The sequence below is a fragment of the Acidovorax sp. FG27 genome, assembly GCF_040365715.1.
Lineage (GTDB): Bacteria > Pseudomonadota > Gammaproteobacteria > Burkholderiales > Burkholderiaceae_C > Paracidovorax.
Genome location: NZ_BAABVY010000009.1, coordinates 279,431 through 392,664, shown reverse-complemented (window position 1 = coordinate 392,664; position 113,234 = coordinate 279,431). Strand labels below are relative to the sequence as shown.

The following is a 113,234-nucleotide window of genomic DNA, read 5'->3' as shown; positions in this document are numbered from 1 at the left end:
CCTTGACGCGGTCGCCGCGCTTGGTGTTTTGCGCGAACTCTTGCCATGGGTTGGCCTTGCACTGCTTCATGCCCAGGCTGATGCGGCGCTTGTCTTCGTCGATCTCGAGGACCATGACTTCGACTTCGTCGCCCAGCGACACGAGCTTGGAAGGAGCGATGTTCTTGTTCGTCCAGTCCATTTCGGACACGTGGACCAGGCCTTCGATGCCGGGTTCCAGTTCCACGAACGCGCCGTAGTCGGCGATGTTCGTGACCTTGCCGAACAGGCGGGTGCCCGAAGGATAGCGGCGCGACACGCCCATCCATGGGTCGTCGCCCATCTGCTTCAGACCCAGCGACACACGGTTCTTCTCGGTGTCGAACTTCAGGATCTTGGCCATGATTTCCTGGCCAGCCGTCACCACTTCGGAGGGGTGACGCACGCGGCGCCATGCCATGTCGGTGATGTGCAGCAGGCCGTCGATGCCGCCCAGGTCCACGAACGCACCGTATTCGGTGATGTTCTTGACCACGCCTTGCACGATGGAGCCTTCCTTCAGGGTTTCCATCAGCTTGGCGCGCTCTTCGCCCATGGAGGCTTCCACCACGGCGCGGCGGCTCAGCACCACGTTGTTGCGCTTGCGGTCGAGCTTGATGACCTTGAATTCCAGGGTCTTGTTCTCGTAAGGCGTCAGGTCCTTGATCGGACGCGTGTCGATCAGCGAACCGGGCAGGAAGGCGCGGATGCCGTTGACCAGCACCGTCAGGCCGCCCTTGACCTTGCCGCTGGTCGTGCCGGTGACGAATTCGCCGGATTCCAGGGCCTTTTCCAGCGCCAGCCAGGAGGCCAGGCGCTTGGCGGTGTCACGCGACAGGATGGTGTCGCCGTAACCGTTTTCGATCGAGCCGATGGCCACGGAGACGAAGTCACCGACTTGCACTTCGACTTCGCCCTTGTCGTTCTTGAACTCTTCCAGGGGCACGTAGGCTTCGGACTTGAGGCCTGCGTTCACCACGACGAAGTTGTGCTCGACGCGCACGACTTCAGCGGTGATGACTTCGCCTGGGCGCATTTCGGTGCGCGTCAACGACTCTTCAAAAAGGGCGGCAAAAGATTCAGACATGTATTTCCTAGCGCCGCAAACAGGTTTCCGACAGCACCATTGCCGTCGTTTCTAGGACTGCCTGCGGAAGGTTGTGCGGCGGGGGCCGCGGTAGGGTTGCGAACCACGCGAGCCGGGCGCTGGAGGCGCGGCGGGGGCTCGGTGGGCCAGTGCGGGGCGGCTTTTCGCCCCGCGTTGCCGGCCGGTCACTGCGGGGCAGCGAAGGGCTGGCGTTCCTGCCACCAGGCAATGACCTGCTCGACGGCCTCGTCGATCGTGAGCAGGGAATTGTCCAGCACCAGGGCATCCTGCGCGGGCTTCAGTGGCGCGACGCTGCGGGAGCTGTCCCGGGCATCGCGCGCCTCCAAGTCGGCGCGAAGGTCGGCTATGTTAGCCGAAATTCCCTTTGAAATCAACTGTTTATGCCGGCGCTCCGCCCGGCAGGCGGCGCTGGCCGTGAGATACACCTTCAGGGGCGCGTTCGGGAAGATGACGGTGCCCATGTCGCGCCCGTCGGCCACCAGCCCCGGCAACTGCCGGAAGCTGTGTTGCAGCTCGACCAGCGCCTCGCGCACCTGCGGCAGGGCGGACACGCGCGAGGCGTTCATGCCGGCCTCCTCGGTGCGGATGGCCTCGGTCACGTCGTCGCCGCCCAGCCACACGTGGCCGGCGTCGAAGCGCACCGGCAGCGCCCGGGCCAGCGCGGCGATGCGGGGCTCGTGCTCCGCGTCGATGCGCAGCCCGGCCTGCACCGCGGCCAGCGCCGCGATGCGGTACATGGCACCGGAGTCGAGGAAGCGGTAGCCCAGCCGCTGGGCTACGGCGGCGGCGACGGTGCCCTTGCCCGAGGCGGTGGGGCCGTCGATGCAGATCACCGGAATGCTGTCGACGGGCGCGTGGGCCACCGAGAAGAGCGCCTCGAAGTAATCCGGGAAGGTCTTGGCCACGCACTGGGGATCGAGGATGCGCACCGGCAGCCCGGCCGGGTTGAACGCCGCGAGCGAAAAGCACATGGCGACCCGGTGGTCGTCGTAGGTGTGGATGCTGGCAGCGCGCCAGTCGCCGGGGTGCGCGGGCGGGGTGACGCGGATGAAGTCGGCGCCTTCTTCCACCGTGGCGCCCAGCTTGCGCAGCTCGGCGGCCATGGCGGCGATGCGGTCGGTCTCCTTCACGCGCCAGCTGGCGATGTTGCGCAGCGTGGTGGTGCCGTGGGCATACAGGGCCATCACGGCCAGCGTCATCGCGGCATCGGGAATGTGGTTGCAGTCCAGGTCGATGGCCTTGAGGGGCCAGGCGCCGCGCCGGATGGTGAGCCAGTTCGGGCCGCTTTCCACCTGCGCGCCCATGGCCTGCGCGGCTTCGATGAAACGGATGTCGCCCTGGATCGAATCCTGCCCCACGCCCAGCACCTTGACGCCATCCGTGCCTTCGGCGCCCATCGCAAGGGCGCCCAGTGCTATGAAATAGCTAGCAGAAGAGGCATCCGCCTCGACATGGATGCTGCCGGGCGAGCGGTACCGGCTGCCGGCCGGGATGGTGAAGCGCTGCCACGCATCGTGGCGCACGTCGATGCCGAAGCGCGCCAGCAGCTCCAGCGTGATGTGGATGTAGGGGCGCGAGATCAGCTCGCCCACCACGTCGATGACCACGTCCTGCGTGCGCGCCACCAGCGGCAGCGCCATCAGGAGGGCGGTGAGGAACTGGCTGGAGACGTCTCCGCGCACGCGGATCGGCTCGCTCAGCGAGAGCGGCGGCACGCCGCCCTGGTGGGCGATGCGCAGCGGCGGGAAGCCGTCGTTGCCCAGGTAGTCGATGCGGCAGCCGAGCTGGCGCAGGGCGGCGACCAGGTCGCCGATCGGTCGCTCGTGCATGCGGGGCACGCCCGACAGCTCGAACTCGCCGCCCAGCAAGGCCAGCGCGGCGGTCAGCGGCCGCATGGCCGTGCCGGCGTTGCCCAGGAAGAGCCGGGCGGGCGACTGCGCCGCGCGCTCGCCCAGGCCCGTGATGCGCACGGTGCTGCCCGACGGCTCCACGGTGCAGCCGATCTGCCGGAGGGCGTCCAGCATCACGCGCGTGTCGTCCGAGGCGAGCAGGTCGTGGACCACGGTGGTGCCGTGGCTCAGCGCCGCCAGCAGCAGCACGCGGTTGGAGATGCTCTTGGAGCCGGGCAACTGCACGCTGCCGCCGGCCGAGGCCAGCGGCGGGAGATCGAGGAAGGCGGTGGTGTACATCAGGTGCCGGTCTTGTTCGTTCTTTGCGCGCCCATGCGCCAGTGCGTGCGCGTGGCGCTCGCCAGCGTGATCAGGTCCTCGACCGCCTGGCTGTCGCCCTGCTGCATGGCCTGCTCGAAGTCGCCGAGCGCCTGCTGGAAGAGGCGGGCCTGCAGCAGCAGCTCTTCGCGGTTGGCGAGCAGGATGTCGCGCCACATCTTGGGGTCGCTGGCGGCGATGCGCGTGAAATCGCGGAAGCCCGGCCCGCCGAGCGACAGGAAGGTGTCGCCTTCGGTCTGCGCGGTGATGCTGTTCATCATGGCGAAGGCCAGCATGTGGGGCAGGTGGCTCACGGCGGCGAAGGCGGCGTCGTGCGATTCGGGCGACATGCTCTGCACGCGGCAGCCCAGCGCCGTCCAGAGCGCCTCCGCGCGCTGCAGGTGGGCGGTGAGGGTGCGCTCCGTGGGCGTCAGGATGACCTGCCGTCCGCTGTAGAGCTCGGCCTCCGCATGTTCGACGCCAGAGACCTCGCGGCCGGTGATGGGGTGTGCGGGCACGAATGAGCCGACCTGGTCGCGCAGCGCCTGGCGAGCCGCCTGTACCACGTCCGCCTTGGTGGAGCCCACGTCCATGATGAGCATCTGCGGCGTGACCAGGTGCTTGATGGCTTTGAGGGTGGCCTCGGTGGCGGCCACCGGCACCGCCAGCAGCACGATGTCGGCGCCGGCCACCGCCAGCAGCGCGGAGGGCGCCTCGACGTCGATCACGCCGAGCTGCCGGGCGCGGTCGGTGGTGGAAGGCGACTTGCTGTAGCCGACCACGCGCTTGACCAGGCCCGCCTGCTTCATCGCCAGCGCGAACGAGCCGCCCATGAGTCCGCAGCCGATCAGGCCGAGTTGCTCAAACATGCCGGCCCTCCCCGGTGGAGCCGTCCACCGCTCGCGCGGGCCTGCTGGGTACGCCGCTGCGCTGGCGGCCGCCGACGTGCGCGCTCATGGCGCGACCGGGTAGGAACCCAGTACCTTGTAGAACGCGCACAGGCTGCGCAGCTCTTCCAGCGCGCGCGCCACGTGCGGCTGGCTGGGGTGGCCGTCCAGGTCGATGTAGAAGTAGTACTCCCACTGGCCCGTGCGGGCCGGACGCGATTCGAAACGCGTCATCGACACGCCGTGCTTCTTGAGCGGCACCAGCAGGTCGTGCACCGCGCCGGGCTGGTTGGGCACGGAGATGACCAGGCTGGTGCAATCCTTGCCCGACGCGGGCGGTGTCGCCAGCGTGTGCGGCAGGCAGATCACGGCAAAGCGGGTGCGGTTGTAGGCGTCGTCCTGGATCGCGTGGGACACGATGTGCAGGCCGAACTGCGATGCGGCGCGTTCGCTGGCGATGCCGGCCCAGGCCGGGTTGGTGGCGGCGAGCCGCGCGCCTTCGGCATTGCTGGAGACCGGCCGGCGTTCCACGTGCGGCAGGTGCTTGGCGAGCCAGCTCTGGCACTGTGCCAGCGCCTGCGGGTGTGCCAGCACCGCTTCGATGCCTTCCAGGCTGTTGGACTGCCGCAGCAGGTTGTGCCGCACCAGCAGGCTGACCTCGCCCACCACATGGCAGGGCGTGTGCAGGAAGAGGTCGAGCGAGCGGGTGACCACGCCCTCGACCGAATTCTCGACGCCCACCACGCCGTACTGCGCGCTGCCTGCGGCCGTGGCGTGGAACACCTCGTCGAAATTGGCGCAGTACATCAGGTCGGCCGCGCCGCCGAAGAATTCCACGGCCGCCTGTTCGCAGAAGGTGCCGGCCGGGCCCAGCACGGCCACGCGCTGCGGGGCTTCCAGCGCCAGGCAGGCGGACATGATCTCGCGCCAGATGGCGGCCACGTGCGGCCCTTTGAGCGGGCCGGGGTTGGCGGTCTGGATCTTGTCGATGACCTGCGCCACGCGGTCCGGCCGGAAGAAGGGCGTGCCCTCCCGTTTCTTGACCTCGCCCACGCGCTCGGCGACCAGCGCGCGCTGGTTGAGCAGGGTGAGCAGCTGCTGATCGATGTTGTCGATCTGCACGCGCAGGCTGGCGAGATCGGGGGAGGCTTGCGGAGTGGACATCGGGTGCTGTCTGGTGGGGGGAGGGCGGGGGCGAGGGGGCGCGGCGGGTGCCTTTTTAACGCTTTCTCAGGCCTGCTTTCGCTCGAAGTCCTGCATGTACGCCACCAGCGCCTCGACGCCTTCGATGGGCATGGCGTTGTAGAGGCTGGCGCGCATGCCGCCGACCGACTTGTGGCCCTTGAGCTGCAGCAGGCCGCGTTCCTTGGCGCCGGCGAGGAACGCCTCGTTGCGCGATTCGTCGCGCAGCAGGAACGGGATGTTCATGCGCGAGCGCGCGGTTGGCGCGACCTTGTTGAAGTAGAGCTGCGACTGGTCGATGTAGTCGTAGAGCCGCGCCGCCTTGGCGATGTTGCGCCGCTCCATCGCGGCGATGCCGGTGGCGTCGCCCTCGGTCTGGCGCTTGAGCCACTGGAAGGTCAGGCCCGCGATGTAGATGCTCCAGGTCGGCGGCGTGTTGTACATGGACTGGTTGTCGGCCACCACCTTGTAGTCGAAGGCGCTCGGGCAGATCGGCAGGGCGTGGCCCAGCAGGTCTTCCCGCACGACGACCAGGGTGAGGCCGGCGGGGCCCAGGTTCTTCTGCGCGCCGCCGAAGGCCAGGCCGACACGCGACCAGTCCACCGGGCGCGACGCCACATGCGAAGAGAAGTCGATGACGAGCGGGGCGTCGCTGCCCAGCGCCTTCAGGTCGGGCAACTGCTGGAATTCGACGCCGTGGATGGTTTCGTTGCTGCACAGGTGCACGTAGCTCGCGCCCCGGCTCAGCTGCCAGGTGGCCGGGTCGGGCACGGTGGTGAAGCCGCTTTCCTCGCCGGACGCGACGACCCGCACTTCGGAGGCGTAGCGCTTCGCTTCCTTCTGCGACTTCTGGCTCCAGCTGCCGGTCACGACGACATCGACCGTGGCCGCGCGGGACAGGTTCAGGGGCACGATGGCGTTCTCGGCCAGGCCGCCGCCCTGCATGAACAGGATCTTGAATTCGGGCGGCACCGCCAGCAGCTCGCGCAGGTCGGCTTCGGCCTGTTCGTAGATGGCGATGAATTCCTTGCCGCGGTGGCTCATCTCCATCACGCCCATGCCGCTGCCGTGCCAGTCCAGCATCTCCCCGGCTGCCTGCTGCAGCACCTCGGCGGGAATGGCGGCGGGGCCGGCGGAGAAGTTGTAGGGACGGTTCATGGCAGGAATTCAGTGTCAAAAATGCTGCCAGCGCTTGATGTACAAGCGCTGGCAGCTATTGATTCAATAGCATCGACGTCCCGGCGCGCCGGGCGCGGATGCGGCGGGTTCAGGCGTCGCCGGCGGGCGGCGGCGTGTCGGCCCCCGTGTCGCCGGAGCCTTCGGGCGGAAGGTCGCCGTCCGGCACGTTGGCATCGTTCTCGACGATGCGCTGCAGGCCGCTCAGCTTCGCGCCTTCGTCCAAGGCGATCAGGGTCACGCCCTGCGTGGCGCGGCCCAGCTCTCGGATCTCGGACACGCGGGTGCGCACCAGCACGCCCTTGTCGGTGATGAGCATGATCTCGTCGTCGGCATGCACCAGCGTGGCGGCCACGACCTTGCCGTTGCGCTCGCTCTGCTGGATGGCGATCATGCCCTTGGTGCCGCGGCCGTGGCGGGTGTATTCGACGATGCCGGTGCGCTTGCCGTAGCCGTTCTCCGTCGCGGTGAGCACGCTCTGAGTCTCGTTCTCGGCCACCAGCATGGCGATCACGCTCTGGCCGTCTTCCAGCATCATGCCGCGCACGCCGCGCGCCGCGCGGCCCAGCGGGCGCACGTCGTTCTCGTCGAAGCGCACGGCCTTGCCGCCGTCGGAAAACAGCATCACGTCGTGCTTGCCGTCGGTCAGCGCCGCGCCGATGAGGTAGTCGCCGTCGTCCAGGTTCACGGCGATGATGCCGCCCTTGCGCGGGTTGCTGAATTCGTCCAGCGCGGTCTTCTTCACCGTGCCCATGCTGGTCGCCATGAACACGTAGCGGTCGGCCGGGAAGGTGCGCATGTCGCCCGTGAGCGGCAGCACCACGTTGATCTTCTCGCCTTCCTGCAGCGGGAACATGTTCACGATGGGTCGGCCGCGCGAGCCGCGCGAGCCGGCCGGCACTTCCCACACCTTCAGCCAGTAGAGGCGCCCGCGGTTGGAGAAGCACAGGATGTAGTCGTGCGTGTTGGCGATGAAGAGCTGGTCGATCCAGTCGTCTTCCTTGGTCGCCGTGGCCTGCTTGCCGCGCCCGCCGCGTTTCTGGGCACGGTATTCGGACAGCGGCTGGCTCTTGATGTAGCCGGTGTGCGAGAGCGTCACCACCATGTCGGTGGGCGTGATGAGGTCTTCGGTGGAGAGGTCCTGCGCGCTGTACTCGACCACGCTGCGGCGGGCGCCCAGCTTGGACTGGCCGAACTCCTGCTTGATGTGGCCCAGCTCCTCGCCGATGATGACCGAGACGCGTTCGGGCTTGGCCAGGATGTCCAGCAGGTCTTCGATGACCGACATCACTTCCTTGTACTCGGCCACGATCTTGTCCTGCTCCAGCCCGGTCAGGCGCTGCAGGCGCATCTGCAGGATTTCCTGGGCCTGGGTGTCCGACAGGCGGTAGAGACCGTCCTGGCCCATGCCGAATTCGCGCTCCAGCCCCTCGGGGCGGTAGTCGTCCGCATTGACCACGCCGCCGTCTTCCCGCGTGCGAGTGAGCATCTCGCGCACCAGCTTGCTGTCCCAGGCGCGCGTCATCAGCTCGGCCTTGGCCACCGGCGGCGTGGGCGACTCGCGGATGATGCGGATGAATTCGTCGATGTTGGCCAGCGCCACCGCCAGGCCTTCGAGCACGTGGCCGCGGTCGCGCGCCTTGCGCAGCTCGAACACCGTGCGGCGCGTCACCACTTCGCGGCGGTGCTGCAGGAAGACGACGATCAGGTCCTTCAGGTTGCAAAGGCGCGGCTGGCCGTTGACCAGCGCCACCATGTTCATGCCGAAGGTGTCCTGCAGCTGCGTCTGCTTGTACAGGTTGTTCAGCACGACCTCGGGCACCTCGCCGCGCTTGAGCTCGATCACCAGGCGCATGCCCGACTTGTCGGATTCGTCCTGGATGTGGCTGATGCCTTCGATCTTCTTTTCGTGCACCAGCTCGGCCATGCGCTCCTGCAGCGTCTTCTTGTTGACCTGGTAGGGCAGCTCGTCGACGATGATCGCCTGGCGCTGGCCGCGGTCGATGTCCTCGAAATGGCAGCGGGCGCGCATGATGACCTTGCCCCGCCCGGTGCGGTAACCGTCCTTCACGCCATTGATGCCGTAGATGATCCCGGCCGTCGGGAAGTCGGGCGCCGGGATGATCTCCATCAGCTCGTCGATGGTGGCCTCGGGGTTGCGCAGCATGTGCAGACAGGCATCCACCACCTCGTTCAGGTTGTGCGGCGGAATGTTGGTGGCCATGCCCACCGCGATGCCGGCCGAGCCGTTGACCAGCAGGTTGGGCAGCTTGCTCGGCAGCACCAGCGGCTCTTTCTCGCTGCCGTCGTAGTTGGGGCCGAAATCGACGGTTTCCTTGTCGATGTCGCCCAGCATCTCGTGGGCGATCTTCGCCAGGCGGATTTCGGTGTACCGCATGGCCGCCGCATTGTCGCCATCGACCGAGCCGAAGTTGCCCTGGCCGTCCACCAGCATGTGACGCAGGGAGAAGTCCTGCGCCATGCGCACGATGGTGTCGTACACCGCGCTGTCGCCGTGCGGGTGGTACTTGCCGATCACGTCGCCCACGATACGGGCGGACTTCTTGTAGGGACGGTTCCAGTCGTTGTTCAGCTCGTGCATCGCGAACAGCACGCGCCGGTGCACGGGCTTCAACCCATCGCGCGCATCGGGCAGCGCACGCCCCACGATCACGCTCATCGCATAGTCGAGGTAACTGCGGCGCATTTCCTCTTCTAGGCTGATTGGCAGGGTTTCTTTGGCGAACTGGGTCATGGCAAGTGGGGGCGACGGGGAGGCGACAGGGACGATTCATTTTAGTTCCAAGACTGTGTCGCAGGTTTGCAACATAACGGCGCCCTCGCGCTTCTGTCCTACGGTGCGCACCCCGCCAAAACCATCTTTGGCTTGTTACGTATGGCACAATCAAATCAACGTTTTTAGTGATGGTCACTGACGACGTCCCTGATTCGCAGCGCGGCTGCGGCTTTTTCCCCAAGAGGAGAACCATGAAGAAACTGAACAAAGTGGCGATGTTGTTGGCCTCTGCCGTAATCGCGACGTCGGCTGGCGCCCAGGTCAAGGCAGCTGATGGCGGCAAGGTCATCGACAACTGGCAAAACGGCACCGGCGAGTTGGTCTGGAAGAACGGCACCAACGAACTGTGCTGGCGCGACGCCAACTGGACCCCCGCCACGGCCGCTGTCGGCTGCGATGGTGCTCTGGTTGTTCAGGCTGCTGCTCCCGCTCCGGCTGCTGCTCCCGCTCCTGCCGCTGCTCCCGCACCGGCTCCAGCACCCGCTCCTGCAGTGGCTTCGAAGGTCACCTACGCAGCTGACGCCTTCTTCGACTTCGACAAGTCCGTGCTGAAGCCAGAAGGCAAGGCCAAGCTGGACGACCTGGTCTCCAAGGTCAAGGGCATCAACCTGGAAGTCATCATCGCCGTGGGTCACACCGACTCCATCGGTACCGATGCCTACAACCAGAAGCTGTCGGTCCGCCGTTCCGAAGCCGTGAAGGCGTACCTGGTGTCCAAGGGCATCGAACGCAACCGCGTCTACACCGAAGGCAAGGGCGAGAAGCAACCTATCGCCGACAACAAGACGAAGGAAGGCCGCGCCAAGAACCGTCGCGTTGAAATCGAAGTGGTCGGCACCCGCGCCTCCAACTGATCGATCTTCGACCGATCCCAAAAAGAGCCCCGGAAACGGGGCTTTTTTTATGTCCGGCTTTTCCTTGGTGGGACAATCCAGGCCATGAGTGAACACGTCAATGCCGACCCGGCCGAACTGGCCAAGTTTTCCGAATTGGCTCACCGTTGGTGGGATGTAGAGAGTGAGTTTAAACCGCTCCACCAGATCAACCCTCTGCGGCTGGACTGGATCGATCAGCTGGCGGGGTTGAAGGGGCTAGACGTGCTGGACGTAGGCTGCGGCGGAGGAATCCTGGCGGATTCCATGGCCCGCCGCGGGGCCGAGGTGATGGGCATCGACTTGTCCACCAAGGCTTTGAGGGTCGCCCAATTGCACGCACTGGAGGCGGAGACGCCGCGCGTCCAGTACCGGGAAATCGCCGTGGAAGCCCTCGCTGCCGAGCGACCGGGCTCTTTCGATGTGGTGACCTGCATGGAAATGCTGGAACACGTTCCACAGCCAGAATCGGTAGTGAAAGCTTGTTCACAATTAGTGAAACCCGGTGGCTGGGTTTTCTTTTCCACCATTAATCGTAACGCCAAGGCTTTTCTCCTGGCCATTGTCGGTGCCGAGTATGTGTTGAAAATGCTGCCGCGTGGCACCCACGAATTTGCGAAGTTTCTCAAGCCCAATGAATTGGCCCATGCCTGCCGCCAGGCCGGACTGGAAGTGACGCAGACCCGGGGGTTGGAGCACAACCCCCTGACCGGCCGCTATTGGCTGAGCGCCGATACCAGCGTGAATTACCTGTTCGCCACCCGGCGCCTCGCAGAGTGAACTCTTCTCCATCCTTCGCACACTGCCAGGCGGTGCTGTTCGACCTCGACGGCACGCTGGTGGACAGCGCGCCCGACCTGGGTGCCGCGGCCGACCAATTGCGGGTCGACCGGGGCCTGCCGTCCCTGCCGCTTGCGGACTACCGGCCCATGGCGGGCGCTGGAGCCAGAGGCATGCTGTCCGTCGCCTTCGGTATCACGCCTGACCATCCCGACTTCGCCGCGATGCGGGAGGAGTTCTTCGTCCGATACGAAAGCCGGCTGCTGCATGGCACCCATGCCTTCGACGGCGTGCCCGAACTCATCGCTGCGCTGCAGCGGCGCGGCCTGCCCTGGGGCGTGGTGACCAACAAGGCGGCGCGATTCACCGAGCCTCTGGTGCGGGCCATGCCCCTCTTCGCCTCGGCCAAGGCGGTGGTGAGCGGCGACACCACGCCGTTTTCCAAACCACATCCCGAACCGCTCTTCGAAGCGGCGCGGCGGCTGGGGGTCGCGCCACAGTCCTGCGTCTATGTCGGTGACGACGAGCGGGACATCGTGGCGGGCCTTGCTGCCGGCATGAAGACCGTCGCTGCGACGTACGGGTACCTGGGCGCCTTGCCCCTGGAGTCGTGGCGCGCCGACGCGGCGATTAAATCTCCGCTGGAGCTCTTGAAAGTGCTGGGACTGGACTAAGATAGGAAGCCTGGGGCTGCCCTGGTTTCGACGTGGGTTCGGAATCGGTGTGGTGCATGTCGAGCTTGATTGGCGCTCGTAAATCTGCATTCGACAAACTAACTGCAAACGACGAACGTTTCGCACTCGCTGCTTAATTGCCAGTGAGCCTTGCAACAGTTGGCCGATGGGCTGGGCAAGGGGGTTCTGAGCAATCAGGGCCTCCCGGCTGCAAGGATAATTACATGGGCTGGCCTCGATCCGGGTACCTTGGGTCGAGGTAAGAAAATAGGGTGCTGGCCGCCGTTGTAGCGTGCGACTGCGCGACAACGGTAGCGAGATCCAAAACAGACCGCTAAACATGTAGATCTGCCCGATGAAGGCTTGCGGACGCGGGTTCAATTCCCGCCAGCTCCACCACCTCAGCCAACGCCTGCCAATGACAACCGTCGTTGGCAGGCGTTTTCTTTTGCCACGTTGTTGGCGTGTTTTGGCGTGCGGCTCACACCAAATTCACACCGCAATTCACACGGGTCAGGACACGCCCTCCAGGATCGCCTTCGGCTTCTGGTAGTCCTCGCGGATGAACTTGCCGTAGGTACGGAACACGATCTCCACGTCCTCGTGCCCCAACTGCTGGGCCACGTACCAGGGGTTCGCACCGGCCGTCAGCAGCGCTGACGCGAAGGTGTGCCTGACCTGATACGGGTTACGGTAGGGCAGGCCGGCCCGGGCCATCAAGGGCATCCACAAAGTTTTCCGGATCTGGGCGTCCGTCTCCCATGGCTGCGCGTTGCGAGGATTCAGCCACACCCTGCTGTTTTGTCCAGCGGAAAGAAGACGCTGCTCTCTCAGCGCGGCCAGCGCATCGGAGTTCAGATCGACATCCCGGATACCCGCAGCGGTTTTCGGGGCTTTGACGACACCCACCACTTGGTTCAGCTCGATCCTGGCGACGCGCTTTTCCAAGTCGACCCGCTGCCAGTCCAGCGCCTGCAGTTCCCCTGGCCGAAGACCTGTGGAGAACCAGAACTGCAGCATCGGCCGTTCGTCCGCACGAGAGGCGCCGAGCAGCACTGCTCGCTCTTCAGCAGTGAACGGCTGAATGACGTAGTCGCTGGCCTTGGCGGTCTGGCGGATGAGCTTCGCCAGCGCAATCCGTTCGAACGGGTTGAAGTCGATTTTCCCGTCGTTGAGAGCATCTTCGAGCACGCTCCGCAGAGGGATCAGGGTGTTGCGGATCGCCTTGCTGGTGCAGTCCATATCGGCAATCCACTCTCGCAGGTCGCTGGGGGTCACCTCTCGAACTCTCCGGCCGTGCCACTGGCGCATCCGTTCGCCGTTGATCGCCTTGGCATAGCCGCGGAATGTGGCAGGTGACATCTGCCCGTTCTCAACCTGCCGGCGGTAGGTTTCCAGCTGGTCGGCCAGCAGTCCCTCCATCAGCTCGGCGCCAGGCGCGGCCTGCTTCGCTTTCGGGCTGTCCGGGAAGTAGTCGCCGTAGACGAACGTTCCGTCGTCGATCTTCCGCTTGATCTCCGCCCGCAGGTTCGCCGCGTACTGGATCGAGCCCTTGGTGATCGGCCCTTCGGGCAGCAGCTCCCGGCACTGGCCGTTCCAACTGAAGGCCAGTTGGAGACGACTGCCCCGGATCGTCACGCCCGGCGGGAGGCTCAATGCTTCTGGTTTTCGACCCATCGGTTGTATTCCTCGACGTTGACGTAGAGCCGCTTCTTGCTGGCCAGCTTGGTGTGTTTGCCGTCCAGCCAGATCCCTCGCTTGCGGCGAGTGTGGACCATCTGCGACGTTTCGCCGGTGCGGCGGCAGTGCTCCGCCAGCAGCACCCAGCGGTAGTCGCCTTCGTTAGGCGAGGCGCTGGCGGTGCCGCCCCCAGCGGCGGACGCGGGCATTGTGCGTTGGGTTGTCATGGACTTCTCCTTGGCCGTTCACGGGCAAAAGAAAGCCCGCTCAAGGCGGGCTGGAGGTTTTGTGAAGGGGGGGCGCGGCGGGCGCGCGCGGCGTGGTCAGGCTGACGGTGAGTCAGAGTCGGCAGACAGATGCATCATCGCGTGCTGCAGCAGCATCTCGGCGTTGTAGTCTCTGCTGGCAATGCGGGCGCGGATCTCGGCCACGATGTATGGCTGCGGGATGTGGCCGGCGGGCGCCTGAACTACGTGCGCTGAGCCGAGAGCCGCGCACACCTTACATGCGGAATCCCTGGCGTCATGCCCTGTCTGCTGGTCTGGGCAAAGTCCTGCGTAGTTGTGGGCTATCCGGCCCTCAGCCTGCGCTTGTAGGATGTCGTTTGCCATCGTCGGGCAGATCAGGGCCTCCAGAGCTTCCCGGTGGTACGCGCCGACCCAGCCGGCGGGCGTCTCGACTTGCCAACGCACGACGGACATTGCCCCGCCTTCCGCGTTGTCGACCCGGGTGATCTGGAGCGCCGAACCTTCGGAGCTGGGTTGCTGACCTTCGGAGCTGACCTCCGGAGGTTCGGCTGGGGCTGCTGCACAGAAAGCGACTGCGTAGGCATGCATGCTCGCAAAGTCGTACAGCGGGCCATGTTTTGGGTGGACGTAAAGCGCCTTCGGCACGGTGGCGGGCTGGGTGGGGGTAGTGGTCATTAAATTTCTTTCAGCGCCTCGTCGCGGGCGCGGTTGATTTTGGCCATCCGCTCGGCGTCACCGCCGCGGTCGGGGTGGTTGGCGGATGCAAGGACCCGGTAGCGATCGGCCAGCGCCTGCGCGGTCACGCGCGCGTCGGGCTTGAAGCCCAGCACGTCGCGCCAGTGCCGGGCCACCCCGGCGACGATGGGTGCCGGCAGGGCTGAGAAGCCGGTGAAGGCCCGCTCCAGCACCACGGCGCCGCCGTGACGATCAATCGCGCGCATGGCTTCCACAGTAGCGGCGAGAGCCGCGATGTTCTGCTCCACCTTCGTATACCGGTCGATCGCCATGCTGCGCGGGTGGCCGTTGAATGGATCGGTCCAGTAGACAGCCGCGCCCGGGTCGCGCGGGGCGGCCTGGCCGGAGCGTGGCAGGCCGTCCTGGCGCAGCACCAGGTTGGTGGACAGCACAATGGAGCGCTCCGCGGCGCCCATGCGCTCCAGCTCTGCGAGCAACCGGCCGGTGGCCTCGGCGATGGTGACGTTCTCCTTCTGGGTCAAGCCGTACCGGCTTTCCTTCCGGGAGCCGAAGGCGCCTTGCGTGCGGGATGCGTCGAGCGTGCGTTTCCAGCCCGCCGGCCATGAGAGTGGGTATGCGGTGATGGCCATGCGACCTCCAGATGGTTTGTGCCCCGGGTGGGGCGGGGGGGGGGGGCAGGCAGGGAAGAGATCGAGTTGCTCGGTCTCGTACAGCTCGCACGATTCGGAGCAACCGCCATCGGTAATCGGGGGGCGGTAAGCTGGACCCGCTGCCTCGAACTCGGCGACCAGATCCGGTGCGCTGCAGTAGCCGCGGTACATCTTTCGGGGGCCGAGCACGTTGTTGGGCCCGACGTTGCGGTAGAGCTGATGCAGGCGCACAGGCAGGGCGAAGTTTCTCGGGTCCTCGCGGTACAGACGCAGCAGCTTGGCGTCTGACTTTTTGTAGCAGCCGAAGCAGTTGCCTTGGTGCTCTGGGATGCGAAGATTCCAGGGAAATGCCTCAAAGAAGTCCAGAACGTCTTGCTTGTCGACCGGCGCAGCATCTACCAGCGGATAGATGATTCGCTCGCGTTCGGCCACTTCTCGGCGCACGCGCCGCGGCTCGTCGGCTCGGATTCCGATGGCGGTTTTCGTAGGTGCCAGGCGCCCAGCCGATGGACCGTGCGTATGAGTCCATCACGTTAGTCTTGAGCTCACGGGTGCACAGCTTGAAGACCTGATTAGGTAGGCCGTACTTAGCCACCACGGCCTCAAACACCTCTCCGTTGCGAGCTGCCGTTTCGTAGCTCACAACACGGTGCGTGCAGGACTTTCGCCCTGGGTGCACCACGGCCTCAAGCCAGACAAGATTCAGTCCGAGCCAGCGGTCTACGGCATCAGCGAACCGCAGCGTGTCACGGTGTTCCCAGGACGTGTTGGCGAAGGTGTAGACGATCTCGTGCGTATCGCGTAAGCGTGGCGCCAAGGCCCCTCTTGACCCCGGCCGTTCGGCGCAAGCTCAGATGTCGAGCACGCGGCGCAGCAGCGCGAAGCCCACTCGCCACGAGTTGCCGTTACCGGCATCGACGGTTGCAGTGCGCTCGTTGATCCGCACAACCGTGCCGACCACCGTCTGCAGGTATTTGTCCTCGAAGGCCACCTTGTCGCCGCGCTGGAAGTCCTCTCGTGTAGGCTTTGGCGCACTCGGCTCGGGCTGTGCCGCTGCGCCTTGCTGCGTTCGGCCGGCGTCGGTGGGCTGTGGCTCGATGGCGGTATAGGGCAGCTTCCATTCGCGCCTCTCGCGCAGGTCCTGCAGCACGACCTGCGTGTCCTTCATGGCCAGCACCTTGCCCTCGCGCAGGCTGCCATCGCGCCAGTCCAGGAAGCGCACTGTCTGGCCCAGGTGCAGGTTCACCCGCACGGCAATGATGCGACGTGGATCGGCCAGCAGCCGCTCGATGACGGTGCTCAGCTCGAACAGCTGCAGGCTGCTGGCGTTGTTCAGCAGTTCCAGCAGGCGCGGATCGACGCCTCGGCTCATGCGGCGCGTCGCTGTTCGTCGCCCACCGCCTCGCGCGTGCCGATGTTCCACGGCAGCAGTTCCTCGATCCGGCAGATCGGGTGATCGGCAATGCGCCCCAGCACCTCGCGCAGGTAAGCCTCGGGATCGAGCCCGTTGAGCTTGGCCGTCTGCACCAGGCTGTAGATCGCGGCGGCCCGCTCGCCGCCTGCATCCGAGCCCATGAACAAGTAGTTGCCCCGGCCCAGCGCTATCCCGCGCAGGGCACGTTCGGCTGCGTTGTTGTCCATCTCGATGCGTCCGTCATCGCGGTAGCGCGTCAGTGCCTGCCAGCGCGTGAGGGTGTAGCCGATGGCGCGTGCCAGATCGGACTTGGCCGACACGCGCCCCACCAGGCTGCTCAGCCAAGCGTGCAGCTCGTCGAGCAGCGGTCCAGCGCGGGCCTGGCGGTGGGCTCGGCGCACATCCGGTGGCTGGCCACGGACCTGCTTCTCCACGGCGTACAGAGCCGCGATGCGTTGCAGCGCCTGGGCGGCGATGGAGTCCTCGGCCTTGCCGGTGCTCAGGTACAGGTCCCACCACGGACGGCGCGCATGGGCCCAGCAGGCGGCCTCTGTGACCAGCCCGCTGTCGTACAGCTTGCCCCAGCCGCCGTAGGCATCGGCCTGCAGCACGCCATGGAAGTGGCGCAGATGGCGCTGTGGATGCTCGCCCTTGCGGTCCGGCGTGTACTGGTACCAGGCCGCCGGCGGCTCCGTGGCGCCGGCGGGCCGGTCGTCGCGTACATAGACCCACAGACGCGCGGTGCGCGTCTTGCCCTGGCCTGGTGCCAGCACCGGCACGGGCGTGTCGTCGGCATGCAGCTTGGCCGCGGCCAGTGTGTAGCGGCCCAGCGCGGCCACCAGCGGCGCGAGCAGCCGCTCACTGTGATCGACCCAGCCAGCCATGGGGGAACGGTCGAGCTGAACGCCGCTGCGCGCGTAGATGCCACTTTGCCGGTACAGCGGCAGGTGGTCGCAATACTTGGACACCAGCACGTGGGCCAGCAAGCCTGCTGCGGCCAGGCCGCGTGCGATGGGGCGGCTAGCGGTGTCGGCCTGGAAGATGGACTGGCAGCGCACGCAGGCCAGCTTGGGTCGCACATGGCGGATCACCTTGAAGCGTGCCGGCACGTACGCCAGCTGCTCGGAGACGTCCTGGCCGATCTGGCGCAGCCGCCCGCCACAGGCGGTGCAGCCGCAGGGCTGGCCTGCCGCATCGTGGTGCGCGGTGTTCGTCTCGGGACGGTGCACTTGCGCTTCGCGCGGCAGGTGTGCCGGCAGGCTGCGGTCAAGCGTGGATGCGTTGGCGGCCTCGGCCTTGGTGTCGACCGGCTTGCAGGTTGGCACCGGCAATGCCTGCTCGTCGATGAAGCTGGCCTGCAACTGTTCGCTGGAGGTGCCGAACTGCGCACGCGCGCGGCGCAGCAGTTGCAGCTTGAGCTTGTCCACCATCAGGCGCAGCACAGCGAGTTCGCCATCGCGCACCTCGATCACGCGCAGCAAGCCTTCGACGGTGTGGGGCTCGGCGGGCTGTTGTGTCGGCACGGGCCCCAACTGTGCCGCAAGGGCATGCCCTGGGCAATCGGTAATGCCACCAACAGCAAGCGCGTGTGGCTATGCCGCCAACTCGGGGTGGTGCGTGCGCACCGGCATGCGCCAGTCGATGCCCTCCAGCAGCATGGACAGTTGTGCGGGCGTGAGGGCTACGCTGCCGCTAGTTGCCTGCGGCCAGATGAAGCGTCCTCGCTCCAGCCGCTTGCTCAAGAGCAGCAGGCCCTGGCCGTCGAACCACAACAGCTTGACGATGTCGCCGCGGCGGCCGCGGAAGACGAATACGTGACCTTTGAACGGGCTCTGCGCCAGGGCCGTCTGCACCAGCGCGGCCAGGCCGTCGAAGCCTTTACGCATGTCGGTGTGGCCGGCCACCAGCCAGACCTGAGTATTGGCAGGCGGCCCGATCATGCGCGCAGCGCATGCAGGACAAGGCGCAGGTGCTGCAGGTCCACGCCGACGGGAACGCGCACGGTGGCCTCGCCCAGCACGATCTCTATCGGTGCCGAGCCATCGGCAACCGGAGTCGGCGCCGGGGCAGGCGCAGGATGCGTGACGGTCACGGGCAACAGCACGGGGCCAGGCGCAGGCGCACCCCAGTGCTCCAGACGCATCCAGTGGCGCAGCAGATTCGCGTTGACGCCATGGCGCACCGCAAGGCCGGAGACCGACACGCCCGGCACGCGGGCCTGCTTCACCAGCCAGGCCTTGAAGACCGAGGTATAGATACGCTTGCCATTGCGCATCGTGCGCTCAACCATCGGGCCGGCCCACTCAGGGGTGTGTCCAGAGTCCTGCATATGGACACACATCCTCGGCCCTCAGGGCCGCGGCATCAATGGGGTGGTGAGGCCACACTTACCGTATCGCCGTAGCGACGCTGCAAGATCTCGCACATCTTTGCGCTGGATCGCCCCCCGCTGAAGGAGGCGCGGATTCGGGGCTTCACGCGGGCTCCGGAAACAAGAAAGCCCGCAATGCGGGCAAAAGAAAACCCGCACGAGGCGGGCTTGGAGGAATGGAGCGGGAGAGGTTCAGCCGTTCCCGGACCGGTCGCCGACCGGATCGTCCAGCTCGTCCTCCGCTTCATCGAACGCCGGCGGGTGAGGCTCGGCGTGCACTTGGGCGTTGGGGTGTTGCTGGGCAACCGGGGGGCGCTTGCTCTGCTCTTCTGGTGTGGTGGCCTGCTGGTGGTCCATCTGCTGATGCTTCGTCGGCTGGCTCGGAATCATGTCGGTCTCCTGTAGTCAGGCATGGTGCTTAGAGCTATTCCCCGGCATCGGTTTGAATCAGTTTGTCCGACAAGGTCGTTGTCTGCCGTAGGGACGCCTTAAAGAAACTGACAGAGGTTGTTTCATAATCATTACATCCCCACTAGTCCGCCGCAGGGCAATCATGAAATCCCAACGTGCTAGCGCCGCTGCCATGCTTTTCACTGCCTGGACTACAGCCTTTGCTGCTCCAGTCGAAATCTACGACGGCAGTGCAGCTCCGACAGCGCAGGGATGGACTAAGTACAACATCGGCGGCACCGAGACAGTAGGGACGGGCACCACGCAGTTCTCAACCACCACTGAGACAGGGGGCCGAACAAGCGAGGTCCAAACCTATCGACTCGCAGTGTCGAGCGCAAACTTCATCACTTCGATCAGGTTGCGGGCTCTCGCCGTCGATCCGCACAACCAGTTGGACGCTGGGCTGATGTTCAGCGTTGTGGACACCTTTCAAGCTCCGTTCGGAAACTTGGCGAACCGAGCCAGCATGCTTTACATCGACAGTTCCAGGATTGGCTGGGCAGACGACACCGCGTCGGCTCCCAACGATGCTACCGTCTTCCATGATTACGTGTTTCGCTATTTGAACGGCGTTATAAACGTGTACGTCGACGCTTCCTACAGCGACATCGCCGCTGGCACAGCCACTCCGCTGCTGACAAAGAATCTGTCTACATCGAACAATAGTTCGGCCGTGATTCTTTTCGGCGATCAGACGAATGACCCCAACGTAGATTCCACCTACGTGGTCGACTTCGTTCGCTACGAAAACCTGAATGCGGCGCCCCCCGCAGCTTCGCCGCAGAGTGTTTCCACTCTGAACCAGTGGGGGTTGGTCGTCATGTCTGCGGCTCTTGCGCTGTTTGGGTTGGCAGGGGTCCGGCGCCGGCGCTAACGTATCTCAGCGCTGGTGCTGAGCCCTGCTCAGATCCTGCAGCGGCTCGAGTTCGCGCAGCGCTCTATCACACAGTTTTGAGCTGCACGGCTCAAACGCCATCAGGTAGCTACTTCCGTGGTCACGCCCGCTGCCGCCGCGTCAGTCGCCCGCTTCGCCACTGCGCGGCAGAGCATCGGGAACAAGGCAGCAGGGAAGTGGACCGCAGCCCTCAGGCGGGTGACCGCGAAGCCCAGCGCCTCGAGCCCTGCGGCGTCCAGCTTGATCGGGGCAAGCAGGGCGTTGATCCGGCCCAGCGTGATCGTGTCGCCCCCGACCGTGGCCGCGCTCGCCTGCGCCGCGCCGATGGCGGTCTGAGCGTCGATGCCGGCCACCGCGTCGTTCTTCACGTCGGCCGCCAAGTCGCTCAGCGCGTCCATCAGGGGCGCCGGTAACGCATTCGCGGCGCGGGCCTCCGCAATGCTCTGCTGCGCCTCCTTCTCGGCGTCGATTAGCCTTTGCCGTTCCAGCGCGTCGTCGGCCACTTTCTGCGCGCGGCGCTCGGCCTCCGTCACGCGGTTGGCGATGATCGCGGCCAGGTCGTCCGGCGCCTTCAGCACCAGCTGCGCAGCGTCGGGGACTCGAGGCTCCAGAGTCACACCTGGACTCGGGTCAAAAGTGGCGCAGCCAGCGCGAAGATGGCGCGCAATGTGGGCCAGGTCGATGCGTGGTGCAGCCTCATTACCGCAGTGTGCGGCGAGCTGGGCGTGCCGGCTCACGGCATCAGCCCGGCACGCAAGGGCGCGAAGCTGGACGCGAAGCGGTTCGAGGCTGTTACCGGCTGGGTTGGCTCAAGCAACGAGCACGCGCGCGACGCGGCGATGGTGGCCTGGCCGTATCGGAAGGCCGTGCTGTGATGCGCTGCTGCCTGTGCGGCCGACCCGTCTTCGCACCGACGCTGTTCATCGGGAGTCTGCCGGTGGGCAGCACTTGCGCCCGCCGTGCTGGGCTGGTCGAGTTGGGACGCAAGAAGGCTGGCGCGGTGCGGATTCTTTCTGGCTGGTGGCCCAAGAGGGGCAGCCGGGACTTGCAGACGCGAGACCTCTTCGAGGAGCTGGCCCATGGCTGACGTCCTGTTCCGCGCGACGTGGCACAACCCCCAGCAGGGTGCTGCCAACTGCAAAGGCGCGTTCTTGCCCTGGGCCGGCGAGCAGTTGAAGGCGGGGCGGCGCCTGGTGGTGGAGGCCCGGCTGTACGAGGACGACAAGACGGACAAGCAGCGCAAGTACCTGCACGGCGTGGTGCTCAGGTCGATCGCTGCGCAGGCCCGGCTGAACGGGCAGGCGTTCCCTCTCGCGGTCTGGAAGGAGCACTGCCGACGCGAATTCCTGGGCCACAAGACCGTCACTACGGTCAACCCGCTGACGGGCCGCGAGTCGCGTCGCCGACAGAGAATCAGCACCGAAGACCTGGGAGTGCGCCGCTACAGCGACTACATCGACAGGGTGTGCGCCTGGGCGGCGGCCGAATTGGGCGTCACCTTCCCGATGACGTTTGAGCAGTGGGCGGCGCTGCCCATCGATCCGGAAACCGGCGAGGTTCTCGGGAGTGTCTGCGCCAAATAGGCGTCCCATCCAGGCCAAGCAGCGCAAAAGAAAAAGCCCGCAGCTGCGGGCTTTTTCTACGGTGTGCGAATCCTCAGTTCTGACGCTTAGCTCGGCCGAGGCCGAACATCGCAAGCAGCATGGAGAGGACGATCAGGCCCCACTGCGAGAGGGTAGGAACCGATGCGGGCTGGGCAGCCACGGCGGCGACGTTAACCGTCACCGAAGCGCTCGCGCACGTCGGAGAGGGGTTCTGGGCGGAGGCCACCGTGCAGATGTTGTAGGTGAAGGTGTCGGTGCCCGTATAGCCGGCAGTTGGGGTGTATCGCGCCGTGCCATCCGGGTTGAACACCACCGATCCATGCTGCGCGGTCACATCGCCTTGGGTTGGCGTGCCCAACGGCGCAGTCGTCGTGTTGGAAGACGAGTCATTCGCCAAAAGGTTGATAGTCAGCGGCTGGCCTGGCGGGGTTGAGCCTGAGTCATTTGCTGCGGTCACAGCCGGGACCGTCGTTGTCGAACATGGCACGTTACTCTGAACGACGCCGGTCTGGTCTGGCTGCAGCGAAATGTCGTCCAGGAACAGGTCGTTTCCTGAAACTACGGGCGAATTGTTCTTCACATTCACTGCGTACTGCGCAACAGCGCAGTTGCTGGTGTGAAACGTCCAGCTCAGGTGCGTCCACTGGCCTGCTTGAGTGCCGGCGTCTGGAGTCGTTGTGTTTGGCGAAAGGCTCAGTTGACGCGTGTCGTCTGCTTCACGAATCTCAAACGAGAGGTTGGTCGGCCCCGCGACGATGTAACGCCAAGCCACCATTGTGTAGGTCGTATTCGGCTGCAGAGTGGCAATCCGACGGTACAGCGCGTTGGTGGTGTTCCCCGCATTCACGACCAAAACGGACCCGCCAGGAGCGCCAGCGCCGGTGTGGTCGCGCAAGGTATTTGCAGGCCCAGTGTTGCCGTTTGCCCACCAACTACCGCCGCCGGTCGGAATGATCTGTGACGGATCAATCACAGCGTAATAACCATCATCCACCTGTCTTTCGACCGTGGACCCCTGAGGGTCGGCGAACCGGTAGTAGCTGACGGCGCCGGACGCTGCGAACTGCGGTACGTATTGAGACCGTTGACGCGTCTGGCTGCTGCCAAAGGTTTCCACAAATGGGTTTGCGTAGCTGGTGGTTGCGATGGCAGCCAGGAGCGTCGCAAGTGCCGCTCGCTTGGAAAGGATGACCGAGAGCATTGATCTGGTAGGAGTGATAGCGGATTGCTAATAAATGTTAACAATCTTTTCCTCGATCGCGATTGCTTCGATGTCGCTTCAGCGCATAAATCCTTAGGGAGAGCCAAGCGCAACCACCGATAGCGCAAAGCCGTAGTCAAAAACCTACACAAGCCTGCCGAAAAAAAATTATGTTGCTGCGGCAACATCCATTTGAAGGGCTGAAGTGAACGAGCAGATTGGCCGGTACAAGAGCTGGCGCCACGAGCTGCTGGCAGTCGAGGCGCAGCTTGCCTAGCACAAGCGGGCCTATCTGGTGGACCGGGTGCATTGCCCGGCTGGCCTCCGGGCATCACTGGAGGCTCGCCGCGCGGGGCTTCGTCTCCAGATCTACGAACTGCGGCCGGAGATCGTTCGCCTGCACGAAGAGGCCAAGAAAGAAAAGCGGCAGCACATGCTGCATCGCTTGATCGATCTGTGCGCCGCTGCAGGCTAGGGCGCGCTGGTCGCCCGGGCGCGTGACGAATCGCGCCAGGCGGTGGGTGCGATGGGCATGGGTGAAGCATTTCGCGTCGAGGTCTGATCCAGCTGTGAGCACCATGAACGAGCCGATGGCATGGGTGGCCGACCACCTGGGCGCGCGCCAGGGGCCTGAGAAGAGGCGCCATGCCAACCCGCGGCCGGCGGGCGTGATCCGGCCGGGCAGCGGGACGGACGTGCTCTTGCGCTTCCTGCAACGGAGCCCGGGGCGCTGGTTCTTCCATGCGGAGCTGGTGCTGGCGCTGGGGCGGTCGAAGGGGGAGGTGGACTGGGCGCTGATATACCTTGCGCGCTCCGGGTTGATCTTTGCTGAAGAGATCGACTTACCAAGGAGACGGGCGGTTCACAGATACCTCTGTGCCACCAGTAAGCACTGACAGGCGTCTCAAAGATGTCTATGGAACCGCCAACGACCTGTCATTCGGACATTATGGTGACGTTGGGATAGCGTGCCAGATATGGCATTATGGGCTGAAATACTGAGTCAGCTTGGTCCCCGAAGACTGCTCCGCAAGTGGTACTGTTTGTCGAAGCAGTGGTGCCGACATAAATACCTAAAGCTGGCTTCCCTTCGTTTACAACTGGGCCGCCCGAGTCTCCAGGCGCACCGCAAAAGGTTGCACGAGCCAAATTCGTTTTATGAGGGCCGACAAAGTACTCCCAGTCAAGAAATGTCATGGTGCCACAGCGCCAGCCGCTTGTATATGCAAACGTACATACCTTTTCATTGGCGGCAAGTCCGCGTGGAGGCTTTACGCTGGCGACAGTTGAGAGGCCAGTGAAAATCTTTTTGTGCAAGGTGTACACGAAATTAGTATTGCCAAATATGGCGGCATCCATTTTGTCGAGCCATCCATCCGCAAAAAAGTCGCTTATGTAGGCGCCCTTCGTAAAGTTATCCCCAAAATATGCTTTATTCCAAGCTTGTTGTAATGCATGCAGTGCCCTGCTGTAATAGTGCCTGGATAAACCACATCGACAATAACGTTGAACCCCGCAGTGCAGGGAGCGTTTGCTGAAGTGCTGTCGTTGGAGGCGACGATGGGTGAGCCTCCAAATAGAGAGCCCATCAGATTAATTGGTCCGCCTTTTTCAAGTGCTAGTGCTTCTAATGGAATTCCCGTCAACTTTAACCAGGATGTTATAAATTGTGATTTTCTTCTCTGGCTGAAATCAAGAGCTTGTTAGCTTTTTCGTCGATGCCGATGCCGAATATTAGTTGGTTGGCCGTATTCTCACTGTGTTCGAAATCTTTGAAAATTTGCTCGCGAAGCGACTTCAGCTGCTTCAAGCTAAATTTGACAGCAATAAAGCTTAACTTTCCTTCAAGTTTCACGTTGCGAATTGGATTGTCTTGACCCGCAAAGGCAAAAACTTGCTGAGCTTTCAAATTTGCGTCGTACTCGATCCAGCCGCCAGCAAATGACTCAATGTTGAGAGCCTCGATCTTTGCTCTGTTTCTGACGAAGCCATCTATCTCGCTCGTATTTTCTTTGTTCACATACTCTTCCAGTCCGGCGGCGCGGAGGGCCTTCTTTTCACTGGTATGGTAGGTTGCAGATCCGCTCTTGGTGTGAAACGGGCCTTCTTGAGCAATAGATTGACCTGAGAGTGCAGCCAGTAGGGCGCTCACAGCAAGGAATGCTTTAAAAAAATTCATTTCGGTCCAATCTTTAGTTGTGGTGATAGATGACGGATCAGCGTCGGGTTACGCGATAACTCCCTCGCTAAAACGTGTACACATAATGACGCAGATAAGAGTCAGATTCCTACAAAAATACATCAGGATGCAAAAACAAAAATCTAAATCAGCACTGGTCAATAGATAGTTCTTGACCTGTGACTGACATTTCGCCGTGCCAAGCGTGGCAGCGTGGCTTCATGAAACAAGCAAGGACAGCAGAGAAGCCCGCAGCCGACTGGGAACGGATCGCGCTGGACTACCGGGCCGGCATCAAGCCCCTGCGCCAGATTGCCGAAGAGCACGGCATCACGCACGGCGCCATCAACAAGCGGGCGAAGCGCGACGGCTGGGAGCGCGACCTGTCCGAGAAGATCCACGCCAAGGCGGACGCGCTGGTATCCAAGGCGGCGGTATCCAGCGAGGTATCCACGGATACCAGAATCCGGGAGCAGGCCGTGGTGGATGCCAACGCGCATGCAGTGGCCGACGTGCGGCTGGCGCACCGCCGCGACATCCACCGCGCACGGCGACTGACCAATTCTCTGCTGGATGAGTTGAAGAAGCAGACCGATCCCGACACGCTGGTGCTGCTGAGCCAGCTTGGCGAACTGCTGGAGAACCCAGACGAGAGAACCGGACGCGACCGCCTGAACGAGCTGTACTACGCGGTCATCAGCCTGCCCGAGCGGTCGAAGACCATGAAGGTGCTGGCCGAGAGCCTGCAGAAGCTGGTGGACATGGAGCGGCTGGCGTTCGGCATGGACGACAAGAGCGCAGCACCAGCTGATGCCTTCTCCAAGATGCTGCAGGCGATCGCCGGCGGCGGGTCGTCCGCATTCCAGCCTGTGGCGCGCGATCCCGAGCACGGCGAGGACTGACAGTGGCTCAGCGCAAGAGCATCCCGCACGACTTCGTGCCGGCGATCGATGCTGACATGGCGGCGTGCCTGGCCGATCCACAGTGGCGCCTCTTCAGCGGGGCGCTCTACAAGATCATGGTCAAGGGCGACGGCGACGAGGAGGCGGCGGTGCTGCCGTTCAAGCCCAACCGGGCCCAGCGGCGGTTCATCCTGCGGCTCTGGCACCACAACCTGATCCTGAAGGCCCGCCAGCTCGGGTTCACCAGGTTGATCGCCGTCATGTGGCTGGATCACGCGCTGTTCAATGCGGACCAGCGCTGCGGCATCGTGGCGCAGGACAGGGAAGCGGCCGAAACCATCTTCCGCGACAAGGTGAAGTTCGCGTATCAGAACCTGCCCGAGGTGCTGCGCGAGCGCTTCCCGCTGGCGCGCGACAGTGCGAGCGAGCTGCTCTTCGGCCACAACAACAGCAGCGTGCGCGTGGCCACGTCGCTCCGCGGCGGCACCATCTACCGGCTGCACGTCTCCGAGTTCGGGAAGATCTGCGCGAAGTTTCCGGACAAGGCGCAGGAAGTGGTCACCGGCTCCATCCCGGCGGTGCCTACGACCGGCATCCTCGTGATCGAGTCCACTGCAGAGGGGCGCGATGGCGCGTTCTTCGCGATGACCCAGCGCAGCCAAGCGCAGCACCAGTCGAAGGCCGAGCTGACGCCCAAGGACTACCGATTCCACTTCTATGCCTGGTGGCAGGAGCCCAAGTACCGGCTGCCGTGGGGGCAGTGGAGCTGCTGGACCGGGACCACGACTACTTCGATGAGATCGAAGGCGCGATGTCCTGCGTGATCGATGACGAGCAGCGCACCTGGTACTTGTCGACACGCGAGGCGGACTTCAGCGGCGCCGAGGAGAAGATGTGGCAGGAATACCCCTCCACGCCGGCCGAGGCCTTCCAGATCAGCACCGAAGGTCATTACTACTCGCAGAACATGGCCGAGGTGCGCAAGCGGGGCGGCATCCGCACCGTTCCCGTGGCGGACGAGCCGGTGCACACCTTCTGGGACATCGGCAACAGCGACGGCACGGCCATCTGGTTCATGCAGACCATCGCCGGCGAGGACCGCTTCATCGACTACTTCGAGGCGCACGGCGAGGACCTGCGCGAGTACGCCCGCCAGCTGCGCGCCAAGGGCTATCTCTACGGCACCCACTTCCTTCCGCACGATGCCGACCATCAGCGGCTGAACGACCGCGGCAACCGGTCCACCAAAGAGATGCTGGAGGAGCTGCTGCCCAATGACGACTTCGAGGTGCTGCCGCGCATCGAGGAACTTCAACCGCAAAGGGCGCAACACGTCGGTCGCGGGCAGCTACTACGCTTTCCTGAGTGCAGCCATCCAGGGAAACAAGCGCATGCTGGAGACGCTGACAGGGCCGGCTGGGCGCAAGATCATGATGGGCGGCGTCGCACTGGGACTGCTGTCCGGTATGGCGGGCGCACTCATCATGGGAGGCGGCGGAGCGGACGACGAGTGGAAGAAGATTCCGGACTTCGTGAAGGAGCGCAGCATCATCATCCCGCTGAGCCGGCAGGACTACGTGGCCATCCCCATGCCGCTGGGGTTCCACGTCTTCCCCAACATTGGCCGCAAGCTGGTGGAGTTCGCCATGCACGACGATCCGACTAAGAACCGGGCCGGGCACCTGGCCGACATGGCGCTGATCGCCCTGAACGCGTACAACCCGCTGGGCGGGGCCGACAACATCATGCAGATGCTGACGCCCACGCCGTTCGACCCCGTGGTGGCGCTGATGGAGAACAAAGACTGGACGGGCAAGCCGATCTATAAGGAGCAGCGCAGCGCGCTAGACCCGAAGCCTGGACACACGATGGGCAAGGATTCGGTGACGCCTGTCGCCCGGGGGATCGCCTACTACGTCAATCTGGCCACGGGCGGAAACGAATGGCGTCCGGGCCGGGTGGACCTGAATCCTGACGCCATCGAGTACCTTTTTGGTCAGCTCACAGGCGGCGTCGGGCGCGAGGCGACCAAGGCCGCCAACATGGCAACCTCCCTGGCAACAGGCGAGGAGCTGGCGCCGCACCAGATCACCCTGGCGGGGCGGTTCTACGGCAACACGCGCGGCGTCAACGGGCAGAGCACCGCCTACTACGAGAACCTGAAGCGGATGAACACGAGTATGGCGGAAGCCAAGGGCCGGGTGCAACAGGGAGAGGATGCTGAAGCGGTTCTGCTGGATGTGCCACTGGCGAAGGTGGACGGCCCGGCCAATGTGCTGGACAAGCGGGTGTCCGACCTGGTGAAGATGCGCCGGCAGATCCAGAAGGGAGACAGCCTCGACAAGCGGGCGCTGGTGAAGGAGGTCAATGCTCAGATCGAGCAGAGCATGTATCTACTAAACCAGGCGGTGGAAGACGCTCTGTCAGCGCATCAGCGGTACTAAAGGACCCACCGATTACGAGGCGCATGCTGGCGGTGGCGGCCAACATGGTGCTAGCGGCGTGGCGGGTGCGTACTGGCTGGGCACCAGCTTAAGCAGCCAGCGCAAGAGCGACCCGCGTGTGGCGGGAGTGTGAGCCGTCAAGGCGAAGCCAGCGCGTTGGCCGCAGGAACTAAGATGACGTCTAGCCTGAAAACTTCCGGTCAATCGCGCCGCACCGGTCAAGGAACATCTCGATCTCCGTCGACTTGTCGAAGACGCCATCCGCACTCAACTCGAAGCACCGTCTGCGCATGTCGGCGGTTGCGTAATTGCTGAGGACGAAAGCCTTCTGGTAAGGCTCTCTTGGCCTGATTTTTTTGAGAACGTCTAGCCCTGTTCCAGAAGCGAGGAAGAGGTCGATCACGATCAACTCCCATTGCCCGTGCCACTCCGTGAGGGCCTGCTCAGCGTCAACTGGATTAGTGGCCCAGGCCACAACCTCGGTGTTGGCTAGCTCGGCGAGGGTCTGGATTAAGCTGTCACGAATTACTTGGCTGTCCTCCACGAGAATTGCTCTAATTGGCGCTGGAGCACCCCTCGAGCTGGTGAGTGTGGAGGATGTCTGCATCCAAAGCATTTGGCCTGACCCACCCAGTTTTCTTGTAGGTCACAGCGCCGAGGCGCAAAACAGTTGTATTAAGCTCACTGGGCAACTGACTCAGATTCGATGGAAATGACTCAACCAAGCATCCCGGCGATAGCGCAAGCGATCAGCCAAAATACAGACGCTGTAGACCAGATTAAAGCTGCGTCGGACGGACTTGACGTCGTGCACGCCGTACTCACCACCCACGTCGCTGAGCCTCAGGCACATCCTGATGTTCTGGCAGCTGTAGAGCGCACTGATGAGATCAGCCAGCAGTTGGCTGAAACGGCTGACGCACTCGAGCGCGCTACCGACCTGCTTCGAGCGGCCGATGCGAGCAATACGAAGCCCGCATAGCAGCAGCCGAGCAGCAGGGTCCGCTGCCAGTGCAATCACACTTCCCGGTTGCTGCGTAGCTGACAGTGCCGGCGAGAATTTTTTTGCAGCCCTAAAAAGCCCGCAAAGAAAAAGGCCCGCTAAGAGGCGGGTCCCGGCATATCGTGCGATCAGCCCCGTCGCCGGTTCACTGCGACGCCGAAGCCCGCCACCATAAGCGACATCAAGAACAGTCCCCACTGAGAGAGCGTAGGAACGCTTACGGGCGTGGGCGCAGCTGCCACCGCGAAGCTGCCTTGAACCCGTGGAGCGGCAGGGAACGACCCATCACCAGCCTGATCAGCATTGATGGTGCAAGTGCCGGTATTCAGCAGCGTGACTACCCCGGCGGTCGTGACAGTGCAAACGGTGGGCGTAGCGGAAGTAAACGATACAGGAAGCCCAGAGCTAGCGGTGGCTGTGACTGTTGGCCTAGCGCCCAGAGTCTGCGTCGCAGGCGCGTTGAAAGTGATGGTCTGCGGCGGGGCTGATCCGATCACCAGCGTGTAACTGTCACTGGTTGGCCCGGATCCCCATGTGTACGTGTACGTACCGAGTGTCATGCCTAGCGAGGTCAGTGTCTGCCCACTCCAGCGAGCTGAGTTCTGGAGAGGTGTGCCTGAGACGTAGCCGTCAGGGAGCCGGATTGAGCTATTCACGCCGACGATGCCGACGAAATCGCCTGTGACCGAACTGGTGGAGGTTCGAACTCCCGAACCGAAGGTCGCAGGACCACTTATCCCTTGCCATTGCGTGGAAGTGGTAGTGCCAATAGCGATGCGGCCGACATTGGGCTGGACATCGGGAATGTAGGTGCCAGTGTTCCCGAAAAGCGTGATCCCAGCTGTATTGATCGGGCCGCTGCCTTGGGCGATGACGTCGGGGCCGCTTTGGTACACGTAAAGCGTGTGGGCGGCGTGAGCGGCAGCAGCGCTGGCGAGAAGGGTAGCAAACGCTATGCAACGCGCAAAGCCTCGTTGAGGGAACCGATGATGCATAGCGTTCTATAGCCGTCGTGATGGGGGTGCGGCAGTGTAGTTCTGTTTGCGCAGGCGCAGGAAAGGGCAAGCCCTGCTCATCTCAGCAGAGCGCATCACTGGGTGACCTTCCCCGCGGCGATGGCGGAGATCAGGCGGCGCGAAGGGTATGAGGGGCAGCCGCTGGCAGCGCTCGAGGCGTGCCGGGCTCCCATCAACCCGAGCCAGCCGGCCGCTTCTGACCGACCCGGCCTCCACATCGCTTCCCATCACGGCAACGGTTGCCGCCGCAAGCCACGGCACCGCCTTAACGGATGGTCTCAGTTCTTGCCCGCTCCATGCAGCCGGTACTCGTCAAGCGGAGAGCTGGTTCCGTCGTGCGCGATCATTTCCCCGACGCTGGCCGCACTGACTTCGATCGGCACGTCCATGAACGGACTGCCGCGCGGAACGGACTTTCCGGTGATGGCTACACCGAGCGCATCGCGGGCTTCGTCCAGCACCTTCAGCTGCTCGGGGCTCAGCACGAACTTCTGCGGGTATGCATTGGCGTGAGCCTTCCAGTGCGCCTGGAGTGCCTGGACGAGATGTTCGTAAATGTGGTGACGCATGCCCGTATTGTCCGGCGACGTGAACCGTGAGTGCGGATTGGGCCAACGCAGCGCGAGGCTGTTCTCCAGGGGGCGCCGACTGCACCGCGCGTGCGCCAGTGCTGGCGCCGGGGTGGATGGCTGCTGCTGTGCGGCACGGGTGGCAGGACAGCTCGAAAAGTGTTTCCAGACGGCTGGTGGTTGGTTGGCACAGATTGGCCGTGACCCGCCTGGAAAGGGGGCTCTGCTCACACCGAATTCACACCGAAGGGCCGCAACCCGCGCCAATCCTAGATTGCCCGCGGGTTCAATTCCCGCCAGCTCCACCACTCAAGACACCGCCACACTCTGGTTTCAGGGTGTGGCGGTTTTTCTTTGCCTTGTCGTTGCGCCCGGGGCTCGATGCGGGCTACGAACTGCGTGCTGCCGTCGGTGGCGCCGTCGGCATGCCCCGGTGCTCCACAGTGGCGCCGACTGAAAAGGCCGGACGTGGTCTCGGCGCTCCAACCGCCCCGATGCCGTTTGCCAGTCGGTTGACTCCGTTCGCCCCGGGGCCTGCAAGTCATCTGCACCGGCGTCGACCCTTCGGCAAGCTGAGGGCAGGCCAGGCTCAGTCCGAACGGGCTTTTCTCAACGCGCCTGCACTGGTTCCGGTGCCGGCTTACTGCGGGCCGAGCTTGTCGATCAGCGCCTTCAGCTCTTCCATCTCCGATGGCTTCAGATTGGAGAGGGGCGCGCGAACCGGGCCGGCGTCGTGGCCGACGATCTTGGCGCCGGCCTTGATGATGCTGACGCCGTAGCCTTCCACGCGATTGCGGATGTCGAGGTAGGGCATGAAGAACTCGCGCAGCAGGCGGTGCTGCGTGGTCAGGTCATCGGCGGCCACTGCCTTGTAGAACTCCATGGCGGTCTTCGGGATGAAATTGAAGACGGCGGACGAATACACCGGCGTGCCCAGCGCCTTGTAGGCGGCCGCGTAGACCTCGGCCGTGGGCAGGCCGCCCAGGTAGGAGAAGCGGTCGCCCATCTTCATGAAGATCGAGGACATGGTTTCGATGTTGCCGACGCCGTCCTTGAAGCCGATCAGGTTGGGGCAGCGGTCGGCCAGGATCGCCAGCGAGTTGGGCGTGAGCTTGGTGCGGTCGCGGTTGTAGACGATGACGCCGAACTTCACGCTGTTGCACACCTGGGCGACATGCTCGATCAGGCCTTCCTGGCCCGCCTCGGTCAGGTAGTGGGGCAGTAGCAGGATGCCGTGCGCGCCCAGGCGTTCAGCCTCCTGCGCGTGGGCGATGGCGGTGCGGGTGGGGCCGCCGGCGCCGGCGATGATCGGCACCTTGCCGCGGCAGGTGTCCACCGCCGTCTTCACGACCTGGCTGTATTCCTCACCCGCGAGCGAGAAGTATTCTCCCGTGCCGCCTGCAGCGAACAGCGCGCTGGCGCCGTAGGGGGCCAGCCACTCAAGGCGGGCGGCATACGACTTCGCGTTGAATTCGCCCTGGGCGTCGAAGTCGGTGACGGGGAAGGACAGCAGGCCGGAGCCCATGATGGTCTTGAGTTCTTGAGGTTGCATGGCTGCGCTCTGGAGTGGTTGAAGGAAAAAGATGGGCGTGGGTGGATGCCAGTCAGTGAACGCGTTCGCCTGGAGCTTGTCGAGGGGCTCTCATGTCCCGCGCCTCGGTTTCGACGGGTTTAGCCGAAGCGGTCTTTGCGGCATGGATTGATATGGGTGGCGCGGGTGGGCAAAAAGAGGCGAAGAGGAGCGGCGCGCAGGTCGTGAAGCTCTCCGCCCTGGCCGCTCCCCCCTCGGCATGGAGTCGTCTCAATCGAGCCGGATGTTGGCGGCCTGCACCACTGCGGCCCAGCGGGCGCGTTCCTTGGCAAAGAACTGGTCTTGTTCGGCGGGCGTCATCGTGACGACCTCGGCGCCCTGGCCCGCGAGGCGGGAGCGGATGTCGGCCGAGCGGATCACGGTGATGAGGGCCTTGTTCAGTTGCTGCACCACCGCATCCGGCGTGCCCTTGGGCACCAGAATGCCTTGCCAGGTGCCCGAATCGAAGCCGGTGACGCCTTGTTCGGCGATCGTCGGCACATCGCCGATCAGCGGCATGCGGGTGGCTTTCGACACGCCCAGCACCTTCAGCTTGCCGCTCTGCACGTGGGGCAGGGTGGCCAGCATGCCGTTCATCAGGATCTGCGTCTGGCCGGCGACGGTGTCCTGGATGGCGGTCACACCGCCCTTGTAGGGCACATACTGCCACTTCGCGCCGCTGGCGCGTTCCAGCGCCACGCCGGCCAGATGCGGGGCGCTGCCCGTGGCCGTGACGGCGAAGTTCAGATCCTCCGTCTTGGACAGGGCGATCAATTCCTTCAGATTGTTGGCCTTCACCGACGGATGCACCACCAGCAGGTGCGGGGAATAGGCCAGCATGGTCACGCCGCGCAGGTCCGTCGAGGGGTTGAACTGCAGCTTGGTGTAGACCGAGGGGCTGATCGCCAGCGCGCCGACGTCGCACAGCAGCACGCTGTAGCCATCCGCGGGCGCCTTGGCCACGAAGTCTGCGCCCAGGTTGCCATTGGCGCCCGGCTTGTTCTCCACGATCACCGGCTGCTTGAGCAGCTCCGACAGCGGCTGGCTGATGGAGCGCGCGATGATGTCCGAGCTGCCTCCCGGTGGGTACGGAACGATCAGGCGGATGGGCTTGGCAGGCCAGGCCGCGGGTTGCGCGAGAGCGGTAGTGGTGGCGGACAGGAGGGCGGCCACGCCGAGCAGGGCCGAACGGCGGTTGAAAGTCATTCGATGTCTCCAAACTTAGGTTGTAGGTCATCATACAACCAAAAATTTGGGCGACGCAATAGGCTGTCATGGCAGACGGCCAGCGATGGAATGGGTGCACGCCGCTGGGAGCCGACTGGTCATCGCTCGAGAAATGCTATGTAATTGATAGCATCAAAACCTTATGCCGCTTGCGCAAGAGGCACTTTTGAGTACATAGGAAGGGGTTGGAAAGCCGACGTCAGCGCGGAAAGCGGGCGCTATCCCAGCGCGGCGGTGCGACTGCCCACATCGGCCTCGCCTGCACAGGCGGCCAGGCACTGACGCATGAGGTGCCGACACGCCTTCGCTTGTAGCAGGCCCGTAATCGACGCTCCGGGAATGGCCATCGCTGACCGGGGCCCGGGGTCAGGTGCGCGGCGCCGTGCGGGTTCCAACGTGCGACCCGTTGCGGGCGGACCTTGCCGCAGCCGGCTCGTTCCCCCTTCGCGTCTCGCGGGGTCAGCCTGCCTTGGCCGCCTGCTGCGCCAAGCGCAGTCGCTCGCGGCTGTTGGTCAGGTGAATGCGCATGGCCGCGCGGGCGGACTCGGGGTCTTGCCGCGCGATGGCCATGAAGATCTCCTCGTGCTCGCGGTTGACGCGGTGCAGGTAGGCGTCCTCGGGCGGGGCGTTGCGGATCGCCGCGATCCGGGTGCGCGGAATCAGCGTCGTGCCCAGGTGGTTCATGATGTCGGCGAAGTAGGGGTTTCCGGTCGCCTGCGCGATCTGCAGGTGAAAGCGGAAGTCGTGCGTCACCGCATCCCCGCCCTCGGCCATGCTGCGGGCGAAGTCGTCCAGCGCGCTGCGCATGGCCTGCAGGTGTTCCTCGGTGCGGCGCTGGGCCGCCAGCCCCGCGGACTCGGTCTCCAGGCTGATGCGCAACTCCAGCACCGCCAGCACGTCGACCGACGCGGCCAGCTCCGACGGATCGAGCCGGAACACACCGCCCGCCCGGGGCGGCAGCACGAAGGTGCCGATGCCGTGGCGGGTTTCGACCAAGCCAGCGGCCTGCAGCTTGGAAAGCGCCTCGCGCACCACCGTGCGGCTCACGTCGTGCACCCGCATCAGCTCCGATTCGGTAGGCAGCTTGTCGCCCGGGCTCAACACCCGGTCGCGCACCTGCGCGCAGAAGTGGTCGACCAGCACGTTGGCCAACCCCCTTACACGCCGGGCGGGCAGGGGCGCAGACGCCAGGGCGACAGCGTCTGAAGCGTATGCGGGTAATCCCTTTGGCAGCGTGCTCATCGTCTGATGATAATCCCCCTCACGTTGTACGACAACATATAACAGAACGCCGAATCCGTGCCATGAATTCCACCTCCCGTGTTCACCGCCTCCTGCTGACCGGCGCTGCCGGCGGCCTCGGTGCCGTCCTGCGCGAGCGCCTGGGCGCTTTCGCGGACATCGTCCGCCTCTCCGACATCGCGCCCATCCAGCCCGCAGCGGGGGCGGGCGCCGGCACCGAAGAAATCGTCCCTTGCGACCTCGCCGACAAGGCGGCGGTCGACGCGCTCGTGCAGGGCTGCGACGCCATCGTGCACCTGGGCGGCGTGTCGGTGGAGCGGCCTTTCGAGGAGATCCTGGAGGCGAACATCAAGGGCGTCTTCCACATCTACGAAGCCGCCCGGCGGCATGGCGTGCGCCGGGTGGTGTTTGCCAGCTCCAACCACGTCATCGGCTTCTACCGCCAGACCGAGCGCATCGATGCGAACGCCCGCCGCCGGCCCGACGGCTACTACGGACTGTCCAAGTCGTTCGGTGAAGACATGGCCAGCTTCTACTTCGACCGCTACGGCATCGAAACCGTCAGCCTGCGCATCGGCTCGTCGTTCCCGGAGCCGAAGGACCGCCGCATGATGAGCACCTGGCTCAGCTACGACGACCTGACGCAACTGGTCGGCAAGGCGCTGTTCACGCCCCACGTCGGGCACACCGTCGTGTTCGGTGCCTCAGGCAACCGCGACCTGTGGTGGGACAACCATGCGGCCGCGCATCTGGGCTACCAGCCCCAGGACAGCTCCGAGCGCTTCCGCGCCCAGGTCGAGGCCCGCCCCGCACCCGCGGCCGACGACCCGGCCGCCGTCTACCAGGGCGGCGCATTCACCGCCCAGGGCCCATTCGAAGGCTGAAGCGAGCATGCCGCCCCTCGCCGCCGCCCCCGACGCGGAACTGGTGCTGGACGCGCGTTGCGCCACGGGCGAAAGCCCCGTCTGGCGGGCGCAGGCCCAGGCACTCTACTGGACCGACATTCCCGCCCGCGTTTTGCACCGCTGGTCCCTGGACCGCGATGCCACGCAGTCCTCCCCGCGCCGGGAGGCCGGGCCCGACGCGGCCGGCCCCGATGCGCGCCGGGGCGTTCACCGCCGCTGGCGCACGCCCGAAATGGTGGCCTGCATGGCCGCGGCCGAGGGCGGCTCTGCCGACCGCTGGATCGCCGGGCTGGAAACCGGTGTCTTCCTGCTGGACCTGCCCGAAGCGGGCGCCACCGACGACCTGCCGGTGACGGCCCGGCGACTGGCCGCAGCGCCCCATGCCCGTGACGGCATGCGCTTCAACGACGGCCGCTGCGACCGCCAGGGCCGCTTCATCGCCGGCACCATGCTGCAGGACATGGGCGCGGCCGCCCGCGTGGGCCGCGTCTACCGCTGGGGCCCCGAGGAAGCCGCGAGCGGCCGGCTGACCGACCTGGCGCTGGGCGAACTCATCGTGCCCAACGGCATCGCCTTCAGCCCCGACGGCCGCACCATGTACCTGTCGGACTCGCATCCGCAGGTGCAGGCCATCTGGGCGTTCGACTACGACACCGACACCGGAACGCCGCACCGCCAGCGCCTCTTCGCCGACATGGCGCCGCTGCCCGGCCGGCCCGACGGCGCGGCGGTGGACGTGGGCGGCGGCTACTGGATCTGCGGCAACGACGCCGGCCTGGTGCACCGCTTCACCCCGGACGGCCGGCTCGACCGATCGCTGGCCGTGCCGGTGAAGAAGCCCGCGATGTGCGCCTTCGGCGGCGCATCGATGGACACGCTCTACGTCACGTCCATCCGCCCCGGCGGCATCGACCTGTCCGACCAACCGCTCGCAGGCGGCGTGTTCGCTCTGCGGCCGGGCGTGCAGGGCATGCCGGAGCCCGCGTTCCGGTTCGCGGGCTGAGCCGCGGCGCACCCGTCCACCCGCCATCGTTTTTCGCAGCCGCGCGGAACCCCCTTCCTCGTACCGCACGGACCGACGCACTCCCATTCCTTCCAACGACTCCACAAGAGCAGAGGCAAACACCATGAAGCCATCGACTTTCAAGGCCACCCTGGCGGCCATCGCCGCGAGCCTGTGCGCGTTCGGCGCCGGCGCCACCGAGTTCCGCTCGGCCGACATCCACCCCGACGACTACCCCACGGTCACCGCGGTGAAGTTCATGGGCGAACGGCTCAAGGCGCTTTCCGGCGGCAAGCATTCCATCAAGGTGTTCAACAACAGCGCCCTGGGCAACGAGAAGGACACGATCGAGCAGGCCAAGATCGGCGCGCTGCAGATGGTGCGCGTGAACATCGCGCCCATGAACAACATCTGCGCCGAAACCCAGGTGCCGACCATGCCGTTCCTGTTCCGCTCGGTCGATCACCTGCACAAGGTGCTGGACGGCCCCATCGGCGAAGAGATCCTGAAGAGCTGCGAGAAGCAGGGCTTCGTCGGCCTGGCGTTCTACGACAGCGGCGCCCGTTCCATATTCACGGCCAAGAAGCCGGTGCGCAGCTTCGCCGACATGAAGGGACTGAAGGTGCGCGTGCAGCAGTCCGACCTGTGGGTGAGCATGATCGAGGCAATGGGCGCCAACGCCACGCCCATGCCCATGGGCGAGGTCTACACCGGGCTGAAGACCGGCCTCATCGACGCGGCCGAGAACAACTACCCCACCTACGAGAGCGCCCGCGCCTTCGAGGTCGCCAAGTACTACACCAAGACCGAGCATTCGATGGCGCCCGAGATGCTGCTCTTTTCCAAGCGCGCCTGGGACCGCCTCTCGCCAGAGGAGCAGGGCTGGATCCGCCAGGCCGCCAAGGAGTCGGTGCCCTACATGCGCAAGCAATGGGCCGAGCGCGAAGTGAAGTCGCTGGCCACGGTGAAGGCCGGCGGCGCAGAGATCATCGAGATCGACAAGGCCCCGTTCCAGGCCGCGATGAAGCCGGTGTACGACAAGTTCATCACCGACGCCAAGTTGAAGGACCTGGTCAAGCGGGTGCAGGACACGAAGTGATGTCGCGGCAGCCCGGTGGCGCGTCTTGCGCAGACGCGTCGCCAGGTTGATTGCTCCTGAGTTCATAGCTACAGGCGCTTGATACACGGGCGCTGGTGGCCTATTTCACCTAAAAAAACTATGTACACAAGACTGTGCCGCGCCCTGGCGCGTGCGTGCATGTGGCTGGGCATCATCGGCCTGGTCGCCGTCATCTGCGCGGTGAGCTGGCAGGTGTTCGGCCGCTACGTGCTGAACAACACGCCGACCTGGGCGGAAAGCCTCGCCCTGCTGCTGGTGCTCTACGTCACCATGTTCGGCGTGGCGGTGGGCGTGCGGGACGCCGGCCACATCGGGCTGGAGTCGTTCCTGGTGCTGGCGCCGGACTGGCTGCGGCTGAAGATGGAATACCTCATCCATGCGCTGATCCTCGTCTTCGGCGCCGTCATGGCCTGGAGCTGCGCCTCGCTCGCCGAGTCGGTGTGGAGCTACCGCCTGCCCACGCTGTGGATCTCCGAGGGCTGGAAATACGTGCCGGCGGCGATCGCCGGCGTTCTCATCGTGATGTTCTCCATCGAACACATCATCGCGCTGGCGCAAGGCCGCGAGGTCGAGCCCGCCTGGGGCTGAAGCGAGACAAGCCATGACCATTCCACTCTTGATCCTGAGCCTGTCCTTCACGGTCTTCCTGCTGCTGGGCGTGCCGGTGGCGTTTTCCATCGGGCTGTCGGCCCTGGCCACGCTGCTCTACGAAGGCCTGCCGCTCGAGGTCGGCTTCCAGCAGATGACCTCCGGCATGGGCATCTTCTCGTTCCTTGCGATCCCGTTCTTCATCTTCGCCGGCGAGCTCATGCTCTACGGCGGCATCGCCGACCGCATCGTCAACTTCGCGCGGGCGCTGATCGGCCACGTGCGCGGCGGGCTGGGCATGTCCAACGTGGTGGCCTGCACGCTGTTCGGCGGCGTCTCCGGCTCGCCGGTGGCGGACGTGTCGGCCATGGGCGCGGTGATGATCCCGATGATGAAGAAGGAGGGCTACCACGCCGACTACGCCGTCAACGTGACCACGCACGCGGCGCTGGTCGGCGCGCTCATGCCCACCAGCCACAACCTCATCATCTACGCGCTGGCGGCGGGCGGCAAAGTGTCCATCGCGGCACTGATCCTGGCGGCCCTGGTGCCTGCCCTGGTGCTCACCGTCAGCAACCTGGCGGCGGCCTACCTGGTGGCGGTCAAGCGCGGCTACCCGAAAGGCACCTTTCCCGGCTGGCACATCGTGGCCCGCTCGTTCGCGGCGGCGCTGCCGGGGCTTTTCATCGTGGTGCTGATCCTGGGGGGCATTCTCTCGGGCATCTTCACCGCGACCGAGTCCGCCGCCGTGGCCGTGCTGTATGCGCTGGGCCTGACGATCTTCCTCTACCGCACGCTCAAGTGGGAGCACTTCATCAAGGCGGCGTCGAAGGCGGTGCGCACCACCGGCGTGATCCTGCTGCTGATCGGCATCTCCAGCACCTTCGGCTACCTCATCAGCCTCTACGGCGTGGCCGAGCTGACGGGCAAGATGCTGGCGGAGGTGACGACCACGCCGTGGATGATCTTCCTGCTCATCAACATCATCCTGTTCGTGCTGGGCACCTTCCTGGACATGGCGGCCACCATTCTGCTGTGCACGCCCATCTTCCTGCCGATCGCACAGGAATACGGCATGACGGCGGTGCAGTTCGGCATCGTGATGCTGGTCAACTGCGCGCTGGGGCTGAACACGCCGCCGGTGGGCACCACGCAATTCGTGGGGTGCGCCATCGGCGGGGTGTCGGTGGGCACGGTGATGCGCACGATCTGGCCCTTCTACGGCGCGCTGATCTTCGCGCTGGCGCTGGTCACCTTCGTGCCGACTTTTTCGACCTGGCTGCCCAGCCTGTTCATGGTCGTGAAGTGACGTTCACGCGCTGCGCCAGTAGGCGGTCCAGGCACTGCTGAGCCTGCACGCGTAACGCAGCATCCACCAAGCAAAAGGCCCAGTCTCACTGGGCCTTCTGTTTGGGGGACCGGTGTCCGATCAGGCCGCGGTCGCGTGCACCCTGAGGGAAGAAGCGTCGGTGGCCAGCGCGTTCAGCGAACCGTCGCCGCCCATGCGGAAATACGCGGCCGGGCTGTTGGCCGTCATGATGTACGCGCCCAGACAGCTGGCCGGCAGCGTCATGGTGCCGACGGCTTCGTCTTCTCCGATGTGGAACGTGGCGGCGGGCAACTCCGCTGCCAGCGTGAAGCCGATCAGCAGCACCGTCGCGCGCGTGGCCACGCGGTTGCCGATGATCTCGATGCAACCGACGGCCTGGTTCAACACGTAGTCGCGGTCGGAATAGGTGGCATGGCCGGACAGCGTGATGACGCGCACGCCACGGACCTTGATGACCTCGCCGTCATCCCATGTAGGGGAAAGATCGAGAGGCGTGAATTGCTGTAGCAATCCTTTTTGCTGGCGGGTTCGCAGTGGATAGTTTCCCATGGTGTTCGCATTCGTGAAGCCGATGGCCTGGTCCGCCGTCAGCGCGCCTGAGGGGGATGGCACACGACGGTATTGTGGGAGGCCATGGATGATGATCCGTGGAAAGTCTTGAAAGGACTGCCCCTTTGCAGCCCGTAAGCGAGTCTCGGGCCCAGACACGCGGCGGATAGTAAGAACCGTCTTACATAGAGGTCATCCAATGCCGATGGCTGCTGAATCGGTAAGCAATCGTGTATTTCCTATAACTGGAAGGGCTGCGCCATGGGCGTGAACGCACGCTGTTTGATCTGCATCAAAGGCCTGCCACGCGCGGGCTCGGGCCTGCCGGGGCACTGCCCGGCGCCCGGGGAGCGCAGGCAGGCCGCTCAGGGTAATCCTTGCGCGGCGGCGAGCGGCGCACTCCCTAGAATGGCCCGGAGCGCAATTTGATGGGGCGACATGCCCTGAGGAGCTAGCTGTGCCAGAAGACGACAACCAGGCCGCCGCCGCGGCATCCACCGCACAGCGACTGATCAAGAAGTACCCGAACCGCCGCCTGTACGACACATCGACCTCCACCTACATCACGCTGTCGGAGGTCAAGCAGCTGGTCATGGACGGCGAGCCCGTGGCCGTGCGGGACGCCAAGACCGGCGACGACCTCACGCGCAGCATCCTGCTGCAGATCATCCTCGAGGAAGAGGCCGGCGGGGCGCCCATGTTCACGGAGGCCGTGCTGGCCAACATCATCCGCTTCTACGGCCATGCCATGCAGGGCTTCATGGGCGCCTACCTCGAGAAGAACGTGCAGGCCTTCACCGAAATTCAGGCCCGCATGACCGAGCAGTCCCAGGTCATGACGCCGGAGATGTGGAGCAAGTACATGCACCTGCAGTCGCCCATGCTTAAGGGCATGATGGGCAGCTACGTCGAGCAGTCCCAGGCCGTCTTCACGCAGGTGCAGGAACAGATGCAGAAGCAGACCGAGCAGATGCTGGGCGCCTTCGGCATCAAGCAGCGCTGAAGGTAGGCCCCCCGTGCACCGCCGGGGGCAAGAAACTCAGTCCGGCCGCTCGCCGGGCAACAGCTGCATGCCGGTTCTCTGCACCAGCTCCGCGTAGCTGATCGGCTGACCCACCTGGGCCGTGGGCGCGTTCTGCTGCCAGTGCGCCCAGCGCTTGCCGGTGGCAGGGTCGAACACCAGCTTGAAGAGGTGCGAGGGCACGGCCACGCCTCCCGGGCCGATGCGCTGCGCGCCCGGCGCGAACACGGGGCCCGTGATGACATAGACGTCGCCCCGCGCCCGCATCACGTAGCGCCGGGTGTCCTGCTCGATCTTGGCCCAGGGCCCGCCGTTCTGCTTCGGGTCCTGCGGGACCATGTTGGCCAGGCTGAAGCTCTGCGCCATCGCCTCGGGCGTGCCCATGTCGCCCGCCGGCGCCATGTGGCCGCGGGACCAGCCCGAGCCCTTGTAGTCGGCCAGCTCGGCCCGCTCGCCGCGTGGCAGGCGCGCGTCGGCATAGAACCTGTCCGTGCGCTTCAAGCCATCGCCCGCCTGCAGGGTCTGCCGGTTCAGGCGCTCGGCTACGTAGACGGGGGTGCGCGTGGCCCCGCTGTGCAGCACGGCGAACGCGTCGAAGCACAGCGCGCGCAGCGAGGGGGCCGCCGGCGTCACCGGTGCCAAGCCGCCGGCGAAGTGCTGCGGGCAGGAAGCGAAGGCGTTGGTGGTGGCAGCGGAAGTGGAAGTCGAAGTGGAAGGCGCGGCGGGCGGCCGGGCCTGCGCGGGGCCGGCCCCGGGCGGGGTGCCGCAGCTGGTGGCCTGCAGGGCGACCACGCCGGCAGTGAACACGGCGATGAACAGTCGGCGAAAGCCGTGGGTGGAACGGGGGGCAGGGCGGGCGGTCGATGTGCGGGCCGGTTTTCGTTTGCGCGGTGGAGTCATGCGCTGGCAGTCTAATTGTCAACAACTTTGAAATGCCGGCTCCGATACGCCTTCGGCCGTGAAAACCCCACTTTCATGCCCCGTTCGTGCAGCGCGGAGATCGCAGCAGCCCCTCCAACTACCGCAAGGCGAGCACGCGGTCCGCAGCCAGGGCGCGCTCACCCCCGGCAGGGGTTCCGGACCCCGCGAGTGACGTGGTGTGACGCCGGCATTTACAATCGGGCCCGTTGCGCCTGGGCCTGGATCGGCCCGGCGCGTGAGAGCCGGTCCAGCCCCTCTACGACAAGCACCGATCCCGCTGCGATCCGACCGGCTTCAACCCCCGCCAGGAACCTCCCCCAGCGCGCCCGATTCCACGTCTCGCTGGCGGCAGGACTACAAGCCCTCGCCCAGCACCGTGATGCCCGTCGTCCGGCCGCTGGCCCGTGCTCCGCTGCCCACCTCGCTGCGTAGGGCCGTGCTGCCCTGACGCCATCGGCTGTGCCCGTCGGCCTGGCGGGGCGGCCGGCGCATCCAGCCATAGACAAGACTTTCCTCGATGGACCCGCACATGACCGAAACCGTTCTATCCCCGGCACGCGCGCCGCGCATAGGCATGGTGTCCCTGGGCTGCCCCAAGGCGCTGACCGACTCCGAACTCATCCTCACGCAGCTGAGCGCCGAGGGCTACGAAACCTCCAAGACCTTCCAGGGCGCCGATCTCGTCATCGTCAATACCTGCGGCTTCATCGACGACGCCGTTCGGGAAAGCCTGGACACCATCGGCGAGGCGCTGGCCGAGAACGGCAAGGTGATCGTCACCGGCTGCCTGGGGGCCCGCGCGGGCGAGGGCGGCAGCAACATGGTGCGTGAAATGCACCCCAGCGTGCTGGCCGTCACCGGCCCCCACGCCACGCAGGAAGTGATGGACGCGGTCCACCTCAACCTGCCCAAGCCGCACGACCCGTTCCTCGACCTGGTTCCGGGCGGCTTCGGCGTGGCGGGCGTCAAGCTGACCCCGAAGCACTACGCCTACCTGAAGATCAGCGAGGGCTGCAACCACCGTTGCACGTTCTGCATCATCCCTTCGATGCGCGGCGACCTCGTCTCGCGCCCGGTGGGCGACGTGCTGAACGAGGCGCGCGCCTTGTTCGAAGGCGGCGTGAAGGAGCTGCTGGTGATCAGCCAGGACACGTCGGCCTACGGCGTGGACGTGAAGTACCGCACCGGCTTCTGGGACGGCAAGCCGGTGAAGACGCGCATGCTGGAGCTGGTCGCTGCCCTGGGCGACATCGCCGAGCCCTACGGCGCCTGGGTGCGGCTGCATTACGTCTATCCGTACCCCAGCGTGGACGAAGTCATCCCGTACATGGCGACCGGCAAGGTGCTGCCGTACCTGGACGTGCCGCTGCAGCACAGCCACCCCGACGTGCTCAAGCGCATGAAGCGCCCGGCCAGCGGCGAGCGCAACCTCGAGCGCATCCAGCGCTGGCGCGAAGCCTGCCCGGAGCTGGTGATCCGCAGCACCTTCATCGCCGGCTTTCCGGGCGAAACCGAAGAGGAGTTCCAGCACCTGCTCGACTTCATGCGCGAGGCCCAGATCGACCGCGCCGGCTGCTTTGCCTACAGCGACGTGAACGGCGCCGCCGCCAATGAGCTGCCCGGCATGCTGCCCATGGAGGTACGCGAGGAGCGCCGCGCGCGCTTCATGTCGGTGGCCGAGGAAGTGTCCATCGCCCGCCTGCGGCGCCGCGTGGGCGCGACCATGCAGGTGCTGGTGGACCATGCGCCCGCGCTGGGCCGCAAGGGCGGAACGGGCCGCAGCTATGCCGACGCCCCGGAGATCGACGGCGTGGTGCACCTGCTGCCGCCGGAAAAGATCAGCAAGCAGATGAAGGTGGGCGAGTTCACCCGCGCGCAGATCGTGGGCGTGCAGGGCCACGACCTGGTGGCCCGCCCGGTGTAGAGAAGCCTCCCCGAGCCGCCTGCGGCGCAGTCATACCGGGGTGACGACGCCAGGCCCTGCGAAACCGGCTCCATGGCGCCTGCTGGCCTGGCCGTGGGGTCATGCGAGGGGCGGGGCCGTGTCAGGTCCATGCGCCTCGCCCCCAACGCGGCGTCGAGTGGGCAACGGCCCGGCCGGCCTTGTTCAAAACACCCCGCAGCGCTGGACCCGTGCGGTCTTCCCGCTATCCAAGAGATAGCAATTTTTGCCGCCTGACGGGCAGCCGGCTGCCTAAGATCGCGCCATGGCCCTCTCGCTCCCCCGTACCGCCACCGCACCGTTCTGCCCTTCGGAGGTGAAGGGCTCCGTCCGCATCGATCCGGGCCTGCCGTTCCACAAGAAGCTGCTGCGCTACGCCGGCCCGGGGCTGCTGGTGTCGGTGGGTTACATGGACCCGGGCAACTGGGCGACGGACATCGAGGCCGGCTCGCGGTTCGGCTACGGGCTGCTGTTCGTCGTGCTGCTGGCCAGCCTGGCGGCGATGCTGCTGCAGACGCTGTGCGTGCGGCTCGGGCTGGTGGCGCAAAAAGATCTGGCGCAGCTGTGCCGCGAGCGCTACGGGCCCACGGCCAACCGCCTGCTGTGGGCGGGGGCCGAGCTGGCGATCATCGCCTGCGATCTGGCTGAAGTGCTGGGCGGCGCGCTGGCGCTGCACCTGCTCTTCGGCGTGTCGATTCCGGTGGGCATCGGCATCACCGCGTTCGATACGCTGCTGGTGCTGGGCCTGCAGGGCGCGGGCTTTCGCCGGGTGGAGGCGATCGTGCTCGGGCTGGTGGGCACCATCGCCGCCTGCTTCGCGGTCGAGCTGGCGTTCGCGCAGCCGCTCTGGCCTGCGGTGGCGATGGGCTTCGCGCCCAGCCTGGAACGCCTGCAGCAACCCGGCGCGCTCTACCTGGCCATCGGCATCGTGGGCGCCACGGTGATGCCGCACAACCTCTACCTGCATTCGTCCGTGGTGCAGACCCGCCTGGTGGAAGACAGCGATGCCGGCCGCCGCGAAGCGATCCGCTTCTGCACGCTGGACGCCGTGATCTCGCTGTCGCTCGCGCTGCTGGTGAACGCGGCCATCATGGTGCTGGCCGCGAGCGCCTTCCACGGCCATGGCCGCCAGGACGTCGCCGACATCGCCGACGCCTACCGGCTGATCGAGCCGCTGGTGGGCAGCGCGCTGGCGGCCACGCTGTTCGGCATCGCGCTGCTGGCTTCCGGGCAAAGTTCGACCTTCACCGGCACCATCGCCGGGCAGATCGTGATGGAAGGTTTTCTGAAGCTGAAGATCCCCTGCTGGCAGCGCCGCCTGATCACGCGCGTGCTGGCGCTGGTGCCCGCGCTGGCCGGCGTCTGGTGGCTGGGCGACGACAGCATCGGCAAGATGCTGGTGCTGAGCCAAGTGGTGCTGAGCTTCCAGCTGCCGTTCGCGATGTGGCCGCTGATCCGCTTCACGAGCGACCGGGCGCTGATGGGCGGCTTCGCGAACGGACGCGCGGTGAGGGGGCTGGCCTGGGCCCTGTTCGCGGTGATCTCGGTGGCGAACGTCTGGCTGGTGGGCGCCGTGCTGGCGGGGTGATGTACGGGCGGCGCACGCTGGGTCTCCCGCTCGCCTGCAGCCTGGCTACGGCGGTGTTCAGCGGCTCCACGTCGGCCGGGGCGGTGGCGGATGGGCGGCGCTCACCCCGAACCTGGCGCATCCACATGACCGGACCGCTAAGGCCACAGCGTTGCCTGGTGCCAATAATGGCGCATGAGCCTGATCGACCACTACCTGCCGCGCTACCAGTTCGCAGAGGAGCACAGCCGGTACATTCCGGCCTCGCAAGCTCGTGTGCTCGACGTTCTCGGCCGTCCCGCGGTGCTGAACGACCCGATCGCCCGTGGGCTCATCGCGTTGCGTGAAACGCCCAACCGCCTGGCCGGCCGGCTGGGATTCGCATCCGGCCTCAAGCACCGCCCCTCGTTCAGCGTCGCCGACTTCACGCCCCTCGGGCGGGATGGCGACCGTGAGTTGGCTCACGGCCTGGCGGGCCGCTTCTGGCAGTCGGACTATGGGCTCGTCGATGTGCGCGACGCGGCGGCCTTTCAGGCGCTCGACCCCGCGGGTATCGCCAAATTGGTGATGAATTTCACGGCGGCCCCCGAAGGCGGCGGGACGCGGTTGACGACCCGCACCCGCGTCTGGTGCGGCGATGATGCGGCGCTGCGGCGTTTTCGCCCTTACTGGCTGCTCATCAGGCCGGCCAGTGGGCTGATCCGCCGGCGGTTGTTGAAGCGCGCGCACGATGCGGCGCTGCGGGCTGTTCCTTCGTGACGGTAGTATCGACCCCGCTGCCGCCGACGGATCCGCTCAGCGGCGCGGGGGACCGATCCGGCAGCCGCACCGCCGACCTGCACCGGGCTCAGCCATTGCCCGAGTGTCCATGCATGGACCAGCGGGCGGAACGAGCTTACTTGAGCTTCGCGCCGGCGCTGGCCCTGCAAAGAAAAAGGCACCGGCCATGGAATGGCGGGTGCCTTTCGTAAGCGGCGACGCAGGCGCGCCGGCCGCTCAGACGCGCTTGCGGTATTCGCCCGTGCGCGTGTCGATTTCGATCTTGTCGCCTTGGCTCACGAACAGCGGCACGGGCACTTCGAAGCCGGTGGCGATCTTGGCGGGCTTGAGCACCTTGCCGGACGTGTCGCCCTTCACGGCGGGTTCCGTCCAGGTGATTTCGCGCTCGACGCTGGTGGGCAGTTCGACCGAGATGGCCTTGCCGTCGTAGAACACCACTTCGAGCGACATGCCGTCTTCCAGGTAGTTCAGTGCGTCGCCCATGTTCTCGGCTTCGACTTCGTACTGGTTGTATTCGGTGTCCATGCAGACGTACATCGGGTCGGCGAAGTACGAGTACGTGCATTCCTTCTTGTCGAGGATGACGTTGTCGATCTTGTCGTCGGCCTTGAACACGTTTTCCGTGCCGAAGTTGCCGATCAGGCTCTTGAGCTTCATGCGCACGGTGGCGGCGCCGCGGCCGCCGCGGGCGTATTCGGTCTTCAGGACGACCATCGGGTCCTTGCCGTGCATGATGACGTTGCCGGCGCGGATTTCTTGAGCGATTTTCATAGCAGATTGCTGGGGTTGAAGCCGCTCTACGTGCTGGAGCGCGCGGGGTGTCCGTGTCCACCAGGGCTTTCACAAGCCGTGGTCGTCGCAGGTCCGGCGCCAGCGCATGTTCCGCGGCGGGGTGCACCGGCTGGGCGCCCTGGCCTTACGACCAGGAGCTGCCGCCTTCAATTGGCGCAAAGCCGTGGATTTTAGCTTTTTTCGGCCATGAACCCCATCAGTTGCGTCAAGAGATCGTCCTGCCGCAGCAGACGTGTGCGGGCGGCGAGCACGCAGGCCTGCCAATCGGCCAGTACGTTCGCGGTGATCGTCGGCAGTGGGGTCACCCGGTCGATCCCGTTCCAGACGGCATGGAAGCGGCGCAGCGAGGCGGGCGCGTCCAGCCAGTCGAGGAACGCCTGCAGCTTGGCATGGTGGGCATCGTCCTCCTGCGGGTAGATGTGCCAGATGAAGGGCTGGCCCGCCCACAGCGCGCGCACCAGCGAATCCTCGCCGCGCACGCAGTTCAGGTCGCAGGCCCAGAGCATTTCGTCGAAGGCGGGCTGGGGGCAGGGCGCCAGGAATTCCACGGGCAACGCCGGGTACGCGGGCAGGAGCGCCTGCACCGCCGCAGCCGCTCGTCCAGGGGTCGCGAGCAAGCGCGCATCGCCGCGTTCGGCCAGTTGCCCGACCCAGGCCGGCAGGCCGGCCGGTTCATAGCAAAACAGCGATACGGCCCACTCGTGCGCCGCGATGCCGTGGCGGGCCCGCCAGGCAGCGCGGTCGAACGCGGCCTGCCGCTCCATCAGGCCCGCTTCGCGCAGCAGTCCGCCGGTGCGCGGCGTGAATCCGGGATAGAAGAACCACCGCGTGCAGCCCGCTCCCGGCCCGCTGGACTGCAGCGACGGCAGGCGGTGGCTGCGCTCCACATACGGCTCGGCCGACAGGTATTCCAGGTTGATCCACAAGGGTTTGAAGCGCTTTTTTTGCCCTCCAGCGCTTATTCCATGAGCGATGGATGCTATGAAATCAGGAGCAATCTCGCAGCCGAAGGCTTCGATGACCACGTCGCCCGGGCCGTCCGGCGGCGCGGACGTGGGCCAGGGCCGCACCTGCACCCCGGGAGCGCCCAAGGGCGCCATCCAGGCGAGGGCGCTGGCGTCGTCGGTCCAGAGCCGCACCCGCTCGCCCCGCGCAGCGAGCTGCGCGCAAAGACGCCAGCACACGCCGATGTCGCCATAGTTGTCGATGACCTGGCAGAACACGTCCCAGAGGCGCGGATGGGAAAGAGCGGCCGACGTCATGCGGCCGCTTCCTCGCGTTCGGCGGCGCCGCCGCCGCGCAGGTGGTCCACCAGCAGGCGCGCCACGCTGGAGAGCGATTCGCCCGAGCGCACGCACAGCGACAGCCGCCGCTGCGCCCAGGCCTCGCGCAGCGGCGCCACCCGCACGGGCAGCGCGCCGCGGTAGAGCTGTGCGCTGCCCCCGGGCATCACGCCCACGCCCAGGCCGGCCGACACCATCAGGCAGAGCGCGTCGTACCCCGTGACCTGGATGCGCAGGCGCAGCGGGCGTTCCAGCTCGGCGGCCGCGCGCATCAGCACATGGTTGATGGCGCTGCCCGGGTGCATGCCGACGAAGTCGCAGTCGATCGCGTCGGCCAGGCGCACCCCGCCGCGGCGCCGGGCGAGCGCATGGCCGGCGGGCACGACCAGCACCAGTTCGTCGCGCCGGTAGGGCAGCAGCGCCACGCGGTCGCCGTAGCTGCCGTGGTTGAGGATGCCGACGTCCGCCGCGTTCTCCGCCACCGACCGCGCGACGGCGGTGCTGATCTGCTCCTGCAGCTGCACCTGCACCTGCGGGTGGCTGGCCATGAAGCGCTGCAGCTCGGCCGGCAGGAACTGGGTGATGGCCGAGATGTTGGCCACCACGCGCACCTGGCCGCGCACGCCGGCGCGGAAGTCGCTCATCTGCGCGGCGATGCCGTCCAGGTCGTTGAGCACGCCGCGGGCCATGTCGAGCAACGCGAAGGCGGCGGCGGTGGGTTCGGCGCCGCGGTTGCTGCGGGTGAACAGCTCCACGCGCAACGCGCCCTCCAGTTCGGCCAGCCGCCGGCTGGCGGCCGAGGGCGCGATGTGCTCGCGGGCGGCGGCGCGGGCGATGGCGCTTTCTTCCATCACGGCGACGAAGAGGCGCAGGGAGACCGGGTCGAGCTTCATGGACCGGCATGGTAGCGCCGCACCGGCGGGCCATGCCGGATTGCGATGGCAGCGTCGCGCATCAGCGTTTTGATGCGCGGCCGGCGGGCGGCATCATGCGGCGCCAGAGTGACTTCCGGACCAGGACGAAGATGCAAGAAGGACAAAGCGAAGCCGCAGCACCCACGGCGCTGGCGGGCGTGCGCGTGATCGAGATGGGCCAGCTGATCGCCGGCCCGTACTGCGGCAAGACGCTGGGCGAGTTCGGTGCCGACGTGGTGAAGATCGAGGCCACCGGCACCGGCGACCCGCTGCGCAACTGGCGCATGCTGCAGGACGGCACGTCGGTGTGGTGGCAGGTGCAGTCGCGCAACAAGCGCTCGGTGGCGCTGGACCTGCGCCAGCCCGAGGGGCAGGACATCGCGCGCCGCCTCATCGCCGAGGCCGATGTGCTGATCGAGAACTTCCGCCCCGGCACGCTGGAAGGCTGGGGCATGTCGCCCGAGCAGCTGCATGCGCTCAACCCAGGCCTCGTGATCCTGCGCATTTCGGGCTACGGCCAGACCGGCCCGTACCGCGACCTGCCGGGCTTCGGCGTGATCGGCGAGGCCATGGGCGGCCTGCGACACCTGACCGGCGAGCCGGGCCGCGTGCCGGTGCGGGTGGGCGTGTCGATCGGCGACACGCTGGCGGCGCTGCACGGCGCCATCGGCGTGCTGACGGCGCTCTACCACCGCAAGGTGGGCGGCGGCCAGGGCCAGGTGATCGACGTGGCGCTGCACGAGGCGGTGTTCAACGTGATGGAGAGCCTGATTCCCGAATACAGCGCCTTCGGCGCGGTGCGGGGCGCCGCGGGCAGCGCGCTGCCGGGCATCGCGCCTTCCAATGCCTATCCCTGCACGGACGGCTGGGTGCTGGTGGCCGGCAATGGCGACAGCATCTTCAAGCGGCTGATGGAGGCCATCGGCCGGGCCGACCTGGCGGCGGCGCCCGACCTGGGCGACAACGCCGGCCGCGTGGCGCGCGTGCGCGAGATCGACGATGCCATCGGCGCCTGGACGGCCACGCGCACCGTGGCCGAGGTGATGGACACGCTGGCGGCCGCGCGCGTGCCGGCGGGCAAGGTCTACACCGCGCAGGACATCGCGCAAGACCCGCACTACCGCGCCCGCGACATGCTGCTGGCGCAGACCACGCGCGACGGCCATACGCTGGAAGTGCCGGGCATCGTGCCCAAGCTCTCCGCCACGCCGGGCACCATCCGCTCCAGCGCCCCCCGCCTGGGCGACGACACCGATGCGGTGCTGCGCGAGGCCGGCCTGAGCGATGCGCAGATCGCACTGCTGCGCGAGAAGGGAGTGGTGCAATGAACGCCAATGCCAACACCAACGCGACCGGGACCGTGTGGCAGGGCGCCGGGCGCCGCATCCACATGCAGGAGGTGGGCACGCGCGACGGCCTGCAGATGGAGCAGGCCTTCGTGCCGACGCAGGACAAGATCGCGCTCGTGAACGCGCTGTCGGACGCGGGGCTCGCCAAGATCGAAGTCACCGCGTTCGTGTCGCCCACGGCCATTCCGGCGCTGCGCGACGCCGAGATCGTGATGCGCGAGATCGCGCGGCGCCCCGGCGTGGTCTATGCCGCGCTGGTGCCGAACGTGCGGGGCGCGGAGCGCGCCATCGAGGCACTGACCGACGAGCTCAACCTGGTGATGTCCGCCAGCGAGACCCACAACATCGCCAACCTGCGCATGACGCGCGCGCAGTCGTTCGCGTCGCTCGCGCAGGTGGTGGCCACGGCGCAGGCGGCGGGCGTGGCCGTGAACGTGTCGCTCTCGTGCGTGTTCGGCTGTCCTATGGAGGGCGACGTGGCCGAGGCCGAGGTATTCGGCTGGGTGCAGCGCTTCGCAGACCTGGGCGTGGGCGGCATCACGCTGTGCGACACCACGGGCATGGCGCACCCCGCGCAGGTGGTGGCGCTGGTCAGCGCGGCATGTGCCCGCTGGCCGGGCCTGGTGTTCACGCTGCACTTCCACAACACGCGGGGCATGGGCCTGGCCAACGTCCTGGCCGCCATCGGCGCGGGGGCTGACCGGTTCGACGCCTCGCTGGGCGGGCTGGGCGGCTGCCCCTATGCGCCGGGCGCCTCGGGCAACGTCTGCAGCGAAGAGGTCGTGCATGCGCTCGAGCTGATGGGCTACGACACCGGCGTGGACCTGGCGGCGCTGCTGGCCGCCGCACGGCGCCTGCCGGAGCTCATCGGCCACGACATTCCCGGCCAGATCGCCAAGGCCGGGCGGCGCCTGGATCTGCACCCGGTGCCAGCGGATTTCGAAGCCATTCGCGAACGGGCGATGGCGAGATAACAGAAAAACACAACGACAGGAGACACACCATGCCCACGCTTTCCTCCCTCTCGGGCCGCCTGCCGCGCCGCCGCGCGCTGCAGGCGCTCGCCGCCACCCTCTGCGCACCCGCTCCGTTCGCCTGGGCGCAGGACGGCTACCCCTCCAAGCCCATCACGCTGATCGTGCCGCAGGCGGCGGGGGGTGCCAACGACGCCATCGCCCGCGTGGTCGCGCAGCGCCTGTCCGAGCAAATGGGCCAGAGCGTGATCGTGGACAACCGGCCCGGCGCGGGCGGCACCCTCGCCACCGCCGCCACGGCCCGCGCCAGGCACGACGGCTACACGCTGCTGCTCACGGCCGACAGCGCGCACGTCATCGGGCCGGCGCTCTACCGCAACCCCGGCTTCGACCCGGTGAAGGACTTCGAGCCCGTGGCGCCGGTGGCTACGGCCGGCTACGTGCTGGTCGCGCACCCATCCTTTCCGGCGAACGACATCGCTGGCCTCGTCACGCTCGCCAAGGCCAAGCCCGGCGAATACGCCATCGCCTCGGCGGGCAACGGCACGCTCAACCACCTGATCGGCGAGATGCTGCAGAAGGCCGCGGGCATCCGGCTGCAGCACGTCCCCTACAAGGGCTCGGCCGCCGCCGCGACGGACGTGGCCGGCGGGCAGGTGCCGCTGTCGGTGCAGAGCCTGCCTTCGTGCATCGGGTTCATCAAGGCGGGCAAGCTCAAGGTGCTCGGCGTGGTCAACAGCCGCCCGGTGGCCGCGCTGCCCGGCGTGCCGACGATCGGCCAGACGCTGCCGGGCTTCGGCCAGTCGCCCTGGTACGCGCTGTTCGCGCCAGCCGGCACGCCCGCGCCGATCGTCGCGCGGCTGCAGACCGAGGTGGCCCGCGCCCTGGACCAGAAGGACGTGATCGACAAGCTCGCCAACGTGGGCTGCGAGCCGTTCAAGGGCACATCGGCCCAGCTGGGCGCGCTGGTGCAGGCCGAGCTGCCGCAGTGGGCGCGCGTGGTGAAGGACACCGGCGCCACCGTGGACTGATGCCCCCGCCGCCGCGCAAGACATTTGACGAAACACACAACGACTAACGACCCAGGAGACGACGACATGCGACATACCTTTCCCCGCCGGCTCGCGCTGGCCACCCTTGCCGCCGCCGCTGCATGCGCGGCGCTGCCGCTGGCAGCCCAGGCGCAGGGAGCCTACCCGGCCAAACCCGTGACGCTCGTCGTGCCCACCGCCGCCGGCGGTACCACCGACCTGTCGGCGCGCATGCTCGCGCAGGCGCTCGGCCCCGTGCTCGGCCAATCGGTGGTGGTGGACAACAAGGGCGGCGGCAACGGCAACATCGCCGCGGCGGCCGTGAAGCGGGCCGAGCCCGACGGCTACACGCTGCTCATGCAGTATTCGGGCTACCACGTCATCTCGCCGCTGCTCACGACGCAGAAAACCTGGGACACGGCCGACTTCCAGCCCGTGGCGAACGTGCTGTCCGCGCCGCAGATCATCGTGGTGCGCGACGGCCTGCCGGTGAAGACGCTGGCCGAGCTCATTGCCTATGCGAAGGCCAACCCCGGCAAACTGAACTACGCCTCGTCCGGCAACGGCTCCCTGCAGCACGTGACCGGCGCCATGCTGGAGCAGCAGGGCGGCCAGGTGGACCTGACCTTCGGCACGGCGCCGCCCTTCATGCCGCACATCCAGGCGGGCAAGCTGCGCGTGCTGGCCGTGACCGGCAAGGAGCGCCTGCCCAGCCTGCCCAACGTGCCCACCACCGCCGAGGCGGGCTGTCCGCAGGTCAACGCCACGTCGTGGTTCGCGCTCTTCGCCCCCGCCAACACGCCCAGGCCGGTGATCGACAAGCTGGTAGCCGACGTTCGCACCGTGGTGCAGAACCCCGCCTTCCAGCAGAAGGCGCAGGAGCAGGGCGCAACGGCCGACTACCAGGCACCGCAGCAGCTCGGCGCCCGAGTCAAGACGGACCTGGCGGACTGGGCGCGGGTCATCAAGGCGGCCAACATCCAGGCCGATTGACGAAAGCCGCTTCCGATCGCGACCGCCGATGGCGGGGATCGCTGCGGCCCCACGAGCCGCCACATCACAGGGCCCCCATGCACCGCATGGGGGCCTTTTTCGTGGGGCCGCGCACCAGCCGAGTGCAGTTTCGAAAACGCTATGAATGATTGATTTTTTTCTTTACTATCGGCTCGTTGTAAATTCTTTGTCAAATTGGACGGGTCGCCTCCATGTCTTTCCAGGACGCGGAGGCCTGGCTCGCCATGGTCCCGGCCCCGCTGCCACCGTTCTTCATTGCCTATGTCCGACCTGCCCGACGTCATCGCCGACGGCGTATCGATCGCGATCCGCATCGGCCGCGCACGCCCGCAGCTGACGCCCTCGCATCAGCAGATGGCGGACTACGTGCTGGCGCATCCGCTGCAGGCGGCCACCATGCCCATCGACGAGCTGGCCGCAGCGGTCGGCGTGTCCATCGCCACGGCCAACCGGTTCGCCCGGGCCATCGGGCTGGACGGCTACCCGATGCTGCGGGCCGAGCTGGTGAAGGGTTTCGAGGCCATGCTCGCGCCCATCGAGAAGATGCGCATCAAGCTGGAGAAGCCCACCTCGATCCAGGACGTGTTCGCCGCCGCGCTGGAGGAGAGCCAGCGCAACATCGCCGCCACGCGCGACGCGCTGGACCCCGCCGCTTGCGAGTTGGCCGTGCAGGCCCTGCTGGCCGCGCGCCGCGTGTACCTGGCCGGCTATGGCGCCAGCGGCTGGCTGGCGGGCCTGCTGCAGCGCGGGCTGGACGCGTATTGCGACAACGTGCATCTGCTGGCGGGCGTGGGCGGTGCCTCGTATGGCGCGCGCCTGCTGCCGCGCATGGGCGAGGGCGATGTGCTCGTCGCCATCAGCTACCCGCGCTACCTGACCGACACCGTGTTGCTGGCCCAGGGTGCCTTCGAGCGTGGCGTGAAGGTGGTGGCGCTGACCGACGGCCCGCATTCCCCGATCCTGCCGTTCGCGCATGTCTGCCTGTTCGCGCAGACGGAAAACCAGTACGCGGCCAATTCCGAATCGTCCGCGCTGGCGCTCATCGAAGCGCTGACCAGCGCGGTGGCCCATCAGTCCAAGGACTCGGTGAAGACCGCCGCCCGCATGACCGAAGCCGTGCTGCCCTGGCTGCACGACAGCGCCCGCAGCCGGCTCGCTTCGCGCTCGGTGGACGCTGGCCCCAAGCGGGCGGAGGGGCGGGGCAGGGGGCGCTGAAGGGCTGCCTTCGATGACGCCCTTGGTCGCCCCGTCTTTCCCCATTCCTTCCCTCGCCGTTTCCCCCCATTTCCCGACCCTGCCTGCATGACCGCTTCGCCCGCCTCGCCCGCCTCCGTTTCTGCTGCTCGCCCTGTTCCCGTGATCGCCATCCACGGCGGTGCGGGCACGTTGAGCCGCGCCACCATCCATGCCGATCAGGAGCGGGCTTACCAGGCCGCGCTGCACGCGGTGCTGAGCGCCGGCCAGGCCGTGCTGGCGCGGGGCGGCAGCGCGGTGGATGCGGTCTGCGAGGCCGTGCGCCTGCTGGAGGAGTGCCCGCTGTTCAATGCCGGCCACGGCGCGGTGTTCACCGCCGAGGCCACGCACGAGCTGGACGCCGCGGTGATGGACGGCGGCAACCTCGCCGCCGGCGCGGTGGCGGGCGTGGCGCACGTGCGCAACCCGGTGCTGGCCGCCCGTGCGGTCATGCGGCACGGACAGCACGTGCTGATGGCCGGCGAAGGTGCCGAGCGCATGGCGCGCGAAGCGGGCCTGGAGATGGTGCAGGCATCGCATTTCTCCACCGATGCGCGCCGCGCCCAGCTGGAGGCCGCGCGCGCCAGCCAGCGCGGCGCCGTACTGGACCACGACGGCGCCGCGGCGCTGGCGGGCCGTGCCCTGGATGAAGACCGCAAGATGGGCACCGTGGGCGCCGTCGCGCTGGATGCGCAGGGCCACCTCGCCTCCGCCACCTCCACCGGCGGCATGACCAATAAGCGCCCCGGCCGCGTGGGCGACAGCCCGCTGATCGGCGCGGGCACCTATGCCGACGACCGCACCGCCGCCGTCTCGTGCACCGGCCATGGCGAGAGCTTCATCCGGGTAGCAGCCGCACATGACATCTGCGCGCGCATGCAGCACGGAGGCGCGGCGCTGGCCGATGCGGCCGACGCCGTGGTGCACGGCACGCTCGCCGCCATCGGCGGCACGGGCGGCCTGATCGCCGTCGATCGCCACGGCAACGTGTGCCTGCCGTTCAACACCGAGGGCATGTACCGCGGCTTCGCCCGGGTGGGCGAGGCGCCCGAGACCTTCATCTACCGCTGAGCGCGCAGCGCGCCGTGCCCATCCGCCCCCCGACCGAATCTTCTTTCCGCCTGCCATGAAACCCAATGCCCCGACCCCGTCCTCGGCCCTCGCGCTGCCCGAGCAGCGCGTGCTGGCCGTGGACGACCTGACCATCCGCTTCGCCAATTCCGAGCGCACGGTGGATGCCGTACGCAACCTGTCCTTCCACGTCGACCGGGGCGAGACGCTGGCCATCGTGGGCGAATCGGGCTCGGGCAAGTCCGTTACCTCGCTGGCGCTGATGCGGCTGGTGGAGCATGGCGGCGGCCGGATCATCAATGGCTCGGTGGCGCTGCGCCGGCGCAACGGCCAGGTGCTGGAGGTCGCCAGGGCCAGCAACGCCGTGATGCGCGGCGTGCGCGGCGCGGACGTGGCCATGATCTTCCAGGAGCCCATGACTTCGCTCAACCCGGTGTTCACCGCGGGCGACCAGATCGCCGAATCGATCCGCGTGCACCAGGGCAAGGACCGCGCCGCCGCCCGCGCCGAGGCGCTGCGCATGCTGGAGCTGGTGCGCATTCCCGAGGTGCGCAACGTGCTGGACCGCTTTCCCCACCAGCTCTCGGGCGGCATGCGCCAGCGCGTGATGATCGCGATGGCGCTGTCGTGCAAGCCGCAGCTGCTGATCGCCGACGAGCCCACCACCGCGCTGGACGTGACCATCCAGGCGCAGATCCTGCAGCTCATCCGCCAGTTGCAGGACGAGATGCACATGGGCGTGATCTTCATCACCCACGACATGGGCGTGGTGGCCGAGGTGGCCGACCGCGTGCTGGTGATGTACCGCGGCGACAAGGTGGAGGAGGGCCCGTCCGACCAGGTGTTCGCCGCGCCGCAGCATGCCTACACCCGTGCACTGCTGTCGGCCGTGCCCAAGTTGGGCGCCATGCAGGGCACGGACCTGCCGCGCCACTTCGAGCTGATCGGCGCCAGCGGCACGTCCGGTGCCGAGGCGGTGCTGGAATCCACGCCCGCCGACACGCGCCCCGCGGGGGCGCAGCCCATCCTGCGCGTGAAGGACTTGGTCACGCGCTTCGATCTGCGTTCCGGCCTCTTCAACCGCGTCAAGCGCCGTGTGCATGCGGTCGAGCGCGTGAGCTTCGATCTCTACCCCGGCGAGACGCTCGCCCTCGTGGGCGAATCGGGCTGCGGCAAGTCCACCACCGGCCGGTCGCTGCTGCGCCTGGTCGACAGCCAGAGCGGCGCTATCGAGTTCGGCGGCCGCAACATCCTGGACCTGCCCACGTCCGAAGTGCAGGCCCTGCGCCGCGACATCCAGTTCATCTTCCAGGACCCGTTCGCCTCGCTCGACCCGCGGCTCACGGTGGGCTTCTCGATCATGGAGCCGCTCCTGGTGCACAAGATCGGCACCCGCGAAGAGGCACAGGCCCGCGTGGACTGGCTGCTGGAGAAGGTGGGCCTGCCGCGCGAGCATGCCCAGCGCTACCCGCACGAATTCTCCGGCGGCCAGCGCCAGCGCATCGCCATCGCCCGGGCGCTCGCGCTCAACCCCAAGGTGGTGGTGGCCGACGAATCGGTCTCGGCGCTCGACGTCTCCATCCAGGCGCAGATCGTCAACCTGATGCTCGACCTGCAGCGCGAACTGGGCGTGGCCTTCCTCTTCATCTCGCACGACATGGCGGTGGTGGAGCGCATCAGCCACCGCGTGGCGGTGATGTTCCTCGGGCAGATCGTCGAGATCGGCCCGCGCCGCGCCATCTTCGAGAACCCCCAGCACGCCTATACCAAGAAGCTCATGGCCGCCGTTCCCATCGCCGACCCGGCCCGCCGCCACCTGAAGCGCGCGCTGCTCGGCGGCGAGATCCCCAGCCCCATCCGCGCCATCGGCGACGAGCCGGCGGTGCAGCCGCTGGTGGAAGTCGGCCCGGGCCATTTCGTGGCGCGGCACGCCATCGCCAACCTGTACTGACCTGACCCGCTCTCGCTTTCCCGCTGTCCCTTCCTGCCTTCGTTCCCTTTCCAACCGGAGTCCACCATGAAGAAAACCCTGCATTCCCGCCGCGTCGCAGCCGGCCTCCTGGCCCTCGTGGCCGTCGCCGCCTCCGGCTCCGCGCTGGCCAACGGCAACGCCGTGCTTGCGATCTACCAGCAGCCCGAGACGCTGGACCCCTACAACACCAACACGACGATCACCACGGCCGTCACCAAGACGTTCTACGAAGGCCTGTTCGCCTTCGACAAGGACATGAAGCTCAAGAACGTGCTGGCCGAGAGCTATGAAGTCTCCAAGGACGGCCTGGTATACACCTTCAAGCTGCGCTCGGGCGTGAAGTTCCACGACGGCACCGACTTCAACGCAGCCGCCGCCAAGGCCACGCTGGACCGCGTGATGGACCCGGCCAACCGCCTGCTGCGCGCCAACCAGTTCAACCGCGTGGCCAAGGTCGAGGCCGTGAACCCGCAGACCCTGCGCATCACGCTGAAGGAGCCCTTCGGCCCCTTCATCAACGCGCTGGCGCACGCCTCCGCCGCGATGATCTCGCCCACGGCGCTGGCCAAGTGGGGCAGCAAGGACATCGCCTTCCACCCCGTGGGCACCGGCCCGTTCGAATTCGTGGAATGGAAGCAGACGGAAGCCATCGTCGGCAAGAAGTTCGCGAACTACTGGAAGAAGGGCTACCCCAAGATCGACCAGATCACCTGGAAGCCCGTCACCGAGAACAACACCCGCGCCGCCATGCTGCAGACGGGCGAGGCCGACTTCGCCTTCACGCTGCCCTATGAGCAGATCGCCACGCTGAAGAAGAGCGACAAGGTGGACGTGGTCACGGCGCCCTCCATCATCCAGCGCTTCCTGACGTTCAACATGCTGCAAAAGCCCTTCGACAACCCGAAGGTGCGCGAAGCCATCGGCTACGCCATCAACAAGGACGCGCTGTCCAAGGTGGCCTTCAGCGGTTACGCGTTCCCGGCCCAGGGCTTCGTGCCGCAGGGCGTGGAGTACGCGGTGAAGATGCAGCCGATTCCCTACAACGTCGCCAAGGCCAAGGAGCTGCTGAAGGAAGCCGGCTACCCGAACGGCTTCGAGAGCACGCTGTGGAGCGGCTACAACAACACCACCAGCCAGAAGGTGATTCAGTTCCTGCAGCAGCAGTTGCAGCAGGTCGGCATCAAGGTGTCGGTGGAGGCACTGGAGCCCGGCAAGCGTGCCGAGCTGGTCGATGCCTGGCCCGACCCCAAGACCGCCAAGGCACGCCTCTACTACATCGGCTGGTCGTCCTCGACGGGTGAAGCCGACTGGGCGTTGCGTCCGCTGTTCTCCACCGAGTCGTGGGCACCCAAGCTCGCCAACTACGCGTTCTACAGCAACCCCGTGGTGGACGAGTCCATCGCCAAGGCGCTGCTGACCACCGACGGCTCCGAGCGCGCCGCGCTCTACAAGACGGCGCAGGAACAGATCGCCAAGGACCTGCCGCGCATCCCGCTGGTCACCGAAGAGGTGCTGTACGCCCATTCCAAGCGCCTGTCGGGCGTGTACGTGATGCCTGACGGCAACATCAACAGCGACGAGATCTCGCTGAAGTAAGCCCGCAGGGCGCGAGGCCCCCGCCCGGTGCGGGAGCCTGCTTTCCCGCCTTCGTTTCCGTTTCCGTTTCCGTTGTCACCTCGCTGCGCACCGCAGCGCCGCATCCATGCTGAACTATTTCCTCAAACGACTGCTGGGGCTCCTGCCGACGCTGCTGATCGTGGCGGTACTGGTGTTCCTCTTCGTCCACATGCTGCCGGGCGACCCCGCACGCCTGGCCGCCGGGGTGGACGCCGACGAGGCCACCGTGCAGGTCGTGCGCCAGGAGCTGGGCCTCGACAAGCCCCTGCCCGAGCAGTTCGTGCACTTCTTCTCGCGCATGGTGCAGGGGGATTTCGGCACGTCGATCCGCACCCGCCGCCCCGTGGCCGCCGAGATCGGCGAGCGGTTCATGCCCACGCTGCTGCTCACCCTGGCCGCCATGGCCTGGTCGGTGGTGCTGGGCATGGGCATCGGCATTCTGTCGGCCGTGTACCGCAACCGCTGGCCCGACCGACTGGGCATGACGCTGGCGGTGTCCGGCATTTCCTTTCCCGCCTTCGCGCTCGGCATGACGCTGATGCAGGTGTTCTCGGTGGAGCTGGGCTGGCTGCCCACCGTGGGCGCCGACAGCTGGAAGCACTACATCCTGCCCTCCATCACGCTGGGCGCGGCGGTGGCCGCCGTGATGGCCCGCTTCACCCGCGCATCCTTCGTTGAAGTGGTGCAGGAAGACTTCGTACGCACCGCGCGCGCCAAGGGCCTGAACGAGCGCACCGTGGTGCTCAAGCACTGCTTGCGCAATGCGCTCATCCCGGTCGTCACCATGATGGGCCTGCAGTTCGGCTTCCTGCTGGGCGGCTCCATCGTGGTGGAGGCCGTCTTCAACTGGCCCGGCCTCGGCCGCCTGCTGGTGGACGCCGTGACCATGCGCGACTACCCCGTCATCCAGACGCTGGTGCTGCTTTTCTCGCTGGAGTTCATCCTCATCAACCTGGTGGTGGACATGCTCTACGGCTTCATCAACCCGACCATCCGCTACAAGTGAAGCGCACGGACCGGACCCCCACCATCGACGAAGACACGGTATGACCACGCCCTCCATTCCCACGCCGCCCGACGCCGCCCTGGTGGCGGCGGCCACGGTGGCCCCCGCCGCCGGCAATGCCTCCACGGTGCGCACCCCCTGGCGCGAGTTCTGGCGCAAGTTCAAGAAGCAGCACGTCGCGGTGGCCGCGCTGGTGTTCGTTGTGCTGCTCGTCGCCGTGGCCGTGCTGGCCCCGGTGATCGTGCCGTTCGATGCGGAGAACTTCTTCGACTACGACCGGCTGAACGACGGCCCCTCGGCCATGCACTGGTTCGGCGTCGATCCGCTCGGCCGCGACATCTTCAGCCGCATCCTGATGGGCGCGCGCATCTCGCTGGCCGCGGGCTTCCTGTCGGTGGCGATCGGCTGCCTGATCGGCACCACGCTGGGCCTGCTCGCCGGCTACTACGAAGGCTGGTGGGACCGCATCGTGATGCGCATCTCCGACGTGCTGTTCGCCTTCCCCGGCATCCTGCTGGCCCTCGGCGTGGTGGCCATCCTGGGCAGCAGCATGACCAACGTGGTGGTGGCCGTGGCGGTGTTCAGCGTGCCGGCCTTCGCGCGGCTGGTGCGCGGCAACACGCTGGTGCTCAAGCAGATGACCTACATCGAATCCGCGCGCAGCATCGGCGCATCGGACTGGACCATCATCGTGCGGCACATCCTGCCCGGCACCATCTCCTCCATCGTCGTCTACTTCACGATGCGCGTGGGCACCTCGATCATCACCGCCGCCAGCCTGTCGTTCCTCGGCATGGGCGCCCAGCCGCCGACGCCGGAGTGGGGCGCCATGCTGAACGAAGCACGCGCGGACATGGTGAACGCGCCGCACGTGGCGCTGTTCCCGAGCCTCGCCATCTTCCTCACGGTGCTGGCCTTCAACCTGCTGGGCGACGGCCTGCGCGACGCGCTGGATCCCAAGATCGACCGGCAGACATGACCGGGGCGAACGCGCGCGACCTCGCGGCCCCCGCGCCGCCGCGCATCGGCCTGCTGGAAGCGGGGCCGCTGGACGCGATCACGGACGTGGCGGGCGTCACCGTCGGCCACGCCACGCTGGCCGACGGCCCGGTGCAGACCGGCGTGACCGTCATCCATCCGCATGGGCTCGACCCGTACCGCCACAAGGTGCCGGCCGGCGCCGCCGTCATCAACGGCTTCGGCAAGAGCGTGGGCCTGGTGCAGCTGGAAGAGCTCGGGCAGCTGGAGACGCCGATCGCGCTCACCAACACGTTCTCGGTGCCCGCCGTGGTGCAGGCGCAGATCCGCGACTGCGTGCGCGCCAATCCCGAGACGGGCCGCGCGCTGCCCACCGTCAATCCGTTGGTGCTGGAGTGCAACGACGGTTTCCTCAACGACATCCAGCGCATGGCCGTGGGCGACGCCCACTACCGCGCCGCCTGCGACGCGGCCGGCGAGCAGGTTCCCCAGGGCGCCGTGGGTGCGGGCCGCGGCATGTCGAGCTTCCAGCTCAAAGGCGGCATCGGCACCGCGTCGCGGCGCGTGCAGTTCGCCGGCGGCCTTCGCACGGTGGGCGCGCTGGTGCTCGCCAACTACGGTCTGCTGCCGAACCTGGTCTGGGGCGGCATGCCGATCGGTGCGCGCTTGGCGGCGCTGCTGGAGGCGGAGGCGCTCGCCGCCACCGCCGGCCCCGAGAAAGGCTCGATCATCATGGTGCTGGCCACGGATGCCGCGCTGGACGCTCGCCAGCTCGGCCGCCTGGCACGGCGCGCGGCCGCGGGCCTGGCGCGCACCGGCTCGGTGTACGGCCATGGCAGCGGCGACATCGCTATTGCGTTCTCCACCGCCTACACCCTGCCGCACCTGCCGCAAGAGTCCATGCCGGCCGTGCCACTGGTCCACGAATCCCTGCTCGACGGCTTGTTCCAGGCGGCGGCCGACAGCGTCGAGCAGGCCATCGTCCACGCGCTCTGGCATGCGGAACGCGTGACCGGCCGTGATGGCCATGACCGACGCGGGCTGCGCGAGCTGCTCGGCCGCGTCGGCTGATGCCGCCATCCCCAGTCTCGCCGTTCTTCCTCCGCCTTTCTTTCCACGCCCCGTGCAGCCCCCCATGAAAATCCTCATCTCCGTCGACATCGAAGGCGTGGCCGGCGTCTACCACCCCGAGCAAGTGCGCGCCGGCAACCCCGAATACGAACGTGCGCGGCGCTTCATGGCGGCGGAGGCGAATGCCGCCATCGCCGGCGCGTTCGAAGGCGGCGCCGCCGAGGTGCTCGTCAACGACTCGCATGGCGGCTTTCGCAACATGCCGCCCGACCTGCTCGACGCCCGCGCCCAGGCCGTGCAGGGCAAGCCCCGCTACCTGAGCATGGTGTCCGGCGTGGAGCTGGGCGTTGATGGCGTCTGCTTCATCGGCTACCACGCCCGCTCGCGCGCCCACGGCATCCTGGCCCACACCATCAACAGCTTCGCGTTCGAGCGCATCGCATTCAATGGGCGCGAACTGGGCGAGGCGGGCATCTACGGCGCGCTGGCCGGGGCCTACGGGGCGCCGGTCATCGCTGCATCGGGCGACGATGCCTTCATCGCCGAGACGCGCGAGCTGTTTCCGCACGCGACCTTCGTGCAGACCAAGCGCGCCACGGGCGCCAACAGCGGCATCAGCCTGTCACCCGAGCGCGCCTGTGCCGCCATCCGCGAAGGCGTGGCCCAGGCGATGGCGCAGGTGCGCAGCGCCCGGCCGTTCTGCATCGACGGCCCCGTCAGCGTCGATCTGGTGGCGCAGTCGGTGGCGCTGGCCGACCTGTTCTGCCAGTGGCCGACGCTGGAGCGCACGGCGCCCGATGCGCTGCGCTTCACCGCGCCTGATACCGAGTCTGCGGTGCGGATGGTCAATTGCCTGTCCGCCATGTCCAGCATGTTGAGATAGGGACCCCCCCTGAGGCGGTGCGCGCCTTCCCCCCGCTCTCGCCGTGCTGCGCACGGCGGGCAGGGGACGCCGCCGGTGGCCCGGCGAAGCCGGTTCCACAGCGGCTGCTGGCTTGGCCCGCTCCGCGGCCTTCTGAATGTTGCGGCAGCGCCGGTTGCCTGGATTGCGCACAATGCGAGTGATTGTTGGAATGACCAAATGAACGCACCTGAGAATTCGTCCGGGGCCGCCGTGCCCGCGATGACCGTCGGCATCGTGGCCGGCATGGGCCCGGCCGCAGGGGTGGATTTCGCGCGGCTCTTCGTGCAGGCATCGGAGCAATGGCTGCGCGACCATGGCCAGGCCGTGCGCGACCAGTCGTTCCCCGAGCACTGGATCGCCCAGGTGCCGGTGGCGGACCGCACGCAGGCGCTGCGGGATCCGGCCGCGCCTCAGCCGCAGGAAGGGTTGGTGTCGGCGCTGGAACGCCTGGCGGCCATCGGCGCCCGCGCGGCGGCGATGTCGTGCAACACCGCACATGCCTGGCATGCGGCGCTGCAGGAGCGCGTGCCCGGCGTGCAGCTGCTGCACATCGCCCGCGAAACCGCTGCCGAGCTGCAGCGCCGGGGCATCCGCCGCGCGGCGCTGCTGGCCACGCAGGGCACCTACGGCATGGGCCTGTACGACGAGGCCTTCGCCACCCACGGCGTGGAATGCGTGCTGCCCTCGGCGGACGCGAAGGAGTGGCTGATGCAGGGCATCTACGACGGCGTGAAGGCCGGCGACATGGCGCTGGCGCGGCGCCGGTTCGCCGAGGTGGGCCAGGCCGTGCGCGCCCAGCACGGCGACATTCCCCTGGTCATGGCCTGTACCGAGATTCCGCTGGCGCTGCCGGACGCGCCCGAGGCCGCCGGCTGGACGCTGGTCGATCCGTCCGAGATCCTGGCTACGGCGCTGGTGCGCACGGCCTACGGCCAGGGCTGACAAAGCCCGAGCGGGCAGGGTGCCATCGGCGGTGTCCCACCTGTGGGGACGGTGGCCACGGCCACAATACGCCCATGTCCGATGTGCACTCCGCTGAACTGCTGGCCCAGGTGGCTGCCCTGCCTCCGCTTCCGGGCGTCTACCGCTATTTCGACGCCCAGGGCGGGCTGCTGTATGTCGGCAAGGCCCGCAACCTGAAGAAGCGCGTTTCCAGCTACTTCACCAAGAGCCACGGCGGCACGCGCATCGGCCACATGGTGGGCAAGATCACGCGGCTCGACACGACCGTGGTGCGGTCCGAAGCCGAAGCCTTGCTGCTGGAAAACAACCTCATCAAGTCGCTCAACCCGCGCTACAACATCCTCTTTCGCGACGACAAGAGCTATCCCTACCTGAAGATCACTGGCGTGGCGGCGCGCGACGGCACCGGCGACCATCCCGGCCAGCAGTTCCCGCGCATGGCGTACTACCGCGGCGGCGTGGACAAGCGCCACCGCTACTTCGGTCCGTACCCCGGCGCCTGGGCGGTGAAGGAGACCATCCTGCTGCTGCAGAAGGTGTTCCGCCTGCGCACCTGCGAGGACACGGTATTCGCCAACCGCACGCGGCCGTGCCTGCTCTACCAGATCAAGCGCTGCAGCGGCCCCTGCGTGGACCTGATCTCGCCGCAGGCGTATGCCAGCGATGTGCACCACGCCGAGGCCATGCTGCGCGGCGAGACACAGGAGCTGCTGCAGGCTATGGAGGCGCGCATGATGGAGCATTCCGGCAAGCTCGAATTCGAGCAGGCGGCGGACGTGCGCAACCAGATCTCTGCGCTGTCGCGCGTGCTGCACCAGCAGTCCATCGAGACCACGTCGGACAAGGACGTGGACATCCTCGCCGTCAAGGTGCTGGGCGGCCGTGCCTGCGTCAATCTGGCGATGGTGCGGGGAGGGCGGCACCTGGGAGACCGCGCCTACTTCCCCGTCCACGTCGAGGACGCGGTGGCCGTGTTCCAGGCCGAAGAGTCGCAGGAGGCCATGGGCGTTGAAGCGGCAGGCGAGGGCGGCGCGCCCGAGGATGCAATGCCCGCGGCGGCTGCCGCTGACGATGGCGGCCGGCCCGCGCAGCCACCTTCCCGGTCCATCGAAGTACAGGTGCTGGAGGCGTTCATCGCGCAGCACTACATCGGCGTGCCGGCGCCGCCGGTGCTGGTGACCAGCCACCCTGTGGACCGGGGCTTGCTGGCGGCGCTGTCGCAGCAGGTGGGAGTGCGCATGTCGGCGATTCACCAGCCCCGCGAGCAGCGCCGCGTCTGGCTGGAGATGGCGCAGAAGAACGCCGATATCCAGCTGGCCCGCCTGCTGGCCGAAGAGGGCTCCCAGCAGGCGCGCACGCGGGCATTGGTGGAGGCGCTCGACCTCGAGGTGGAAGACCTGGCGACGCTCACCATCGAATGCTTCGACATCTCTCACACGGCCGGTGAGTCCACGCAGGCATCCTGTGTGGTCTTCCACCACCACAAGATGCAGAGCAGCGAATACCGCCGCTACAAGATCGAGGGCATCACCGGCGGAGACGACTATGCCGCCATGCGGCAGGTGCTGACGCGCCGCTACAGCAAGGTGGCCGAGGCCCAGCGCGAGGCGGGCGGCGCCGAACCGTCGCCCGGCCAGGCGCGCCTGCCCGATCTGGTGCTGGTGGATGGCGGCAAGGGCCAGGTCAGCATGGCCCGCGAGGTGTTCACCCAACTGGGGCTGGACCTCACCCGCATCGTCGGCGTGGAAAAGGGCGAAGGCCGCAAGGTCGGCCTGGAGGAGCTGGTGTTCGCCGATGGGCGTGACAAGGTCTACCTGGGCCGCGACTCCGCCGCGCTGATGCTGGTGGCGCAGATCCGTGACGAGGCGCACCGCTTCGCCATCACCGGCATGCGCGCCGCGCGCGCCAAGGTGCGGGTGGGCGGGGGCCAGCTGGAAGAGATCGCGGGTGTGGGGCCGAAAAAACGGGCCCGGTTGCTGCAACGCTTCGGCGGAGTGCGCGGCGTGGCGGCGGCGAGCGTGGAAGACCTGGCGACGGTGGATGGCATCTCGCGGGAGTTGGCCGAAGAGATCTACCGCGCCCTGCGCTGAGCGCCCGGCCGGCGCATGCAACAATCCGCCCCATGTTCCTCACCATCCCCACCATCATGACCTGGACGCGCATCGTCGCGATACCCTTGATCGTGGGGGTGTTCTATGCGCCGCTGGAGCCGTCCACCCGCAATCTCATCGCCACCGCCATGTTCGTCGTGTTCGCCACGACCGACTGGCTCGATGGCTACCTCGCGCGCAAGCTGAACCAGACCTCTTCGTTCGGCGCCTTCCTCGACCCGGTCGCCGACAAGTTCCTCGTCTGCGCCTCGCTGCTGGTGCTGGTGCACCTGCAGCGGGCCGATGTGTTCGTGGCGCTCATCATCATCGGCCGCGAGATCGCCATTTCGGCCCTGCGCGAATGGATGGCGCAGATCGGCGCGAGCAAGAGCGTCGCAGTGCACATGCTGGGCAAGCTCAAGACGACCGTGCAGATGGTCGCCATTCCCTTCCTGCTGTATGACGGCCGTGTCCTCGGCGCGATCGACACGGGCGTGTGGGGCACCTGGCTGATCTGGATCGCCGCGGTGCTGACGGTGTGGTCCATGGTGTACTACCTGCAGAAAGCGCTGCCCGAAATTCGTGCCCGCGTGACGCGTTGACGGCGGGGTCTGGCACACCGAAACCGTGTGTAAATACCACTAGAATCGCCACCCGCGCCCCTGCAAAGCGGCTGTTCTTATTGACACCCGCAAACCCGGTGGCTCTAATCTCAGCAGCTTGAAGGCCGTTGCCGCTTTCACACTCCCTCGCACCTTGCCGCTGGCGCCTTTCCCGTCTCTGGTGGCGCCGAAGTGGTGGCGAGGCCAGATTTGCACAAACATTCCACCCACTCTTTTCCCGAGAGGCTTCTTGTGAATAAAACCGAACTGATCGAGCACATTGCTAACAACGCCGACATCTCCAAGGCCGCTGCTGCGCGCGCGCTGGAGTCCACCATCGAGGCGGTCAAGAAAACCCTGAAGAAGGGTGGCACGGTATCGCTCGTCGGGTTCGGTACGTTCGCCGTGGGCAAGCGCGCCGCGCGCACGGGCCGCAATCCCCGTACCGGTGATACGATTAAGATCAAGGCTGCTAAAGTTCCGAAGTTCCGTCCAGGCAAGGCATTGAAGGATGCCCTGAACTGATGGGTAGTTTCCGGTGGGGTGCTTAGCTCAGTCGGTAGAGCGGCGCCCTTACAAGGCGTAGGTCGGCGGTTCGACCCCGTCAGCACCCACCACCCCCTCCTGAAAAGGCGAACGAAAGTTCGCCTTTTCTTTTGCCGCCATTGAAAGATCGATCATGTTCGAATCCATCCGCAAGCACTCCAAGATCGTGATGATCCTGCTGTTCTTGCTGATCATTCCTTCGTTTGTGCTTGTGGGTATCGACCACAACTACTTCTCCGAGAAGAGCCCGGTGGTCGCACGCGTGGACGGTCACGACATCACTCAAGCCGACTGGGACAATGCCCACCGCGCGGAGTCCGACCGGATGCGCGCGCAGTCGCCGCAGATCGACGGCAAACTGCTCGATTCTCCCGCCGCGCGCTACGCGACGCTGGAACGCATGGTCCGCGACCGGGTGCTGCAGACCGCGGCCAAGAAGCTGCATCTGGGAACCAGCGATGCGCGCCTGGCCCGCGAACTGCAGAACATCCCAGCCATCGCCAGCCTCAAGCGCCCGGACGGCAGTCTGGATGGCGAGGCGTACCGCGCACTCGTCGGCGCGCAGGGTCTCACGCCCGAGGGCTTCGAGGCTCGCGTGCGCAGCGACATCTCGGTGAATCAGGTGATGGGGCCCGTCATATCCTCGTCCTTCGTCAGCAAGGCCGAATCGAAGCTGGCACTGGACTCGCTCTACCAGCGCCGGGAGGCCCAGGTGGTGCGCTTCAACCCCGCCGAATTTGCGAGCAAGGTCAACCCGACCGACAGCGATCTGCAGGCCTATTACCAGTCGCATACCGCGCGCTTCCAGCAGCCGGAACAGGCCACGGCCGAATACGTCGTGCTCGATCTCGACGCAGTGCGCGCCGGCACCACGTTGAGCGAGGACGACCTGCGCACCTACTACAAGGAAAACCTGGCGCGCTTGGCTGGCAAGGAAGAACGCAAGGCCAGCCACATCCTGATCAACGCGCCTAAGGATGCGCCCGCCGCGGACCGCGAGAAGGCCAAGGCTCGCGCCAATGAACTGCTGGCGCAACTGCGCAAGTCGCCAGTCAGCTTCGCCGAGCTGGCGAAGAAGGAGTCCCAGGACCCTGGCTCCGCCCCCTCGGGTGGTGATCTGGGCTTCTTCGGACGTGGCGCGATGGTCAAACCTTTCGAAGACGCCGCCTTTGCGCTCAAGAAGGGAGAGATCAGCGACGTGGTGGAGAGCGATTTCGGCTATCACATCATCCAGCTGACGGACGTCAAGACGCCGCGCCAGCCCTCGTTCGAAGAATTGCGTGGCTCGCTGGAAGCCGAGCTCAAGCAGCAGCAGGCCCAGCGCAAGTTCGCTGAAGTGGCCGAATCGTTCGCCAATGGTGTCTACGAACAGTCCGACAGCCTGCAACCGGTGGCGGACAAGCTGAAGCTGAAGGTGCAGACCGCAACCGATGTGACCCGTACGCCCCAGCCGGGCGCCAAGGGTGCACTGGCCAGCGACCGGTTCCTGGAGGCCCTGTTTCAGCCCGATTCGTTGCAGAACAAGCGCAATACCGAGGCCGTGGAAATCGCGCCCAACACCATGGCGGCCGGCCGCATCACCGCTTATTCGCCAGCGCAGACACTGCCGTTCGACAAGGTACGGGCGCAAGTGCGCGAGCAGCTCGTGGCAGAAAAGTCCGCCGAGTTGGCGCGCAAGGAAGGCGAAGCCAAGCTGGCAGCCTGGAAGGCTGCCCCGGCGTCGGCCACCGGCTTGACGCCACCGCTGGTTTTCTCTCGCGATCAGCCGCCGCAAGGGCAGCCTCGCGCCCTGGTGGACGCCGTGCTGCATGCCCCGGTCGACGCACTGCCGTCCTGGTCCGGCGTGGACCTGGGTGCGCTCGGTTATGCCGTGGTGAAGCTGAACCGCGTGCTGGATCGGCCTTCCGTGGATGCCGCCGCCGCGCAGCAGCAACACCAGCAGTTCCAGCAATCGTGGGGCTCCGCCGAAGCGCTGGCCTACTACGAGTTCCTGAAGCAGCGCTTCGAGGTGCACATTAAGCCTCCGCGCCCCGCTGCCGAGTGAGTCGGCGAATAAAGCGGTGATTTCTTCGAGACACCGTTTTTTCTGGCTATAATTCAAATCTACGGTGGCTGTAGCTCAGTTGGTAGAGTCCAGGATTGTGATTCCTGTTGTCGTGGGTTCGAGCCCCATCAGCCACCCCAGGTAAATCAAGGCGCCCCAGCTATCTTATTGATAGCGTGGGGCGTTTTTATTTCCCTCGGTGGGAAATCACAAAGCCTTGCGGCGGACTTCGCGGCTGCGCTCGTAGACCCCGGCCGTCGTCGCCGGATCGGCGTGCAGTTCGGGTAGCTCGCCGAATCGCAACTTGAAGTAGGTCGTGTAGTGCGCTCGCAGATCGTGGAAGGTGAAGCGCTCGGCTACCACCTTCTCAGCGATTGCCGATGCCATCAGCCGCGCCCACATCGCCTTAAACCCCGCCTCCGAATACGGGTTGTTGGTCCGTGGTGCCCGGAACACGGCGCCCATCGGGTTGTAGCCAGGCAGGGCGCGCATCCGGTCCAAGACCTCGCGCAAGGCATCGCTGATGCCGACCAGCTCGCGCTTCGTGGTGTTGCCCCGTTGCTTGGCCCGCTGCAGCCGCACGATCTCGTCGTCGACCTGCGGCCAATGCAGCTGCAGGAACTCGGCACGGCGGTTGCCGTTGAGGGCGGCGAACTGGGCCAGGCTCACCAGCACAACTGCGCTTGGGCCCTGGAGCAGCGCCCACGCCACGAACGGCTACAACTCGTGCACCTCGACCAATCGGGTACGTGGTGCCTCACGGTTTCGGCGCACTTCCTTGCAGGGATTGCGGTCGATGTCTCCGCGCTCGATGGCTAGGTTGAAGAGATTCGACAGCACAGCCACTTCCCGGTTGGCGACGATGGGGGCCTCTGCGCGGTAGACCCTGAGGTACTTGGCGATGTCCGCCGGCCGGATGGCTGACACTACGCCGCGCTCCCAGACCTTGGCCAAGCGCGTCGCATCCGCGAATGCCCGCATTTGGTCGGCGTCGAAAACGGGATAGTCGAATCCAACGACCGGCAGCTCGCCGCAGGCATCAGGCAGTTCCGCGTAGACCGCATCTGACATACCGCTGTGCGTTGCCGAGCCTTGCTGCTCTGCCTGGGGGGCGTCAGAGAGTTGCGCCAGCGCGTGCTGCAACAGCATTTCCGCGTTGTAGTAGCCGCTCGACACGCGAGCAAGGATCTCGGCCACGGTGTATAGCTGCCGGATGTGGCCGGGGGCGCTTGAACTGCGGGGGTGGCGCGGAGGGCCGCGCACACCTTGCATGCGGGGTCTCTGGCGTCAGGGCCCTCCGGCTGGTCCGGGCAGTGTCCTGCGTAGTTGTGGGCGATCCGGCCCTCTGCATGAGCTCGCAACACACCGTTTACCGCCGGGGCGTCGATCAGAGTCTTCAGTGCTTTCAGGTCATAGGCGCCTACCCAGCCGGCGGGCGTCTCGACTTGCAAGGGCAGGACGCACATTGCCCCGCCGTCCGCGTTGGCGACCCGGGCAATCTTGAGCGCTGAACCTTCGGAGCTTTGCCGCACACCTTCGGAGGTGACCTCCGCAGATTCGTCCTGCGCTGCCTCGTAGAGAGGCATTGTGTACTCCTCGGCCTTCGCCCTGCCGCCCAGGCCGAAGTGCTCCAACCAATCGGCTTTTCGGTTTGCGTGGATCACGTCGCCGGTAGCGGGGTTCATCCAGGCTGCGACCTCGGCTGGTACTGTTGTTCCGACGGCGGCTGCATAGCCAAGACGGATCAGGCAGCACTCCTCGTCGCTTGGATTGCGCTTCACATCCGCCGGTGCCGCCTTGGTCGTGGGAATGACATGCAGTGCCACCACGCGCTTGTGCGCCTCCTCCAGGAACCAGCGCGATGGCTTGCTCTCATTGCCGGGTGCAGCGGCCAGCGCGCGCACGAATGCATCGAGGTCCGCCTGCTTGGCCGTGTCCTTGGTGTAGTCCACGATGCCCAGCTCCGGCTTCACGGCGGCGTCCGCCACGAAAGCATTGATCGTGTTGACCCGAGGCGCCTCTCGTGGTCGACATCACTGCGGCTTTGGTCAGCTCGCTCAACTTCCCGAGCAACTGGTCATTTCCTGGTGGCGTGACGCTCAAGATCTCATCCTCCACCTTGGTAGGGGGTGTCGCCAGCGGCGGAACCGCCATCACCACGCGCGTGCCACTGAAGATCGAGAATTTCGGCGCGATCTATGGCGGCGGCGGTCCCGGTGGAAATGGACAGGGGGTGTATGCGGTTTCCACCGACGGCTACCAATTCTTCGCGGGCGGCGGGGCTGGCGGGCGGGGCCAGGGCTTTGAGAGCACGTCGTCTGTCAATGTCTTGCCTGCACTTGCCGGCGCGCAGGGCGAGAGCATCTACTACCTTGGCGCCAATGCCAACGGGGGCAAAGGTGATGACGGAGGAGGGTGGGGCCAGTACGGTGTGAGCGGTGGTTATGGGTCCTGGAATCCCTCGGGGGGTAATTGGTATGCGGCAGGTAGCGGGCAGCCGCCAGGCGCTTATATCGATGGCAACTCGTACGTCACCTGGCTGAACAGTGGCACTCGTGCAGGGCGAGTCATCTAAGGATCCGAGCATGAAAATTCTCAACCTCTCCAATCTCCAATTCCCTCTCACGCCGCATGAGGTGATCGCGCAGAACCCGGACAAGTCGTTCCCCGACCCGTTCGAAATGCCGGACGGATACGTGTGGGTGCTGCCGAGCGACCCGCCAAGCGTCGACCCTCTCACGCACAGCCTGCGGTGCGAGGCCGCCCAGGACGGTGAAGGCTGGCGGGAAAAGTGGACGTCCGTGCCGCTGTCGCCCGGGGAAGCTGCGATTGCTGCTCAGCGCCACCGAGGCGAACTGCTGAGAGCCGTCAGCGACAAGGCGCAGCGGCGCCTGGACGAGTTTGCCCAGCAGCGCCGATACGACGGGATCGTCAGCTTGGCCAGCTACGCGTCGAGCAAGAACGCTCGCTACGCCGCTGAAGGTCAGCGAGGCGTGGATCTGCGCGATGAAGTGTGGTCGGTGCTGCGAGAGATCGAATCGTCCGTGCTTTCCAGCACTCGCCCTGTGCCGACCTTCGAGGAAGCCATTGCGGAACTGCCAGAGATGACCTGGGCCCCGGCCCTGACATAGGCCCCGGCCATCAATACCTCTCTCTGCACAGCCAGTATCACGCCGATACCCGCACACTCGACAGACGGATATCATGCAACTATCATTGGTGCATGAAATCCAGCAGTCGACTGTCTGACGTACTTCACGTCGTCCTCCACTTGGCGCATGCAGACGCTCCAGTGACCTCAGAGGTGCTCGCCCGTGCGATGAGCACCAATCCGGTCGTGCTCCGCCGGCTAATGGCGGGACTGCGTGAAGCAGGGATCGTTACGTCGGAGAAGGGGCATGGGGGCGGATGGCTGATGGCGACGCCGCTGGAGAACGTCACGCTCCACGACGTGCACCAAGCCCTTGGCGCGCCGGCCCTGGTCTCATTGGGCTTCCGGGAAGATCGGCCCGAGTGCCTCGTGGCTCAGGTCGTTAACGAATCGCTCCGGAACGCAATGGAGGCTGCCGAAACCTCCCTGCTGTCGAGCCTGGACGGCGTTACGTTGGCCCAATTGGCCAAGCGCTTTACCAGCCGTATGGACGCCCAGGTGCGTGCGCACGAAAACCCCATCCACCGTTTGGAGGATCACCATGATCAAAACTGAGTTCGCTGTCATTGGCGGCAGTTATGCAGGCTTGTCCGCAGCCTTACAACTGGCTCGCGCACGTCGGGACGTCACGGTTGTAGATGCAGGCTTGCGTCGGAACCGCTTCGTGGATGCCGCCGGTGGCACAGCGCACGGGTTCTTGTCGCGCGACGGATCAGCGCCGGGAGCCATAGCTGCGAAGGCGCGGCAGCAATTGCAGCGGTACTCAACGGTGCGATGGATGGAAGGCATGGCGGATGACGCCAAGCAGCGTGATGACGGGCGCTTCACGCTGCGTGTCGGTAACGAGCAACTCGATGCGGGGCGGCTCGTGCTGGCCATCGGGGTACGTGATGAGCTTCCCAGTGTCGAGGGCCTGCTTGAGAGGTGGGGCAGGAGCATCTTCCATTGCCCATACTGCCACGGATACGAGCTGGACGCGGGTCCCATCGGCATCATCGCCGCCTCGGAACTGGCTCAGCACCATGCGCTTATGCTGCCCGATTGGGGAACACCCACGCTGTTTCTCAACGGCGCGTACGAGCTCACCGACGACGAACTGGAAGCCTTTGCTCGACGTGGTACAGCAGTGGAGACGGCCCGGGTGGTCCGAATTGAGGGCGTAGCAGATGTGGTCCTCGCCGACGGCAGGACCTTGTCTATGAACGGACTTTTCACGCAGCCGCGTACGCATATTGCTAGCCCGATCGCGGACCAGCTTGGGTGCGCGTTAGTCCAGGGTCTCATGGGCGTGCACATCCAAGTGGATGCGATGCAACAGACGTCGGTGCCCAACGTATTCGCTTGCGGCGACGCTGCGTATGTGGCCGGCAACGTTGCAATGGCGGTCGCAGATGGTGTGAGGGCTGGGGTATCTGCGCACCGGTCGTCAATGTCTTGAGGCCCGCACTCGAGCTTGGCTGGCGAAAATGGGCTGTCATCAAGGGACAGTCCTCTTTAGACGCCCCAGCTCCCTTTTGGATCTAAGTACATTTTTGGGGCCTGTTGCAGCCGCTGAACCTCATGTCCGAAAGCTTGCCAGACGATGAGTGTCGAGAATGCACAGCATCCATGAAGCGCCTTGGCACCTTCAGCAATGCGGTGGTCTCGTGCTCGACTGTGCGAGTGCTGAGAACGTTGCGCGGTCAGTGACACCCTTTAGCCGCACCAAGCCTGCCAGATTGGCAGGCCATGACCGCCTACAAGCTGAGCTCGTTCGTCGGCGAGGCGCCGAGTGTTTCCGACCGGGCCCTGGGCGCAAACTTCGCGCGCGAGAGCATCAACCTCTTCCTGCCGAGTGGCGAATTTTGGCCACTGGCCACTGACCGCCGGCACTCGGCCTGCGTGACCGGAACGAAGACCCTCCACCGTTTCAGCCGTGACGCGAGCGGTGCGGTGGTGCAGAATCCTGACGCGCCCATCCGCTCCTACGCGCAGGAGCTGTGCTTCGTAAAGGGGCAGATCAACGACGAGACCTCGGAGCGTACATATCGATCGACGGCTGATGGCAGTGAGCGGCCGCGCATGATCGACACCCGCGGCAACGACCGCGTGCTGGGCGTTGCCCGGCCAGTGAAACCCACGGTGAAGCTGCAGGTGGTGGGCGAGTTCACGGCGGACGAGGCCCGCACCTGGCTGTATGGCGACTTCGCAGAAATGGTCCGCAAGGATCTGCTGGCCAGTGCAGTCCAGCATGCTGGCAATCAGGAGGCCATCCGCTGGGACGGCTCTGGCAAAGCATACGCTGGCGCCACGTCAAACTACGGCCTGGCGCTGTCCACCAGTGTCGGCGGCGGCGTGCCGCCCGCAAACCTGTACGCGGTTGTGAGCGATGCCCGGGTCGGCGACACCCAGCTGACCACCACCCGGCTTGGCGCCACCAAGGTAGCCGGGGGGGTGGGCCGTGCCGGTGACTGCGATGCCTGCCAGCTTCCCCATCCGGCGAGGTGACCTGGTGGCGGCGCTGCAGCTGCACGAATTCCCGGCCACTGCAGGAGCCCGCGCCGGAGAAACAGTGCTGTCCGCCGACCGTGCCGACAAGATCGCCGGCTTCGCGGTGGCCGCGACCGCGCCGGGCGCCGAGTGTGCCAACTGCCGCGCTGAGCTGGACCGGCTCGTGAAGGAGTTCGCCGGGCTGGCCCTGACGAAGAGCTGGAGCAACCCAGGGGCGGCGCCGGTCAAGCCGGCGGAGCCGAGGGGGCCGCAGTACGTGGGTGGCGATGGCGATTCCACGTTGGTCCACCGAATCGCTGGAGTGGAAGCAGTACCGGGCGGCGCTGGAGGCGTACTACACCGCACTCGACGCCTACCAGGCCGGCAAGACGGCCGCGACGGGCCAGAGCGAGAGCTTCAACGCACGGCTCGTAGAGACCAGCAGCGTTGCAGTGCATTGGTGGCGAACATCCAGGCGCAGCTGGTTTCTCAGTACACCGCAGTCACCGAGACGCCCGCGGCGGCAGGCGACTGGCTCGACAAGCTGCGTGGCGTGGCCGAGATCGCCGGCAAGACGGTGCAGCGGGTGGTGGACTCCCGGTACTACGTGGTGTCATTCGTTTCCGACCTCGGAGAGGAGTCGGAGCCTTCGCCCTTGTCGGACATGCTCGAGGCGGACGCGAACGACACCGTGACCATCAACCGGCCGGCGACCATGACGGGCGTGAGTCATGGAGCCCGGAACATCGCGAAATGGCGGCTCTACCGCAGCAACACGTCGGAAACCGCGGCGGCCTGGCAGCTGGTGCAAGAGCTGCTCATCAGCGTGCCTTCATTCCTGGACGACAAGCCCAGCGAGGAGCTGGACAGCCTCCAGCCGCAGTTCACCTGGACGGCGCCGTCGTACTGGATGGACTGGCAATTCGAAGGCGAGAACAAGCCGACCGCGGGCGCCAACCCCTATCTGCGCGGCCTGACGGGGATGCCCAACGGGATCATGGCGGGCTTCATCGACAACACGGTCGCCTTCTGTGAGCCCTACGTGCCCTATGCGTGGCCGGTGGACTACCAGGTGACGACCGAGTTTCCGGTGGTGGGGCTGGCGGTGTTCGACCAGACCCTGTTCGTCGGCACCACGGGCAACCCGTATTTCGTGACGGGCGCCCACTCGGCGTCCATGTCGGCGCAGAAGCTGGACAGCAACCAGTCCTGCGTGGCCCGCCGTTCGGTGGTGGCCGTCCAGGGCGGGGTGCTCTATGCTTCCCCGGACGGGCTGTGCCTGGCAAGTTCGCGCGGCATCGAGGTGGTGACCCGTCAGCTGATCGCGCGCAAGGACTGGCAGACCCTGCAGCCCGCGTTCATGTTCGCGGCCGAGCACGAGGGTGTCTATTACCTCTTCCATGCTGGTGCCGGCGGCGGCTGCCTCGCATTCGCTCTTCAGGACGGGATGAAGCTCGGGAGAGTGGACATGACCGGCACGGCCGTGTGGGTCGACAAGTTCAACGATCTGATGTACGTGGCGAGGGGCACCGACATCCTGGAATGCTTCACTGGCACAAACGCGCGTGTGGCCCGGTGGCGGACCGGCGTGGTGACGCAGGGCGCCCAGGCGCCGCTGGCTTGGGCCAAGGTGTATGGCCAGCAGACAGCGCAGTCGCCCGTCACCCTGCGTCTCTGGGGCGACGGGGCGTTGCGTCACACGGCGGTCTTCACCGACGTGCAGCCCCAACGGCTGCCGCCCGGGCGCTGGCTGGAGCACCAGGTGGAGATCGAAGGTATGTCCCGCGTGACTTCGCTGGGGCTGTATTCCACCAGTGAGGAGCTGCGCGCAGCATGACCAACACCGTGAAGCGCGACACCGGCGTCGCCCGGCTGCCGGCCCTGCCTTCCGTCAACCTGCAGGACAAGGCACTTTCCAACTGGGTCAAGGCCGTGACCGAGCGCATGCAGGTGCGGGAAGGCGAGCGCGGCAACGAGAGCGAGCGTGCCGTGACGTTGCGGGAGCTGCGGGAGCTGACAGGGGGCGTGGCCGGTCTTGCGAAGGTGCTGGCTGCGCCGAAGGAGCCAGCGGACGGAGAGGTTGGCGTGGACCTGGGCGGCGGGCTGTCGGCGACTATCCGGGTGGACGAATTCGCCCGATCGATCATCGAGTCGCGGCTGTTCAAGTCGCTGGCGAAGACGCTGGATGACCCGACACGGTTCGACCACCTTGCGCAGGAAATCCGGGATGAGCTCGTGCGCTCGATCGCGGACGAGGCTGCGAAGCGGGGGGCAGAGATCCGGGATCTCTCCACCATCGTGCAAAGCAATGAGCGCAGCTTCGCGCGGGAGGTTCGCGAGGTGACGGCCAGCCTGCAACAGGCCAGCGCCGGGGTGCGCGCCACGCAAGCCGCGTGGAGCGACGGCCAGCGCGCCATGGCGACGAACGTGTTGCAACTGCAGGCTTCGCTGGGCAACTACTACCAGGACGGCAAGCCCGGCCGGGCCAGCCTGGAGCAGGAGATGACTGTGCTGGCGAGCCACACCGACGGCCTGCGCGCGCAGTACACCCTCAAGGTGCAGGCCGGCGGTGCGCTGGCCGGTTTCGGCATCGCGGCTGAAGAGGTCAATGGGGTGACGTCCAGCGCCTTCATCATCATGGCGGATAAGTTCGCGATCGTGAGCCCGAGCTACAGCGGCGGCTTGATGCGCACGCCGCGTGCGCAGGACGTGGTGTTCGGCGTCGATGGGCAACCCTGACGCCATCGAGTACCTTTTTGGTCAGCTTACAGGTGGCGTCGGACGCGAGGCGACCAAGGCCGCCAATATGGCAACGTCCCTTGTGACAGGCGAGGAGCTGGCGCCGCACCAGATCACCCTGGCGGGGCGCTTCTACGGCAACACGCGCGGCGTCAACGGGCAGAGCACGGCCTACCACGAGAACCTGAAGCGGGTGAACACGAGCATGGCGGAAGCCAAGGGCCGGGTGCAACAGGGAGAGGATGCTGAAGCGGTTCTGCTGGATGTGCCAGTGGCGAAGGTGGACGGCCCCGCCAATGTGCTGGACAAGCGAGTGGCCGATCTGGTGAAGATGCGACGGCAGATTCAGAAGGGAGACAGCCCAGACAAGCGCGCCCTGGTCAAGGAAGTCAACGCACAGATTGAGCAGAGCATGTACCTGTTGAACAAGGCGGTGGAGGACACGCTGGCTGGGCGGCGTGGGCAGTAGGCGTGCCGAGACTTCGTGGGATGCGATCTCCGCTAAATTCCATATACCGTGATGCAGATGGGCCGCATATTTCCCACGGATCGGGCGCCAGGCCGCGCCAGCTCTACGTCGATGGATGAACTTGTGATTCCTGTTGTTGTGGGTTCGTGCCCCATCAGCCACCCCAGGTAAATGGAGCCGCTACAGCTATCAAAGCTGTAGCGGCTTTCTGTTCGATTCTCACGGTTGGGAATTGCGATCGGGAATGTCCGTTCCCGGCCCGCTTTCCGTGAATTGCGGATGGCCCAGGCTGCCTCTGGTGGCTGCGCCGATGCGCCATGCTGGACTTGGCAGCGCTCCAGCATTGCCCTGGCAATCAAGCCGCAGGGCGTGTGTTCTCACTTCTCGGGTCGGAAGTGGCGAGCAACTCCGTGTAGAGATCCGCATATTGCTGCGCCGCATTCTTCCATCCGAAGTCTCTTTGCATGCCGCGCCGCTGCAGCGATTCCCACGCCTTTCCATCCGCCCACAGCTTGAGCAGCCGATCCATGGCCTGGTCGAACGCGGGCTGGTCGGCCCGTGGCATTACGAAGCCCGTGCCTTGTTGCGGGAATCGCGTCACATCGGACACCGTGTCCGCCAGTCCGCCAGTGGCTGTGACGACGGGTGGTGTGCCGTAGGCCTGGCTGTACATCTGGTTCAAGCCGCACGGTTCGAACCGGGAGGGCATCAGAAAGCTGTCGGCGCCGGCTTCGATCTGGTGGGCAAGGGACTCGTCGAAGCCCAGCGTGACGTGAACCTGCCGCGGGTGGGCGGCAGCCAGTTGCGCCAGCGCCTCTTCGAACCGCGCGTCTCCCTTGCCGAGCACCACCAGCTGGGCCCCTTTCGCCAGCAGGCGTGGTGCGCCTGCGATGACGAGGTCGATGCCTTTTTGCTCCGTCAGGCGTCCGATCAAGCCCAGCAGCGGTTGCCGGCTGTCGGGCAGGCCGGTCCGCTTTCGCAGCGCCGCCCGGTTACTGGCTTTCAACGACAGGTTATCGGCGCCGTAGCGCTCGGCGATCAGCCCATCGGTACGCGGATTCCAGACGTCGGTGTCGATGCCGTTGAGCAAGCCGTGCAGCTGCTGGCTGCGAGCCCGCAGCACGCCGTCCAGCCCGAAACCCAACGCGGGTTGCTGGATTTCCTTCGCATACGTGGGGCTGACGGTGGTGATGGCGTCGGCTTGTTGCAGACCCGCCTTCAGCATGGAGAGCTGGCCCCAGAACTCGACACCCTCGACACCGCGATAGGGCTCGACCACATCGAGCAGATCGATGGCCTCGATGGGAAACACGCCCTGGAAGGCCAGGTTGTGGATGGTCATCACGCTGCGCGCCACGGCGGTGCCCGCACTCGCATCACGCTCGCTGCGCAGGTAGAGCGGCGCGAGCCCGCAGGGCCAGTCGTTGGCATGGACGATGTCCGCCCGCCAGCCGATGGGGCTGCGTTGCGTGCCGATGAGCGCGGCGACGTGGGACAGCAGCCCGAACGGTACTGCAGCGTGGGCGGGCGCACCGGCGCCCGAGGGGCCGTAGGGCGACTTCACGTCGCCGAACGCGTAAGGGCAGGACAGGAACACGAAGTGCTCGCCGCTCGGTTGCACCACTTCCAGCAGCTGCGCATCGGGCCACCGCGCCGTGCGGTGCACGGCGATCACCCGCTTCAGTTCCCCGCCGGGTGCCATGCCGCCGTAGGCCGGCATCAGGGTGATGACCTCGTGGCCCAGCGCACGCAATGCCTTGGGCAGCGCGGCAGCGACATCACCGAGCCCTCCGGTCTTGACGAAGGGAGCGCACTCGGGCGTGACGAACAAGATTTTCATGCTTCGCTTTGTACCGGAACCCACACGGCAAAAGGCAGCTGAGGGGCTTGCTTGGTCGCACCCAGAACCGCCTGCACCTTCCAGGGCGCTGCGCCCAGGTCCATTTGCTCGCCCGTCATCCAGTTCATCCAGCGCGGTATGCGCGCCAGCGTGGGATGGGCGGATGCCAGATCGATGGAGGCGTCTCCCCAACCCTCCTCGAACCGGCTCGTGACGCGGGTGCTCAACACCACGAAGGCATCGGCCTCGCGAATGCGCGCGAAGGCCACCGCGTGCCCGCCTGCGCCTTCGTCGCCACTCACCGGCAGGGGCAGATAGGTGGAATTGCGGCACAACGCCGCATAGCGGTGGCGCAACTGCAGCAAACGCCATGCGACCAATTGCTTGGCAAGGGCAGGCATGTCGGCAGGCGAGCCGATAAGGTCAGCCCATTCCTGCGGGGTAGGGAAGCGGTCCGCATACATCGCCTGCGCGGACCGAAGGGAGGCAGCCAGCGGCGGATAGTCCACCGGGCGGCGGTTGTCGGGATCCACCAACGAGAAATTCCAGGTCTCGCAGCCCTGGTAGATGTCGGGGACGCCAGGCACCGTCAGCTTCAGTGCGAGCTGGCAAAGACTGTTGCGGTACCCCTGCGGCACGATGTGGCGCACGAACGATTCCAGCCGGGCCACGAACCGCTCCGTCGAGAGGCTCTTCTCGATGTACTGCGAAACGGCGTCTTCGTACGCCTCGTTCGGAAACAGCCAGTTGGTCGCCAGCTTGGCCTCTCGCATGGCCTTGACCATGTACTTCTGCAGGCGTTCGCGCAGCGCATCGCGTGCGTCCGCCGTGCATCCCTCTGCGGGCCAGATACCGACCATCGCCTGGTAGAGACTCCACAGATCGTGCCGGCTCGGCGCCTCCACCTCGTCGATGGTGGTGGTGAAGCGCTGGCCCAGGGCGTGCAGGTCGTGCACCAGCGCCTTCCATTCGCCCGGCTTTTCGGACAGCACGTTCAGCCGCGCGCGCACGTCCTCCGACCGCTTGCTGTCATGCGTGGAGGTGGCCAGCATGCTGTGCGGCAGGTGCTTGGCGCGCTGCTGGTTGGCATGGTGAAAGGCGGCGATGGACAGGCCGAAGCGACGCGGTTCAGCCCCCACATCGTTCAGGGACACCAGGCGCGTATAGCGGTAGAACAGCGTGTCTTCGATGGACTTGGCCATCACCGGCGCCGTGAACTGCTGCCACCTGCGCACGAATTGCGCACGCAGATCCGGCTCGGCTCCCGGCTCCCCCAGCAACACCGACTGCAGGTACGCCAGCACGCCGCCTTCCGCCGTGCCGATCCGCCTGCGGGCGGCGCTGACGGCCCACGCGATGTGGCGCCGGTCCGTATCGCTCGCTGGCCTGCTGCCAGGCACCACATAGGTCCGGTACACCGGGAAGAACGCGGCCACTTCCACCAGGGCCAGGCGCAGCTGGTTGCGGGTGAAGTCGCACACCATGCGGTCGGCTCGGGTGATCTGGCTCAGGGTGTGCACCAGCCAGTTCAGGTCGCACGCCAGCGCGGTCTGGATGATGAGCCGCTTGCATTCGTAGCCCGCTTCCTCGAACGCCTGCGTGTCGCCCGTGAACTCGGCATAGTGCGTGTCGAAATCGGCCTGCGCGTCCGCGTCGACGAACAATCCGTTGACCAGCGTGCTGAAGCGGTAGCCCGTGCCGCCGTGCACGCGCCAGTCGGCGGGCAGCGGCTCATGGTCGGCCATAATCTTTTCCACGAGCACGTAGAGCGCGCGCGGCGGCTCGGTGCCCCGCGCGCCCTGCAGCGCCGCATAGCGCTGCTGCAGCTGCTCGAAGTAGCGGGCAGGATCGGCCAGGCCGTCGGGGTGGTCGATGCGCAGCCCGGTCAACTTGCCTTCCGCCGCCCAGCGCAGCGGCAGGGCGTGCACGGCGTCGAACACCGCCGGGTCTTCCATGCGGATCGCCGCGAGAGAGTTGACATCGAAGAAGCGGCGGTAATTGATGTCGTCGCCCGCCACGCGCCAGTCCGCCAGACGGTAGGCCTGGGCCTGCAGCACGGCATCGAGCGTGCCGAAGCTGGCGGGCTCGCCCGCGGTGCCGTTGACCTTCACGAGGCAATGCTGCACCCACTGCACCACCCACTCGTGGGCAATGGCCAGCCGGGCAAGCCTTTGGCACAGCAGCGGGGCGTCGCGCAGCCTGGCGGCTTTCAGCTGGGCGTCGCCCGTGTCCTGCCGGGGAAGCGACGCGAACGCATGCACGATCGATTCGAGATCCGCCAGCGCGGAGGCCGAGCCTTCGCCGCCCGCCACGGGCAGCGGCAGGGCGCCTAGCACGATGGCGAATGACCGGGGGTCGAGCGGCAGATTCCGCTCCCAGTAGGCGAGGACCAACTTGCCGCTGCCCGCGTCGAACCTGATCTGCAGCTCACCGGCCTCCAGCACCTTGCCGTAGTGGTCGCCCAGCACGGGCAGCAGTACCCGGTGGCCGGTTTGCGGCGTGGGCGGGTTCCACTCGATGTCGAACGTCGCGGCATGCGGCGAGGCCTGGCCGTGCTCCAGTACGTCCTGCCACCATCGGTTGCGCGGATCGTCGATGCCCATGTGGTTGGGCACGGTGTCCAGCAGATGGCCCATGCCCCGCGACTTCAGCGCGTCGCACATGGCCGCGTGCTCCGCTTCCGTGCCGATCTCGCTGTTGATGCGGGAGGGGTCCACCACGTCGTAGCCGTGCGTGCTGCCTTTAGCGGCTTGCAGGTAGGGCGAGGTGTAGAGGTGGCTGATGCCCAGCTCGTGGAGGTAGGGCAGCACAGCGGTCGCGTCGTTGAACGTGAAGCCGGCGTGCATCTGGACGCGGTAGGTGGCCAGTGGCACGTCGGCCGAATCCAGAGCCGCTTCGATGGCTGGAACAGCGGGTGCCGACGAGGCAGGCAGGGCCCGCTCGGCGTGCAGCGCGCCGGTGATGGCCACGAAATAGGGGCTCGCCGCCAGTTGCTCCAGCGGCACGCCCATGCGTTGGCGCCAGTTGGGGTGCAGGTCTTCTGTGGTGCCCGGCACGTTGGGCTGATGCAGTTGACCCGTCAGCTCTTCCAGCTGCACGCCGACTAGCTGGCTGGCCGTCGTCGCCAGAAAGCCGTGCACCGCCGCCGATAACTCCGGGGTCATCTGCGGTGCGGACTGGGCATCGATGGTGATGCCTTCGGGCAGCAGTGCGGCCTGATGCAGCGCTGCCAGCAACTGCGTGCGGTCCTGTGCCCGGTTCAGCATGGCGCGGACCTGGGCATCCCCCTCGTCCAGCCACCCCAGCCGCCGGTGGGTCGCTATGTCGTCGGCAGCCCAGAAGCCCGCCAGCGTGGGCAGATCGTGCGTGGTGACCACGGCCAGGGCCTGCCGGTGCCACTGCGCAGGTGGCTTGAAGGCGCCGCCTTCCAGGCGCTCGAAGATCAGCGGACGGTACGAAAAGAGGTCGTGGCGCGCCATCGCCTCGCGCATTGCCGGGGCCACGTTGCCCAGATCCTCGCCGATCACCATGCAGCGGTGACGGTGGCTCTCCACTCGCAGCACCGCGAGTTGAGCGTCCAGCGGGTACTGCACGTAAGTGCCGCCGCCACGGCCCTGCCAGTAGAGGCGCATCAGCCCCATTACGTGGTCCATGCGCACCGCGCCCGCGTCGCGCATGAGGGTCGACAGCAGTTCGCGCAATGGCAGGAAGTCGGCGTCCTGCAGGGCGACCGGGTTGATGGGCGGCAAGCCCCAGTCCTGCCCCTGCAGGCTGAGCGGGTCGGGCGGGGCGCCGATGTTCATGCCCCGGGCATACATGCCCGGTTGGGTCCACGTCTCCGATCCGCCATCGCTCGAGCCCACCGCGAGGTCGCAGTAGAGACCCAGCGGCATGACCGCGCGGGCCCTGCGTGCCGCCTGGGCCAACTGTTCGTGGGCCAACCATTGCAGCCAGAGGCGCTGCGCGACGAGGTCGGCGTTGGCACTCGCGAAGGCCTGGGCGGCGGCGCCAAGAGGATCTTGAAGCTCCAGGGGCCAGGCGGGCCAGCCCCAGACGGAAGGATCGCCCGCATGCAGCGTCAGCTGGATGGCCTCGAAGAGCGCATGCAGTCCCAGGGTGCCGCGATGCTCGTCGCAGAAGGCCTGGAAGGCGCGACCCCGCTCGGTACCCTGCAACAGCTCCTGGGTGCGAAAGGCCTCCCACAGGCGTGTCAGTACGGCGGTCTTCAGGCCCGCCACCTCGGGGTAGAGCACCGTGTCGCTGGCCTGCACCGCAGCCAGCCGCTGTTGAAAGCCAGGGTCGTTCACCAGGTCTTTCACCGATTGGCTGCTGTGAAATCCGGGCACGGCGGTCACATCGATGTGCAGCACGTTCAGCGCCAGTCGGCTGCTCGGGCTGTAGGGGCTGGCGCGCTCCGGCGTGTCGGGACGAAGCGCGTGGATCGGGCTCACCCCCAGGAAGGCCGCGCCATGCGCCGCGGCCGTTCCCGCCAAGGCTGCGAGATCGGTGAAGTCGCCAATGCCCCAGCTGGTGGCCGAGCGCAGCGAATACATCTGGGCCGTCACGCCCCACCAGCGCTGACCCTGCGCCAGGCCGTCCGGGACCCAGCAGGTCGGGGGCGCGACGATGACCAGGCGGTCTCCTGACGCAGTGCGCAACTGGTAATAGCCTGCGGACAGCGTGCCGGGGAGCTGCACTTCATCCCCGCTGCCGTGGACGACCCCGTCCCCGTCCCCGTCCTCCGCAGACACCGGCACCATGCTCCAGGGCTGGGCGCTGTCCAGCCGAAGCGTGGCAGGCGAGCCCTCGTCCACGATCCAGGGCGCGGGCTTGGCGGCCAGGGTGTGACTTCCCATCGACGCCAGCGCCTGCTCCAGCACCGCTTCCGGAACCTGGACGGAAGCGCCCCAGAAGTCGGTGAATTCGGTGGCGATGCCGGCGCGTCGGGCTTGTTGAATCAGGTCGTCGGAAGGTGATGGCATCGGGGGGGTCAGGTGAATCGACTAATCGGCGGGCCGTCCATCGACGGCCGAAATCAAGGTCCATCGGGCGGACCAAGCGGGCCAGATGCCCTCTTCGGCGGTCCTGCGCAGCGTGAAGATCTCAGTGCTCTGCGAGCCGGCAGGCAAGGCAAGCGGCAGGGCGTCGACCGCGGTCGCGCCCAAGTTGAACTCCAGGCGCAGCGTCAAGCCCCCGGCATATCGCCAGTGGACTCGAAGCGCCCGCTCGGCCACGCGCTCGGAGGTGTGGCCGGCGGCAGACAGGCGGGGTGCCAGCGGCACCAACCACTCCCGGCGTGCGGCCAGGGCGCGCTGAAGCAGGCCGCTGCGCCCCGCCCCCCGGGGCTGCCCGGCTTCTTCCCAACGCAATTGGCTGGCATGCAGAGAGCTGACCCCGCAAGGGTCCGGCAATTCCTGCCCCTCGGGCACGGCATGGCTGAACTCCTTCTGGCGCCCGGCGCGCACGGCGTCGCGCAGCTCTCCTTCCCACTGCGCGAAGTAGAGGAACGGCGTGGACGCATCGAATTCATCGCCCATGAATACCATCGGTGTGGCGGGCGTGAGCAGCGACAGCAGCAGCGCAACCTCGGCGGCCTCGGAAGGCACCAAGTGCGCCAGCCGTTCGCCCATCGCACGGTTGCCGATCTGATCATGGTTGCCCATGAAGTTCACCATCGCAGCCAGCGGTACCGGAGGCGCCGGATCGGTGCGTTCGGAGTGGTCCAAGTCGGTGTCGGGAAATGCGAAGCCGTGGGTGAGCACCCGGGCCAGCAGGGCGATCGGGTCTGGTCCGAACTTGGCGTAGTAGCCCTGCGTCTCACCGGTGAGCGCGACATGCATGGCATGGTGGAAGTCGTCGTTCCACTGGCCGTCGTAGCGCCCGGGCGCATGCTGGTCGGTGAGGCGATGGGCGTGGTTGCCGTCGTTCTCGAGCATCAAATGCACATGGCGGCCGGCGCGGTGCGCCCACTCCCGCACCTGCGCGCTGATCTGCTCCAGGATGTGCGGGCTGCTGTCATCGATGATGGCGTGGACCGCGTCCAGCCGCAGGCCATCGATGTGGAATTCTTCCAGCCAGTACAGCGCGTTGTGCGTGAAGAAAGACCGCACGACGTCGCTGCCAGCCTGATCGAAATTGATGGCCGCGCCCCAGGGGCTGTGATGCTCGGTCGAAAAGAACGCCGGGGCGTAGGCATGGAGGTAGTTGCCGTCCGGCCCGAAATGGTTGTAGACCACGTCGACAAACACGCACAGCCCCAGGGCATGGGCATCGTCCACAAAACGCTTGAGATCGTCGGGCGAGCCGTAGGCCGGGTGCGGCGCATAGGGCAGCACCCCGTCGTAGCCCCAGCCCCAGTCGCCCGCGAACGTGGCGAGCGGCATCAGTTCGATGGCCGTGAAACCGAGGGCGGTCAGGCGCGGCAGGTGCCGTGCGGCGGCCGCGTAGGTGCCTTCGGGCGTGAAGCTGCCCACATGCAGCTCGTAGAACACCAGTTCGTGCCAGGCACGGCCCGTCCAGTCGGTACGCCATGCGTGGCCGTCCGGGTCCGTGACGCGGCTGGGGCGGTGTGGCCCTTGCGGGTTGTGCCGGGAGGCAGGGTCCGGCACGGCGAGCGACCCATCGACCTGCCACTGATACGCCGTTCCCACCGCGCAGGAGGGCAGGCGGGCGTGCCACCAGCCGTCGGCCGCGCGCTGGGCGGGGACGGCCGTTTGCGCTGGGTCGATCGCCGCCGCATCGCCAGGCGGGCCATGCAGCAGCGATACGGCCTGTGCCGCTGGCGCCCACAGTGAAAACAGCCTCTCGCCGGAAGCGAGAGGCCGTTCACCGAACGGCATGTCGTGCCGCGACGTCATGTACCTTCCTGGGTGCTGCCCGTTCCCGCTGTGAGTACCGAGGCGCCCGTCAGCACCGCCATCGAGTGGGGCAGCAGCGTGTACTGGCCACCGGCGTCGATGCGCGGTGCACCGGTGTCGTCCTTGGCGGTGACGAGGCCATCACGCGTGTCGAGCCGCACCTGCCACGACCGGCCAGAAGGCTCCGCAGGCAGCGTGAAGGTGGCTTCGTCGCCTGACGCATTGAACAGCATCATCACGGAGTCGTCTTCCGCCACCCGGCTTTCCATCACCGCCGCCACGCAACGCACGGCGGGATCGTTCCATTCCTCCGGGCTCATCTCCAGGCCCCACACGCTGCGCCACTCGATGGTGACCAGCGCGGGTGCGCCCACTCCGTGGTGCGGCCATTCGCTGAGCCGCACGACCGGCAGCGAGCGCCGCAGCGCGATCAGGGCGGCGGTGAAGGCCTGCAGATCCTGCGCGAATGGTTGCTTGGCCCGATCCCAGTCGTACCACGACAGGGCGGAGTCCTGGCAGTAGCCGTTGTTGTTGCCACCTTGCGTGCGGGCCACTTCGTCGCCGCCCAGCAGCAGCGGTGTGCCATGGGAGAGAAACAGCGTGGTCAGGAAATTGCGGGTCTGCCTCGCCCGCAGGGCGATGATCTCCGGATCGTCGGTGTCGCCTTCGGCGCCGCAGTTCCAGCCGCGGTTGTGGTTCTCGCCGTCATTGCCGCCCTCGCCATTGGCGTCGTTGTGCTTCTCGTTGTAGCTGACCAGGTCGGCCAGCGTGAAGCCGTCGTGCACCGTGACCAAGTTGACGCTGGCCGTGGGACGGCGGCGGCGCGGCTCCAGCATGTCGGCCGATCCGCACAGGCAGGCCGCCAGCGCCGGCAGACTGGCGTCTGCGTTGGCCCAATAGTCGCGCACGGCGTCGCGGTAGCGGCCGTTCCATTCCATCCAGCCGGTCGGAAAGCCGCCCAGCTGGTAGCCATCCGGGCCGAGATCCCAGGGCTCGGCGATCAGCTTCACGCGGGAGAGCACCGGGTCCTGCGCAATGGCGTTGAAGAACGGCGCGCGCCAGGTATAGGCCCCTACCGTGTCGCGGCCCAGCGCCGAGGCGAGGTCGAAGCGGAAGCCGTCGACATGCATCTCCGTCACCCAGTAGCGCAGGCTGTCCAGCACCAGCCGCAGGGCAGGGGGGCTGCTGGTGTCCACCGTGTTGCCGGTGCCGGTGTAGTCCACGCAGAATCGCGGGTCCTCGGACAGTCGGTAGTAGGAGGCGTTGTCGATGCCCTTCAGGCTCAGCGTGGGGCCGAGGTGATTGCCCTCGCCCGTGTGGTTGTAGACCACGTCGAGGATCACTTCGATGCCTTCGGCGTGCAGCGCCTTCACCATCGCCTTGAATTCATCCAACCCGCCATCCGCTCCATTGGCCGCATAGCGCGGCTCGGGCGCTAAGAATCCGACGGTGTTGTAGCCCCAGTAATTGGCCAGGCCCAGCTCGACCAGCCGCTGGTCGTCGATGAACGCCTGCACCGGCAGCAGTTCCACGCTGGTCACTCCCACCTTCTTCAGGTGGGCGATGGCCGGGGCCGAGGCCAGCCCTGCGTAGGTGCCCCGCAGCGCTTCAGGCACTTCGGGCATCGTCTGCGTGAAGCCCTTGACGTGCACTTCATAGAACACGGTGTCTTCCGGCGGAACGCGGGGGGGCTGGTCGTCGCCCCAGTCGAAGCGGGAACGCACCACCAGCGACTTGGCTGCGGTGGCGCCGTTGTCCACATCGCCGATGACGAGATCTTCCTCGTCCTGGCCGACTGCGTAGCCGAACTGGTCGATGGCGCCCACCACCTTCCGGTCCAGCCCGCGGGCATAGGGGTCCATCAGCAGCTTGGCGGGGTTGCAGCGCTGGCCCGCTTCCGGCGCGTAGGGGCCATGCACGCGCAGGCCATAGCGTTGCCCCGCCTTCAGGCCGGGCACGAAGCCGTGCCAGATGTCGTCCGTCAACGCCGGCAGCACGATGCGCTGCAGTTCGCGGTCGTCGTCGCCGTAGAGGCAGATCTCGATGCGGTCGGCGATGCTGGAGTACACCGCGAAGTTGACCCCGTTGCGGTCGGCGGTCGCCCCCAGCGGCCAGGGGCGTCCGCGTTCTGCGGTGTAGCGCGCCGTGCGCGGGCGGCGCGGGCTCTTGCCCGGGCCGGAGCCGGCGGAAGGGCTCAGGTCTGCTCTCATCATCACCGTGTTCATGCTGCCAGCTCCGCGACGGATTTCACGGCAGCGGCGGCCGGTGCCATGGACAACTTGCCATCTTCGGTGCCGTTGCCGGTCACGACGGCAGCGCCCCGCTTGGGTGGGAAGTACAGGCGCGGCACGACCACGATCCCGCTGGGAGTGACCGGGAAACGGGCGCGATCCGCTTCGAGGTCGAAGCCGATACGTTCGTTGGGTGGAATGTCGTTGTCCTGGTCGATGATGGCGCGGCGAATCTGGGCGCCGTGGCCGATGCGCGAGCGCTCCATGACGATGCAGTGCTGCAGCCGGGCGTTGCGCTCCACCAAGACGGAGCGGCGCAGCATCGCGTGGTCGAGCATGGCGCCGTCCACGATGCTGCCTGAGCCGACCACCGAGCGGTGGATGACGCCATCTTCGATCTGCGCCGACTCCGCCTGGTCGGGGCTGGCATAGATGGGCCACTGGCGGTTCGTCATGCGAAAGCGTGGCGTCGCGCCGAGGGTATCGAAATGAGCATCGAAATAGGCGTCGATAGTGCCCACATCGCGCCAGTAGGCATGTTCCTCATACGGCTCGGTGCCGGGAATGTCGTTGGTCGTGAAGTCATAGGCCATGAGCCTGTGCGACTTCAGCATGGTGGGAAGGATGTCGCGGCCGAAGTCGCTGTGTCCGGTCGCATGGGCCTTCTTCAGCTCTTCCAGCAGCACGTCGGCGTTGAAGAGGTAGTTGCCCATCGACGCCAGGGCATGCGTGGTGCTGCCGGGCATCGGCTCCGTCGTGGCGGGCTTTTCGACGAAGTCGCGGATGCGGTGGTTCGAATCGATGTCCACGATGCCGAACTGGTTCGTCTGCGACAGCGGCACCGGCAGCGTGGCGACGCTCACGTGGGCGTTGTTGGCGATGTGGAAATCGACCATCTGCCGCACGTCCATGCGGTAGATGTGGTCGGCGCCGAACACGGCCACGATGTCGGGCTGGAACGATTCGATCAGGTGGATGTTCTGGTAGACCGAATCAGCCGTGCCCTGGAACCATTCCGGGCCATTGCGCATCTGCGGCGGCACCACGGTCACGAAGTGCTCTGGGATGAAGCGCGTCATCGTCCAGGACTGGCGAATGTGCTCGATCAGAGACTGCGACTTGTACTGCACCAGCAGGTAGATCGAGTAGATCTCGGAATTGACCAGGTTGGACAGCACGAAGTCGACGATGCGGTGCTTGCCATTGAACGGCACCGCGGGCTTACAGCGTTCGGCTGTCAGAGGGTGGAGACGGGACCCTTCGCCTCCGGCCATCACGATGGCGAGGACATTGCGTGTGCGAGACATGGGGAAACTCCGGTGAGGTCAAGCCCGGGCGGGCAGGTTGGTGAACAAAAGGGTGGAAAGCGGTGGCAGCGTCACGGTGACGGCCCAGGACTCGTTCGACATGGCGACGGCCTGTACCCCGCCGGCATTCCCGACGCCGCTGCCGCCATAGCAGGCAGCGTCGCTGTTGAGCGCTTCGCGCCAGCGTCCGGCGCATGGCACCTGGACCTGCTGGCCGTGGAGTGGGCGAGGCGTGAGGTTGTGGATGGCCAGCACCACCTCGTCGTCGCACTGGCGAAAGAAGGCGAGCACCGTCGGGTCAGGCATGGAAAGGTTTGCCCAGCGGAATCCATCGCGGTCGAAGTCGGTCGCGTGCAACGCGGGCGATTGCCGGTACAGGGCGTTCAGATCCGCCACCCACCGCGCCAAACCCGCGTGACGGGACTGGCCCCAGAGGTGCCAGTCCAGTGTTCTTTCGTGGTGCCATTCCTCGACCTGGCCGAATTCGCCGCCCATGAACAGCAGCTTCTTGCCAGGGTGCGACCACATCATTCCGTACAGGGTCCGCAGGCCGGCGAAGCGCTGCCATTCGTCGCCGGGCTGGCGCATGAGCAGGCTGTGCTTGCCGTACACCACTTCATCGTGCGAGAGGGCCAGCACGAAGTTCTCGTCGAAGGCGTAGACGGCGGAGAAGCGGATGTCGTCCCCATGCCAGCCTCGGTGGATGGGCTGGCGCTGCATGTAGCGCAGCGTGTCGTTCATCCAGCCCATGTTCCACTTCATGCCGAAGCCTAGGCCACCGTGGTGCACGGGCCGAGAAACGCCCGACCACGAGGTCGACTCTTCTGCGATCACGTGCACGTCGGGGAAAGCGGCGTAAACCGTCCGGTTCAGGTCCTGCAGAAAGCGCACGGCGTCCCAGTTCTGGTTGCCGCCGTCCTGGTTCGGAATCCATTCACCCGGTTTGCGGGAAAAGTCCAGGTACAGCATGGACGACACCGCATCCACGCGAATCGCATCGAAGTGGTACTTCTCCAGCCAGAACAGGGCGTTGCCGATCAGAAAGTCGCGCACCTCGAACCGGCCGTAGTTGAAGATCAGGCTGTTCCACTCCGGGTGGAAGCCTTGCCGGGGGTCCTCGTGCTCATAGAGCGCCGTGCCGTCGAACCGAGCCAGGCCATGCGCGTCGGCCGGGAAATGCGACGCGACCCAATCCACCATCACACCGATGCCATGCTGGTGCAAGGTGTCCACCAGCTGCATCAGGTCCTGCGGCTCCCCATAGCGCGCGGTGGGCGAGAAGTAGCCGGTCGTCTGGTAACCCCAGGAGCCGTAGAACGGATGCTCGGCCACCGGCATCAGCTCCACGTGCGTGAAGCCCATCGCATCGCAATGGGCCGCCAGGCGCTGCCCGATCTCGCGGTAATTCAAGAACCGTCCGTCGTCATCACGCTGCCACGATCCCAGGTGGACTTCATAGATCGACATGGGCGCCGCCAGCCCCTGCCGCTGCGCCCGCGACTGCATCCAGTCCGCGTCGTTCCAGGCGTAGTCCAGCTGCCAGATCTGCGAAGCGGTTCCGGGTGCCAGCTCGGAGCGGGTGGCATACGGATCGGCCTTGTCGACATGGCGGCCGTCCGAGCCATGGACGCGGTACTTGTAGAAGTCGCCATGGAGCGCGCCTTCCACCTGCGTCGTCCAGCGGCCCGAGCCATCTCCTGCTCGCTGCATCGCACGCGGCTGCCACCGGCTGAACGAGCCGATCACCTCTACATGGGTGGCATTGGGCGCCCAGACAGCGAAGTGCGTGCCGGTCGGAGAGCAGTGCGCGCCCAACGTTTCATATTGGCGCAGGTGTTCGGCCACATCCGCTAAGCGAGACGAGGGTTCGGGCTTGGTGAGGCTGTGATCCGGCATGGTGTGGAAACCATCGTCTGTTGCACTGCACAACGCCAGTGCAAGTGCTTGTCGCCATGGCGCGTAGGTGCCGGACTACGGTGGCTGTGGGCCGGTGATCGCGGGAAGTGCTTCCATCCGTCCACGCCGGTACGTCGGCCGGGTCAGGTGAGCCAGATGCGCGCCGCCAAAGTAAAAAACCCCAAGTGAAAATGATTCACTTGGGGTTGCATGTGGCGGAGAGGGCGGGATTCGAACCCGCGGTGGGGATTAGCCCACACACGCTTTCCAGGCGTGCGACTTAAACCGCTCATCCACCTCTCCGAAGCCCGCGATTGTAGCAGTGGTTTCGGGCCTCTTCGGGCAACTTCGGCAAGTTTGGCGTTCTCGCTGGCCGTTGCAGGTCTCAGGGCGTGCGCTGAGCGGTCTGGATCATCTTCATGGCCGAGCCGATGAGCGCGGACACCTCGGTCATGTTGCTCGGCACGATCAGTGTGGTGTTGGAGTCTTCCGCGACCTTGCTGAACGCCTCGACCGCCTTTTCCGCCACCTTCAGCTGCACGGCCTGCTCGCCGCCGGGCTGGCGGATGGCGGCGGCCACGCGCTCAATGGCGAGGGCGGTGGCTTCGGCAACGGCGGTCAGCGATGCGGCTTCGCCCTGCGCGTTGTTGATGAGCGCCTGCTTTTCACCTTCGGAGCGGGCGATGAAGGCTTCGCGCTCGCCGGTGGCGATGTTGATCTGCTCCTGGCGGCGGCCTTCGGAGGCCGCGATGAGCGCACGCTTCTCGCGCTCGGCGGTGATCTGCTGCTGCATGGCGCGCAGGATTTCGGCGGGTGGCGTCAGGTCCTTGATCTCGTAGCGCAGCACCTTCACGCCCCAGTTCAGCGCTGCTTCGTCGATCGCGGCGACCACCTGGGCGTTGATCATGTCGCGCTCTTCGAAAGTCTTGTCCAGCTCCAGCTTGCCGATCACGCTGCGCAAGGAGGTCTGCGCGAGTTGCGTCACTGCCATGATGTAGTTGCTCGATCCGTAGCTGGCGCGCATGGGGTCGGTCACCTGGAAGTACAGGATGCCGTCCACCTGCAGCTGCGTGTTGTCCCGGGTGATGCAGACCTGGCTGGGCACATCGAGCGGGATTTCCTTCAGGCTGTGCTTGTAGGCCACCCGGTCGACGAACGGCACGAGGAAGTTGAGCCCGGGCGTCAACGTGCCGGCGTACTTGCCCAGCCGCTCTTTCACCCACGCGTTCTGTTGCGGCACGACCTTGACCGAGCGCGCGATGAAGATGCCGGCGATGACGACGATGACGATGGCGATTTCCATAAGACCTTTCTGTGAGGGACGTCCGGCCGGACGGATGGGATTGTCAGTGGGGCTGCGCGATGCCGAGGCGCGTGCTGCGAGCGAAGTCAGGCGCGGTCGACGAGCAGGCGGTTGCCGATGACTTCCGCCACGCGGTGCATGCCGGGGGAGGGCGCATTGCCGGGGCGCAGCATGACCGTCCACTGCGCGCCGCGGTAGCGCACCTGCGCCGTGCCGTCGACGTTCCAGGCATCGACCTGCACCGATTCCCCGATGTCGAGATTCACGTCGCGGTTGCTTGCGGCGGGCTGGCCCGCCGGGCGATGCCGGCGAAAGACGTGGCAGGCGCCCACGCCCGCGGTGCCCACCAGGGCGGCGGTCAGCAACTGGGCCGAGGTAGACACCCCCGCGTGCGCGGCGATGGCGCCCGCGACCAGGCCCACGGCCAGCATCAGCAGGTAGAAGGTGCCGGTCAGCAGCTCGGCCACCACGGCGCCTCCTGCCAAAAGCCACCAGATGGTCGATTCCTCCATGACACGCTCCTTGTGATCCCATCGCCCCAGCGACGGGCTGGGCAAATTGTGGGACAAAAGCCCGCACGTTCAAAAGCGCGTCATTGTTATTCCTTACACTGCGCGGCTATTTCGTTTTTTTGGCCCGATCGCCCCGGAGGCAGCGCATGAAATTCCGCTTTCCCATCGTCATCATCGACGAGGACTACCGTTCAGAAAATACGTCCGGACTGGGCATCCGCGCACTGGCGCAGGCCATCGAGTCGGAAGGCTTCGAAGTGCTGGGGGTCACGAGCTATGGCGACCTGACGCAGTTCGCGCAGCAGCAAAGCCGCGCCAGCGCCTTCATTCTCTCGATCGACGACGAGGAGTTCACGCTCGGCTCCGACCTCGATCCCATCGTGCAGAGCCTGCGCAACTTCATCGCCGAAGTGCGCCGCAAGAACACCGAAGTGCCGATCTACGTGCACGGCGAGACCAAGACCTCGCGCCACCTGCCCAACGACATCCTGCGCGAGCTGCACGGCTTCATCCACATGTTCGAGGACACGCCGGAGTTCGTGGCCAAGCACATCATCCGCGAGGCCAAGAGCTATCTGGAGGGCGTGCAGCCGCCGTTCTTCAAGGCGCTGCTGGACTACGCGGAAGACGGCTCCTACTCGTGGCACTGCCCGGGCCATTCCGGCGGCGTGGCCTTCCTGAAAAGCCCCGTGGGCCAGATGTTCCACCAGTTCTTCGGCGAGAACATGCTGCGTGCCGACGTGTGCAACGCGGTCGAGGAACTCGGCCAGCTGCTGGACCACAACGGCGCCATCGGCGAGTCGGAGCGCAACGCGGCGCGCATCTTCAACGCCGACCACTGCTTCTTCGTGACCAACGGCACCAGCACGTCCAACAAGATGGTGTGGCACCACACGGTGGCGCCCGGCGACGTGGTGGTGGTGGACCGCAACTGCCACAAGTCCATCCTGCACTCGATCATCATGACCGGGGCGATCCCGGTGTTCCTGAAGCCGACCCGCAACCACTTCGGCATCATCGGCCCGATTCCGCAGGCCGAGTTCGAGCGTGGCGCCATCGAGGCGAAGATCCGCGCCAACCCGCTGCTCAAGGGAGTCGATGCCAAGGCGGTGAAGCCCCGCGTGCTGACCATCACGCAGTCCACCTACGACGGCGTGCTCTACAACACCGAGACCATCAAGTCGATGATGGACGGCTACGTGGACAACCTGCACTTCGACGAGGCCTGGCTGCCGCACGCCGCCTTCCACCCTTTCTACGGCAGCTACCACGCCATGGGCAAGAAGCGCGCGCGGCCCAAGCACTCGATGGTGTATGCGACCCAGTCCATCCACAAGCTGCTGGCCGGCATCAGCCAGGCCAGCCACGTGCTGGTGCAGGATTCGCAGACCGTGAAGCTCGACAGGCCCCTCTTCAACGAGGCCTACCTGATGCACACCTCGACCAGCCCGCAGTACAGCATCATCGCCAGCTGCGACGTGGCCGCGGCGATGATGGAGCCGCCGGGCGGCACTGCGCTGGTGGAAGAAAGCCTGCTCGAAGCGCTGGACTTCCGCCGCGCCATGCGCAAGGTGGAAGAAGAGTTTGGCAAGGACGACTGGTGGTTCAAGGTCTGGGGGCCGGACAAGCTGGTGGACGAGGGCCTGGGCCGCGCCGAGGACTGGATCATCCGCAGCGACGGCAAGGGCAAGAAGAACGCCAGCAAGTGGCACGGCTTCGGCCAGATGGCGGACGGCTTCAACATGCTGGACCCGATCAAGTCCACCATCGTCACGCCCGGGCTGAACCTGGACGGCAAGTTCGACAAGACCGGCATTCCGGCGTCGATCGTGACGAAGTACCTGGCCGAGCACGGCGTGGTGGTCGAGAAGACGGGCCTCTACAGCTTCTTCATCATGTTCACCATCGGCATCACCAAGGGCCGGTGGAACACGCTGCTGACCGCGCTGCAGCAGTTCAAGGACGACTACGAGAAGAACCAGCCGATGTGGCGCATCCTTCCGGAGTTCTGCCAGCAGCACAAGCGCTACGAGCGCATGGGCCTGAAGGACCTGTGCCAGCACGTGCACGAGTTGTACGCCAAGTACGACATCGCGCGCCTCACGACCGAGATGTACCTGTCGGACCTGACGCCGGCGATGAAGCCCAGCGACGCGTTCGCGCACATTGCGCACCGCAAGACCGAGCGGGTGGAGATCGACGACCTGGAAGGGCGCATCACCACCAGCCTGATTACTCCGTACCCGCCGGGCATTCCGCTGCTGATCCCGGGCGAGGTGTTCAACAAGAAGATCGTGGATTACCTCAAGTTCTCGCGGGAGTTCTCCAAGCTCTCACCGGGCTTCGAGACCGACATCCACGGCCTGGTGGAGATCGAGGACGAGAACGGCGTGGTGCGCTACTACGCCGACTGCGTGACCCGCACCGAGCAGCCCAAGCCCGGCCGCCGCGGCGGCCTGAAGGACGCGCCCGACGCGGAGGAAATCGTGCAGGTGGGCAGCGACGGGCCATTCGGCCGCAAGATCTGATGATGGTGCACTGATCTCCGTCGACCGGACGACTTCCATCCTCCGGCTCGTTCATTCTTCGGCACCTGCCGGGGCGTGGCCTTGCCACTGCTCCCACCAAAGCCCGGGCTGTTCGCAGTGCCGGGCTTTCGTGCGCATACGGGGCCTTGGACGCGGTGCCGCTGTAGGACCAGGCCGGGACCGACGCGCTGCCGAGGTGAGCTGCAGAGGTCGGCTGCAGATGCATTTTGGCGCCAAGCGCTTTCTCTGCAAGGGTTTGATGCTATATAAAGAATAGCAACCGAGACGGGATGACGGACGGGAAGTCACGCGGCCGGTGCTTATCATCATCCGTGGTGGCGACACGGTTGCCGCTCTCCACCCCATCTGCAACCCCCAAGGACACCCATGGACAAGTACCAGATCGCTGTCGTCGTCGGCAGCCTGCGCAAGGACTCCATCAACCGCAAGCTGGCCACCGCGCTCACGCGCATGGCGCCCGAAGGCTTTTCGTTCACCGACGTGCGGATCGACGATCTGCCCCTCTACAACCAGGACGACGATGGCCATCAGGCCGCGCCCGTGATGCGCCTGAAGTCGGAAGTGTCGGCGGCGCAGGGGCTGCTGTTCGTCTCGCCGGAATACAACCGCTCCATTCCGGGCGTGTTGAAGAACGCGCTGGACCACGGCTCGCGCCCCTATGGGCAAAGCGTGTGGGGCGGCAAGCCGGCTGGCGTGATCGGCGCTTCGATCGGTGCGATCGGCACCGCCGTTGCGCAGCAGCATCTGCGCAACGTGCTGGCTTACCTGGACGTGCCCACGCTGGGCCAGCCCGAAGCCTTCATCCACTACAAGGAAGGCTTCTTCGATGAAGACGGCAACGTCGGCGAAGGCAGCCGCAAGTTCCTGCAGTCGTGGATGGACAAGTACGTCGCCTGGGTCAAGACCCACAACCACCCGGGCGACCACAAGCCGGGCTGATGCGGGGCAGCACGCCGGCGCTCAGCCGGCGTCGACCGGGGCTGGCTGGCTCGCAGCCTGACTGCCGTCCATTTCAGGTCTTCTTGCCCTCGATGCTACTGAATTGATAGCTGTGGGCGCTGGTGCAGCAAGCGCTGGGGCCTGAAAACAATATGAATTTGTACGTGGAAAGAGCCGGCATCGCCGGCTCTTTTCTGCGTAACGGTGGCGCGGTGCGTCCGTGTGGCGGCATGCGCTGGCGCTGCCGTGGCTGGACACCCGCGCGCGGTTGCGCTCAGGCGGCTTCGACCTCGACCTCGGCCACCGCGGCCGCGGCACCCGTTCGCACATGCTGCTCGATGTCCCGCTCGGCGCTGGCCAGCGCTGCGCTCCTGGCATCGCCGCCCATGGCCACGCCCTCGGCACGCACGAAGCGCACGTCGGTGATGCCGAAGAAGCCGAACACCGTCTGCAGATAGCTTTCCTGGTGCTCGAGGGCACGGCCGCCTTCGCTGGTCGAATATACGCCGCCGCGCGACGACACGACGATCACCGTCTTGCCCTTGGCCAGACCTTCGGGGCCGTTCGCGGTGTAGCGGAAGGTGCGGCCCGGCTGGGCGATGCGATCGATCCAGGCCTTGAGCTGGGTAGGGATGCCGAAGTTGTAGAAGGGCGCGCCCACCACCACCACGTCCGCCGCGAGGAACTGGCTCACCAGCCGTTCGGAGACGGCGTTCTCGCGCTGCTGCGTCTCGCTCAAGCCCTCGGTCTGGCCGGTGCGCGGTGCCATGGAATCCATGGTGAAGTGGTTGGGCGCATCCGCCACCAGATCCAGATGCTGCACGGCCGTGCCCGGGCGGGCGGCGACCCAGGCCGCCACGGTGCGGGCCGTCAGCTGGCGGGAAACGGAGGCATCGCCGGTGATGGCGGAGTCGATGTGGAGCAGTTGCATGAAGAATCTCCTGAAAGATGGGTTGGAAGGGCGGGCGCCAGAGGGTGCGGCGTTGGCGCGGCGTTGGATAGATTGTATGAATGGCACCATTGCTTGATAAGCGCCGCGATTTGCAATAGATTGTCCTGAATGCCGACGCAATAACGCTTTCAGTGCGGAAAGGGCACGCCATGCAGGACCTGAACGACATGCTGTACTTCGCCGAGGTGGTCGAGCGGGGCGGCTTCGCGGCCGCCGGTCGGGCGCTGGGTGTGCCCAAGTCGCGGCTGTCGCGGCGGGTGTCCGATCTGGAGGCCCACCTGGGCGTGCGCCTGCTCCACCGCACCACCCGCAAGCTGTCGCTCACCGATGTCGGCGAGGCCTATCTGCGGCACTGCCAGGCGATGCGCGACTCCGCGCAGGCGGCGGCGGACACCGTCGCCCAGGTCCAGACCGAACCACGCGGCACGGTGCGCCTCACCTGCCCGGTGACCCTGGCGCACAGCGTGGTGAGCGAATTGATTCCCCAGTTCCTGCAGAGCCATCCGCTGGTGCGGGTGGACATGCAGGTCACCAACCGCGTTGTCAACCTGGTGGAAGAGGGCGTGGACGTGGCCCTGCGCGTGCGCACGACGCTGGACGCCAGCGGCAGCATGGTGGTCAAGCGGCTGGACGAGGGCACCCAGGTGCTGGTGGCCAGCCCCGCGCAGCTCAGACGGCAGGGGGTGCCGGTCACGCTGGCGGACCTGGCAGCGCTGGACACGCTGGCGATGTCGGCCGCCGACGGGCGCACCACCTTCCAGCTCATCAGCCCGGATGGCCGCGAGGAGACCGTCCAGCACAGCCCGCGCTACGTGGCCGACGATCTGGTGTCGCTCAAATTCGCGGCGCTGGCCGGCATCGGCGTCTGCTGGCTGCCCGATTACCTGTGCCATGCCGAGCTTGCCGATGGGCGGCTGCAGCGCGTGCTGCCGGACTGGTCCACGCCCCGCAGCGTGGTGTATGCGGTCTTCCCATCGCGGCGCGGCCTGTCGCCGGCGGTGCGGCATCTGCTGGATTTTCTGGGGGAGGCGGTGCCTGGCCGGGCGGCGATGCCCTTGCACGGCGATCACTCCGAAGATCGCGTGGCGGACCGGACGGCCTGAGCCTCTTGCCACCCGTCTGCCCTGCGGCTGCCTCCTGTCTGCCGTGCTGATGAGCGCCTCGACTGCGCTGACTCCGCTCCCGCTCCATCGCCTCAGCCGCCCGGCTTCGAGTTCGGGTGCGTGAACCGCTGTGTCTGCTTCTTATACGAATTGGTTTTATCGGCAATACTCTGTGGTTTTCATCCCTCGCAGACCGACCGCCGCCCTGAGCGTCCGTCGCCCCATGCGCTTAGCCAGCCTCATGACCTTTTTCCCGCGCGCTTCATCGTCGCCGGCGCTCGCCCCTTCCTTCCCTGCTTCTCGGCTGGCCCTGCTCGTGCTCATCGCGGGCTGGTTGCTGGCGGGCTACGGGGTGGTACCGCGGCTGCCTGCGTCGGCCGGGTGGGAGAACAGCTGGCTCGAGAACATACAGGTCCTCTTTCTGCTGGGCGGGGCGGCCGCGGCAGCGTGGTTCGCACGGCGACTGGTCCGCGAGGGTAGGGCGCGACCTGCGATCGTGCTCGCGGCGTGCCTCGTTCCCGTCTGGCTGGTGCTGGCCGGGCGCGAACTGGCCTGGGGGGCTGCGTTCCTCGCGCCGATGGATATCGAGGAAGGAGAGCCGATCTATTCCTCTTCCGTGCTGGCGTACAAGTTCGCGGTGGCGCCGGTGGTCGGTGCAGCGGCGGCGGGGGTCGTCGCCCTTTTGCTGCGCTACCGGGCCGACCGGCTCATCTGGCCGCACCTGTCGACCGGCCGGTTCCCCTGGGCTGAAGTGGCGCTGGGCCTGTGCGCCGCGCTGATGAGTACCTATGCCGAGGGTCACCTCGGGCTGCCCGTATCGGCGGCCTGGCAGCAATCAGCGCCGGTGCTGGAAGAGTGGGTCGAAGTCGCCGCCTATCTGGCCCTCTGGGGGGCGCAGCAGCAACTGTTTCGCATCCTTCAGCACGGGCGGCGCTGAACGCCCGAGCAGGCCGGCTGGGTGGAGGCGGTGCGTGATTGATAGATGTTTTATCTATTAATTCACAACCAGATATTCGTTTGGGTTTTATAGGTGGGCTCGCAGAATGGCCGACACCCGCACACCCTGGAGCGATGACATGGCCGCTGCGACGCCTCTGCTTTCCCACCCGTCCGATCCCTTCCGTGCCCCGTCCGTTGGCTGGCAGCCCGGGGAGTGTCCACGGTGACGCCCTCTTGCGCACATGGCGAGGCCACATCCGTCGTGGTGGTGCCCGGCTGGCGCGATTCAGGCGCCGGCCACTGGCAGACGCTCTGGGCCGACCGGGTGCCCGGGGCGATCCGCGTCGTGCAGGACGACTGGATCACCCCGACGCGCAACGCCTGGGTGACCACGCTCGAAAACACCATCCTGGCGGCGCCGCATCCGGTGATCGTCGTGGCCCACAGCCTCGGCTGCATCGCCACAGCGCACATCGGGGCCACGGCCGCCGCCCGCGTGCGGGGGGCGTTGCTGGTGGCGCCCGCAGACCCGGAGCGGCGCGCCGTGCTGAGCGATTTCGCGCCGGTGCCCTACGCCCCGCTGCCGTACCGCAGCATCCTGGTCGCCAGCAGCAACGACCCTTACTGCCCCGTCCGGCTGGCGGGCGCCTACGCCCGCGCCTGGGGCAGCGAATTCGTCAGGCTCCAGAACGCCGGCCACATCAACGTCGAATCGGGCCACGGGGAGTGGCCACTGGGCTGGGCGCTGCTGCAGTCGCTGGCCGGCGAGCAGGGCGCGGCCCCCGGGGCGGGCTGGCCAGCAGAGACCGCCGTCCCGCTGCGTTCGGCCGCCTGATGCCCGGCTGCCGAAGGGCGGTCCTTATGCCCGTTCTCGATAAATAAACAAAAATATAGTCTTTTGTGTTTGAAGGCCGGCTGTCCACAATGCAGGTTACTTTCAGCTACGTGGACATAACCAGCATGCCAACGAAGACTCCATTCAAGACCCTCATCGCCGCCGTCGCCCTGGCCGCCAGCGGATGGGCCGCCGCCCAGCCCTCGACACTGCTCAACGTGTCCTACGACGTGGCCCGGGAGTTCTACAAGGACTACAACCCCGCCTTCGTCGCGCACTACAAGAAGACCACGGGCAAGGACGTGAAGATCGATCAGGCGCACGGCGGCTCCAGCGCCCAAGCCCGTGCGGTGAACGACGGGCTCGATGCCGACGTGGTGACCTTCAACACCACCACCGACATTGACTTCCTGGCGGCCAACGGCGTGGTGGCCAAGGACTGGGCCAAGAAGTTTCCCAACGACGCATCGCCCACCACCTCGACCATGCTGTTCCTGGTGCGCAACGGCAACCCCAAGAACATCAAGGACTGGGACGACCTGGTCAAGCCCGGCGTGCAGGTCGTAGTGGTAAACCCCAAGACCGGCGGCAACGGCCGTTATGCCTACCTGGGCGCCTGGGGCGCGGTGCGCGAAAAGGGCGGCACCGATGCGCAGGCCGCCGAGTTCGTGGGCAAGCTCTACAAGAACGTGCCGGTGCTGGGCAAGGGCGGCCGCGACGCGACCAGCATCTTCCTGCAGCGCAACACCGGCGACGTGCTCATCACGTTCGAATCCGAGGTGCTGTCGATCGAGCGCGAATTCGGCAAGGGCAAGGTCGACGCGGTCTATCCGTCGACCAGCATCGTGGCCGAGAACCCGGTGGCCGTGGTCGAGCGCACGGTCGCCAAGAAGGGCTCGGGCGACCTGGCCCGCGCCTACCTGAACTACCTCTACTCCGATGAAGGGCAGGAAATCGCCGCCAAGCATGCGCTGCGCCCGCGCTCCGAGGCCGTGCTGAAGAAGCACGCCGACCTCTTCAAGCCGGTCAAGCTCTTCACCGTCGCCAAGTATTTCGGCTCGCTGGGAGATGCGCAGAAGGTGCACTTCAACGACGGCGGCCAGTTCGACAAGCTCTACACGCCCGGCGCCAAGTAAGCCATGTCCGCCGCGACCACCTCGGTGCCGCCCGGCACCGGCGGCCCGGCGCCCGGCCGCGCGCGCCGCGCCAGGCGCGTGCTGCCCGGCTTCGGCCTCACGCTGGGCTACACGCTCTTTTATCTCAGCATCATCGTGCTGATCCCGCTGTCGGCCCTGTTGTTCAAGACCTTCAGCCTGACCTGGGACCAGTTCTGGACGGCCGTCACCGCGCCCCGCGTGCTGGCGTCGTACCGGCTGACCTTCGGCGCCTCGCTGATCGCGGCGCTGGTCAACCTGGTGTTCGGCCTGCTGATCGCCTGGGTGCTGGTGCGCTACACCTTCCCTGGCAAGAAGATCGTCGATGCCCTGGTCGACCTGCCGTTCGCGCTGCCCACGGCCGTCGCCGGTATCTCGCTCACCGCGCTGCTGGCGGGCAACGGCTGGTTGGGGCGCTACCTGGAGCCGATGGGCATCCAGCTCGCGTTCAAGCCGGCCGGCGTGGTGATCGCGCTCATCTTCATCGGGCTGCCTTTCGTGGTGCGCACGGTGCAGCCAGTGCTGGAAGACTCCGAAAAGGAGCTGGAAGAAGCGGCGACCAGCCTGGGTGCCACGCGCCTGCAGATCTTCTGGAAGGTGATCCTGCCCTCCATCACGCCCGCGCTGATGACCGGCTTCGCCATGGCCTTCGCGCGCGCCATCGGTGAGTACGGCTCGGTGATCTTCATCGCGGGCAACATGCCCATGGTGTCCGAGATCACGCCGCTCATCATCATCGGCAAGCTGGAGCAGTACGACTACGCGGGCGCCACCGCCGTCGCGGTGGTGATGCTGGTCATCTCCTTCGCGCTGCTGCTCGTCATCAATGCGCTGCAGGCCTGGCAGCGCCGCCACGCGGGAGCGCCGGCATGAGTTCGCCCATCACCACCACTCCCCCCTCCAGGCGCCGCGCGCAGGCCGGCACCACCGAGGCGCCCTGGGTGCGCTGGACGCTGCTCACCATCGCGCTCGCCTTCCTGCTGCTCTTCCTGGTGCTGCCATTGGTGGCCGTGTTCGTGGAGGCTTTCTCCAAGGGCATCGACGCCTACCTGGCCAGCCTGCGCGACCCCGATGCCTGGTCGGCCATCAAGCTCACGTTGATCACGGCCTTGATCGCCGTGCCGCTCAACCTGGTGTTCGGCGTGGCGGCGGCCTGGGCCATCGCCAAGTACGAGTTCAAGGGCAAGGCGTTCCTCACCACGCTGGTGGACCTGCCGTTCTCGGTGTCGCCCGTCGTGGCCGGCCTGATGTACGTGCTGGTCTTCGGCGCCAACGGCTGGTTCGGCCCCTGGCTGCAGGCGCACGACATCAAGATCATCTTCGCCGTGCCCGGCATCGTGCTGGCGACCGTGTTCGTCACCTTCCCCTTCATCGCGCGCGAACTGATTCCGCTCATGCAGGCGCAGGGCAACGACGAAGAGCAGGCCGCCATCGTGCTGGGCGCCACCGGCTGGCAGACCTTCTGGCACGTGACGCTGCCCAACATCAAGTGGGGCCTGCTGTACGGCGTGATCCTCTGCAACGCGCGGGCCATGGGCGAATTCGGCGCGGTGTCGGTGGTCTCGGGCCACATCAGGGGGCAGACCAACACCATCCCGCTGCACGTGGAGATCCTCTACAACGAATACCAGTCGGCGGCGGCCTTCGCGGCGGCCTCGCTGCTGGCGCTGCTGGCGCTGGTCACCCTGGTCATCAAATCCGTTGCCGAGTGGCAGAGCGAGCGCGAACAGCGGGCCGCCCGCGACCTGCCGCCCGAGCGGCCCACGCCGCACTGACAACCAAACGAGCCTTTCCATGAGCATCGAAATCCGTCACATCAGCAAGCAGTTCGGCGACTTCCAGGCGCTGCGCGACGTCAGCCTCGACATCGCGTCGGGCGAACTGATCGCGCTGCTCGGTCCCTCGGGCTGCGGCAAGACCACGCTGCTGCGCATCATCGCCGGGCTGGAGACGCCGGACGTGGGCACCATCCACTTCAGCGGCGAAGACACCACCGACGTGCACGTGCGCGAGCGCAACGTGGGCTTCGTGTTCCAGCACTACGCGCTGTTCAGGCACATGAGCGTGTTCGAGAACGTGGCCTTCGGCCTGCGCGTGAAGCCGCGTGACCAGCGGCCCAGCGAAGCGCAGATCAAGCAGAAGGTCACGGACCTGCTCAAGCTGGTGCAGCTCGACTGGCTGGCCGACCGCTTTCCCTCGCAGCTCTCGGGCGGGCAGCGCCAGCGCATCGCGCTGGCGCGCGCGTTGGCCGTGGAGCCCAAGGTGCTGCTGCTCGACGAGCCGTTCGGCGCGCTCGACGCCAAGGTGCGCAAGGAGCTGCGCCGCTGGCTGCGCCGGCTGCACGACGAATTGCACGTCACCTCGATCTTCGTGACGCACGACCAGGAAGAGGCGCTCGAGGTGGCCGACCGCGTGGTCGTCATCAACCAGGGCCGCATCGAGCAGAGCGGCTCGCCCCAGGAAGTGTGGGACCAGCCGGCCAGCCCGTTCGTCTATGGCTTCCTTGGCGACGTGAACCTCTTCAAGGGCCGCGCGCACGAAGGCCAGGTGCATGTGGAGGGCGTGCAGATCGACTCGCCCGAACACGCCGGCGCGCAGAACGCCAATGCCTCGGCCTACGTGCGCCCGCACGACCTGGACGTGCGCCGCCACGTGCCCGGCGAGGGCGCGGGCGCCGACGGCCGCCCACGGGGCATCGTCGCCCGGCTGGAGCGCGCCATCGTGGTCGGCCCCATCGCGCGGCTGGAACTAATTGCGACCGAAGGTGACAAACCAGCCGACAATGCAGCCCCTGAGTCGGTGATCGAGGCGCAGATTCCTGCGACCGAGTTCCGCGACATGGGGTACAGGGAAGGTGAAACGCTGGTGGTGACGCCGCGCCGCGCTCGCGTGTTTCTGGACCAGGCCGCAGGCATCTGACGGCCCCCTCGAGCCGCTTCGCGCCCCTCCCTGGTGGACCACCGGCCGGGCCGGACCCACGGATGCCTTGGTGAATGGGGCCGCGCCCCGTCCGCGCAGGACGGGGCACGGTGGGCAATGAATCTGGATGAGGGAGAACAAATGAACTGGTTGGATCGTGCGCCTCGCCGCGTGCTGGCGTTGATCTCGGCGGCCTGCGTGGCCATGCTGGCGTTCGGCATGTACCTGCAGCACAGCCTGGGGCTGGAGCCGTGCCCGATGTGCATCGTGCAGCGTTATGCTCTTATTTTTGTAGCAGTCTTCGCAGGTGTCGCCAGCGCCAGAGGCCAAAAAGGCTGGCAGGTCGGCTGGGGGGTGCTCGCGTTGCTGGCGGCCGGCTTCGGCGCCTTCGTGGCGGCGCGGCAGAGCTGGCTGCAGTGGTACCCGCCCGAGATCGCCACCTGCGGGCGCGACTTCTACGGAATGATCGAGCACTTCCCCATCGGCCGGGCCATTCCGATGATCTTCCGCGGCTCGGGCGACTGCTCGGCGATCGACTGGACCTTCCTGGGCGGCTCCATCGCCAACTGGTCGTTCATCTGCTTCACGGCTTTTGCGCTGGCGCTGCTCGTGCTGCTGGTGCGCCAAGGGCGTGGCGGGCGCACTCGCGGCCTGGCGGCGGCCTGATCCGCTCCGCCCGTTTGGGCGGTTCCAGCATCACGACACCGGGGCGCCTTGGGCGCCCCGCGCCGTTTCAGGCGGGCGGGAAGAGGGTGGGCGCGTCGCCCTCTCTCCACGCGCTGTACTTTCCCATCACCCGCTCGAACAGATCGCCGGCCTGCCAGTCGGCCAGCCAGCGGCGCAATGGCGCCCATGGGCCGGCCTCCCAGCGCGCCGCATCGATGCCGGCGAACTGCCGCACGAAGGGTGCGATCGCCATGTCGGCCAGCGTGGCGTGGCCGCCGAACAGGTGGCGGCTGCTGTCCAGCCGGGCATTCAGCCGCATCAGCCAGGCCTGCGCGGCAGACCATTGCGCTGCCGGGTCTGCCTCCGGATGGCGGTTCGGATACTTGCAACGGTCCAGCGCCTGCTTGAAAGGGCCGTCGCATTCCGCGATCAGTGCCAGCATGTCGTTCGTGCTGCCGTGCTCCGGGACCAGCCAGCCGCCAGGGTCGTTGCGCTCCAGCGCCCAGCGCATGATGTCCAGGCTCTGGTCGATGATCTCGCCGCCGGGCAGCACCAGCACCGGCACGGTGGCCTTGGGCGAGGCTTGCAGCAGGGCGGCGGGCTTGTCGCGCAGCACCACTTCGCGCAGCTCGCAACGTTGCCCGCTGGCGGCCAGAGCCAGGCGCGCGCGCATCGCATACGGGCAGCGGCGGAACGAATACAGCACCGGCAGGTCCCCGGCCCGGTGGCCGCCTTGCGGCTGCGGTACGCCCTCGGGCTGCCCCCCGGCCGGCTGGGCACGGCTGCCGATGTGTTCGCGCCCCTGCGTGGCCGCCAGGGCCACCTGCCGCTCGCGCTCGGCCAGGGCCTGCAGCTGCGCCTCGCTGCGGGTGCCGTGGCAGTAGGGGCAGCTCACCCCGGGCACGTAGTGGCTGGACGCGCGATCCTCGGCCGACAGCGGCATGCGGCAGGAGCGGCAGAGCTGGTGGTGGCCCGGGGCGAGGCCGTGGCCCACCGAGACCCGCTCGTCGAACACGAAGCAGTCGCCCCACCAGCGGCTTTGCTCCTCGGGCACCGTCTCCAGGTACTTCAGGATGCCGCCCTCCAGGTGGTAGACCTCGCCGAAGCCGCGCGACTTCAGGTACGCGGTCGACTTCTCGCACCGGATGCCGCCCGTGCAGAACATGGCCACCCGGGGCTTGCCGGCCAGCAGGCCGCCCGGGGCGCTCTGCTGCTCCACCCAGGCGGGGAATTCCGTGAAGCTGCGCGTGCCCGGGTCCACCGCCCGTGCAAAGCTGCCGATGCCCACCTCGTAGTGGTTGCGGGTGTCGATCACCACGACCCCGGGGTCGTCGATCAGCGCGTTCCAGTCCTCGGGCGCCACGTAGGTGCCGGCGTGCGCGGCCGGGTTCAGCCCCGGCACGCCCATGCTGACGATCTCGCGCTTGAGCCGCACGCGCATGCGGTAGAACGGCATGCGCTCGCCCCACGCTTCCTTGTGCTTGAGTGGGGCCAGCCGCGCATCGCCACGCAGCCAGGCCAGCACCGCGTGCACGCCCTCGGGGCAGCCGGCGATGGTGCCGTTGATGCCCTCGGGCGCCAGCAGCAGCATGCCGCGCACTTCGCTCCGGTCGCACACCGCCTGAAGCGGCGCCTGCAGCTGGGCGAAGTCGGGCAGATCGACGAACAGGTACAGGGCGGCGGTCAGGTAGGCGGGCATGGGGCGGCGATGATAGCGTTTGGGCCGGGTGGTGGGCCGGGTGGCGGGCCGCTTCAGGCGGGCTGCGCGCAAGCGGCCAGCAGCCAGTCGCGGAAGGCATCCATCGCCGCGCTGGGCGGTCGCGACTTGAGCCGGGTGAGCCAATAGGCGCCCAGCGCGATCTCGGTGTCGAAGGGCTGCACCAGCCGGCCCTGCTGCAGCTCGCGCGTGAAGAGCCGGGCGGGCAGCAGCGCGATGCCCGCGCCCTGGGCGGCGGCTTCGGCCAGCGCCAGCGACGAGTCGAACACGGTGCCGCGCACCAGCGGGCAGGGCACGCCGGCGGCGCCGAACCAGGCGCTCCACTCGTCGGCCCGGTAGGAGCGCAGCAGCGACTCGCGCGCCAGGTCGGCCGGCGCCCGCAGCCGCAGCGCGACGGCCGGCGCGCACATGGCGGAGAGCGGCGCGTCCAGCAGACGGTCGGCCTCGGTGCCGTGCCAGGCGCCGTCGCCGAAGCGGATGGCGCAGTCCAGGCCTTCGGCCGCCAGGTCGACCCGGTTGTTGTGGGTCATGAGCCGCAGGTCGACGAAAGGGCAGGCCTGCTGGAAGTCGCGCAGGCGCGGCAGCAGCCAGCCCACCGCGAAGGTGCCCACGGCGCCCACGGTCAGCACCTCGCGCGGGCGGCGGTCGCTCAGCTGGTCCAGCGCGGTGGCCATGCGGGCGAAGCAGTCACTCAGCACCGGTAGCAGCGACTGGCCTTCGTCGGTCAGCGCCAGCCCGCGGGGCAGGCGCCGGAAGAGGGGCTGGCCCAGGCGGTCTTCCAGGTTGCGGATGTGCTGGCTGACCGCCGTCTGCGTCACGTTCAGCTCCTGGGCGGCGCGGGTCAGGTTCAGGTGCCGGGCCGACACCTCGAAGGCGCGCAGGGCATTGAGCGGCAGATGCATGGCGGGCTGGGAGGGTGAAGTTTTTCCGGGGTGTCGTGCCGCTTATTGTCGATGGTGCCAAAGCGGTCTTGCCCGTATCGTTCGCTCCATTCCACGGCCAAGCCGCCGAGCAGAAAGGATCTGGATGATGAAGAGGCGTGAGTTTTCCTTGGGTTTTCTGGGCGGCCTGGCCCTGGCGCATCGCGCGCTGGCGGCGCCCACAGCCCTGACCGACGCGGGCTGGGCCACCGCGCTGGAGACGGTCGAATCGACCCTGCAGGGTGGCCGGCTGGGCGCGGCCATGCTCGACACCGGCACGGGGCGCCTGCTCAGCTGGCGCGGGGACGAGCGCTTTCCGATGGCAAGCACCTTCAAGCTCATGCTGGCGGGGTGGATGCTGGAGCGGGTGGATCGCGGCCAAGAGTCGCTAGGCCACCGCGTGCGCTACGAAAAGACCGCGCTGGTTCCCTATTCGCCCGTCACCGAAAGGCACGTGGGTGCCGGCGGCATCACCGTGGCCGAACTTTGCGAGGCCACGGTCACGCTGAGCGACAACACCGCCGCCAACCTGCTGCTGGCGCGGCACGGCGGCCCTGAGGGCTTCACCGCCTTCGCCCGGTCGCTGGGCGATGCCGTCACGCGGCTCGACCGCAACGAGCCGACGCTGAACGAAGCGCTGGCGGGCGATCCCCGCGACACCACATCGCCCATCGCCATGCTGCACAGCCTGCGCATGCTGGTGCTGGGCCAGGCCTTGAGCCCGGCATCCCGTGCCCAGCTGACGGACTGGATCGTCCACAACAAGACGGGCGACAAGCGCCTGCGCGCCGGCGTGCCGGGCTGGAAGGTGGGCGACAAGACGGGTACGGGCGACAGAGGTTCGTCCAACGACATCGGCGTGCTCTGGCCCCCGGGCGGCGGCGCGCCCGTGGTGGTCACCTGCTACATGACGGGCGTGCCGGCGGCGCCGGAGGTGCGCGAAGCGGCCATCGCCCAGGTGGCGCGGCACGTGGCGGCGGCGACGGGGCGCAGCTGAGTGCCTGGGCGCCTGGGCGCCTGGGCGCTACAGCTTCTTGACAAGCACCTGGCTCTTGCGGTCCCAGTTGTATTTCTTCTTGCGGGCGTCGGGCAGCCAGTCCGGGTCCACCGGCTGGAAGCCGCGCTTGATGAACCAGTGCATGGTGCGCGTGGTCAGCACGAAGATGCTCTTCAGGCCCATGAGGCGCGCGCGCTGCTCGATGCGCTTGAGCAGCTTCTCGCCGTCGCCCGTGCCCTGGCTGTGGGGCGACACCGTGACGGCCGCCATCTCGGCCGTGCCCGCCTCGGGGTAGGGGTAGAGCGCCGCGCAGCCGAAGATCACGCCGTCGTGCTCGATGATGGTGTAGTTGGCTACGTCGCGTTCGATCTCGGTGCGGTCGCGCTTGACCAGCGTGCCGTCCTTCTCGAAGGGTTCGATGAGTTGCAGGATGCCGCCCACGTCGTCGGGCCTGGCCTCGCGCAGCTCCTCGAGCTTTTCGTCCACGATCATGGTGCCGATGCCATCGTGCACGTAGATCTCCAGCAGCAGCGCGCCGTCGACCGAGAAGGGAATGATGTGGCTGCGCTCCACGCCGCCTTCGCAGGCCTTCACGCAGTGCTGCAAATAGAACGACGCGTCCGACGGCGTGCGCGCCGGCGGCAGCGTGGCCAGCATGCGGCGCGCATGGTCCAGCGGCAGCTCGGTGTCGATGGGGTTGTCCTCGCCGTCGGGCAGGAACGGGTCGGTGCGGATACCCGGCACCTCCGAGACGAACACCAGCTTGTCGGCCTTCAGCGCGATGGCGACCGAGGTCGCCACCTCTTCCATGCTCAGGTTGAAGGCCTCGCCGGTGGGCGAGAACCCGAAGGGCGACAGCAGCACCAGCGCGTCCATGTCGAGCGCGCGGCGGATGCCCGCCGTGTCCACCTTGCGCACCAGGCCCGAATGCTGGAAATCGACACCGTCCACGATGCCCACGGGCCGGGCGGTAAGAAAGTTGCCAGAGATGACCCGCACGGTGGAGCCCGCCATCGGCGTGTTCGGCAGGCCCTGGCTGAAGGCGGCCTCGATCTCGTAGCGCAGCTGGCCGGCGGCCTCCTGGGCGCAGTCGAGCGCCAGGGAGTCGGTGACGCGGATTCCGTGCGAGTACTGGGGCTCGTGGCCCTTGGCCCGCAGCTGCTCGTTCACCTGCGGCCGAAAGCCGTGCACCAGCACGATCTTCACGCCCATGGCCTGGATCATCGCCAGGTCCTGCGCGATGTTCTGCAGCTTGCCCGCAGCGATCGCCTCGCCCGGCAGCCCGATCACGAAGGTCTGGTGGCGGAACTTGTGGATGTAGGGCGCGACGGAGCGGAACCAGGGAACGAAGGTGAAATTGAAGACGGCGGACATGGCAAGGCGGGTGGGGCGGCGGGGCGGACGCGAATCATAGTGGCTGCATGGGCCGGCCGCCCGCGGCCGGCCTCGCGAGGCGCCTCGTGCCCACGCCCGGGGCCGCCCTGCGCCGGGGCCGCCCTGCGCCGCGTCGGGTCAGGGCTTGCAGCTGAAGCTGTCCGCGCTCTCCAGGTCGCCCGAGCCGTTGTAGCGGGCGACCAGCGGATAGGGGCAGAGCGGCCGGCTGCGCTTGGGGGCCCAGGTGGCCGGCACCTCCGCGTTGACCACGGCCGAACCCGGGCCGCGCGCCTGCGCGATCACGCGGTCGGGCGCCTGGCCCTTCTCCACCCAGTCGACCAGCGCGGTCACCATGTCGAACTGGTCGGTGGCGGGGCCGTTGGCGCAGTGGTTCATGCCGGGCACCAGGTAGAGCCGCGCATAGTTCGCCGCCTGGCCCTGTTCGGTCTTCTGCAGCGCGTCGTACCAGCGGGCGGTGTCCGCGGCACTGAACACGCCGTCGGCCGTGCCGTGGTAGACCATGAGCTTGCCGCCCCGGTCGCGCATCGTGGCGAGGTCGGTCTCGCGTGGCGGCGTCATGAACGACCAGCTGGACTCGGTGAACACGCCGCTGGTGGCGAAGAGCTTGCCGTAGTCCCGGTCCAGGTCGTAGTTGAGCGCGATCTGCAGCGGCGGCGTGGCCGTGAACGTGCCGACGGGCATGGGCGGCGTGTTGAAGATCAGCGACACGGAGCCGGGGTCGAGGTTCTGCGCGATGAAGTAGTGCCAGAGGGCAAAGTCCTTGCCGGCCACGCCGGGGTCGAACCAGGTGTTGGAATAGGCGGCGGTGCCGTCCGCCAGGCGCGGGCCGGCAAACAGGCGCTGCAGCGTGTTCTTCTGCACGGGCGTCAGGCAGGAGCCGTCGCGCCCGGCGGTGCAGGTGGGCACGTCGGCCTGGATGTCGAACGCGGCCTGGCAGGCGGCCACGTCGGACACGATGCCGTCCTTGGCGCCGTCCAGCGCGTCGCACCTGGCGGTGATGCGCGCGGCGACGGTGCTGTACTCGGCGGGCGTCACGGCGGTGGAGATGTCGGGCAGGCCGTTGGCGCCCCGGCTGGCGATGGAGGCGTATTGCTGCACCTTCCACAGCTGCGCGCTGGCGGCCTTGGGCA

Annotated in this window: 103 protein-coding genes, 3 tRNA genes and 1 other RNA gene (2 of these 107 running past the window's edge); 59 read left to right on the top strand and 48 right to left on the bottom strand. The window is 66.6% G+C overall.

Going from position 1 to position 113,234, the window contains the following annotated elements; genetic code table 11:
* The 6 genes from rpsA to gyrA all read right to left on the bottom strand — a co-directional run.
* On the bottom strand, positions 1 to 1,105 hold the 5' portion of the coding sequence (rpsA, locus tag ABWV53_RS08745) for a 30S ribosomal protein S1 (protein ID WP_056661066.1). It extends 581 nt beyond the left edge of the window; the window shows 1,105 of its 1,686 coding nt (coding positions 1-1,105); the start codon lies at positions 1,103 to 1,105; the stop codon falls past the left edge of the window.
* Between the two features lie 185 nt (positions 1,106 to 1,290).
* A complete protein-coding gene (locus ABWV53_RS08740) occupies positions 1,291 to 3,315 on the bottom strand; it encodes a bifunctional 3-phosphoshikimate 1-carboxyvinyltransferase/cytidylate kinase (RefSeq protein ID WP_353364950.1) in 2,025 nt (674 codons plus the stop codon).
* Positions 3,315 to 4,202, bottom strand: a complete 888-nt coding sequence (locus ABWV53_RS08735) for a prephenate dehydrogenase (protein ID WP_353364948.1) — start codon at positions 4,200 to 4,202, stop codon at positions 3,315 to 3,317. The genes ABWV53_RS08740 and ABWV53_RS08735 overlap by 1 nt, the downstream gene beginning before the upstream one ends.
* 84 nt (positions 4,203 to 4,286) lie before the next feature.
* On the bottom strand, positions 4,287 to 5,384 hold the full coding sequence (gene pheA, locus ABWV53_RS08730; protein WP_353364946.1) for a prephenate dehydratase: 1,098 nt from the start codon (positions 5,382 to 5,384) through the stop codon (positions 4,287 to 4,289).
* A gap of 66 nt (positions 5,385 to 5,450) precedes the next feature.
* On the bottom strand, positions 5,451 to 6,560 hold the full coding sequence (gene serC / locus ABWV53_RS08725) for a 3-phosphoserine/phosphohydroxythreonine transaminase (protein WP_353364944.1): 1,110 nt from the start codon (positions 6,558 to 6,560) through the stop codon (positions 5,451 to 5,453).
* 109 nt (positions 6,561 to 6,669) lie between these two features.
* Entirely contained in the window at positions 6,670 to 9,333 is a 2,664-nt protein-coding gene (gene gyrA, locus ABWV53_RS08720) for a DNA gyrase subunit A (RefSeq protein ID WP_353364942.1), read from the bottom strand.
* Positions 9,334 to 9,566: 233 nt separating this feature from the next.
* Here gyrA and ompA point away from each other — a divergent pair, with 233 nt between their 5' ends.
* The 4 genes from ompA (at position 9,567) to ssrA (ending at position 12,100) form a co-directional block, all read left to right on the top strand.
* Entirely contained in the window at positions 9,567 to 10,229 is a 663-nt protein-coding gene (gene ompA / locus ABWV53_RS08715) for an outer membrane protein OmpA (RefSeq protein ID WP_353364940.1), read from the top strand.
* An 84-nt stretch (positions 10,230 to 10,313) separates the two neighbouring features.
* Positions 10,314 to 11,027 carry a bifunctional 2-polyprenyl-6-hydroxyphenol methylase/3-demethylubiquinol 3-O-methyltransferase UbiG gene (ubiG, locus tag ABWV53_RS08710; RefSeq protein WP_353364938.1) on the top strand — a complete coding sequence of 238 codons (714 nt, stop codon included), beginning with the start codon at positions 10,314 to 10,316 and terminating at the stop codon, positions 11,025 to 11,027.
* Positions 11,028 to 11,059: 32 nt separating this feature from the next.
* Positions 11,060 to 11,701, top strand: coding sequence for an HAD family hydrolase (locus ABWV53_RS08705; RefSeq protein ID WP_353364936.1), 642 nt, complete (start codon positions 11,060 to 11,062; stop codon positions 11,699 to 11,701).
* Between the two features lie 12 nt (positions 11,702 to 11,713).
* Positions 11,714 to 12,100, top strand: a transfer-messenger RNA (tmRNA) gene (gene ssrA, locus ABWV53_RS08700).
* Positions 12,101 to 12,214: 114 nt separating this feature from the next.
* Here the strand turns inward: ssrA and ABWV53_RS08695 are convergent.
* The 9 genes from ABWV53_RS08695 to ABWV53_RS08655 form a co-directional block, all read right to left on the bottom strand.
* Positions 12,215 to 13,378 carry an Arm DNA-binding domain-containing protein gene (locus ABWV53_RS08695; RefSeq protein ID WP_353364934.1) on the bottom strand — a complete coding sequence of 388 codons (1,164 nt, stop codon included), beginning with the start codon at positions 13,376 to 13,378 and terminating at the stop codon, positions 12,215 to 12,217.
* On the bottom strand, positions 13,354 to 13,608 hold the full coding sequence (locus ABWV53_RS08690; protein ID WP_353364932.1) for a hypothetical protein: 255 nt from the start codon (positions 13,606 to 13,608) through the stop codon (positions 13,354 to 13,356). The genes ABWV53_RS08695 and ABWV53_RS08690 overlap by 25 nt, the downstream gene beginning before the upstream one ends.
* A 96-nt stretch (positions 13,609 to 13,704) precedes the next feature.
* Positions 13,705 to 14,304 carry a hypothetical protein gene (locus ABWV53_RS08685; RefSeq protein WP_353364930.1) on the bottom strand — a complete coding sequence of 200 codons (600 nt, stop codon included), beginning with the start codon at positions 14,302 to 14,304 and terminating at the stop codon, positions 13,705 to 13,707.
* Positions 14,304 to 15,419: a J domain-containing protein gene (locus tag ABWV53_RS08680; RefSeq protein WP_353364928.1), complete on the bottom strand. Its 1,116-nt coding sequence runs from the start codon at positions 15,417 to 15,419 to the stop codon at positions 14,304 to 14,306. Before ABWV53_RS08680 ends, ABWV53_RS08685 begins: the two co-directional genes overlap by 1 nt.
* A 406-nt stretch (positions 15,420 to 15,825) precedes the next feature.
* Positions 15,826 to 16,347: a hypothetical protein gene (locus tag ABWV53_RS08675; RefSeq protein WP_353364926.1), complete on the bottom strand. Its 522-nt coding sequence runs from the start codon at positions 16,345 to 16,347 to the stop codon at positions 15,826 to 15,828.
* On the bottom strand, positions 16,344 to 17,912 hold the full coding sequence (tnpC, locus tag ABWV53_RS08670) for an IS66 family transposase (RefSeq protein WP_353364924.1): 1,569 nt from the start codon (positions 17,910 to 17,912) through the stop codon (positions 16,344 to 16,346). Before tnpC ends, ABWV53_RS08675 begins: the two co-directional genes overlap by 4 nt.
* A 69-nt stretch (positions 17,913 to 17,981) precedes the next feature.
* Entirely contained in the window at positions 17,982 to 18,329 is a 348-nt protein-coding gene (gene tnpB, locus ABWV53_RS08665) for an IS66 family insertion sequence element accessory protein TnpB (protein ID WP_353364922.1), read from the bottom strand.
* Positions 18,326 to 18,679 carry an IS66-like element accessory protein TnpA gene (gene tnpA / locus ABWV53_RS08660; RefSeq protein ID WP_353364920.1) on the bottom strand — a complete coding sequence of 118 codons (354 nt, stop codon included), beginning with the start codon at positions 18,677 to 18,679 and terminating at the stop codon, positions 18,326 to 18,328. The genes tnpB and tnpA overlap by 4 nt, the downstream gene beginning before the upstream one ends.
* A gap of 273 nt (positions 18,680 to 18,952) precedes the next feature.
* Positions 18,953 to 19,150, bottom strand: coding sequence for a hypothetical protein (locus ABWV53_RS08655; RefSeq protein ID WP_353364918.1), 198 nt, complete (start codon positions 19,148 to 19,150; stop codon positions 18,953 to 18,955).
* 163 nt (positions 19,151 to 19,313) lie between these two features.
* Here ABWV53_RS08655 and ABWV53_RS08650 point away from each other — a divergent pair, with 163 nt between their 5' ends.
* On the top strand, positions 19,314 to 20,087 hold the full coding sequence (locus ABWV53_RS08650) for an IPTL-CTERM sorting domain-containing protein (protein WP_353364916.1): 774 nt from the start codon (positions 19,314 to 19,316) through the stop codon (positions 20,085 to 20,087).
* A gap of 101 nt (positions 20,088 to 20,188) precedes the next feature.
* Here the strand turns inward: ABWV53_RS08650 and ABWV53_RS08645 are convergent, their stop codons facing one another.
* Positions 20,189 to 20,725 (bottom strand): hypothetical protein, encoded by a 537-nt coding sequence (locus tag ABWV53_RS08645; protein WP_353364914.1) that lies wholly within the window; start codon positions 20,723 to 20,725, stop codon positions 20,189 to 20,191.
* A gap of 39 nt (positions 20,726 to 20,764) precedes the next feature.
* Between ABWV53_RS08645 and ABWV53_RS08640 the strand changes: the two genes are divergently transcribed.
* Both ABWV53_RS08640 and ABWV53_RS08635 read left to right on the top strand, forming a co-directional pair.
* The gene (locus ABWV53_RS08640; protein WP_353364912.1) at positions 20,765 to 20,983 is read left to right on the top strand and encodes a hypothetical protein; all 219 of its coding nucleotides are present in this window, start codon (positions 20,765 to 20,767) and stop codon (positions 20,981 to 20,983) included.
* A gap of 204 nt (positions 20,984 to 21,187) precedes the next feature.
* Positions 21,188 to 21,691, top strand: coding sequence for a hypothetical protein (locus ABWV53_RS08635; protein WP_353364910.1), 504 nt, complete (start codon positions 21,188 to 21,190; stop codon positions 21,689 to 21,691).
* Between the two features lie 73 nt (positions 21,692 to 21,764).
* Here ABWV53_RS08635 and ABWV53_RS08630 read toward each other — a convergent pair whose 3' ends face one another.
* Both ABWV53_RS08630 and ABWV53_RS08625 read right to left on the bottom strand, forming a co-directional pair.
* Entirely contained in the window at positions 21,765 to 22,913 is a 1,149-nt protein-coding gene (locus ABWV53_RS08630; RefSeq protein ID WP_353364908.1) for an IPTL-CTERM sorting domain-containing protein, read from the bottom strand.
* A gap of 331 nt (positions 22,914 to 23,244) precedes the next feature.
* On the bottom strand, positions 23,245 to 23,493 hold the full coding sequence (locus ABWV53_RS08625) for a hypothetical protein (protein WP_353364906.1): 249 nt from the start codon (positions 23,491 to 23,493) through the stop codon (positions 23,245 to 23,247).
* Here ABWV53_RS08625 and ABWV53_RS08620 point away from each other — a divergent pair.
* The gene (locus ABWV53_RS08620) at positions 23,492 to 23,809 is read left to right on the top strand and encodes a hypothetical protein (RefSeq protein ID WP_353364904.1); all 318 of its coding nucleotides are present in this window, start codon (positions 23,492 to 23,494) and stop codon (positions 23,807 to 23,809) included. The genes ABWV53_RS08625 and ABWV53_RS08620 overlap by 2 nt on opposite strands.
* Before the next feature lie 40 nt (positions 23,810 to 23,849).
* Here ABWV53_RS08620 and ABWV53_RS08615 read toward each other — a convergent pair whose 3' ends face one another.
* A complete protein-coding gene (locus tag ABWV53_RS08615) occupies positions 23,850 to 24,272 on the bottom strand; it encodes a chymotrypsin family serine protease (protein WP_353364902.1) in 423 nt (140 codons plus the stop codon).
* 301 nt (positions 24,273 to 24,573) lie between these two features.
* Positions 24,574 to 25,092, bottom strand: coding sequence for a hypothetical protein (locus tag ABWV53_RS08610; protein ID WP_353364900.1), 519 nt, complete (start codon positions 25,090 to 25,092; stop codon positions 24,574 to 24,576).
* A gap of 221 nt (positions 25,093 to 25,313) precedes the next feature.
* On the opposite strand from ABWV53_RS08610, the gene ABWV53_RS08605 reads away from it, so the two are divergent.
* The 4 genes from ABWV53_RS08605 to ABWV53_RS08590 are packed head-to-tail and all read left to right on the top strand — an operon-like array spanning position 25,314 to position 28,438.
* The gene (locus ABWV53_RS08605) at positions 25,314 to 25,994 is read left to right on the top strand and encodes a hypothetical protein (RefSeq protein WP_353366674.1); all 681 of its coding nucleotides are present in this window, start codon (positions 25,314 to 25,316) and stop codon (positions 25,992 to 25,994) included.
* A 2-nt stretch (positions 25,995 to 25,996) separates the two neighbouring features.
* Positions 25,997 to 26,818, top strand: coding sequence for a terminase large subunit (locus ABWV53_RS08600; RefSeq protein ID WP_353364898.1), 822 nt, complete (start codon positions 25,997 to 25,999; stop codon positions 26,816 to 26,818).
* Positions 26,755 to 27,660, top strand: a complete 906-nt coding sequence (locus ABWV53_RS08595) for a hypothetical protein (protein WP_353364896.1) — start codon at positions 26,755 to 26,757, stop codon at positions 27,658 to 27,660. The genes ABWV53_RS08600 and ABWV53_RS08595 overlap by 64 nt, the downstream gene beginning before the upstream one ends.
* Complete coding sequence (locus ABWV53_RS08590; protein WP_353366673.1) at positions 27,542 to 28,438, top strand: LPD38 domain-containing protein; 897 nt, start codon at positions 27,542 to 27,544, stop codon at positions 28,436 to 28,438. Before ABWV53_RS08595 ends, ABWV53_RS08590 begins: the two co-directional genes overlap by 119 nt.
* 181 nt (positions 28,439 to 28,619) lie before the next feature.
* Here ABWV53_RS08590 and ABWV53_RS08585 read toward each other — a convergent pair whose 3' ends face one another.
* From ABWV53_RS08585 to ABWV53_RS08555, 7 genes are all read right to left on the bottom strand, one after another.
* The gene (locus tag ABWV53_RS08585) at positions 28,620 to 28,982 is read right to left on the bottom strand and encodes a response regulator transcription factor (protein WP_353364894.1); all 363 of its coding nucleotides are present in this window, start codon (positions 28,980 to 28,982) and stop codon (positions 28,620 to 28,622) included.
* A gap of 153 nt (positions 28,983 to 29,135) precedes the next feature.
* Positions 29,136 to 29,639 carry a hypothetical protein gene (locus ABWV53_RS08580; protein WP_353366730.1) on the bottom strand — a complete coding sequence of 168 codons (504 nt, stop codon included), beginning with the start codon at positions 29,637 to 29,639 and terminating at the stop codon, positions 29,136 to 29,138.
* A complete protein-coding gene (locus tag ABWV53_RS08575) occupies positions 29,570 to 30,001 on the bottom strand; it encodes an IPTL-CTERM sorting domain-containing protein (RefSeq protein WP_353366672.1) in 432 nt (143 codons plus the stop codon). The genes ABWV53_RS08580 and ABWV53_RS08575 overlap by 70 nt, the downstream gene beginning before the upstream one ends.
* Positions 30,002 to 30,735: 734 nt before the next feature.
* Positions 30,736 to 31,026, bottom strand: a complete 291-nt coding sequence (locus tag ABWV53_RS08570) for a hypothetical protein (RefSeq protein WP_353364892.1) — start codon at positions 31,024 to 31,026, stop codon at positions 30,736 to 30,738.
* 640 nt (positions 31,027 to 31,666) lie between these two features.
* Positions 31,667 to 32,578 (bottom strand): 5-dehydro-4-deoxyglucarate dehydratase, encoded by a 912-nt coding sequence (gene kdgD / locus ABWV53_RS08565; protein WP_353364890.1) that lies wholly within the window; start codon positions 32,576 to 32,578, stop codon positions 31,667 to 31,669.
* A gap of 249 nt (positions 32,579 to 32,827) precedes the next feature.
* Positions 32,828 to 33,802, bottom strand: a complete 975-nt coding sequence (locus ABWV53_RS08560) for a Bug family tripartite tricarboxylate transporter substrate binding protein (RefSeq protein WP_353364888.1) — start codon at positions 33,800 to 33,802, stop codon at positions 32,828 to 32,830.
* 480 nt (positions 33,803 to 34,282) lie between these two features.
* Positions 34,283 to 35,065: a FadR/GntR family transcriptional regulator gene (locus tag ABWV53_RS08555; protein ID WP_353364886.1), complete on the bottom strand. Its 783-nt coding sequence runs from the start codon at positions 35,063 to 35,065 to the stop codon at positions 34,283 to 34,285.
* Positions 35,066 to 35,127: 62 nt separating this feature from the next.
* Between ABWV53_RS08555 and ABWV53_RS08550 the strand changes: the two genes are divergently transcribed.
* From ABWV53_RS08550 to ABWV53_RS08530, 5 genes are all read left to right on the top strand, one after another.
* Positions 35,128 to 35,949, top strand: a complete 822-nt coding sequence (locus tag ABWV53_RS08550) for an NAD-dependent epimerase/dehydratase family protein (protein ID WP_353364884.1) — start codon at positions 35,128 to 35,130, stop codon at positions 35,947 to 35,949.
* A gap of 7 nt (positions 35,950 to 35,956) precedes the next feature.
* Positions 35,957 to 36,973, top strand: a complete 1,017-nt coding sequence (locus ABWV53_RS08545; RefSeq protein WP_353364882.1) for an SMP-30/gluconolactonase/LRE family protein — start codon at positions 35,957 to 35,959, stop codon at positions 36,971 to 36,973.
* A gap of 124 nt (positions 36,974 to 37,097) precedes the next feature.
* On the top strand, positions 37,098 to 38,072 hold the full coding sequence (locus ABWV53_RS08540; RefSeq protein WP_353364880.1) for a TRAP transporter substrate-binding protein: 975 nt from the start codon (positions 37,098 to 37,100) through the stop codon (positions 38,070 to 38,072).
* Between the two features lie 120 nt (positions 38,073 to 38,192).
* Positions 38,193 to 38,681 carry a TRAP transporter small permease gene (locus ABWV53_RS08535; protein ID WP_353364878.1) on the top strand — a complete coding sequence of 163 codons (489 nt, stop codon included), beginning with the start codon at positions 38,193 to 38,195 and terminating at the stop codon, positions 38,679 to 38,681.
* Positions 38,682 to 38,694: 13 nt separating this feature from the next.
* Positions 38,695 to 39,990: a TRAP transporter large permease gene (locus tag ABWV53_RS08530; protein WP_353364876.1), complete on the top strand. Its 1,296-nt coding sequence runs from the start codon at positions 38,695 to 38,697 to the stop codon at positions 39,988 to 39,990.
* Between the two features lie 120 nt (positions 39,991 to 40,110).
* On the opposite strand, the gene ABWV53_RS08525 is transcribed toward ABWV53_RS08530, so the two are convergent.
* On the bottom strand, positions 40,111 to 40,521 hold the full coding sequence (locus tag ABWV53_RS08525; protein ID WP_353364874.1) for a hypothetical protein: 411 nt from the start codon (positions 40,519 to 40,521) through the stop codon (positions 40,111 to 40,113).
* A 496-nt stretch (positions 40,522 to 41,017) separates the two neighbouring features.
* Here ABWV53_RS08525 and phaR point away from each other — a divergent pair, with 496 nt between their 5' ends.
* Positions 41,018 to 41,563: a polyhydroxyalkanoate synthesis repressor PhaR gene (phaR, locus tag ABWV53_RS08520; RefSeq protein WP_353364872.1), complete on the top strand. Its 546-nt coding sequence runs from the start codon at positions 41,018 to 41,020 to the stop codon at positions 41,561 to 41,563.
* 36 nt (positions 41,564 to 41,599) lie between these two features.
* On the opposite strand, the gene ABWV53_RS08515 is transcribed toward phaR, so the two are convergent.
* The gene (locus ABWV53_RS08515) at positions 41,600 to 42,481 is read right to left on the bottom strand and encodes a DNA/RNA non-specific endonuclease (RefSeq protein WP_353364870.1); all 882 of its coding nucleotides are present in this window, start codon (positions 42,479 to 42,481) and stop codon (positions 41,600 to 41,602) included.
* A gap of 550 nt (positions 42,482 to 43,031) precedes the next feature.
* Between ABWV53_RS08515 and rimO the strand changes: the two genes are divergently transcribed.
* From rimO to ABWV53_RS08500, 3 genes are all read left to right on the top strand, one after another.
* A complete protein-coding gene (gene rimO / locus ABWV53_RS08510) occupies positions 43,032 to 44,426 on the top strand; it encodes a 30S ribosomal protein S12 methylthiotransferase RimO (RefSeq protein ID WP_353364868.1) in 1,395 nt (464 codons plus the stop codon).
* A gap of 283 nt (positions 44,427 to 44,709) precedes the next feature.
* Positions 44,710 to 46,032 carry an Nramp family divalent metal transporter gene (locus tag ABWV53_RS08505; protein ID WP_353364866.1) on the top strand — a complete coding sequence of 441 codons (1,323 nt, stop codon included), beginning with the start codon at positions 44,710 to 44,712 and terminating at the stop codon, positions 46,030 to 46,032.
* A gap of 174 nt (positions 46,033 to 46,206) precedes the next feature.
* Positions 46,207 to 46,770: a hypothetical protein gene (locus ABWV53_RS08500; protein ID WP_353364864.1), complete on the top strand. Its 564-nt coding sequence runs from the start codon at positions 46,207 to 46,209 to the stop codon at positions 46,768 to 46,770.
* A gap of 237 nt (positions 46,771 to 47,007) precedes the next feature.
* Here ABWV53_RS08500 and efp read toward each other — a convergent pair whose 3' ends face one another.
* From efp to ABWV53_RS08485, 3 genes are all read right to left on the bottom strand, one after another.
* A complete protein-coding gene (gene efp / locus ABWV53_RS08495; protein WP_056421144.1) occupies positions 47,008 to 47,562 on the bottom strand; it encodes an elongation factor P in 555 nt (184 codons plus the stop codon).
* A gap of 191 nt (positions 47,563 to 47,753) precedes the next feature.
* Positions 47,754 to 48,845: an elongation factor P maturation arginine rhamnosyltransferase EarP gene (earP, locus tag ABWV53_RS08490; RefSeq protein WP_353364861.1), complete on the bottom strand. Its 1,092-nt coding sequence runs from the start codon at positions 48,843 to 48,845 to the stop codon at positions 47,754 to 47,756.
* On the bottom strand, positions 48,842 to 49,759 hold the full coding sequence (locus tag ABWV53_RS08485) for a LysR family transcriptional regulator (protein ID WP_353364859.1): 918 nt from the start codon (positions 49,757 to 49,759) through the stop codon (positions 48,842 to 48,844). Before ABWV53_RS08485 ends, earP begins: the two co-directional genes overlap by 4 nt.
* Positions 49,760 to 49,890: 131 nt before the next feature.
* On the opposite strand from ABWV53_RS08485, the gene ABWV53_RS08480 reads away from it, so the two are divergent.
* From ABWV53_RS08480 to ABWV53_RS08390, 19 genes are all read left to right on the top strand, one after another.
* Positions 49,891 to 51,108, top strand: a complete 1,218-nt coding sequence (locus tag ABWV53_RS08480) for a CaiB/BaiF CoA transferase family protein (protein ID WP_353364857.1) — start codon at positions 49,891 to 49,893, stop codon at positions 51,106 to 51,108.
* Positions 51,105 to 52,103, top strand: a complete 999-nt coding sequence (locus ABWV53_RS08475; RefSeq protein WP_353364855.1) for a hydroxymethylglutaryl-CoA lyase — start codon at positions 51,105 to 51,107, stop codon at positions 52,101 to 52,103. Before ABWV53_RS08480 ends, ABWV53_RS08475 begins: the two co-directional genes overlap by 4 nt.
* Positions 52,104 to 52,132: 29 nt before the next feature.
* The gene (locus tag ABWV53_RS08470) at positions 52,133 to 53,134 is read left to right on the top strand and encodes a Bug family tripartite tricarboxylate transporter substrate binding protein (protein ID WP_353364853.1); all 1,002 of its coding nucleotides are present in this window, start codon (positions 52,133 to 52,135) and stop codon (positions 53,132 to 53,134) included.
* 66 nt (positions 53,135 to 53,200) lie between these two features.
* Complete coding sequence (locus tag ABWV53_RS08465) at positions 53,201 to 54,127, top strand: Bug family tripartite tricarboxylate transporter substrate binding protein (protein ID WP_353364851.1); 927 nt, start codon at positions 53,201 to 53,203, stop codon at positions 54,125 to 54,127.
* Between the two features lie 282 nt (positions 54,128 to 54,409).
* Positions 54,410 to 55,363 (top strand): MurR/RpiR family transcriptional regulator, encoded by a 954-nt coding sequence (locus ABWV53_RS08460; RefSeq protein ID WP_353364849.1) that lies wholly within the window; start codon positions 54,410 to 54,412, stop codon positions 55,361 to 55,363.
* 87 nt (positions 55,364 to 55,450) lie between these two features.
* Positions 55,451 to 56,452, top strand: a complete 1,002-nt coding sequence (locus ABWV53_RS08455; RefSeq protein WP_353364847.1) for an isoaspartyl peptidase/L-asparaginase family protein — start codon at positions 55,451 to 55,453, stop codon at positions 56,450 to 56,452.
* A 55-nt stretch (positions 56,453 to 56,507) separates the two neighbouring features.
* Complete coding sequence (locus ABWV53_RS08450) at positions 56,508 to 58,403, top strand: dipeptide ABC transporter ATP-binding protein (protein WP_353364845.1); 1,896 nt, start codon at positions 56,508 to 56,510, stop codon at positions 58,401 to 58,403.
* Positions 58,404 to 58,469: 66 nt separating this feature from the next.
* Positions 58,470 to 60,020 carry a glutathione ABC transporter substrate-binding protein GsiB gene (gene gsiB, locus ABWV53_RS08445; RefSeq protein WP_353364843.1) on the top strand — a complete coding sequence of 517 codons (1,551 nt, stop codon included), beginning with the start codon at positions 58,470 to 58,472 and terminating at the stop codon, positions 60,018 to 60,020.
* A 106-nt stretch (positions 60,021 to 60,126) separates the two neighbouring features.
* A complete protein-coding gene (gene gsiC, locus ABWV53_RS08440; protein WP_353364841.1) occupies positions 60,127 to 61,047 on the top strand; it encodes a glutathione ABC transporter permease GsiC in 921 nt (306 codons plus the stop codon).
* Between the two features lie 40 nt (positions 61,048 to 61,087).
* A complete protein-coding gene (gene gsiD, locus ABWV53_RS08435; protein ID WP_353364839.1) occupies positions 61,088 to 62,026 on the top strand; it encodes a glutathione ABC transporter permease GsiD in 939 nt (312 codons plus the stop codon).
* Positions 62,023 to 63,096: a P1 family peptidase gene (locus tag ABWV53_RS08430; protein ID WP_353364837.1), complete on the top strand. Its 1,074-nt coding sequence runs from the start codon at positions 62,023 to 62,025 to the stop codon at positions 63,094 to 63,096. The genes gsiD and ABWV53_RS08430 overlap by 4 nt, the downstream gene beginning before the upstream one ends.
* A 64-nt stretch (positions 63,097 to 63,160) precedes the next feature.
* Positions 63,161 to 63,979, top strand: coding sequence for a M55 family metallopeptidase (locus tag ABWV53_RS08425; protein WP_353364835.1), 819 nt, complete (start codon positions 63,161 to 63,163; stop codon positions 63,977 to 63,979).
* 198 nt (positions 63,980 to 64,177) lie between these two features.
* Positions 64,178 to 64,942 carry an aspartate/glutamate racemase family protein gene (locus ABWV53_RS08420; RefSeq protein WP_353364833.1) on the top strand — a complete coding sequence of 255 codons (765 nt, stop codon included), beginning with the start codon at positions 64,178 to 64,180 and terminating at the stop codon, positions 64,940 to 64,942.
* A 74-nt stretch (positions 64,943 to 65,016) separates the two neighbouring features.
* Positions 65,017 to 67,053, top strand: coding sequence for an excinuclease ABC subunit UvrC (gene uvrC / locus ABWV53_RS08415; RefSeq protein ID WP_353364831.1), 2,037 nt, complete (start codon positions 65,017 to 65,019; stop codon positions 67,051 to 67,053).
* A gap of 32 nt (positions 67,054 to 67,085) precedes the next feature.
* The gene (gene pgsA, locus ABWV53_RS08410; RefSeq protein WP_353364829.1) at positions 67,086 to 67,655 is read left to right on the top strand and encodes a CDP-diacylglycerol--glycerol-3-phosphate 3-phosphatidyltransferase; all 570 of its coding nucleotides are present in this window, start codon (positions 67,086 to 67,088) and stop codon (positions 67,653 to 67,655) included.
* Positions 67,656 to 67,907: 252 nt separating this feature from the next.
* Complete coding sequence (locus ABWV53_RS08405; protein WP_007858657.1) at positions 67,908 to 68,180, top strand: HU family DNA-binding protein; 273 nt, start codon at positions 67,908 to 67,910, stop codon at positions 68,178 to 68,180.
* A gap of 16 nt (positions 68,181 to 68,196) precedes the next feature.
* A tRNA-Val gene (locus ABWV53_RS08400) sits at positions 68,197 to 68,272 on the top strand.
* 62 nt (positions 68,273 to 68,334) lie between these two features.
* Entirely contained in the window at positions 68,335 to 70,245 is a 1,911-nt protein-coding gene (locus ABWV53_RS08395) for a SurA N-terminal domain-containing protein (protein WP_353364826.1), read from the top strand.
* Between the two features lie 64 nt (positions 70,246 to 70,309).
* Positions 70,310 to 70,385 (top strand) — tRNA-His (locus ABWV53_RS08390).
* Positions 70,386 to 70,452: 67 nt separating this feature from the next.
* On the opposite strand, the gene ABWV53_RS08385 is transcribed toward ABWV53_RS08390, so the two are convergent.
* Both ABWV53_RS08385 and ABWV53_RS08380 read right to left on the bottom strand, forming a co-directional pair.
* The gene (locus ABWV53_RS08385; protein ID WP_353364824.1) at positions 70,453 to 70,920 is read right to left on the bottom strand and encodes a tyrosine-type recombinase/integrase; all 468 of its coding nucleotides are present in this window, start codon (positions 70,918 to 70,920) and stop codon (positions 70,453 to 70,455) included.
* 42 nt (positions 70,921 to 70,962) lie between these two features.
* A complete protein-coding gene (locus ABWV53_RS08380; protein WP_353364822.1) occupies positions 70,963 to 71,442 on the bottom strand; it encodes a hypothetical protein in 480 nt (159 codons plus the stop codon).
* An 826-nt stretch (positions 71,443 to 72,268) separates the two neighbouring features.
* Here ABWV53_RS08380 and ABWV53_RS08375 point away from each other — a divergent pair.
* From ABWV53_RS08375 to ABWV53_RS08340, 8 genes are all read left to right on the top strand, one after another.
* Positions 72,269 to 72,820: a hypothetical protein gene (locus ABWV53_RS08375; RefSeq protein WP_353364820.1), complete on the top strand. Its 552-nt coding sequence runs from the start codon at positions 72,269 to 72,271 to the stop codon at positions 72,818 to 72,820.
* A 10-nt stretch (positions 72,821 to 72,830) separates the two neighbouring features.
* The gene (locus ABWV53_RS08370; RefSeq protein WP_353364818.1) at positions 72,831 to 73,376 is read left to right on the top strand and encodes a hypothetical protein; all 546 of its coding nucleotides are present in this window, start codon (positions 72,831 to 72,833) and stop codon (positions 73,374 to 73,376) included.
* A gap of 92 nt (positions 73,377 to 73,468) precedes the next feature.
* On the top strand, positions 73,469 to 73,951 hold the full coding sequence (locus tag ABWV53_RS08365; RefSeq protein ID WP_353364816.1) for an Rrf2 family transcriptional regulator: 483 nt from the start codon (positions 73,469 to 73,471) through the stop codon (positions 73,949 to 73,951).
* Complete coding sequence (locus ABWV53_RS08360) at positions 73,938 to 74,834, top strand: NAD(P)/FAD-dependent oxidoreductase (protein WP_353364814.1); 897 nt, start codon at positions 73,938 to 73,940, stop codon at positions 74,832 to 74,834. The genes ABWV53_RS08365 and ABWV53_RS08360 overlap by 14 nt, the downstream gene beginning before the upstream one ends.
* Before the next feature lie 290 nt (positions 74,835 to 75,124).
* Positions 75,125 to 75,883, top strand: a complete 759-nt coding sequence (locus ABWV53_RS08355; protein ID WP_353364812.1) for a hypothetical protein — start codon at positions 75,125 to 75,127, stop codon at positions 75,881 to 75,883.
* A complete protein-coding gene (locus tag ABWV53_RS08350; protein WP_353364810.1) occupies positions 75,852 to 77,702 on the top strand; it encodes a hypothetical protein in 1,851 nt (616 codons plus the stop codon). Before ABWV53_RS08355 ends, ABWV53_RS08350 begins: the two co-directional genes overlap by 32 nt.
* Complete coding sequence (locus ABWV53_RS08345; protein WP_353364807.1) at positions 77,699 to 78,604, top strand: phage tail tip fiber protein; 906 nt, start codon at positions 77,699 to 77,701, stop codon at positions 78,602 to 78,604. The genes ABWV53_RS08350 and ABWV53_RS08345 overlap by 4 nt, the downstream gene beginning before the upstream one ends.
* Positions 78,591 to 79,073, top strand: a complete 483-nt coding sequence (locus tag ABWV53_RS08340) for a hypothetical protein (RefSeq protein ID WP_353364805.1) — start codon at positions 78,591 to 78,593, stop codon at positions 79,071 to 79,073. The genes ABWV53_RS08345 and ABWV53_RS08340 overlap by 14 nt, the downstream gene beginning before the upstream one ends.
* Before the next feature lie 355 nt (positions 79,074 to 79,428).
* On the opposite strand, the gene glgA is transcribed toward ABWV53_RS08340, so the two are convergent.
* From glgA to ABWV53_RS08295, 9 genes are all read right to left on the bottom strand, one after another.
* On the bottom strand, positions 79,429 to 80,913 hold the full coding sequence (gene glgA / locus ABWV53_RS08335; protein WP_353364803.1) for a glycogen synthase GlgA: 1,485 nt from the start codon (positions 80,911 to 80,913) through the stop codon (positions 79,429 to 79,431).
* Entirely contained in the window at positions 80,910 to 85,895 is a 4,986-nt protein-coding gene (gene treY / locus ABWV53_RS08330) for a malto-oligosyltrehalose synthase (RefSeq protein WP_353364801.1), read from the bottom strand. The genes glgA and treY overlap by 4 nt, the downstream gene beginning before the upstream one ends.
* 21 nt (positions 85,896 to 85,916) lie before the next feature.
* Positions 85,917 to 87,770 carry a malto-oligosyltrehalose trehalohydrolase gene (gene treZ, locus ABWV53_RS08325; RefSeq protein WP_353364799.1) on the bottom strand — a complete coding sequence of 618 codons (1,854 nt, stop codon included), beginning with the start codon at positions 87,768 to 87,770 and terminating at the stop codon, positions 85,917 to 85,919.
* Positions 87,767 to 89,995, bottom strand: coding sequence for a glycogen debranching protein GlgX (gene glgX, locus ABWV53_RS08320; protein ID WP_353364797.1), 2,229 nt, complete (start codon positions 89,993 to 89,995; stop codon positions 87,767 to 87,769). The genes treZ and glgX overlap by 4 nt, the downstream gene beginning before the upstream one ends.
* On the bottom strand, positions 89,992 to 91,308 hold the full coding sequence (glgC, locus tag ABWV53_RS08315) for a glucose-1-phosphate adenylyltransferase (RefSeq protein WP_353364795.1): 1,317 nt from the start codon (positions 91,306 to 91,308) through the stop codon (positions 89,992 to 89,994). The genes glgX and glgC overlap by 4 nt, the downstream gene beginning before the upstream one ends.
* An 18-nt stretch (positions 91,309 to 91,326) precedes the next feature.
* Positions 91,327 to 93,204, bottom strand: coding sequence for a 1,4-alpha-glucan branching protein GlgB (glgB, locus tag ABWV53_RS08310; protein ID WP_353364793.1), 1,878 nt, complete (start codon positions 93,202 to 93,204; stop codon positions 91,327 to 91,329).
* A gap of 213 nt (positions 93,205 to 93,417) precedes the next feature.
* Positions 93,418 to 93,507: transfer RNA gene (locus ABWV53_RS08305), tRNA-Ser, on the bottom strand.
* An 82-nt stretch (positions 93,508 to 93,589) separates the two neighbouring features.
* Positions 93,590 to 94,507: an SPFH domain-containing protein gene (locus tag ABWV53_RS08300; protein WP_353364791.1), complete on the bottom strand. Its 918-nt coding sequence runs from the start codon at positions 94,505 to 94,507 to the stop codon at positions 93,590 to 93,592.
* Positions 94,508 to 94,593: 86 nt separating this feature from the next.
* Positions 94,594 to 95,019, bottom strand: coding sequence for an NfeD family protein (locus tag ABWV53_RS08295; RefSeq protein WP_353364789.1), 426 nt, complete (start codon positions 95,017 to 95,019; stop codon positions 94,594 to 94,596).
* 146 nt (positions 95,020 to 95,165) lie between these two features.
* Between ABWV53_RS08295 and ABWV53_RS08290 the strand changes: the two genes are divergently transcribed.
* Positions 95,166 to 97,547, top strand: coding sequence for an Orn/Lys/Arg family decarboxylase (locus ABWV53_RS08290; protein WP_353364787.1), 2,382 nt, complete (start codon positions 95,166 to 95,168; stop codon positions 97,545 to 97,547).
* Positions 97,548 to 97,934: 387 nt separating this feature from the next.
* Positions 97,935 to 98,507 carry an NADPH-dependent FMN reductase gene (locus ABWV53_RS08285; protein ID WP_353364785.1) on the top strand — a complete coding sequence of 191 codons (573 nt, stop codon included), beginning with the start codon at positions 97,935 to 97,937 and terminating at the stop codon, positions 98,505 to 98,507.
* A gap of 274 nt (positions 98,508 to 98,781) precedes the next feature.
* Here the strand turns inward: ABWV53_RS08285 and ABWV53_RS08280 are convergent, their stop codons facing one another.
* Entirely contained in the window at positions 98,782 to 99,438 is a 657-nt protein-coding gene (locus ABWV53_RS08280; protein WP_353364783.1) for an FMN-dependent NADH-azoreductase, read from the bottom strand.
* A gap of 170 nt (positions 99,439 to 99,608) precedes the next feature.
* On the opposite strand from ABWV53_RS08280, the gene ABWV53_RS08275 reads away from it, so the two are divergent.
* From ABWV53_RS08275 to ABWV53_RS08240, 8 genes are all read left to right on the top strand, one after another.
* A complete protein-coding gene (locus ABWV53_RS08275) occupies positions 99,609 to 100,562 on the top strand; it encodes a LysR family transcriptional regulator (RefSeq protein ID WP_353364781.1) in 954 nt (317 codons plus the stop codon).
* A gap of 223 nt (positions 100,563 to 100,785) precedes the next feature.
* Complete coding sequence (locus ABWV53_RS08270) at positions 100,786 to 101,499, top strand: hypothetical protein (RefSeq protein ID WP_353364779.1); 714 nt, start codon at positions 100,786 to 100,788, stop codon at positions 101,497 to 101,499.
* A 225-nt stretch (positions 101,500 to 101,724) separates the two neighbouring features.
* Positions 101,725 to 102,336 carry an RBBP9/YdeN family alpha/beta hydrolase gene (locus tag ABWV53_RS08265; protein WP_353364777.1) on the top strand — a complete coding sequence of 204 codons (612 nt, stop codon included), beginning with the start codon at positions 101,725 to 101,727 and terminating at the stop codon, positions 102,334 to 102,336.
* 125 nt (positions 102,337 to 102,461) lie between these two features.
* Positions 102,462 to 103,472 carry a sulfate ABC transporter substrate-binding protein gene (locus tag ABWV53_RS08260; protein WP_353364775.1) on the top strand — a complete coding sequence of 337 codons (1,011 nt, stop codon included), beginning with the start codon at positions 102,462 to 102,464 and terminating at the stop codon, positions 103,470 to 103,472.
* 3 nt (positions 103,473 to 103,475) lie between these two features.
* Positions 103,476 to 104,363, top strand: a complete 888-nt coding sequence (gene cysT / locus ABWV53_RS08255; RefSeq protein ID WP_353364773.1) for a sulfate ABC transporter permease subunit CysT — start codon at positions 103,476 to 103,478, stop codon at positions 104,361 to 104,363.
* On the top strand, positions 104,360 to 105,265 hold the full coding sequence (gene cysW, locus ABWV53_RS08250) for a sulfate ABC transporter permease subunit CysW (protein ID WP_353364771.1): 906 nt from the start codon (positions 104,360 to 104,362) through the stop codon (positions 105,263 to 105,265). The genes cysT and cysW overlap by 4 nt, the downstream gene beginning before the upstream one ends.
* 19 nt (positions 105,266 to 105,284) lie before the next feature.
* Positions 105,285 to 106,409, top strand: a complete 1,125-nt coding sequence (locus tag ABWV53_RS08245; RefSeq protein ID WP_353364769.1) for a sulfate/molybdate ABC transporter ATP-binding protein — start codon at positions 105,285 to 105,287, stop codon at positions 106,407 to 106,409.
* 141 nt (positions 106,410 to 106,550) lie between these two features.
* On the top strand, positions 106,551 to 107,075 hold the full coding sequence (locus ABWV53_RS08240) for a disulfide bond formation protein B (RefSeq protein ID WP_353364767.1): 525 nt from the start codon (positions 106,551 to 106,553) through the stop codon (positions 107,073 to 107,075).
* A 67-nt stretch (positions 107,076 to 107,142) separates the two neighbouring features.
* Here ABWV53_RS08240 and trhO read toward each other — a convergent pair whose 3' ends face one another.
* Both trhO and ABWV53_RS08230 read right to left on the bottom strand, forming a co-directional pair.
* Entirely contained in the window at positions 107,143 to 108,774 is a 1,632-nt protein-coding gene (trhO, locus tag ABWV53_RS08235) for an oxygen-dependent tRNA uridine(34) hydroxylase TrhO (protein ID WP_353364765.1), read from the bottom strand.
* Positions 108,775 to 108,827: 53 nt separating this feature from the next.
* Positions 108,828 to 109,694, bottom strand: coding sequence for a LysR substrate-binding domain-containing protein (locus tag ABWV53_RS08230; protein WP_353364763.1), 867 nt, complete (start codon positions 109,692 to 109,694; stop codon positions 108,828 to 108,830).
* Positions 109,695 to 109,821: 127 nt separating this feature from the next.
* Between ABWV53_RS08230 and bla the strand changes: the two genes are divergently transcribed.
* Complete coding sequence (gene bla / locus ABWV53_RS08225) at positions 109,822 to 110,709, top strand: class A beta-lactamase (RefSeq protein WP_502903887.1); 888 nt, start codon at positions 109,822 to 109,824, stop codon at positions 110,707 to 110,709.
* Positions 110,710 to 110,736: 27 nt separating this feature from the next.
* On the opposite strand, the gene argA is transcribed toward bla, so the two are convergent.
* On the bottom strand, positions 110,737 to 112,083 hold the full coding sequence (gene argA, locus ABWV53_RS08220; protein WP_353364759.1) for an amino-acid N-acetyltransferase: 1,347 nt from the start codon (positions 112,081 to 112,083) through the stop codon (positions 110,737 to 110,739).
* A 138-nt stretch (positions 112,084 to 112,221) separates the two neighbouring features.
* Positions 112,222 to 113,234, bottom strand: partial view of a tannase/feruloyl esterase family alpha/beta hydrolase gene (locus ABWV53_RS08215; protein ID WP_353364757.1) — the 3' portion only. The gene runs 727 nt beyond the window's last position; 1,013 of the gene's 1,740 nt are visible here — the last part of the coding sequence; its start codon lies off the right edge, out of view; it ends in the stop codon at positions 112,222 to 112,224.

Bases quoted from the DNA above. Each gene is read 5' to 3' on its own strand.
- ABWV53_RS08740 (WP_353364950.1), bottom strand. From the start codon at position 3,315: ATGTACACCACCGCCTTCCTCGATCTCCCGCCGCTGGCCTCGGCCGGC.
- ABWV53_RS08735 (WP_353364948.1), bottom strand. From the start codon at position 4,202: ATGTTTGAGCAACTCGGCCTGATCGGCTGCGGACTCATGGGCGGCTCG.
- pheA (WP_353364946.1), bottom strand. From the start codon at position 5,384: ATGTCCACTCCGCAAGCCTCCCCCGATCTCGCCAGCCTGCGCGTGCAG.
- serC (WP_353364944.1), bottom strand. From the start codon at position 6,560: ATGAACCGTCCCTACAACTTCTCCGCCGGCCCCGCCGCCATTCCCGCC.
- gyrA (WP_353364942.1), bottom strand. From the start codon at position 9,333: ATGACCCAGTTCGCCAAAGAAACCCTGCCAATCAGCCTAGAAGAGGAA.
- ompA (WP_353364940.1), top strand. From the start codon at position 9,567: ATGAAGAAACTGAACAAAGTGGCGATGTTGTTGGCCTCTGCCGTAATC.
- ubiG (WP_353364938.1), top strand. From the start codon at position 10,314: ATGAGTGAACACGTCAATGCCGACCCGGCCGAACTGGCCAAGTTTTCC.
- ABWV53_RS08695 (WP_353364934.1), bottom strand. From the start codon at position 13,378: ATGGGTCGAAAACCAGAAGCATTGAGCCTCCCGCCGGGCGTGACGATC.
- ABWV53_RS08690 (WP_353364932.1), bottom strand. From the start codon at position 13,608: ATGACAACCCAACGCACAATGCCCGCGTCCGCCGCTGGGGGCGGCACC.
- ABWV53_RS08685 (WP_353364930.1), bottom strand. From the start codon at position 14,304: ATGACCACTACCCCCACCCAGCCCGCCACCGTGCCGAAGGCGCTTTAC.
- ABWV53_RS08675 (WP_353364926.1), bottom strand. From the start codon at position 16,347: ATGAGCCGAGGCGTCGATCCGCGCCTGCTGGAACTGCTGAACAACGCC.
- tnpB (WP_353364922.1), bottom strand. From the start codon at position 18,329: ATGATCGGGCCGCCTGCCAATACTCAGGTCTGGCTGGTGGCCGGCCAC.
- tnpA (WP_353364920.1), bottom strand. From the start codon at position 18,679: ATGGTTGAGCGCACGATGCGCAATGGCAAGCGTATCTATACCTCGGTC.
- ABWV53_RS08655 (WP_353364918.1), bottom strand. From the start codon at position 19,150: ATGATTCCGAGCCAGCCGACGAAGCATCAGCAGATGGACCACCAGCAG.
- ABWV53_RS08650 (WP_353364916.1), top strand. From the start codon at position 19,314: ATGAAATCCCAACGTGCTAGCGCCGCTGCCATGCTTTTCACTGCCTGG.
- ABWV53_RS08640 (WP_353364912.1), top strand. From the start codon at position 20,765: ATGGCGCGCAATGTGGGCCAGGTCGATGCGTGGTGCAGCCTCATTACC.
- ABWV53_RS08635 (WP_353364910.1), top strand. From the start codon at position 21,188: ATGGCTGACGTCCTGTTCCGCGCGACGTGGCACAACCCCCAGCAGGGT.
- ABWV53_RS08630 (WP_353364908.1), bottom strand. From the start codon at position 22,913: ATGCTCTCGGTCATCCTTTCCAAGCGAGCGGCACTTGCGACGCTCCTG.
- ABWV53_RS08620 (WP_353364904.1), top strand. From the start codon at position 23,492: ATGAACGAGCCGATGGCATGGGTGGCCGACCACCTGGGCGCGCGCCAG.
- ABWV53_RS08625 (WP_353364906.1), bottom strand. From the start codon at position 23,493: ATGGTGCTCACAGCTGGATCAGACCTCGACGCGAAATGCTTCACCCAT.
- ABWV53_RS08615 (WP_353364902.1), bottom strand. From the start codon at position 24,272: ATGGATGCCGCCATATTTGGCAATACTAATTTCGTGTACACCTTGCAC.
- ABWV53_RS08610 (WP_353364900.1), bottom strand. From the start codon at position 25,092: ATGAATTTTTTTAAAGCATTCCTTGCTGTGAGCGCCCTACTGGCTGCA.
- ABWV53_RS08605 (WP_353366674.1), top strand. From the start codon at position 25,314: ATGAAACAAGCAAGGACAGCAGAGAAGCCCGCAGCCGACTGGGAACGG.
- ABWV53_RS08575 (WP_353366672.1), bottom strand. From the start codon at position 30,001: ATGACACTCGGTACGTACACGTACACATGGGGATCCGGGCCAACCAGT.
- ABWV53_RS08570 (WP_353364892.1), bottom strand. From the start codon at position 31,026: ATGCGTCACCACATTTACGAACATCTCGTCCAGGCACTCCAGGCGCAC.
- kdgD (WP_353364890.1), bottom strand. From the start codon at position 32,578: ATGCAACCTCAAGAACTCAAGACCATCATGGGCTCCGGCCTGCTGTCC.
- ABWV53_RS08560 (WP_353364888.1), bottom strand. From the start codon at position 33,802: ATGACTTTCAACCGCCGTTCGGCCCTGCTCGGCGTGGCCGCCCTCCTG.
- ABWV53_RS08555 (WP_353364886.1), bottom strand. From the start codon at position 35,065: ATGAGCACGCTGCCAAAGGGATTACCCGCATACGCTTCAGACGCTGTC.
- ABWV53_RS08550 (WP_353364884.1), top strand. From the start codon at position 35,128: ATGAATTCCACCTCCCGTGTTCACCGCCTCCTGCTGACCGGCGCTGCC.
- ABWV53_RS08545 (WP_353364882.1), top strand. From the start codon at position 35,957: ATGCCGCCCCTCGCCGCCGCCCCCGACGCGGAACTGGTGCTGGACGCG.
- ABWV53_RS08540 (WP_353364880.1), top strand. From the start codon at position 37,098: ATGAAGCCATCGACTTTCAAGGCCACCCTGGCGGCCATCGCCGCGAGC.
- ABWV53_RS08535 (WP_353364878.1), top strand. From the start codon at position 38,193: ATGTACACAAGACTGTGCCGCGCCCTGGCGCGTGCGTGCATGTGGCTG.
- ABWV53_RS08530 (WP_353364876.1), top strand. From the start codon at position 38,695: ATGACCATTCCACTCTTGATCCTGAGCCTGTCCTTCACGGTCTTCCTG.
- ABWV53_RS08515 (WP_353364870.1), bottom strand. From the start codon at position 42,481: ATGACTCCACCGCGCAAACGAAAACCGGCCCGCACATCGACCGCCCGC.
- rimO (WP_353364868.1), top strand. From the start codon at position 43,032: ATGACCGAAACCGTTCTATCCCCGGCACGCGCGCCGCGCATAGGCATG.
- ABWV53_RS08505 (WP_353364866.1), top strand. From the start codon at position 44,710: ATGGCCCTCTCGCTCCCCCGTACCGCCACCGCACCGTTCTGCCCTTCG.
- ABWV53_RS08500 (WP_353364864.1), top strand. From the start codon at position 46,207: ATGAGCCTGATCGACCACTACCTGCCGCGCTACCAGTTCGCAGAGGAG.
- efp (WP_056421144.1), bottom strand. From the start codon at position 47,562: ATGAAAATCGCTCAAGAAATCCGCGCCGGCAACGTCATCATGCACGGC.
- earP (WP_353364861.1), bottom strand. From the start codon at position 48,845: ATGACGTCGGCCGCTCTTTCCCATCCGCGCCTCTGGGACGTGTTCTGC.
- ABWV53_RS08485 (WP_353364859.1), bottom strand. From the start codon at position 49,759: ATGAAGCTCGACCCGGTCTCCCTGCGCCTCTTCGTCGCCGTGATGGAA.
- ABWV53_RS08480 (WP_353364857.1), top strand. From the start codon at position 49,891: ATGCAAGAAGGACAAAGCGAAGCCGCAGCACCCACGGCGCTGGCGGGC.
- ABWV53_RS08475 (WP_353364855.1), top strand. From the start codon at position 51,105: ATGAACGCCAATGCCAACACCAACGCGACCGGGACCGTGTGGCAGGGC.
- ABWV53_RS08470 (WP_353364853.1), top strand. From the start codon at position 52,133: ATGCCCACGCTTTCCTCCCTCTCGGGCCGCCTGCCGCGCCGCCGCGCG.
- ABWV53_RS08465 (WP_353364851.1), top strand. From the start codon at position 53,201: ATGCGACATACCTTTCCCCGCCGGCTCGCGCTGGCCACCCTTGCCGCC.
- ABWV53_RS08460 (WP_353364849.1), top strand. From the start codon at position 54,410: ATGTCCGACCTGCCCGACGTCATCGCCGACGGCGTATCGATCGCGATC.
- ABWV53_RS08455 (WP_353364847.1), top strand. From the start codon at position 55,451: ATGACCGCTTCGCCCGCCTCGCCCGCCTCCGTTTCTGCTGCTCGCCCT.
- ABWV53_RS08450 (WP_353364845.1), top strand. From the start codon at position 56,508: ATGAAACCCAATGCCCCGACCCCGTCCTCGGCCCTCGCGCTGCCCGAG.
- gsiB (WP_353364843.1), top strand. From the start codon at position 58,470: ATGAAGAAAACCCTGCATTCCCGCCGCGTCGCAGCCGGCCTCCTGGCC.
- gsiC (WP_353364841.1), top strand. From the start codon at position 60,127: ATGCTGAACTATTTCCTCAAACGACTGCTGGGGCTCCTGCCGACGCTG.
- gsiD (WP_353364839.1), top strand. From the start codon at position 61,088: ATGACCACGCCCTCCATTCCCACGCCGCCCGACGCCGCCCTGGTGGCG.
- ABWV53_RS08430 (WP_353364837.1), top strand. From the start codon at position 62,023: ATGACCGGGGCGAACGCGCGCGACCTCGCGGCCCCCGCGCCGCCGCGC.
- ABWV53_RS08425 (WP_353364835.1), top strand. From the start codon at position 63,161: ATGAAAATCCTCATCTCCGTCGACATCGAAGGCGTGGCCGGCGTCTAC.
- ABWV53_RS08420 (WP_353364833.1), top strand. From the start codon at position 64,178: ATGAACGCACCTGAGAATTCGTCCGGGGCCGCCGTGCCCGCGATGACC.
- uvrC (WP_353364831.1), top strand. From the start codon at position 65,017: ATGTCCGATGTGCACTCCGCTGAACTGCTGGCCCAGGTGGCTGCCCTG.
- pgsA (WP_353364829.1), top strand. From the start codon at position 67,086: ATGTTCCTCACCATCCCCACCATCATGACCTGGACGCGCATCGTCGCG.
- ABWV53_RS08395 (WP_353364826.1), top strand. From the start codon at position 68,335: ATGTTCGAATCCATCCGCAAGCACTCCAAGATCGTGATGATCCTGCTG.
- ABWV53_RS08370 (WP_353364818.1), top strand. From the start codon at position 72,831: ATGAAAATTCTCAACCTCTCCAATCTCCAATTCCCTCTCACGCCGCAT.
- ABWV53_RS08365 (WP_353364816.1), top strand. From the start codon at position 73,469: ATGAAATCCAGCAGTCGACTGTCTGACGTACTTCACGTCGTCCTCCAC.
- ABWV53_RS08360 (WP_353364814.1), top strand. From the start codon at position 73,938: ATGATCAAAACTGAGTTCGCTGTCATTGGCGGCAGTTATGCAGGCTTG.
- ABWV53_RS08355 (WP_353364812.1), top strand. From the start codon at position 75,125: ATGACCGCCTACAAGCTGAGCTCGTTCGTCGGCGAGGCGCCGAGTGTT.
- ABWV53_RS08350 (WP_353364810.1), top strand. From the start codon at position 75,852: ATGCCTGCCAGCTTCCCCATCCGGCGAGGTGACCTGGTGGCGGCGCTG.
- ABWV53_RS08345 (WP_353364807.1), top strand. From the start codon at position 77,699: ATGACCAACACCGTGAAGCGCGACACCGGCGTCGCCCGGCTGCCGGCC.
- ABWV53_RS08340 (WP_353364805.1), top strand. From the start codon at position 78,591: ATGGGCAACCCTGACGCCATCGAGTACCTTTTTGGTCAGCTTACAGGT.
- glgA (WP_353364803.1), bottom strand. From the start codon at position 80,913: ATGAAAATCTTGTTCGTCACGCCCGAGTGCGCTCCCTTCGTCAAGACC.
- treY (WP_353364801.1), bottom strand. From the start codon at position 85,895: ATGCCATCACCTTCCGACGACCTGATTCAACAAGCCCGACGCGCCGGC.
- treZ (WP_353364799.1), bottom strand. From the start codon at position 87,770: ATGACGTCGCGGCACGACATGCCGTTCGGTGAACGGCCTCTCGCTTCC.
- glgX (WP_353364797.1), bottom strand. From the start codon at position 89,995: ATGAACACGGTGATGATGAGAGCAGACCTGAGCCCTTCCGCCGGCTCC.
- glgC (WP_353364795.1), bottom strand. From the start codon at position 91,308: ATGTCTCGCACACGCAATGTCCTCGCCATCGTGATGGCCGGAGGCGAA.
- glgB (WP_353364793.1), bottom strand. From the start codon at position 93,204: ATGCCGGATCACAGCCTCACCAAGCCCGAACCCTCGTCTCGCTTAGCG.
- ABWV53_RS08300 (WP_353364791.1), bottom strand. From the start codon at position 94,507: ATGGAAATCGCCATCGTCATCGTCGTCATCGCCGGCATCTTCATCGCG.
- ABWV53_RS08295 (WP_353364789.1), bottom strand. From the start codon at position 95,019: ATGGAGGAATCGACCATCTGGTGGCTTTTGGCAGGAGGCGCCGTGGTG.
- ABWV53_RS08290 (WP_353364787.1), top strand. From the start codon at position 95,166: ATGAAATTCCGCTTTCCCATCGTCATCATCGACGAGGACTACCGTTCA.
- ABWV53_RS08285 (WP_353364785.1), top strand. From the start codon at position 97,935: ATGGACAAGTACCAGATCGCTGTCGTCGTCGGCAGCCTGCGCAAGGAC.
- ABWV53_RS08280 (WP_353364783.1), bottom strand. From the start codon at position 99,438: ATGCAACTGCTCCACATCGACTCCGCCATCACCGGCGATGCCTCCGTT.
- ABWV53_RS08275 (WP_353364781.1), top strand. From the start codon at position 99,609: ATGCAGGACCTGAACGACATGCTGTACTTCGCCGAGGTGGTCGAGCGG.
- ABWV53_RS08270 (WP_353364779.1), top strand. From the start codon at position 100,786: ATGCGCTTAGCCAGCCTCATGACCTTTTTCCCGCGCGCTTCATCGTCG.
- ABWV53_RS08260 (WP_353364775.1), top strand. From the start codon at position 102,462: ATGCCAACGAAGACTCCATTCAAGACCCTCATCGCCGCCGTCGCCCTG.
- cysT (WP_353364773.1), top strand. From the start codon at position 103,476: ATGTCCGCCGCGACCACCTCGGTGCCGCCCGGCACCGGCGGCCCGGCG.
- cysW (WP_353364771.1), top strand. From the start codon at position 104,360: ATGAGTTCGCCCATCACCACCACTCCCCCCTCCAGGCGCCGCGCGCAG.
- ABWV53_RS08245 (WP_353364769.1), top strand. From the start codon at position 105,285: ATGAGCATCGAAATCCGTCACATCAGCAAGCAGTTCGGCGACTTCCAG.
- ABWV53_RS08240 (WP_353364767.1), top strand. From the start codon at position 106,551: ATGAACTGGTTGGATCGTGCGCCTCGCCGCGTGCTGGCGTTGATCTCG.
- trhO (WP_353364765.1), bottom strand. From the start codon at position 108,774: ATGCCCGCCTACCTGACCGCCGCCCTGTACCTGTTCGTCGATCTGCCC.
- ABWV53_RS08230 (WP_353364763.1), bottom strand. From the start codon at position 109,694: ATGCATCTGCCGCTCAATGCCCTGCGCGCCTTCGAGGTGTCGGCCCGG.
- bla (WP_502903887.1), top strand. From the start codon at position 109,822: ATGAAGAGGCGTGAGTTTTCCTTGGGTTTTCTGGGCGGCCTGGCCCTG.
- argA (WP_353364759.1), bottom strand. From the start codon at position 112,083: ATGTCCGCCGTCTTCAATTTCACCTTCGTTCCCTGGTTCCGCTCCGTC.